Raw genomic sequence first — 90,637 nt, 5'->3', positions numbered from 1 at the left:
GTCGGTGGTTATTGCGTCAGGGGTACGCCCGGTCCCATTCCGAACCCGGAAGCTAAGCCTGGTAGCGCTGATGGTACTGCAAACGGGAGTTTGTGGGAGAGTAAGTCACCGCCGACCTAAAACTTAACAGTGAACAATAGAAAGCGTGACGTGTTGAATGCTAAGGAATAGCCCTTAATATTCAATACGTCACGCTTTTTGTATGTAGAAAATGGATATCATGACTCAACACAATGACTCTTCAAGAAACTCCCGGAGGCCCGGATCTGGTCGACAAGACAACGGCCATCGCAGTGGAGCGCCGCGTCGGAGCACTCCGCAGCGCAGATGGTCACGCGACGAAGAGGGGCGAGGTAGGCCCCGTGACGAGGATAGGCGCGGTCGAGACGACGAACGCCGCCGGAGTAATGACCGTCGAGACAGCGGCGGTGATAGGCACAGCGAGGATGATAGGCGTGGTGGCGGCGATCGTCGTCACGCTAATCGCGCAGGCGCCTCTCGCCCTGAGAAGCGGAGTTTTCACGCGCAGCGCCCCGGCTATCGCGAGGAGCGCATTAATAAGCGCATCAATGAGCCGCAGATCCCCAGCGACCTTGACACGTCCGTTCTGGACCCAATGATTGTGCAAGATCTCAAGGTGCTATCGAAAGATAACGCAGATGCTGTGGCCAAGCACTTGGTTATGGCCGTCACATGGCTCGCAGATGACCCCAAATTGGCGCTATCTCACGCCCGCGCAGCTAAAGATCGGGCGGGTCGAATCGCGGTCGTGCGGGAAACCTGCGGCATAGTTGCCTATCATGCCGGCGAGTGGAAGGAAGCCCTGTCTGAGCTTCGTGCGGCACGACGGATGTCAGCCGGACCCGGATTGGTCGCAGTTATGGCAGATTGCGAGCGCGGACTGGGGCGTCCAGCTAAAGCAATTGAGCTGGCACGCGAGGAGCATGAGGGGTTGGATCGGGCTTCCCAGATTGAGCTCGCCATCGTGGTAGCCGGAGCTCGTAGCGATCTCGGTCAGATTGATTCTGCTGTCACAACCTTGCAACAGGAAAATCCCGATCCGCGACAGATCGACCCTGCCTATGCCCGTCTGTCCTATGCCTATGCCGATGCTTTAGCTCAGGTGGGACGTACCGAGGAAGCGATAGAGTGGTTCAGCCACGCCGATAAACAAGATGTCGATCGTCTTCTCGATGCCGATGAGAGATTGCGAGAGCTATCCTAGTAATATAGTGCGCATGACGAAATGCGCCCTCGATCATTACGACAGCCTACTGCTCGACCTGGACGGAACCGTCTGGGAGGGCGGTAGGCTTCTCCCTTATGTTGAGAATGTGATCAACGAGACCACAGTGCCGGTTATGTATATTACGAACAACGCCTCCAGGCACCCCAGTACGGTTGCCTCCCTGCTTTCTAAGATGGGTGTTCCCACGGGTACGGAGCAGATTCTTACCTCCGCCCAAGCAGCGGTGGAGATGGCGGCTGATCACCTACAACCTGGTGATTCCGTTTATGTGTTGGGAACGGATTCCTTCAAGGACTTGGCCACCACAGCTGGATATATAGTTGTCGATTCCGCCGACGATAACCCTAAAGCCGTCCTGCACGGCCACAATCCTCAAACTGGTTGGGCTCAATTATCCGAAGCGGCCTTAGCAATCGCACAGGGCGCTAAGTATTTTGCTTCCAATTTGGACTCGACCCTCCCCATGGAGCGGGGGCTGATGGTGGGTAATGGATCGATGATCCAAGCCGTCGTTCACGCGACTGGCATCGCTCCCACGTCCGCGGGCAAGCCGGAGCCTGCTATGTTCTATTCCGCCGCGGCCAAGCTCTCATCTAAGCGTCCTTTGGGCGTAGGCGATCGCCTCAATACCGATATCGCTGGCGGAGTGGCTGCGGGTTTTGACACTCTCCACGTACTTACTGGCGTCTCTAAACATTTCGCACTTCTGCGAGCACCTCAGCACGAGCGCCCTACATATATCGCTCGGGATTTCAGCGACGTCCGGCAACCGCTGGAAACGCTGAAGCCAGGGGCGCAAGGCGGTTTCGTGGCCCATTGGGACGGTGATCATATCGTGCTGTCCGGTGGAGATTCTGAGTCGCGTCCTGATCAAGCGTTGCGTACTGTCCTTCAACTCGCCTGGCACCAAGAGTCAGCCTTCTCTGGAAGTATAAGTGTCAAGGGTGAGAGCGCAGCCAAGGCAGTGGATCAGTGGCAATAGCGAAGATGCCAAAACCCGGTCCGGAGAGCACCTCAATCGACCCCAATGAACTCAAGCGCACGGTTGTCGACGTTTTGGCTCGTCCTACTGCTAGCCTAGATGATGAGTACGAAGTCTTAAACGCCGCCCATGAATTACTTCATCGGGCCTTGCAATAAGGGGGCGAGAACTCGTGGCCGTAAACAGAAAACGTTTAGATGCAGAGCTCGTCCGGAGGAAAATCGCTCGATCGCGCGAGCATGCCGTCGACATGATTCGCGAACAGCGCGTCTTTGTGGCGGGAATACTCGCACTCAAACCGGCAACTCAGGTCGACCCCGATATCTCGATTCGAGTCGTCGGCAGTCAGTTGGATACCTGGGCTTCGCGCGGAGCCCATAAGCTGCTCGGGGCATTAGAAGCTTTCGAGCCTTTAGGCCTCGATCTTAAAGGGAAAAAGGTTCTCGACGCTGGAGCCTCCACCGGAGGGTTCACCGACGTGGTGCTGCGTCGGGGCGCCGCCGAAGTTGTGGCCTGCGACGTAGGGTACGGACAACTCGTGTGGCGCTTGCAAAATGACGCTCGCGTGCGAGTTTTAGATCGCACGAATATTCGACACCTCACACCCGAGATGTGTGGAGGTCTCTGCGAGGCAATGGTAGGAGATCTTTCTTTTATTTCCCTCACTCTCACACTACCCCCCATTATTGAGTGCTTAACTATGGGCGCAGATTTACTTCCTATGGTCAAGCCCCAATTTGAGGTCGGTAAAGAACGACTAGGGAACGGCGGCGTAGTGCGCAGTAGAGAGCTGCGAGCAGAGGTTACCCGCGATATCGCGTTATTTGCTCAAAGTGTAGGGTGCTCGGTAAACGCCGTCGTGGCATCGCCACTACCTGGACCATCAGGAAATGTAGAGTATTTCTTGTGGCTACGCAAAGATGGAGCCGCACACCTGCGATCGGAAGACGAGATAACAACGATGGTTCAGCAAGCCGTATTAGAGGGGCCACAGTGACCCACCAGCCCACTAGTGTACTCCTCGTACCCCACGCCGGCCGTGCCGCCAATATCAACTCTGCTGCTGTTGCAGCGCGTATGATGCGTGAGGCAGGAATAGCTGTCAGGATTCTCATTAACCCCGAGAATAAAACCATTGCCAGTCACCCTGTTCTCAGGAAATTTCCCAGTGTTACTCACGGTCCCGGCGCTGTGGAAGGCATTGACCTCGTCTTCGTTACGGGTGGCGATGGCACGTTCTTGCGGGCTGCTGATCTCGCTTATTTCGCTCAATTGCCAGTTCTAGGCATCAATTTAGGCCATATCGGCTTCCTCGCAGAGTGGGAAAAAGACTCGCTAGAAGAAGCAGTCCTAAGGGTCATCTCCGGAGATTACCGGATTGAAGAGCGAATGACCCTCAATATCTCGGCTCTGGGCCCGGCAGGTGAACCTCTCGGTTCCGGCTGGGCTCTTAATGAGCTCAGCGTTGAGAACCAAACTCGAACTGGGGTACTCGACGCCATCCTTGATATTGACGGGCGGCCGGTTAGTTCTTATGGCTGCGATGGAATCATCGTTTCTACCCCCACTGGTTCAACCGCCTATGCATTTTCAGCCGGTGGCCCAGTGCTTTGGCCGGAACTTGATGCCATCCTTGTTGTACCCAATAACGCCCACGCGCTATTCACAAAACCACTGGTGGTGGCCCCAGGGTCGACGGTCGCAATTGAATCGAGTGCATCAAGCCATCCCGCCTACGCCGTGATGGACGGATTCCGCACCATTGAATTACCCCCGGGATTCCGTGTTGAAATCAGACGCGGTCAACAAGGCATCCAGTGGGTACGGTTGGATGATCGTCCCTTTACCGATCGTTTAGTGAGCAAGTTGAAGCTACCCACTCAAGGGTGGCGTGGCCCCATTCAAACACGATGATCATAATCGCATATATGTGCGAATTCTCGGTAGGATAGTTATATGCTCGCGGATATCAGTATTGAAAATCTCGGTGTCATTCCCAAAGCCTCAGTGGAGCTAAGCTCAGGGCTCACCGTTCTCACCGGAGAAACAGGAGCTGGCAAGACTATGCTCGTTACCGGCCTGCGCCTGCTCACGGGTGGTCGAGCCGATGCGAGCCGAGTGCGTACCGGTTCCAAGCAGGCTGCGGTAGAAGGACATTTCAGCCTCGCTGGGATTGAAGAGTCTATCTGCGAGCAGGCTCAGCGCGTGGTTGACACAGCTGGAGGGACAAGCGATGAAAATGGCGAATTTATAGTAACCCGAACAGTGAGCGCTGCTGGTCGTTCTCGAGCATATCTAGGAGGCCGAGCAGTTCCAGCTGCCAATATTTCGGATTTTAGCGCTAATATCCTCACCATTCATGGCCAAAACGACCAATTAAGACTGCTTGCTCCCGAACGACAGCTCGAGGCGATCGACAGGTTAGATCCAGCCATCCAGAAGGCGGCCGACGAGTATGCTGAAAAGTACAAACAATGGTCCCGTCTCAAAGCGGATCTTAAAATGCGCACTGAGTCGCGGCGCGAATTAGCTCAAGAGGCTGATCGGCTCGACTTTGCTATTGAAGAGATCAGAGCCATTGATCCGAGCCCTCATGAAGATCAAGACATTCTCGAGAAAATTAGGCGTTTACAAGACGTAGACGAACTCAGAGAGCATACTGTTGGGGCACTGTCAGCGATCGACGGCTCTGGAGAATTCTCCCAGTTTGATACTGAGGAAGTCCAAGGTGCCTCGGATCTGCTCGGGCGAGCGCACACATATTTGAATTCCAGTTCTGATCCAGTTCTTAACGAATTGGGGTCGAGGTTGCGGGATATGACAGGCTCGCTGAGCGATATCTCGGCGGAGTTAGGTTCGTACCTGAGTGCTCTACCAACCGACGACCAGGAGTTGGACAATCTGCTGAAGCGTCAGCAGGATTTAAAAGCACTGACCCGAAAATATGCGCCCGACATTACCGGAGTGCTGAAATGGTTGGCTAAAGCGGAAGCGAAGCGTCAGACTATCAATATTTCCCCTGATGCCTTAGACGCGCTCAGAGAAGACACCCGTATTGCCGAGCAAAAGATGCTGGAGGCAGCGAAAAAGCTGTCCCACAAGCGCGTAAAGGCAGCTGCAACTTTAAGCAAGCAGGTAAGCAATGAGCTCCACGGTCTAGCCATGTCTAAGGCGGTTTTCAGTGTGCAGATGAGGCGTATAGAACCAGGCAAGACGGGGATCGATGAGGCGGAATTTTTACTTGCAGCTAATAGCGCGGCCGAACCCCGCCCCTTGGCGTCGTCAGCCTCGGGTGGTGAACTATCTCGCGTCATGCTGGCTCTTGAAGTCATCCTGGCAGCGAGCTCGCACGGTACCACATTAGTTTTCGACGAGGTCGATGCCGGAGTCGGAGGTCGTGCTGCAGTCGAGATTGGCCGTCGACTCGCCCGCTTGGCTACCCATCACCAAGTGATCGTCGTGACTCACCTACCCCAGGTAGCAGCCTATGCTGACACCCATATCCACGTGTCGAAAGAAGTAGGCGAGGCCTCAATTGTCTCCGGTATTTCCTCCCTCGATCATAATCAGCGTATAGAAGAACTGGCGCGAATGCTCGCGGGACTTGAAGATACCGCCACTGGGCGTGCCCATGCTCGTGAGCTACTCGAAAAGGCCCAAGATGAAGTGCGCATGATGCGCTAGAGAAGCATCAAGGGAATTTTTAGGACTTTTTGCTGCGTGGCTCACCCTATTGGGCATCGAAAAGAGCAAAGATTGAGCGCATGGGTTTATTCTCTCATTCCTCAGACCTTCCCGGACTCCAGGGAGCTACACGCGATCTATCCATCCACGGCAAGGGTTTTAAGCGCTTGCGTGAGGGTGATATCGCGGTTATCGATGTCGCTGATATCTCTCGCAGCTTGGCGCAGCGTCTCATCGATGTGAAACCAGCTGCGGTTATCAATTCCCAGCGTTTCAGTACAGGCGCGATTCCTAACTTCGGCCCGCAGTTATTGCTCGACAGCGGAATTATGCTGGTGGAAGCTACTGGAGCCGGAATCTGGGAGAATCTTAAAGATGGCAAGAAGGCACGTCTCACCGATGACGGCAAATTATATTACGGTGAGCGGCTCATCGCAGCCGGCGTTCCTATGACTATGACTGCAGCTAGTGTGCTTTTCGCCGATGCGCAGCAGAATTTGCTGGACTCTATGAATGCCTACTTTGGTAATACCATCGAATTTATCAATTCCGAATCCCCTTTGCTGATTGATGGTTTGGGAATACCCGAGGTGGGGCGCGAGATGTGGGGGCGAAAAGCTCTCGTTGTCAGCCCTGGCATAGGGGCCGCAGAGCAACTAGCTAGCCTGAAGTTCTTTATCCGAGAATATGAGCCGGTTATTATCGCTGTCGATCAAGCCGCGGATATTTTGGTCAACCATGGATATACCCCGGAATATATAGTTGGCGATCCACTGGTCGTGGGTAACGAGGCGCTGCGCTGCGGAGCGCGGGTTATTTTGCCAGCTGATCCTGACGGGCATGCAGTTGGTCTAGAGCGGATACAAGACCTCGGTATCGGTGCAATGACCTTCCCCTCCGCTGTGGATAGCTCTACTGATCTCGCTCTTCTTCTGGCCGATTATCACGGCGCAGAGCTCGTGGTGAGCGCCGGTTCCTCGTTTAGTCTTGATGGGCTTTTTGCCCAAGCTGCCAGCGCCAATCCCGCTCAGTTATTAACGCGCGCCAAATTGGGACCCAAGCTTGTCGACGCTACGGCGATATCGAGTCTGTACTCGGTCAGTGGTGGCTCGCGTTTGGGCTGGTTGTGGGCTCTGCTGGCGTTTCTCGTTTTCGCAGCTACTGTCATTGTGATCGCAGGATTCGGCGGTGATGCGTCCTTTACGGATAATCTCGTAAACACATGGAATAATATCGCCCTTTCCTTCCAAAACCTCGTGAAAGGACAGTAGAGATGAAAACTGGTCGCGGACACGCTGTTTTAACTGGTATCTGGTTGGGTCTTGCAGGCGGAGTCTGCCTGGGTACCTATATATTGGCCCCCCATCTCCCAGCAGGCAGTGCAATACGGGTAGGTTCCATTGCAGCCGAACGGGATGCTGCACGTGAGGATGTCGCTATAGCTCAGGCTCAATCGAAGAGTGCCGATGCCATTATCGACAATATCTCAGCCGCAGCGGTGCGAGAAGCACTTATTGATCGCGGAGTCCTGATACTAGCTACTGCCGAAGCCGATAAAGCCGATGTGGAAGCAATGCGCGCCCTGCTGGATCAGGCCGGAGCTGGTAATTCTGGCACAATCTATTTCACCGAGAAATTCTTTGATCAAGCTGGAGCTGACAGTTTAAAAAACACCGTAACTCTCACTCTTCCCGCTGGTGCTCAACTGAGTGTCGATAAACTTGATCCCGGCACCCATGCAGGGGAGTCCTTGGGATCGACTCTGATGTTCGAGCCCGTTAGGGAGGGAACTGAGGAGCAGAAGCCTCAAGCAAGCCCGGAGGAACGCGCGATCGTCTTGGGTGCGCTTAAGGAGGCCGGTTTTATTAATTATGAGGACGGCAGCATCTCACCAGCGCACGTCGCTGTCCTCCTAACGGGGGATAATCCTGGCTCTACCGATGATAATTTCACGGTGACTACTCAGGCGGCTTTTGCCGAAGCTATTGATGCCCGTGCGGGAGGTCTGGTTGTGGCTGGCCGGGTGCACGCTGCGAGCGACACTGGTTTAATTGGGGTTCTAAGGTCTAATCCGAGCACGCGCTCTGCAGTCTCAACGGTCGATTCCATCGACCGAACATGGGCCAAGATCGCGACTGTCCTAGCGCTGAAGGAGCAGCTGCGTGGTTCCTCTGGCGCATATGGTGCAGCCGCTAGTGCCGACGCAGCTTCACCAGCACCGCGCATAGGATAATGACTGCACATCAGTTTACAGTGGTGGGCTCCGAACTACTGGTTGAAGCCCCTATCATCGCGGTGCGCCGCGATCAAGTCATGATGCCAGGTGACACGCTCGCTTATCGTGAGGTCGTTGAGCACTTCGGCGCAGTAGCAGTGGTTGCGCTCGACAATGACCGCGTTCTCCTCATAAAGCAGTACCGCCGAGCGGTCGATCAGCGCCTATGGGAACTACCAGCTGGACTGTTAGACATCGCAGGGGAAGATCCCCTTGAGGGGGCACGTCGCGAACTAGCTGAAGAAGCGGGTCTGTCAGCAAACCGGTGGGGGCTACTCTGTGATACGGTGACCAGCCCCGGCTTTTGCGATGAGGCGGTGCGCATCTATCAAGCTGAGGAGCTCAGTCTCGTATCTCAACCTGTAGCCCACGACGAAGAGGCCGATATGAGCGTTCTGTGGGTTGATCTTAACGAGGCTATTGAGATGATTATGAAAGGCGAGATCGTCAATTCAATAGCTATAGTAGGGCTCATGACGGCGTGGCGACTGCGCAGTACTGGTCAGGCCTTAAGATCTGAGACGAGCGAATTTTCGCTACGCCCAGTGAAACTGGCGCAGCGTCGGCAAGCTATGGGCCTGACCGGTGACATGAAAAAGAAAGACGCACAAGGTGACCACTAATGCTGAGGCCGCTCAGCAGTGGTTGAGTTATCTAACAGTTGAGCGAGGTCTGAGTGCGCACACTCTCAGCAACTACCGCCGCGATGTGGATCGCTATCTAGGGTGGCTGAGCGCGGCACAGCGCCGTGATCTTAGCGAGGTTACCACCGCCGATATCGAAGCTTATATCTACGATTTGCGCAGCGGAGCGATTGCGAAGCCTCTAGCTGCTGCGTCTGTTGCGCGAGCGTTGGCGGTGGTGCGGGGTTTGCACAAGTTTTGTTTTCTCGAAGGTTTACTCGAGTCCGATGTGGCGGCGGAAGTCTCGCCGCCTGCTCAAGGACGTCACCTGCCTGATACACTCTCCATAGCCGAGGTTGAGTCTCTCATTGAAGCTATTCCACACAGCGAATACGCCTCCATATACGACCTTCGCGATCGCGCACTCGTGGAATTGCTCTACGCAACGGGTGCCCGCATTAGTGAGGTTGTTGCACTTTCGGTTGACGATATCTCCGAATCTACTGGGATGCTGAAACTAAAAGGCAAAGGCAGTAAGGAACGCATCGTCCCTATCGGAAGGATGGCACGCGAGGCGATTGAGCACTACCTCATCAGGGCGCGACCGGCTTTGGTCCGGGGCAGCGGCCCTGCTCTCTTTCTCAATAAACGCGGAGGTACCTTATCTCGGCAGTCGGCATGGGCGATCTTGAAACACGCCGCGAATCGGGCTGGAATTGACAAAGATATTTCGCCGCACACCCTACGGCATAGTTTCGCGACCCATATGTTGCAGTCAGGGGCGGATATTCGAGTGGTGCAAGAACTCTTGGGACACTCCTCGGTCACTACTACCCAGATCTATACTCATGTCACTGTGGAGGACTTACGGCGAGTGTGGAGCAGCTCTCACCCACGGTCGACTGCACAGAAGAAAAGTCTCAAGTAATACTTTATGGTGGCAAAACACCTTCTGCAATCGCTAAAATAACCACCATGTGATTTATCATATAGGAAGAAAGCGCAGTAATCGGTGGGCAGACGTAGAAGGATGTATTGATGGCTGATAATGGTCTTTTCCAGACCCCGGACCGCACGGTCGGTCTCACCGGACGCCCATTACGCCATATTCCAGAACCGGCCGCGCTCGACAAGCACGGCCCAGCTACTATTATCTCGATGTGTAACCAAAAGGGTGGCGTGGGAAAAACGACCTCCACCATCAATCTCGGCGCTTGTCTTGCTGAGGCGGGACGTCGAGTACTCTTAGTCGATCTCGACCCGCAAGGAGCGCTATCCGCGGGTCTGGGGGTCCCTCACGATGAGTTGGATCTCACCGTGTATAACCTTTTGGTAGATCACAGCGTCAGCATCCACGGCGCTATTCATTCAACTGGGGTACCCGGTCTTGATCTAGTGCCCGCAAATATTGATCTCTCTGCTGCTGAAATTCAGTTGGTCAACGAGGTTGGTCGCGAGCAAACCCTAGCTCGTGCGCTCAGGCCGGTCATGAAAGATTACGACTATATACTCCTTGATTGTCAGCCCTCCCTAGGATTACTGACTGTCAACGCCTTGGCCTGTTCCCACGGGGTCATCATTCCCATGGAGTGCGAGTATTTTTCCCTCCGCGGTCTAGCTTTATTAACTGACACTGTGGAAAAAGTTCGTGATCGTCTCAATTTCGATCTGGATATTGTTGGTATCCTGGTCACAATGTTTGATCGGCGCACCACCCATGCGAGAGAAGTGATGTCGCGAGTGGTGGAAGTATTTGACGACAAGGTATTTGACACGGTGATTACTCGCACGGTGCGCTTCCCTGAAACATCTGTTGCTGGAGAACCGATCACCACGTGGGCTCCATCGTCGGCTGGCGCTGCCCAATACCGCCAATTGGCTCGTGAGGTTATCGAGCGCACACACGGTTAAATGCCTACAATTCCGCATCGTGCGGTGCAGCCTGAGATTACTGGCTTCCGCATAGTGTTAAATAACTTCGAAGGCCCCTTTGATTTGCTTCTGCAGCTCATTAGCGCCAAGAAGATGGATATTACCGATATCGCTTTGGCCACAGTGACAGATGATTTTGTAGAGTACACCAAGCAGCTCGGTGAATTTTCTGGTCTCGATGAGGTCACCGAATTTCTAGTTGTTGCGGCGACCCTCCTGGATCTCAAGGCAGCTCGACTACTGCCGCGTGGTCAGGTGGAAGAAGATATTGAATACCTCGAGCTTAGAGATCTTTTATTTGCTCGCTTACTGCAATATCAGGCCTATCAGAAGGTAGCCGAAGAATTGCGGCAGTGGCAGCGCCAAGCCCAGTTGTCTTATCCCCATGCCCTGAGTATGGATCCTCAATTCGTCGATCTCTTAGCACCAGTCAACCTAGGTCATACGAGGGAGAGCTTCGCGGAGTTCGCGGCAAGTGTATTCCGGCCGAAACCTGCTGAGGAGGTCGCTACAGCGCATATTCACCATGTGAGCGTTTCAGTACCTGAGCAAGCAGGCACGGTTCTTCAGATCTTGCACGAGTATGGCCCACACCAGTGGGTTAACTTTTCTACTTTTGCCGATTCCCGCAGCATCATAGTGGTGGGTAGGTTTCTTGCGCTTTTGGAGTTGTACAAGGCACGTGCCATCCTCATGGAGCAGGACGAGCCGCTAGAAGATCTGCGGATTTCCTGGACTGGGCTGGATGTTGATCCCGCAGTGGTGGCGGCCAGTACGTGGGAATGAGCAGCGACATTGATTCAGGCGTGCAGACAGTTACTATAAGAGGGGTACAGGAAAGAGGGGCTACGATAATGCCAGCACTTGTGGTTTCGGGCCTAGCTTCTGGGGTAGGCAAAACAACGGCAGCAGCCGCTATCGTTAAGGTACTCAAGGACCGCGGCGAAGACGTTATACCTGCAAAGGTTGCCGCGTTGAGCGCTTGGACCCCCGATATTGGCACCATTGAGAGACTCACCGGGATTAAAGGCAAAGATTTTTCCCAAGACCCCGATCCCATCGCCTCAGTGCGCGAACTAATCGATGCTGGTAAGACTGTGGTGGTCGAGGGCTCCGGTGGCCTCGATGTTGAGCTCTTTGGGGCAAAGACCATTGCCCATATCGCTGCGGATCTTAATGCCCCGCTCATCGTAGTTTCCGGAATGGATGAGCAGGCCGTAAAGATAGCTTTGCGGGCCGTCGATTTTGCTACCGCTTGTGGCGCTACGGTGGGTGGTCTTTTGGGTGGCAAACTTCCCCTTGGGGCTGATTTGAAGACGCGCCTGATTCTGATGGATGCTGTGGCGCGTACGGGTGTGCCTTTTTTAGGGAGTCTGCAGGACGGAATCGGGTCTTTAGGGCCCGACGCTTTCGCGGAGGCTACCCGGACTATTTACTTGCCGAGTGACTTTTAGGTTGAGAACGCGTTGCGACTAATGTCAGAGCGCCGACGACCAGACCTGTGACTGCGCAGCCTAAGAAGTAGCGAATCTCTGCCTCAGCACTGCTGGGGTCGTAGAATCGCGAAATTGTCCCCGCCAAGGCGGTGCCTATAGCAAGGGTAAGGAAAAAGAGCGCTGAGAACTGAGTGCGAAAAGCATTGGGTGCGTGAGCTGCGGTCGCGGCCATCCCTATTGGTCCGCAGAAAAGTTCACCCATAGCTGCGATCCAGATAGCAAAGACCACGGCGATGAGAGGGGTGCTATTTGCGGTACCACCCGCATAAGGTATGAAAACCAAAAAACTCAGAGCTGTGATCATGACTCCGATGGATAGTTTATTGGCAGAGGAGGGACCCCGGTTACCGAGTCGGGCGAATATATAGGTCACAGGAGCGGAGAAGACGATAACAAATAGTGGGTTGAGCGATTGGGTCCACGCTGCTGGCACTATGAACCCAAGGAGGCTGCGATTGAGTCGAATATCGGAGTACACTGCGAGAACCCCATAAGTTTGGTTCATCATCGCCCAGAAGCACACCGAGGCTATAAAAATTGGAACGAACCTCCACACCTGTGTGCGCTCAGATTCGCTTACCTGAGCTGAGCGCAGGATGGTAACAAAGAGAACTACGGCCACTGAGGCAGTAGCTGCAAGTAGAAGCACAGCAAGGTGGTGTGGATTGATACTTCCTCGTGAAGCCAGTCCGACGAGGACGGCGAGAAGAGCTAGAGCTCCAGCTATAACTGGAAGCGCGGTGCGAAGAGAGTAGGGTTGAGCGGGGTACATTACCTTTGTGCGTGCAGCGTTATTGAGACGAGTGAGCATGAGGGGGCGCAGGAGAAGGTAGATCCCCATACCAATAAACATAAGAAGAGCCGCTGCCAAGAAGCCAAGGTGGAATCCCCATGTCAGCGCGAGCCATCCCGTTAGGAGAGGACCGAGAACCGCTGCGACTTGAATACCGAAATAAAAAAATTGAAAACCTACCTCGCGATCCGAGTCTGAGTCAGAACTGTATACAGCGCCCAGGATGGTGATAGCGGCGGTTTTGAGCAATCCAGAACCTAAGGCGATAAGACTTAACCCGAGGGCGAGTCCTAGTACTGGGTGGATGAGGGATAGTATGAGGTGTCCCAGGCACAATATGGTTGCTCCGCCTAGGAGAGTTTTTTCGGGACCGAGTAGATGATCGGATATCCATCCGCCCGCAAAGGTACAGAGATAGACCAAAGCCCCGTAGGCGCCGATGAGCGCAGTCGCGTGCGCCTTGTCTATGCCTAGTCCTCCCTCACCGGCCGAGTAGTACAGGTAGTAGGCGAGGATAGCTTGCATGCCGTAGAAGCTGAAACGCTCCCAGGCTTCAATGCTGACCACACTCACGGTGGCTAGGGGATGACGCGGACTCGTTCTTGAACGCTGTTTAATCGAGGTCATAGTTGAAATTATCCACAATCAGCAAGCCTTAGGTGGCATATTCGCTCTTATTCTTGAACGGTGTTTAAGATAGGTTGCAGTCAAGGAATCGAGGAAATATGAACCTACCCACTGTTGCGCACCTCATCGAGAAGGACCAACGCCATCTCTGGCACCCCTATAGTTCGAGTCCCGCACCCATAGACCCATATATCGTGAGCTCAGCCGCGGGAACGATCATTTCCCTGGCAACGGGGGAGCAGCTCATTGATGCCATGAGCTCGTGGTGGGCCGTAGCCCACGGACATAACCACCCCAGACTCGTCAGCGCAGCCACTACCCAAATCTCTCGGATGAGCCACGTCATGTTCGGAGGTCTCAGTCACGAACCAGCTATCGACTGCGCCGCCAGCTTGGTGAAACTCCTATCTCGTTCGTGCCCTTTAAAAGACCCGGGTCTCGAAAAGGTATTCTTCTGCGATTCTGGTTCGGTCGCTGTGGAAGTAGCCATGAAAATGGCATTGCAATATCAGCGCGGTAAAAACCACCCAGAGCGCCATCGTTTCCTCACATGGCGCCGCGGTTACCACGGGGACACCTTTGCGGCGATGTCAGTATGTGATCCCGATAATGGCATGCATTCCATGTGGAAGAGGATCATCGCCGAGCATATATTCGCACCGCCACCACCACCGCGCGGCTCAGACTCACAGGAGATAGCCGAGTATCTCGACAAACTAGAGTCGCTGCTCGATAATTCGGTGGCTGGAATCATCATCGAGCCCAGGGTGCAAGGCGCAGGAGGCATGCGTTTTCATGACGACGAGGTTGTCCATGGTGTCCGAAAAATTTGCGACCGCCACGAGCTCGTCATGATCGCCGATGAGATCGCTACCGGCTTCGGACGAACCGGCACGCTCTTTGCCACCCTTAGCGCCGGAATTGTGCCCGATATTATCTGTTTGGGAAAGGCTCTCACGGGAGGATTCATGAGTCTAGCAGCAACGATCACCACCTCGGCGATAGCCCAGGTCATCTCAAGTCCCCAGGGTGGAGGGGCGCTGATGCACGGCCCTACTTTTATGGCGAATCCCTTAGCCTGCGCCGTAGCGAAAGAAGCAATACATATGATTGCGGAATCGTCGTGGACAGAGGCAGTACAGCGCATTGAACACCAGCTTCAGATCCAGCTTCAGCCACTCGAGAGATACGACATCGTTGCAGATATCAGGGTTTTGGGAGCCATTGGTGTTGTCGAACTCAAGGCACCAGTTGACATGGCTGAAGCCACCGCTATCGCCGTTAGCCACGGGGTATGGCTGAGACCATTCGGCACGCTGGTCTACACAATGCCGCCCTATATCGCGACCGAAGCAGAAATAGCAAAGATCACCTCTGCCATCGACGCGTTGGTCTACAACGAAAATCAGCGCTACCGCAAGACCTACCTCACTAAGAAATGACGGGAATAACATGAATATCCTTGCCATCACAGGAACCAACACTGGGGTCGGCAAAACCATTGCCACCGCTGCACTCGCCGTCGAATATCGACATGCGGGCTATGACGTCCGAGTGGTAAAACCCGTCCAAACCGGGGAGCCCGAAGGATCGGGCGATATTTTCACCATCGCGCAGCTTAGCGGAGTGAAAGCAGTGGAGTGTATTCGCTATCCAGAGCCACTTTCTCCACATCTAGCGGCCCGGCGCGCCGGGCAACCCGCTCTAAGCGTTGCCGAAATGGCCCATCATATCTCCACTATAGAACTCGGGCATCCAGGAGTGATCCTCGTAGAAGGGGCGGGCGGTTTGCTGGTGCGCTACAACGACACTGAGTCCTTCGCTGACCTCATCGCAGCGCTCAATGCCAAAGTGGTGGTGGTCACTAGCTTAGGACTTGGTTCTCTCAACCTCGCTGAACTCACCGTTGAGGTGGCGAGGCTACGCGGCCTAGACGTGTGCGGTTTGATTGGAGGCGAACTAGCCCCTCATCCTGATCTAGCTACCCGATTGAATCTCGAGGAACTCCCCATTCAGTGCGGGATCCCACTCTTAGGAGTTCTACCATCAGGGATGGGTCAGATCGATGGGACGATCCCTCCGGGGTTGATTCGGTTGCCTGATAGTTGGGACACCGATTTGTAGAATGGCCAAAGTCTGGAAAAGTAGAGGACACTAAAAGCCTTCAAAAAAAACATTGTCGGGAAAGGATTGGTCTGTGCTCATTATGATCGCGGTCATCGCGCTAATCGGGGCCACGGTGGTGATGGTGGCCATCGGCGAACGCACAGGCCTACCATGGCCCGCCCTCTTGACCGTCGTCACAGGCGCAGCTATTCTCTTTCCCGGCATACCAACCGTAGAGATTCCACCGGATCTCATTCTGCCGATTTTCATCCCGCCGCTCCTGTGGGCCTTGGCTAGGCGCTCAAGTTGGGGGATGGTCAGACGCCAGTGGTTAGAAATCGCCCTACTGGCGGTGGTGCTCACTGTTGTCTCCTCAGTCGCAATCGGGTTAAGCGCGTATGCTCTTATCCCGAGTCTATCCTTGGCCGGCGCTATGATGATTGGTGCCGCGATCGCTCCCACGGATCCGGTAGCTGTAGATGCCGTAGCCAAACCCGCCGGCGTTCCCTACCGCATCAGTAATACCCTGCAGAATGAAGGGCTCTTTAATGACGCCGCTTCGATCATGATCTTTTCTATGGCGCTGTCGGTGATTGTGGAGAAGAAATCCCCGAGCTGGTGGGAACCAATTCTTGCATTTATATACGGAGCCGGCGTTGCCGTCATTGTTGGGTTGATGATTGGATTCTCCTCGGCAAAATTCGTAAGCTGGGTGCAATCTTCCACTGCTCGAAACGCGCTCACCTGGACCATACCGTTTGCCACCTACCTGGTCGCGGATGCGCTCGGGGCATCTGGGGTGGTAGCGATTGTGGTAGCTGCAGTGGAATACAATTCCAAAGTTGAAATCAATGCTCAAGACCGACTCTCGGGTACATCTTTTTGGCAGACGGTGGAGTTTCTTTTCACCGGTGTAGCCTTCGGTCTCATTGGCACCACCGTCCGCCGAGCTATCTCAGAAATGGGCTCGGGACTGCTCGAAGCGGTACTCGTGGGAGTGGCGCTCTCGGTTGTCGCCATTGTCGTGAGAATGAGTTTTCTCTTAGTTATTTATAGGTTCAATACCACTGGTAAACGTAAGACTGCCTCGCCCCTGCGCCTCCAGGAAGTTCTTCTTCTGACTTTTGCTGGTATGCGCGGGCTGGTAACTCTCACTCTTGTCTTGTCCATTCCATCGTCAACCTATTTTAAGCTCTATCATGAGCTCCCCGTCATCGTCCTTGTGGTTTTAATTATGACCATGGTGATCCCGGGCCTAGCGCTTCCCGCACTCATGAAAAAGCTCAACTTAGACGCAGATCCCGATGCTTTTGGCGACCGAACCCGCACCGAGCTCGCCAGTCGTGCCCGCAAAGCTGCCCGAGGGGTCATCGACGCTCACGCTAAAGATCTACCGCAAGATCGTCTTGAGCTTGTCATGCAGCGCTTTGAAGAATTTATTCATTACGAGGACGATGCAGTGGTGGACCCAAAGACTCTCAGGGATCACGCCCGCAAAGAAGCTACCCAAATGGCTCAGATCAACCTTGAGGCGCTACGAGCAGCGCAGCAGGAACTTTTGGCCGCCCGTAATGAAACCAAGGTTGATCCGGTTATCCTGGACGAGGTCCTCTACGACGTCGACCAACAGATTCTAGGAATCGTCCGGGGCATCGAACTCCGCAATTCAACGTGGGACGATTCGAGCGAGCGGTAAGGACGATAAAATGAATCCGCTATCCGCTTTGCGATCACAGATCGAATCCATCTTGCTCGTCTCTGACTCCCCGATAACTGCGGAAGCTCTCGCGGCCGCACTAGCGCAACCTGAAAGCCACGTCAGCGCCACACTCAAGGAGATTAGCGCGGAATTTCATCAACGTGGTAGTGGTTTCGACTTGAGGGAAAGCTCGGAGGGGTGGAGGCTTTATACTCGTCGTGAGAATGCCGAGTGGGTGGAAAAATTTCTGCTGTACGGTTCGCAATCGAAACTATCACGGGCGGCGATGGAGACCCTCGCGATTATCGCTTATCGCCAGCCCGTAGCTCGTGCGCAGATCGCTGCCATTCGGGGAGTCAACGTCGACGGGGTCGTACGCACACTCACCCTGCGCGGTTTAATACGCGAGGCTGAAACGAAGGCGATCACTGGCGCCCAGCAGTATGAAACCACGGCTCTTTTTCTCGAGCTGCTGGGCATTGAGTCGCTCGAAGAATTGCCAGCTCTAGCACCACTGCTCCCTGATATCGATAGTATTGACGAGTTCGATCAACCCTAAGACTCGAGCTTTACTGTGGGAGGTGGTATTACCCGTGGCAGTAGACTAGGGTGGGAATGTTATTTGACACTTGTACTGAAAGTAGGCGACATATGTCTCCAACCGCTCGCCGGGATGGCACACCGGGAAAACCACGTTCGAAACGAAGTGGTGCACAACAATTAGGCCGCGGAGGATCGGGATCGCGACGCAAGCCATCGCGATCAAGCGATGACAAGCTCTATATCTCCAATGCAAAGCCAGCGCGGCACCAGCATAAAACCGCATTCGACAGGGGGCCAGTTCACCGTAGTGAGGGGATTCGTCTCCAAAAGGTGCTTGCGCAAGCGGGCGTAGCATCCCGTCGTCACGCGGAAGTGCTCATTGATCAAGCCCGTGTAGAAGTTAACGGAAAGATCGTGCAGGAACAGGGACTGCGAGTTGATCCGCAGAACGATCTCATACGGGTGGATGGGGTGCGGGTCAATGTTAACGAAAACTATCAGTACTTCGTCCTGAATAAGCCCCGAGGCGTGCACTCCACGATGAGTGATGATATGGGTCGTCCCTGTATTGGAGATCTTGTTTCTGAACGCGTCAGCGCTGGCCAACGCCTCTTTCACGTAGGTCGGCTCGATGCGGCGACGGAGGGGCTCATTCTGCTCACCAATGATGGAGAACTAGCCAACCGCCTCATGCACCCCAGCTACAAGGTCTCGAAAACTTACCTCGCCACGGTACTTGGCGAAGCCGACCGCAACTTGGTTCGTACCTTACTCAAGGGAATCGAGCTTGATGATGGGCCCGCACGCGCCGATCACGTTCAGATTGTTGACACCTACCAAGGTAAATCCCTGATACGGCTGGAGATCCACGAGGGACGTAAGCACATAGTGCGTCGCATGCTGAAGGAAGCTGGCTTCCCCGTGCAGGCTCTGGTACGCACCAAGCTGCATAATATCCAGTTGGGCGAGCAAAAGCCTGGCACGCTGAGGGCCCTCAATACCTCGGAATTAACCAGCCTGTATAAGGTGGTGGACATGTAATGGCTAATCAACTGATCATTGCCGTCGATGGACCTTCGGGGGCTGGAAAGTCTACGGTGTGCCGGCTGGTTGCCCAGCGTTATCACGCGCACTATCTCGACACAGGCGCCATGTATCGAGTAGCGACCTTGCATATACTACGCCTGGGTATCGACCCTCAGGATGCCACCGCTGTTGCCACAGCAACTACCGATCTGCCACTCGACGTTAACGAGGATCCACTAGCCACAGAGGTGATTCTTGGTGGCGAGGACGTTTCAGAGGAGATACGTGGCACTGCGGTAACCCAGGCAGTCTCGGCAGTATCATCGGTAAAAGAAGTGCGCGATAACCTTGTGGGCTTGCAGCGCGACTTGGCGCTAAAAGCCCAGCGCTGCGTAGTTGATGGGCGCGATATTGGCACGGTTGTCCTTCCTCAGGCCCAGGTAAAGATCTTTCTCACAGCTTCTGCTGAAGTGCGAGCTCAGCGCCGTCTTGACCAAGAACTTCGATCAGGCCGCGAGGCGGAGTTTGATGCAATTCTCGCTGCCGTACAGCGGCGCGATGAGCTAGATTCCACGCGGTCACTTAGTCCCCTCGTACCGGCTAAGGACGCTCACGTGGTCGATTCCTCACATCTATCACTTAACGAGGTCGTTGCCGTGGTGACCGAACTCGTTGACAATACAACTGCGGCTAAGGAGAACACCCATGACGAATAAAAATCAGCACGAGACAGAAGAAGAAACAGTATTTGTCTATCCCACACGTCACGGTGAGATTCCAGCCGATCAAGCCTACGAAGAAGAAGACATCGAGGTCGTGGGCGGTGGCTATGCCGCCCGAGATTTTGACGCTCAAGACTTCGACTATGACGACCCAAAATTTTTTGGTGAAGAGTTCGATGAAACGGAGTTCTCTGATCCCGATTTCGGCGACGATTATTCCGAGCAGGATTGGGAAGAGGTTGAGCGTGCCTTCGGCTTCGAACGCGATGATACAATCTCCGAAAAACTGTGCACCGTTGCCATTGTAGGCCGACCCAATGTGGGAAAATCTTCGCTCGTTAATCGTTTCTTAGGGCGCCGTGAAGCTGTGGTCGAGGACCATCCCGGGGTCACGCGCGATCGCATATCCTATATTGCCGATTGGGGCGGAAGTCGCTTCTGGGTCCAGGATACTGGCGGCTGGGATCCAAATACCAAGGGCATCCACAGCGCAATCGCGCGTCAAGCAGAAGTAGCCATGTCCACGGCCGATGTGATAGTTATGGTGGTGGACACGAAGGTGGGCATCACCGAGACCGATAGTGTCATGGCGCGAAAACTGCAGCGCTCCGATGTACCCGTTATCCTCGTAGCCAATAAATTTGATTCCGATAACCAATACGCCGATATGGCTGAGTTCTATGCTCTCGGTCTTGGGGATCCGTGGCCAGTTTCTGCCCTCCACGGCCGAGGTGGTGCCGACGTGCTGGAGGAAATTTTACGTTTATTCCCAGAGGAACCTCGACATTCCTCGATTACCGAAGGACCGCGGCGTGTAGCCTTGGTCGGTAAACCGAATGTCGGTAAGTCCTCGTTGTTGAATAAGATCTCTGGTGAAGAACGCTCGGTGGTAGATAATATCGCCGGCACCACCGTCGACCCAGTGGATTCCATCGTGCACCTCGACCAGCAAGCCTGGCGCTTTGTCGATACTGCTGGACTGCGTAAAAAAGTGAAAAATGCCCAGGGCCACGAGTACTATGCATCTCTACGCACCCGGGCCGCAATCGATGCAGCCGAAGTTTGCGTGATGATGATTGATTCCTCCGAGCCCGTTAGTGAGCAGGATCAGCGGGTACTCAATATGATTTTGGAATCGGGAAAGGCATTGGTGCTCGCTTTTAATAAGTGGGATCTCATGACCGATGACCGCCGGTGGGAGCTCGACCGCGAAATCGATCAGCAGCTAGCCCATATACCATGGGTGACGCGAATCAATATTTCAGCGGAAACCGGTCGCGCACTCAACCGCTTGGAGCCGTATATGATCAAGGCTCTCGAAAGCTGGGATCAGCGAGTAACGACGGGGCAGCTCAATAACTGGTTGCGGCAAGTCATTGCGCAAAATCCGCCTCCTATGAAGGGCGGACGAGTGCCCCGGGTACTTTTCGCCACCCAGGCGTCCACGAGGCCACCAGTAATTGTGCTCTTTACAACAGGCTTCCTCGATGCTGGTTACCGACGCTATTTGGAGCGAAAATTCCGAGAGTCCTTCGGTTTCGAGGGTTCGCCAGTTCGCATAGCGGTGCGAGTGAGAGAACGCCGCGGACGTAAGTCCTAAAAAATGCTGTGATCCAAGAGATTTCTGGATCACAGCATTCTTCTATCTTCTGCTCATCTCAGCGGGCTTTCTGCAAAAGGAAAGCATCAACCCTATAGGGCAGCGCGAGCGGACGGGCAGGATCTAATTCAAGTTTTTCGAAGAGATACCACGTCAAATTTTTTGTGAGGCGTTCGCGATCCTTGTCACGAGCCCGCAGCCAGTAGGAGCGGGTCTGGGCTAACTCTAGGAGTTGTGGAGGGTAGATGATCTGATCCCAAGAACCGCGGTAGTCCTCGACAATGAGCCAAGGCGGAGCGACCTGGGGGACGAAGCCGCGCTTGAGCGTATCGCCTGAGTGTATAATGCGGCTGAGCCGATGCACCCACGGGATATCGACATCGAGTGTATTCCACACCAAAAGAACTGAGGCATCAATCGTCGAGATCCGTGCGAGTTCTTTACTAGCCCGCTCATTATCCATCCAATGCCATGCTTGAGCAACAGTTATAAGGTCGAAAGAGCCCTCGGTACACGGTATCTCCTCTGCGTTCGCCCTGAGAATTGGAATCTGGGGTAGGGCGCGAGTAAAACTACGTGCCATATCGGCGCTGGGTTCGAGCGCATAAATCTGCTGGAATCTAGAGTCTTGAGCTAAAAGCTCGGTGAATTTTCCCGTTCCAGCTCCTATGTCGAGGACTTTATCTGCCTTGCCAATGAGGTCGAGAACTTCATTGGGATAGGACGGGCGGATATTGTGATAAAGGGTGGCGCCTGTAATAAACGCTTGGGACATATTCTTGCGATGAGACTGGCCGCGAAAACGGGGGAGATGTCGCTGAGAGATCGAGGGGATAGGCGTTGTTACCTGAGCATAAGGATCTTTAATCAGCGGCTGGAGTGGATCATCGGATCTAGACATGGTAGATAAAGTCTAGCGGACAACACAGGTATCGTGGCACTCTATGCAGGGCCTAATCAACAGACTGGTAGGTGGTCTCCACATGTAACGCCCGACACATAGTTTCAAGTAGTGAAACCCCACTCCAGCGGTTGCAGCCAGCCTAGGATAGAGAATGGCTCTTCGATACGAACCAGTAATGTCCTTGATGGCAGCGCGTAAATAACCGGATACGGCCGGAAGAGCAATGATGACCGTTGGCGCATCGTAGTATGCCCAAGAAGTAACGACGTTATTTTTACGCATAACATCCGGCCAATAGAATGCACATAACGTATGAATTACCTTAAGTACCAAACCAGCCACCGCTAATCACCGCAATTTTCTAGCATCTACGGCGGCTTACATAGGTTAAGGACATAAATATACACACTGCCAGGGCAATCAATATTAGTCAGCGTTTCTCCTACTGATTCTTCCAACAATGGAACGACCATCGAGCCATCGTCCAAGAAGTAATCCCATTCCGCAGTCAGGCCGTTCTCGCACGATAATTTTTTTGTAATTTCCTTAATTGCAACAAGCCTTAGCCCCAAGCCCCTCTGACCAATTACATAGTCTTTCACTCCCATGGGAAAGATTTCAGGCTTATTTGAAGAACTCGTACGTAAAGAACGTTTGAGCGAGAAATCAACTATAATAACTCTACCGCCCGGAACTAGATAGTTCGGGAAAATAGATAAAGCGTTCCGTGGATAATCAACTAGAGATAATGTTAGGCTACAAACAATACAATCAAACCATTCATGAAATTGTCGATTATATTCGGCGATATATTGTTGAAGAAACTATGGCCTGAATTCCGAAGAGAAAATTGATTTCTCGCAAAATTCAGGGCCTGGGTGTCTATGTCAATACCCGTATAGTCGGTTTCCCCCATCCCTGGTCTTCCAATGACTTCAAAACATGAGATAATTGCCCAAACTGACAGCCGGCATCCAAAAGATTTTGAGGAGGACTCCCAATTAAGGATGCGCATAATTGAGCGTAACGGGGGGAAGAAAATAGTCATGAACCCGGTTTGCGCCAAAGCTAGTTAGCGGAAATTGGAAACCACTCAAGAGAGTTTTCGCCTAACTGCTAAGGTGTTTAGCAGAGCAAAGCCTGCGGTCCACGCCCCAAACCCGATCAAGGTCGCCGAAGCTAGGTTATTTCCTAGCCCAAGATCAACAATGAGATCTCGCGCGGCCCGTGAAGGTAGCAACAAGCTTAAATCATTCAATCGCTCCGGCATGTAGGAAGGCGAAACCAAGATTCCGCCAGCAAAAGCCAATGTTAAAAAGAGTAACTGGGCAACAGTAACAACGGATTTCGTAGTCAAGATCCTCCCCATGAAGCTGCCGAGCAAACCGAACATCACTGTCGATGCCACCAGGCCGCCGGTCGCAGCCACAAAATGCCGTGTCAGTTCGAATTCGGTAGTAACCAGAGCGCAGCCCAAGAGCAGAGCTATACCCACCACCATCATGAGGCTAACTGTGACGATATGGGCGATATAGCGGGGGAAGAGGCCGTAAGGCAAAGTCCGTAGATAGTTAGCAAACCCAGTCTGCCTATCCTGGGCAATCGAAGTACTAAACCCAAACAAACAGGTTGACATTGAAATCATCACGACCAGCTGCAGCGTCGATTCAGTCGCAAGATGGGCATCCTCTACAACTTGTGAGTTCGGAAGAACAAAGAACACAAAACACAACAGCGGAATGACAATATTTCCAGTCAGAGCCATCAAATCCCGAAATGTTTCCAAAACCACAACTTTGAGATGACCAGAAAAAACTCTTAACGCATTAGTCATTATCGCAGCTCCTCAGGATTGGTGGTTACCTGTTCACGCAATCGTGTCTCCATAGCTTCTTCCAACGACATGGGGTTAGCTCGGAGTTCTGTGAAATTAACTCCGCTGGCAACTAGCTCTTTAACAAAAGCATTGATATTGCTAACGGTAAACTTCAGGCGCCTGCCGTTGCCGTCCCCTGCGCTCATGGAAGGGGAGTCCGCGCCTTGAGAAAGCTCGCAACTGCCAACGCTAGGCAGGCTTTGCACTACTTCGGGGTTATCCACTGTGCATTCAACAACGGTTGCTTGTGACACTCGCAGAAACTCAGCTTTAGTCATGTAACCTTTGCTTCGTCCCTTATCTAGGAGAAGAATATGATCAGCAAGCAAATCCACCTCATCTAAATAGTGTGAAGTTAGCAAGGTCGCGACACCACGCTGAGACTGCCGTTGAATTCTATCCCACATTAATCGGCGGGCTTCGGTGTCTAATCCAGTGGTCGGCTCATCCAGGAGAACCAATTTCGGATCTCCAAGGTAAGCCAAGGCCACACTGACGCGGTGTTTTTGGCCACCAGAGAGGCTACGCAACTGCTTTTTTGCGAATTGCCCGATGTCCCAACTTTCCAGGTGCTTCAAGCAAAAATCAGTATCTGTGGGACTGCCAGGAAACTGCGATGAGACGAACTGCGCCATTTCAAGAGCGCTCAAAGAATCCGGCAGCTTTGTTTCTTGCGGCACTAGACCCAGAGCTTGTTTACTTACGCGAGCTGTTGGCCGTTGACCTAGAACCCTAATGTCACCGCAAGTAGGCTCCTCTAAACCACTAATCAGTCTAAGAGAGTAGATTTCCCGGCACCATTCGGGCCCAGGACTCCCAAGATATCACCACTGGAGATAGTGAAGGTGATGTCATCAAGAACCGTTGTATCCCGGTATCGTTTCCCAATCATCTCCGCAGCCACTGTAAACACTTTTTCCCCTATCAAGTTATCCATAACTAGGTTAATTCATAAATTCTCGCAGATCGAAAAAATTGCACTTGAACGCTCCTGAGGTTTCCAATATATCCAGAACGTCACTATCTTCAGGCGTGGAAATGACTTGAACCTGGCGCAGATAGGAAAGCACCAATTCGTTACCCTGGCGTCTGCATGTGAAGCCAGGGTTCTACACTAACCTCGATATACCGATGTCTTTATCAGACATCCTTAGGCCCACCTCCGATAGAAAAGAGCAGCATAATTATCAGGCCGAGTGCGAAACCTATCCCAACCACAGCTATGGATTTGGCAACGTCGCCTTCCATTAGATAGTTGGCTCCGCCACCGAGCAGTCCTGCAGTGACAGATATTAATAAGCCCCGTTTAAATGATGCTTTCAAAAGCTAAACCTTTCTATATTTGCATATTTACTTCTTAAAGAAAATAGACTAGCCTGCAACTTACTTTTTTACCCTCAGGTACCTTGGGGTATAAACCCTACTTTAGGTCCATCTCCCACACTTAGGTTAGCAAAAGCAATCCTAATTTGCACTTTATGCGTTAATAAATTAAATTTCCCCGCCGCGGGCTAAGGGACAAGAAGCGTGTATAGATCGGCCCGAAAATAGCGGGTTATGCGGCGTTATGTAGGTGCCTACTCCTCCCGGGGGTCGCTCGGGCTGCTTGTGCCGAAATCCACGCTTTTTGTTCCAGATGTGATATTTGGGTGTCGTTTTCTAGCTTTAAGCTATGGCAAATCTATATACCAAATGGCCCACCACGTAGCGGACTTCAGTGCGAGAAGTAAGAACCTTCTACACGGGAGCTATCCCAGGTGCCGCACCTGTTCACTGAACGCAGGCAACCTCAAGAACCATTTTTTGTGTATTCCAAGGGTTGTAAGTGAGACACGCAACTTTTTACCGTTGCACGGTATGACGAAACAGTCGTTCCATCAGACGCTGTGTTCCGGGCACCTGATGAAGACGGACTACCGTTCGCTTTAATTTCTTCTTCCATGTTCATCACGTGGCAAAGAACCGTAGGGGGTCGGTTGGAATCGCGACTACGCTTTTCAACACGCTTACGTGGAATACCTTCCCCGTGCCTGATTTGGATGAGGCAACAAGGGAGCGGATTATCAACGCGGGCAAGAAAGTTTTAGCTGCCCGGGAACTGTACCCGGAGCGTTCCTTGGCTAATCATCACACTCCGCTAGCGATGTCGCTTGAGTTGGTGAAGGTGCATGACGCATTGACCGTGAGGTTGATAAAGCGATGGGAGCGCCTCGCAAACTCACGAGCGAGAAGCAACGCCAAGAGGTCCCATTTAGTAGCTACGCTGCGCTTTTTCATGGTTAAGCTACCGCGGGGCTTCGCCTTAACTTCCGCCAATGGAGGGCAGGCAGACCGCAGCCAAGCGCTGGCAAGACCCCAACAGTGACTACGCGAAGAAAGAACGCCAGAAACTCGCAGCAGCCAACAAGCGTTAGAAACTGGCGGGCAACGAAACCCGCGCGAGAGTCTTAGCCGTCTACGCTGCCGAGCTAGCCCAGACCGGCAAAGTGCTTTCAGGCGCGGCTATTGGCCGTGAATTAGGCATCACTTGCAAGACGGCAAGCGCTCATTTACGAGAACTTAGGGCTGCCGGATTGATTGGCTAAAAGTGCAACCCGCCGTAAGCAATATACGCTTCCCCCGGGCGGTAGCCGGTTGGTTACTATCTTCGATTAGAAAACCTTTAGTAGTAGGGGTGTGTTTTCCCTAGGGAAAGTACTTACCTAGGGGGGATTGTTTGGTGAGTGCTTGGGTGGTGGTTGGTTGTGTCGGGGCGGGTGGTTGAAGAGAGTTTCTCTCACCCCCTGGGCAGCAGGGAGACTTCTCATTAGTATGTGCTTCAAGTCATACTACAGAGAGGCTAAAATTCTGGAACCCAGGTTGCTGTTTAACAGCCCAAGCGTCGAAGGAAGAAAAAATGGAAATCCTCGTCATTGGGGCTACTCCTTTAGTTCCTGTTCTTATAATTTCGCTTGCTTTTAAAGGGGCGCAAATGCTGATTAATCTTCAAAAAGAAGTTAATCACATCTCGAAAGAACTTCGGAGCAGAGATACTTAACCAGCTTCACAAGCAACGACCCGGAACTCATTTAGCTTTGTTGGAGCGGGGGGGTTGTAGCAAGCTTTGTGGCGAGTCTGCCGGGTTCTTGGAGCACTGGTTGTAGCACCGGTTGTAGCGTTAAGTGCACGCTTTGGAGAAAGAGGGCGCGCACTTTTCGTTATGCGTGCACAGGGGCGCGTTTGAAGAAGAAAGCGGCGCGCGCTTTCGGCGGACGTAGGGAAGCTCGGGCAGAACGCGCAAAAGTGCCACGAACGCCGTAGTTGTAGCCGCGAGTTTGGGGCAGTTTAAGACGTTCTCGGGAATGGCTTAGGTATCGCGCGGGGTGAAAATGTTTCACCGGTTTTCCTCTCGCGCGGGGTCAGTTGTAGCGCTGGTTTGGGTACGGCGGTCAGTGCGCGCACCCCAAGGCTCTTGGAGTGCATATGGTGTGTGGCAGTTTCGAGGATCAGAGTCGACGCCATGCGCCGAGCAGTAGAGCTAGGGAGAGCGGGGGCAGGGAATCCGAGAGGGTCGGAGAGCGTGCGAAGCCTAGCCAAACAATGCAGAAATAAACGGTGATAAAACGTTATGCCAGGTTGGCGTCCGGCAGACGACTTTACTCGCCGGTTATTCCTGATGACTGTTTTTGACGTGATTGACCAGTACTGCCGCAACTATGGCGAGCAGTATGAGGATGGCAAATCCGAGGATCGACCTGTTTGAAATGGCGACATAACCTGAGATTGCCAGCCCAAATAGTGCAACGACAATCGCATTGGGCGATATTTTATGCCTGTTCATGAGTCATCTTTCGCACTTGATCGTTAAGTACACTCGCTGTTACGAACCGCTCCGGCCCTTGTGTAATTGATCTTTATGCGATTATTGCACATATTGTGGTGGCTGAGAACCACTGTTGCCCCGGTGATGATAGCTCTAACGACGGTGCAGGTAGCTCACCCGACACCGGGAATGGCGCAGATGGCGGCCCCTAGGGCAAACCCCGATCCTCTAATGATCAGGTCCTTCTCAAGAGGGGTGAACTCTACCCAAAAGCCCCCTTCTTCATTCCCTCCACTTGCGTAGGGGGTGATGGCATGTGAATCCTTCAACGTTAGATCCATGTGCTCGAGGTCGAAGGTTACGGGGGAGTCGTCATTTACAGTTCGGGGAACAGCCGAGTTGATCAGCTCCTCAAAAGCTTGATCCAGAACCTCCGGAGTGACTGATGTCTCTGCATCGGTCTGTTATTGGAACTCCTGAAGGGTTAAAGGATCGTCTTTTTCGGCAGCGACGGCTTGACCCTGACCAGAGAAAAGGATAGCGACGGAAGCTAGTTAAGCCAGGGATTTTGATCGAGGTCTCATAGTGTTTCCAATCCTTAGAGAGGGGAGATTCGTGATCTAGGTTACATACGATCCAAATTGTCTTCAACATTTTTAGGAAATGTCAGATCATGGGTCGTTAGGTCGACCAATAATCATCATCAGGCGGTGATAGAGGGGAGCGAAGAAGCACGCTAGAGAGTCACCTGAGGATAGCCTGAACTCTTACCTTGGTTTGGCCGCGCGCGAGCTTCACCTCGATCACTCGCGCGTTGACCACTACGACCCGTTAGCAATGGACCATGCCCTTGTTAGAGCTCACGATGATCTAGATCGGGAACTCGATAAAGCGATGGGAGTTCCGCGCAAGCTCACCAACGAGCGGCAGCGCCAAGAGATTCTGTTTGCAAACTATGCTGATATGTCTCGCGAGAACTAGCGCAGGTCCAGGAAATCTCTTTCGGGCAGAGTGCGCACACCGGTGTGAGAGCATCCGAGCACGCCTACAAGATGGCACAATCCCACGGCGGAGCCGGGCGGCCCGGGGACAAGCCACCAGTGTCAGATCGTCTAACCATTGCCAGGCGTGTGCGTGGATACGTCACCACGTCCTCAAGCCCGGATTATCAAGGCCACAGCGCTAGCGAGAAAGCCACCAGCAGCGAACGCAAAGCACTCGCCACCATGAGACACAAAGGCTGTAAGAAAGCCGCAGAGTGCTGGGAAAACGATCCTAATGGAGAAGATACGAAAGCAGCGCGTAAGAAGCTCCAAGCTGCCAATGCACCTCGCCAGAGCCAGGGAAAAGGAACCCGAGGGCGGGTGCTAGCAACAGCGATGGATGTCTGAACCCAGACAGGAAGCTTCCGTCAGGACGAACCGTAGGCCAGGAACTAGGCATTACTCGGCAGCAAGCTAATCGTCATTTGAACGCTCTAAGGGAGGCTGGTCTTATTTAGCCAAGGGGTGGAACATGCCGTAAGCAATAGACGGTTCCCCTGGCGCTAGGCAGTGAGAGTAAGAAGATTACGTGCTTGATAGTTTAAAAGAGCTAGATGGGGGTGTACTTGATAATCCACCTTCGTGTGGAACTTGGGGCTTGCTTGCATCTGGGCAAACGGTGGCTGCATGCTTTAGGCCGATGTTCGCCTTGGATTTTTCCTGGTCCGTGAAACTTGAATTGTTGTGGACTGTTTCTTTAATCCAGGAAACTCGTGGCACAACGTGGGTATGCCACATGGGGCGGTCTTTTCCATCGTTGCATTCGGGGTTGAATCCGCCGGCAATATGCACTGCGTAGAGGGTATAGTCCTTGTAAATGGGGGCTCCTGAGTCTCCGCCACAGGAACGTGAAGCAGTTGCGGATGTCCCTTCGAAAACAGCTGTGTATGTAGCGTTCCCGAAATCCAGGGAGTCAACTTTTTTAGAAATGACTGTCTTAGCTGAGGAGGCATAGTCTTGGCGCTGCGCGTACCCGGTAAGTACGGCTTGATCCCCAATGGTTAACGGCTCATTAGCAAGGATAAAGGTATCTGCGTGGATTCCTGTGCCTACTTTAATGAAAGCAACATCATCGTTTGGAGAGTTGGTATGGATAGCAGCGATACCTGCTACTTCGCCGATGAACTCATCACTCCAGATGGAATAGGACGCTTCAATGTCTTCGAACATGGGATGATCTACTGGACACCGAAGACAGGAGCGCAGGCTGTTTATGAACCGATCTTGTCTAAGTGGGCTAAAGTTGAATACGAAAGAAGCCGCTATGGATATTATCCTGTAGCACCGCAGGAAAACATTGGAGAGTGGCATGTGCGTCAACGCTTTGAGCGAGGCGAAATAGCATCCTTTAATGAAACTATCTCTAGTTTGGCCAAGTCTTTTGGCTTAGATGGTCAAGGGGCGCAAGAGATATTTGATGTGCTAATGAAAGACTTTGCAGATCACGGTATTGATAGCAAAATAGGATTTGAAAATCCTTTAGCGAATTCTCTTAAGTCGCTTGAATTTAATCAATCCAATCTGCTCGCAGCGCTAGTTGAAGCTCCTGTTTTGCAATCGAACAGCGATAATGAAGCTGCGGGTTGCAGTTATATTCCACCTGGAAACTCGAATACTCTTGCCGGAGACGTATTTTATTCTGTGGCTACTACTTATACTTAAAATCATGGCCACAGTGGCATCTTCGTTAAAGAGGGGGCCACAATGGAAGAAATTGAGACGGTGGAAGCCGTTAATCCTGAGCGAGGCGTCCAGAGGCTTTTAGGGAGCATTCAAGAAGGTGTATGCGCTCCGAGACTCTTGCACGTTAAAACCGATGACGCCACTCGAGCAGGTGCCGTAGCCTTTGCTAAGAAGCAGGCCCAGGAAGGAAAAGGCTATAACAAGAAGTCTCTCGCAACTCGTATTGGGGCGTTAGAGCAAGATACATACAATTGCGCACAACTGGTATGGGCTGCATATAAGAAAGCTTCTGGTGGTGGTCTTGATATCGGCGAAGAGCATCCCTATGAACCTTATAGCCAGCTGTTATGCCTTCTGACATTTTGAAGTCGCATAATACCTACGAATACTGATCGGAAGTCAACATTGCCCAGAATGCTATTTCGAAAGCTTCTAACGGTTTGGGCTTTGGGAGCGAGCGCATTTGTTGTTTCTTCATGTGCGCAGGGGACCCCACAGCAATCAAAAGCTCTTGTTTCTTGGGAATGGGGTGGTATCGCTAGAGCTGTTTCTGTGGCTCCTTCCGCAAACAACCATAACTACGTTTTTGGATCAAACGCTGACGAAGTGGATTCTCTTTCTGAACTTGCTTCGGTGTATAACCCTTCGATAGAGAGGCTTGGTGAAGGGTATATGGCACCAGATATGGATCAAATGGTTGTCTTTGATTCGCATTTTCACAAGCAATCTGAGAGACCAATTGAAGGTTTAGGATTACCGACCCAAACGACTTCTGCTGGTTCAGCAGACAACGAAACAGCAGTGTTTGTTTTTAATGTAAGTAAGAGTGGTAGTCCGTACGCTAGCCGCATCGTGCTTGCTACTGAGGACACTACAAATGTGGTAACTCGTGATATGAGGCCGATCGCATTGAGGGCTTGTACTGATAAAACAGCTGTCTGGATAGAACGCGATGAAGATGATGGCAGCGGATTAACGCTTGTGCGTATGGGAGTTGATGGATTACTGTCTGAGTCTCGTTTCGACGGGCCTACTGGAATAGTTGCCTCAGGATTTTTTCCGTTCTTGGGTGCGGGGAAGAAAACTCCTATATTTCATTTCCTGACGAATTTAGTAGTGCGGATGTTTTTTCAGTCGATGGTCTAAGCAAGAAACAAACCTTGAAACATGAAGGAAAACTCAAGGAGCTACCAGGACCAGGTGTACATAGGTCTTCTCGCTACGAAGAAGGAAGTGTGTCATACTTTTCGCATCGAAGAACGCTCCTGGAAGTCGATCTTGTGCATCAGGAAATTAGAGAAACTGAACCTCTTATTGGTGCAGATCGTCGCCCTGTATCTGCAACGAGCGACGGAGAGAATCTGCGTATTGTGACTCAGCCGCTCGACGGTGCCGAAGAGCTTCTCGTGCATTCATTTTCGTTTGAAAGTCCCGCTCCGGATGAGGTCGGCACCCATATCGCAAAGCTTAGCCAGCTTATGCGCGGCGGTACTGCAAAAGATGCATATACGATTCCGATGTCTATTTACCCTTATTAGTCGCTGTGCGTGGTGCTAGTCCACGGGTTTAGTTCGGGCAAGGAAGTCGCACAAGCGACTTCCTTGCTCTGTGTCACTATCCCGCCTTAAAAGGGTGTTCGGATAAAATAGTGGGCAGCTCCACCGTCAAGGTGAGCTACCCACCACAATTGGGCTGAGATTTATAGTCGATCGTTTTTTTCAGCCATTTTTTCTTTGGTTGTCGTGATCCGCGTCGTGTGGTGGCGTCTAGTCTTGATCAGTTGGTCGCTGCTCGTGCGAGTGACTCACACCAGTAGCACTCAACCCCAGTGTGTTCAAGATAGATGTACTTCAGCCATTATAGGTAGGCATGAGATGGACCGTGGTGATAAGTGACCCCCGAACCCCGAGGTGAGGTGCTCACGAGTACTGAGCGCCGTGGGCGACGGGAGGGTTATAGTGATCTTCGATTTAAATGGTTAGCCTCTGACGAGGTGCGGCTAAGAGCGAAGTCTGAGAGTCCTTGGTGAGTACAGGGCCGAATCAAAGCTAATGCCGAGTAAAAGCCCATGCCGCACGGGGCAGAGTACCCATATAAATCCACATAAATAGAGGTCAATCGTAGTGGTTAATTTTCCTAAGTATTCACTTAACCCACTGCAGGGCTCGGCTACAGCCTGGGCCGCTGCAACGGCGGGGTAATTTGGGCGATCTCATTGTTTTCTTATGAGAGGAGGACAAGGTTTTTTTAAACAACAAGATCACCGGCTTGCCTTCTTTTCGCCAGCCCTGTCGGCACTGGCACAGATAATCCTCTACATTGGTGGAAGACACTGTAGGCAAACCAGAAAGGATTCAATATGTCCTTAGCAGACAAAGCTAAGCAACTTCTCAACAGCGATCAAGGTGAAAAGTTCAGTGATGCGGCTCTCGATAAAGCAGCCGATTTAGCCAAGGAGAAGCTTGGTGAGGATAAGGCTGCCAAAATTGACTCCCTACGCGAGAAGGCTGATAGAAAATTGGGCAACCAATAGCTAGAAAAAGAAAGATGCTTTCCGTGTAGACAACCGCACGGGAGGCATCTTTTTGTTTTTGGGTCACCCGAGAGCTTTTAACTACTAGACTGAAATAATGAGTTCAGATAATTCTCCTACACTAGATATGAAGGCTTCTAACCCCGATCGACTGGTGCTCGTTACGGGTGCTACTGGATATGTTGGCGGTCGCTTGATCACGGAACTTCTGGCGGCCGGTTTCAGGGTTCGAGCATCCTCACGACGCATTTCAAGCATGCAACGCTTCGATTGGAGCGATGATGTCGAGCTTGTCGAAGCTGATCTCGCTCACGAGGGTGATGCCGAACGCATACTGGAGGGCGTTGATGTAGCGATGTACCTCGTGCATTCGATGGGCGGTAGGGACGAGGATTTCGAAGTAGTTGAACAACGGACCGCTACCTCGTTCGCCCGAGCGGCTGAGGCAGCCGATGTCAAGCAGATTGTCTATCTCTCGGGCCTGCACCCATCGCACAAGAAACTGGATGAACTGTCAAAGCATATGCGTTCGCGCGAACGTGTGGCACAAATTTTCCTTGAGAGCGACATCCCCACACTGGTTTATCGTGCCGCTACCTTGATCGGATCTGGGTCGGCTTCCTTTGAGATGATCCGCCATCTCACCGAACGCCTCCCGATTATGGTAGCGCCAAGTTGGATCGTCAACCGTATTGAGCCCCTCTCGATCCGGGATACCCTCTACTACCTAGTGCAGGCGGCAGACCTAGACGAGCCCGTTAACCGCGGATATGATATCGGCTGCGGCAAGGTCTACAAATTCATGGATTTGCTTAAACTCTACGGTAAACAACGCGGACTCAAACGTTATATTTTCCCAGTTCCGTTGCAGCTCCCCATGGATCTGCTCTCAGGTGGCTGGATCGGGTTGGTAACCCCTGTACCAGCAAGTCTTGCAATCCCACTGGCGCAATCAATGGCTGAAGATGCGATCACTGAAGAGCATGATATCGAGCAGATTATTCCCGATCCACCCGAGGGGCTCATTGATTATTCCCACGCGGTTCAGTTGGCGCTCAAAGCAGAGGAGGAGCGCGGTGTGCCAACATCCTGGGATAATAGTTGGAGCTCTGCAGGAGACGCCGCTGACAGCCTACCTACTGATCCACAGTGGTCTGGCTCCACAGTCTATGAGGATACCCGCCATGGACACTCCGATTTGCCCCCCGAGAAGATTTGGGAGGTCGTCGAGGGGATTGGTGGTTCGCACGGGTGGTATTCCACTCCGGTGCTGTGGCGAATTCGCGGTCTCGTCGACCGGTTGATCGGTGGCCCTGGTCTGCGGAGTCGTCGTGATCCCTGGCATCTGAAGCCTGGCGATCGTGTCGATTGGTGGCGCGTGGCAGAAATCGATGCCCCGCATCGATTAGTGCTGGCCGCTGAAATGAAATTGGATGGTCGGGGGTGGCTAATTCTCGAAGTAGAAGAAACCGATACAGGCTCTCGCTATACGCAACGGGCCATATTCCAACCAACAGGACTCCCGGGTCGGCTGTACTGGTGGTCGCTCATTCCTTTCCACTCACTCATATTCCCGCTGATGCTCCGCAATATTCTTAAGAAAGCAGAGGAATTGAACGCTTAGTGATGGTCCTCGTGGGAGTGAGGTCGATCTAACCACGTGTGGGTATGGCTTATGGTGTGAGATTCCATGGCTATATCAGCCTCCTCCCGGGGATGAATATGGCGGTGATCGTGATGGTGCACATGGGCGTGAGAGTGCAGTAATCCGTTAGCGTGACGGTGACTATGAGTGTGCTCGTGACCGTGCTGGTGCGAGTGTTGCAAACCGATGGAATCGCGAATGAGCAACCATGTGGCTATGACCATGATGCCCAGCGCCGCATAGAAGTTCCAGGCCGGTTTCTCACCGAAAATGACGAAAGAAAAAGCTACTCCGAGAAAAGGGGCAATTGCATAATAGGCGCTGGTTTTAGCCGCGCCTAAATGCTTTTGGGCCAAGATATACGTCGTGATACTGAGCCCATAGGAAATGAAACCGAGCAGCATAGCTAATATCACCCACAACCAAGGGGGTGCCCCTTCGCCGATTGCGAGGGCGATGATGAGACTACCCAGGCCTGAGAAAATCCCCTTGATGGTCACGATATGAGCTGGATTCTTTGAGGACAGCCGTGCGGTGCAGTTATTCTCCAGGCCCCAACAAGTACAAGCACCGAGTACGAGTACTGCGCCCCAGTTGAGGCGGAAATCAGTGGCTTCAACGGTGAGCAATATGCTCGCCAAAGTGAGAAGAACGATGGCGATAGTGAGTTTGCGACTCAGCACCTCCTTGAAGATAACCCAAGCGATGAGAGAAGTGGCCACAATCTCAAAATTGTTCAATAAAGAAGTGGTCGCCGGGGTGGTGAGAGATAATCCCCAAACCAATAAAATGGGTGCGGCGATATCCAGGACCACCATTGCCACAACGAAGGGCACATCTGTCCTGTCGAATGGTTCAGCCTGAGCCAATTTTCGGCTCAAACCAACAGTTGTGATCACGCCCATGCCCACGCCAGCACCCAAATACAGAAGTCCCGCCAGCATAGTGGGATCGACCTGTAGGAGAAGGACCTTTGCCGCTGGAGCCGATAAAGCATAAAGTGCTGCTGCGAGAATGGCCAGGCCGATGGCACGATTCTTTGAAGAGTTAATCATGGAACGATCCTTTGGTGGGAAACTGAGGCTTCTCTATCTTAAAGTGCCCAAGGCGCGCAGAAGTTAAGTCTGCTGAATATTATGGGAGGCGTCACTGCAACTTTTAATTTAGACTTATATCACGAGCTAAATCTGATGGTTTCTACACCACAACCGCATAGATCGGAGAGGAATTCGATGGCAGATCGAAATAAGCATTATATTGCTGCAATTGACCAGGGAACGACGTCGACGCGATGCCTCATCTTTGACGAGCGCGCGGAGCTGGTGGGCAGCGGTCAGTTCGAACATGAGCAGATCTTCCCGCAACCGGGTTGGGTGGAACACAATGCACTAGAGATTTGGGATAATACCCGGCGGTGTGTAGCACAGGCGCTAGCAGAGGCAAATATCGCCCGCGAATCAATAGCAGCGGTGGGGATAACTAACCAGCGTGAAACCACAGTGGTGTGGAATAAGGTGACCGGCCAGCCCATTAGCAATGCGATTGTCTGGCAGGATACCCGCACCAGGTCACTGTGCCAGACACTCCTTCAAACCCACGATGAATCGTGGATTCATGAAAGAACCGGACTGTTTGTCAACTCCTATTCATCGGGACCCAAGCTCAAATGGCTACTAGATAATATTGAAGGTGCCAGAGATCTCGCCGAGCGCGGAGAGCTACTTTTTGGGACAATCGATTCGTGGTTGCTATGGAACCTCAGTGGCGGTGCACAAGGCGACAACGGCCAGCCCGCGCGCCATGCCACAGATGTCACCAATGCTTCGCGCACCCTGCTTATGAATATTCAAACCCTCGAATGGGATGAAGAACTGTGCCAGGCTTTGAATATACCGATGCAGATGCTGCCTGAGATTCGTCCCAGCGTGTCTACATTCGGACACGTGAGACAACGCGGGACACTCGGTGGAACCCCTATCACTGGAATTCTAGGCGACCAGCAAGCTGCTCTATTCGGTCAGGCTGGTTTTCATAAAGGCGATATCAAGAGCACTTACGGTACAGGTCTATTTTTACTGATGAATACTGGCAAAAAACCTCTTTTAAGTTCGCACGGACTCATCACCACGGTGAGTTACCAGATCGAGCGCCAGAAACCTCACTACGCACTTGAAGGATCGGTGGCTATGGGCGGCGCCCTCGTACAGTGGTTACGAGACAATCTCGGCACAATCAACTCAGCGGGGGAACTGGAAGATAGTGCTCTGAAAGTGTCTGACAACGGCGGAGTTTATATAGTCCCGGCATTCTCTGGCCTGTTTGCACCTCGGTGGGAGAGTGAGGCCCGCGGCATCATTGTTGGTTTGACGCGATTTGCCAATAAACACCACCTCTCTCGCGCAGTGATCGAAGCGACAGCTTATCAAACGCGAGATCTCATTGAGGCGATGCGAGCAGATAGCAACCAGGCTCTCGATACGCTCAAAGTGGACGGGGGAATGGTTCACAATGATCTGCTGATGCAATTCCAGGCAGATATTTCGGGCATGGAGGTGCACCGTCCTCAATTCGTCGAGACAACCGCTCTCGGAGCGGCTTTTGCAGCTGGATTGGGCGTTGGCATTTTTGATGACCTCAAGGATTTGCATAGACACAGCTCCGTGGAGAGGACCTTCAAACCCAAGATGACCGAAGAGACAGCGAAAAAACTCTATCGACAGTGGAACAGGGCTGTGGAGCGATCACTTGACTGGGAAGAGTAGTGCTTCGCAGCAGTCGCCCGGGAACTAGACCCGTTAAAATAGTCGACCGCGGGCTAAGTCCAAGCACACTCTGGGGATATGTCAATTGTAGTGCCAGTTGACTGCGACCCAGGACTGATGAATCACCGAGGAGCGCTAAGCGGAGTAGCTGCTCTACACAAGTTCTCATTGACTTCTCCGGACTTTCCTATAGGCAAGGGTGGGTGGTACGGGTATGAGAATAGAACGGTTGGGCCTTAGTTGTTGGCCCCCGACAGCCGCTCTGAACTTCGAAAAACGCTCTTCGCAGGCACTCATGCCGTGCAGGCTGGGACCACCATGGTCGAGGTCGCTTCTTAGCAAACTAGAACCTAACCAAGTTCAGTAAGAAAAAAGGCTCTCCATAAGGAGAGCCTTTATCAATTGTCGGACTGACAGGATTTGAACCTGCGACCCCTTAACCCCCAGTCAAGTGCGCTACCAAACTGCGCCACAGTCCGCCGTTGCTCACGTTGAAGCAACGATTTCATCATACAGGACGAGGGGAATAAGTTAAAATATCGCGATGATCTGCAAGTTTGACTGTGCTTACTAAATTATTTCAGGGCGCTGCTATAAACCCACCGTCCCTGGAACCGCCTAAATACCGAAAGCTCTTCGAGAGTCTCGTGGCGCGGGGCATGACCTGCCGCTGCGATCGTATAGTGAGCCTTAAAGTGAACTAATCCGTTTGAGTCCATAAGCCCACCGTGCGTAGTGAATAGAACCTCAAGACCCGTCCACGAGATAGAGGGATCGATATCAACGAGGGGTGGGGCAGTTAACGGATCCCACGAATAGATAAGGTAGTCGGCATCGCCAACGCAGAATGCGGTATACCTTGATCGCATCAACGCAACCGCGGTCGGGGCCTTGCGATGTCGGGCAATGAGTGGCCCACAACAGATGTCGAAACCTAACCCGGATTGGCAAGGGCAGTATTGTAGCGGCAGCAGCGTCGACAACTGTGTGAGCCTTTCGGTGAGTCTGATCGTGAGTCTTATCGCGGTGTATCGGCGATAGGTGGGTAGCCAGCGTACTATGGAATCAATAATAACGGTCGGATGATACAGGAGGGTACCTCAGGTGGCGGGCTTTGATTGGTTTTGGAATGCTCTCGGGGGAACGAAAGGGCGTAACCAAAAGCGTAGTAAGTCTATAGTCAAACAAGCCTCCGCCCAGATGGACAGCTTGACCGCCTTGAGTGACGCCGAATTAGCGGCGCGCGCGAGGTCGCTTTGTGCGAACGGCACCATCAGTCAGCCCGCAGAACTTCTCGCGATTTTAGCAATTGCGAGCGAGCGCACCTTAGACCTGACTCCTTTTGCGGTGCAGTCTCAGGCAGTCCTGAGGCTCCTCGAAGGCGACGTTATCCAGATGGCAACGGGTGAGGGGAAGACACTGGTGGGGGCGATGGCAAGCACTGGCTTTGCTTTGATGTCTAAGACAGTCCATTGCATTACCGTTAACGATTATCTAGCGAGTCGAGACGCTGCGTGGATGGGGCCTCTCGTCGAGTTCTTTGGCCTAACAGTAAGCGCCATTACCGAGGATATGGACGCCCGTGAGCGTAGACAGGCGTATCAAGCGGATATTGTTTACGGGCCTGTGAATGAAATTGGCTTCGATGTTTTACGCGATCAGTTGATTACCTCGCGTGCAGATGCAATTTACCGCCAGGCAGACGTCGCCCTCGTTGACGAAGCCGATTCTGTGCTTGTTGATGAAGCTCTTGTTCCTCTCGTTCTCGCTGGGAATGAACCTGGGCAGGCGCCGGGAGGTGGCATTACTGATCTCGTAAAGCGGCTCGAGGAAGATAAGCACTACAGCGTCGATGATGAGCGCCGTAACGTTTTTCTCAACGATAAGGGCGCTGAAGTTATCGAGCACGCCTTAGGGATCGACTCTCTCTACGATGACGAGTACGTTGGCAGTACCCTCGTTCAAGTTAATCTTGCGCTACACGCTCAGGCCTTATTGATCCGTGACGTGCACTATATAGTCAAAGATGGCAAAGTCGCTTTGATCGATGCCTCTAAGGGGCGCATCGCTGATCTCCAACGCTGGCCAGATGGGGTACAAGCTGCTGTTGAAGCTAAAGAAGGGCTTGCCGTAACCGAAGGGGGTCGGATACTCGATACCATCACGCTGCAAGCTCTCATGGGCAGATATCCGCTGGTGTGTGGAATGACCGGTACAGCTGTGGAGGCCACCGATCAGCTACGTAGTTTTTATGGGTTGAAAGTATCTATCATCGAGCGCAATAAGCCAGTACAGAGGTTCGATTCGGCGGACCGCATTTTCGCCACGATGGGGGAAAAAAATCGGGCGATCATCAGAGAAATTATAGATATACACCGTACTGGACAACCCGTTCTAGTAGGCACCCAAGACGTAGCCGAGTCCGAGAGTCTGGCGGCAGAGCTGCGAAGCTACGATATAGACGTTAATGTCCTTAACGCGAAAAATGATGCAGAAGAAGCTCGTATTATCGCTGAGGCTGGAGATCTGGGGCGAGTAACGGTATCGACGCAGATGGCTGGACGCGGCACCGATATTAAGCTAGGGGGTGCCCATGAAACTGATCGCGACCAGGTGGTGGCAGTAGGGGGTCTAGCAGTATTGGGAACCTCACGGCACCGCAGCTCCCGCCTCGACAACCAGCTCAGGGGAAGAGCTGGCCGTCAAGGGGACCCTGGGTTGAGTCAATTTTTTGTTTCCTTCGAAGACGATATGGTGGCTGTCGGGGGAGCTGGAGAAGAAGTCACAGCTCAACCCGATTCCAGTGGGGAAATAGGAGCCCAACGCATTCATGATTGGATCAATCACTGCCAAAGGGTGACCGAGGGGCAACTGCTGGAGATTCACTCGCAAACATGGAAGTACAATAAGCTCCTTGCCGATCAGCGCGTTATTATCGACGAGCGACGCGCGACAATCTTAGATACCCCACTAGCCTGGCAAGAACTTTCTCAGCGCGAGCCGCAGCGGGCAGCTGAAATTTTGTCAGCGGTCTCTGCTGACATCGCGGAGCAAGGTGCTCGAGAGATCATGCTCTACCACCTTGATGCTGGATGGAGTGACCACCTTGCTCTTATGAATGATGTGCGCGAGTCGATTCATCTGCGAGCTATAGCCAGGGAAACTCCGATTGATGAGTTTCACCGGATCGCTGTCCGAGAATTTAAGCAGCTTGCACAACGAGCGGTCGACCGCGCGGTAGAGACATTCACCGAGGTGGTCTTTGATAGTGAGGGGGTACATCTCGAGGACATGGGATTGGCACGACCATCAGCAACCTGGACGTATATGGTCAGCGATAATCCGCTAGCTGGCTCAGGAAATTCGGTTCTTAAGGGAATCGGAAGTATTTTCAAATAGCTGGAGAAGATACGAAAATACGATAAAATCAAGCTTGCTAGCTAGACTTTCCCATCAAGGGCTGCTCTCTATTAAAAAGCCGCTATCATATGAAGTATTACTTGAAACTTTGGCCCCGCGCATCGTATCGACGAGGCTGGGGTCCGATTTATCCTAGAGATACCACGGAGGATCAACGATGAGTGAGCGCCAGATTTCGCCCGATGCCCAGGCTGAGACGACCTCGGTTTTTCGCGCCGATTTACTAAAAGAAGCGGAGAACGGGGCAGCTGTGCATTCCGGCGCCACCAATATTGTCCCGCCTCAGGGATCCGGGATGCTGATAGTAAAGAGAGGGCCTAATGCTGGTGCTCGCTTTTTGCTCGATCAGGAAACAACCACCGCCGGACGACACCCGGAATCTGATATTTTTCTTGATGATGTCACCGTGTCGAGGCGACACGCGGAATTTCGCACCCACGATGGGGTATTTGAGGTGGTCGATTTAGGCTCTCTCAACGGCACTTACCTCAACAGGGAGCCTCGTAACTCCGCTGTTCTAAGCAGCGGTGACGAAATTCAGATTGGTAAATTCCGCCTCGTTTTCATTGCTGGCTAGAACCAACTCTTTCGATGAGAGTTCACGAAAGTCCAGCTAATCCTTGCTAAAAAACTACTGAGAGAAATATGAGCGCCCTTCCGCAACCGCATGCAGAATCTGCACCTGTCAAGAGGCAAAAAACGATGTCCATTGGGGTCGTGCTGAGGCAACTGACTACCGACTTTCCCGATGTGACCGTATCGAAGATTCGATTCTTAGAGTCCGAGGGGCTCATTTCGCCCCAACGGACAGCCTCCGGATACCGCCGGTTTGTACAAGCGGACCTAGATCGTCTGCGGCTGATTTTAACTTTGCAAAGAGATCGTTATATGCCGCTTCGGGTTATCCGCGAGGAATTGGACAACGGCAATGCCCATAACTTAGCGGTCATCTCCTCGGTTCGACAGGCGCAGCCTATGATTGGGCCAGATGAGTTCCGTGCGCCTATTATAACTCGTCTGAGCGCTGAAGATGTCGCTGAGCAGGCAGGGGTTAAGCCTGATTTTGTTCTCGAGCTCGACAGGGCTCACGTTATCAAGGCTGATACTTCGGGATTTTTCACAGCCGATGACGTTAGGCTTGTATCTACCGCTGCGGGTCTAGCTGAATTTGGTTTTGAGGTGCGACACCTGAAAGCCCTGACTAATGGTGCAGCCCGCCAGGCGGCCCTACTTGCACAAGTCATTGAGCCTGTGGCGAAATCGAAATCGGATTCTGCTAAGGAGCGTGCTGAAGAAATGAGTTCGCAGTTGACGGCGCTAATGGCGTCGCTGCATGCCGGTTTATTGAAGAACGCGGTTCGTGAGCAGAGCGCGCTATGACCCAGTATCATTCCCTCGAGTACGTCCAAACTTCCTTTTTCAACGAGGACCACTGTTGCGCTTTGCTGCACTGGCCCGAAAAGAATCGCTATGTACCCATATGGATCGGCACAGCTGATGCAGTCAACCTTTTGATTCGAGAAGCCGGGGAGGTACCTCGCCGGCCCCGGGCTCTAGACTTACTCCTGGATGTTCTTAGTCAGCTGGACACGAGGTTGACTGAGCTTCGAATCTCTTATTACTTTGATGGCATCTTTGTGGCCCAGTTGGTGACCGAAAATGGAGAGGAATTCGACTGTCGCCCCTCTGACGGGTTAATGCTGGCAGGCCTGACGTCGCTTCCTATCTCAGTCAGCCAAAATGTTCTCGCGCAAACCGCTATCTTTATTTCTCCTTGCGATCTCGATGAGTGGCTAGGTATCGAAATTGATGATGCCTCTATGAGCGAGGCTCCTGCGGTGGAGAATACCCAAGCGGATCTAGATTTTAGTGAACTGATGCGCAGTATGGGAGTTAAAGAAGAGGATTTGAGCGTGGGTTTGCCGGATTCAGAATTTAATATCTCTGATGCTGGTGGTACTGATGTTACTGAAGATGACAACGATGAGATTTAAGTCTAAACTTCAAGTTGAGGTTTAAGTTTACGGTGTGTCGCAAGTTATCTTGTGCGTCGCTTCGCTAATCTAACCTGAGTAATACATACCGCAGGTATCACGTGCTCGATCATGTCCGTCTACCCCAGTGTGTAGACTGAGACACCAGAGCACCGCTAAAGGAGTACGAACGATGACTAAGCGCCCAGTACAAGAAGCCCTCTTCGATATGGGGCCCGATGAAGAAGTGGGTTACCGCGTTCCCACAGCTTGTCAGGTCGCCGGAATCACCTATCGGCAGCTTGATTACTGGGCACGCACAAAGCTGGTGGAGCCATCCATCCGTACCGCCCGCGGTTCCGGCTCCCAGCGTCTTTATTCCTTCCGCGATATATTGGTGCTCAAGATTGTCAAAGGGCTGTTGGACACAGGAATTTCACTTCAGAATATTCGTTTAGCAGTCGATCGTCTCCGCGACCTAGGTGTCGATGACATCGCCGAGATAAACCTTTTCTCCGATGGCACAACAGTCTATGAGTGTCGCAGCAACGAGGAAGTGATTGATCTTCTCGAAGGAGGACAGGGTGTCTTTGGAATAAGCGTTCCGGGTCTTATGAAGGAACTAACCGGCTCAATAGCAGCCTTCCCCTCCGAGCGTATACAGCAGCCGTATGATGACTCCGTTATTGCAATCGATGAGCTTGCTGCTCGACGAAACCGGAAGAGCTCTTAGAAGCTTTAATCAGAGACCTACTGCTGCGCGCAGTTCTTCTTCGGCTTGGGCTGAATCAGGTAGAACAGCATGGTATTCACTCAGTCCAATTAACTCCTGATCAATCGCGGAATTACCTATGTGGAGAACGCTGAGAGTTACGCTCGATCCAAAAATCCCTTGGAGATTTTCAAGTGGTTTCATATCGGCTGAACCGGTGGTTATAAGCACTAGGCGTACTTTCCTTCCCATACGAGCGCTGTAGTCGTTCGCGTATTGGCCGGCTGCCTCGAGTGCCTCCCTTGTTAAAGGAAAGCCTCCAGTACCAAAGCCAATTGCGCGTTGAGCCACCACTTGCCCAGAGTCTCCAGTGCCAAAATCAACATTTCGCCGCCACCCTTTAGTGACACCTGGGTTGAGTGGGGAGGAGTAGTTCCACAAACTCACAGCATGATCGCGCTCGGTGATGCGGGGTGCAACCGAAGCGATAGCTCTGCTGATGAAAGAAAAATCCTGAGGTTGCAGAGCAGCCGAGGTATCGAATAGGAAGAGAGTGTCCTCAACCTCCCTTGGTTCTTCAGAAGTGTCTACCTCATCTACCGGTGTGAGGATATTGCTGGTATCAAAGGCATGCAAAGCCTCTTGAGCAGTAATTGCAGTAACCCCAGGTGAGTATCGAGCAGCAATACGGGAACTGGCACCGAAATCAGCCCCAGCACGAACGACCTCTTCAGAAACCATTTCGGTGGTATTCAGTGCGATTATTCGTAGATCCTGTCGCAATCCTTCGATGGGGGTAAATGCCCAGCCTTGGGGTGTATCATCTTCCGATATTGCGATAGCTCGATCAGAGTCTGCAGATGTCTCAGCAATGGATCTTTGGGCATTCGCATCAAGAAGTTCCGTTATCTTGTTAACGTCGGTACCTAGGTAATGACTGGCAACGAGCGCAGCGGCAACAGAATTATCAGCTACCGGGAAATCTACATCCTGGATACTACCTGGTTGAATTGCTTTTTTCGCCGCAACTCCCACCTTGTATGCTGCAGCCGAAGGCCATTCCAGCGTAGCCGCACTTCGCCCAGCTTGCTTGAGGGTCGCGGTTACTTTGCCATCGGAGTTTTTGGAAACAAAAGCTCCTGCCTGGGAAAGATCAGGAGTATAAGTTGCGGTAACACAGTGATCGCGCACAACCGGGGAAGAATCGTTATAGGAGGCTATAAGGTTGGCAACTTCAGCTTCGTTATCGGCAGCCACTGGGAGAATGAGTTCACCTTGGATGCAGGCACGTCGAGCGCTCGGTTCAGGCTCGGGATCATCGCTCAGACACATCCATCCGCCTAGAAGTGCACCTACCACTCCCAAAGCCAAGGCTGAGGTGACAAGCGATGAGGAGACCCGCATATTATTTTTACCGTTGGAATGGCGACCCATATGCTCTTTTGGACACTCCCTTCAAAACTGCTACCTATTTGACTTCTACTATAGAACTATAGAACACAGGCAATAAGATTAATGAGCTGCTCGCGTAAAACTTTTCCCCGTTCAGCAAGTTCGCGCTGACGACCCACGTACTCCTGCTTACCGGCGGTCTCCTCGATGGGAACTACACCCAGCCCATATGCGCGACAATCGTAGGGCGAAGCCTCCATATCGAGAATACGCGCGTCCCACGCAAGCTCGAAAGTGTCAAGGAATAACTCACCGGGCACCAGGGGCCCTAGTTTCATTGCCCATTTATACAAGTCCATGGTCGCATGTAAACATCCCACCTGCTCCCATTCGACTTGACTGTGACGATCTAAAACCGTGAGGTTGAGGGGTCGAGCTGGGGGAGTGAAGAAACGATATGCATCGAAGTGGGTGCATCTGATTGAGTGATTCTCAACCACTTTGTTGGTTTCGCTCGAACCGAGCCGAAGTGGTAGATCGTGGCGCGGTTGATCGGTACGGTAAACCATCGCCCATTCATGCAGACCAAAGCAATCAAAGTGAGCCGGATTGGATATCGTGGTGCTGAGTAACCGGTGAATGAACTGAAGCGTTTGTTTGCGTTTCGACAGGTAAGAATCGATGTCTACACTCGAGATCCCATTGACAGTGGAATAGTACCTCCATTGAGCCTGTGGTGAGGTGCCTGCATCATCAAGTCCGCGACCCCAGCCAGGGTGCCACCGCTCCAGGTGCGCTGCTCGGGTGGGATAGTATTCAAAAAGAAAATCGAAGACGGGGTGTTTGATACCCTGACTCCGCCTGTGGAGGTATGGCGTCGTATACCGACGCGCACGGCGCACATGCGCCGCCTCGAGATCGTTCCACGAGGTTAGGATGTCCATTTACTGCCCGTGCGTCCAATCAGCAAAGGTGCCTACGTACTCCTCGATAATATCTTCTAAGGTAACAATTCCGATGAGTACTCCTCGGTCACGAACCTGAGCCATATGTGCTGATTTAAGGTGCATGGCAGTCAGAGCCTCATCCATGGCACCGGAGGCATCAACTATGGTGAGAGGTCGGATTTCGGCGGAGTGGATGATGGAATCGGCACCGTAATCATTCCCGTCCAAGAACCGATCCAAAATATCCTTAACGTGGACGTAGCCCTTAAAGGCCCCCCGGTCATCGACGACGGGGAAGCGCGAAAACCCTGTTTCCACGACCGCTTGCTCCAAGTCACTTAGTTGTGGCCCGCGTACTCCGTAGTTGAGGGTGCGAACCTTTTCGAGAGGAATGAGAACATCAGCAAGTGGACGGGCTTCCACGTTCAAGGCCTTGCTCAGACGTTCGTGCGCGCGTTCATTCAGAAGACCCTCCGAGCGTGACTCTAAAATCATAGATGCCAGCTGATTGTTATCTACTGTGGCGGCGAGCTCGTCTTTTTGCTCGATGCCAAATAGGAAAAGCGTGCGGCGAGCAGCTGAGTTCATCAGTGCGATGAATGGCCGGGCGAGCTTAGCAAATGCCAAAAGTAGGGGAGTCAACCATATAGCCAGGGTCTCAGGCCCTGCTAGTGCGATATTCTTCGGTACCATTTCGCCGAAGAGAATGTGCAGGAAAGTAATCAATCCCAGTGCAATCGCGAAGGAAATGGGGTGGAGTAATTGATCGGGTATATGAACCTCATGAAAGACTTCTTCAAGAAAATGCGCGACTGCAGGCTCAGCGACCTTACCTAAAATTAGAGAGGCTATGGTAATACCAAATTGGCAGGCGGCGAGCTGTATCGATAACGTCTCAATTGCGTGCAGGACTCGTTGTGCTCCAGGGCGTCCCTGAATAATCAGCGACTCGATGCGATCGCGGCGAGAAGAGATAAGAGCGAACTCGGCGGCCACGAAGAAGGCATTAGCCAAAAGCAGTACGCTGATCATGGCGATGGTACTAATGAGTCCCACTATGAGACCTCTTCCTGGTTATCAGTGGATTTAAGGCGTGCATCCTCAGGGCTGATCGGCATTAAGATGACTTTGTCGATGCGGCGATCCTCCATGACAATAACTTGGGCCTGCCAGCGGTCGGTGAAACCAGAGGTAAATTCGGCTAGTCCTGGACTATCAGATTCTGGAAGCACGAGTGTGTCGTTGACATCGGGGATTCGCCCCATCTCAGCCATGATGAGCCCGCCGAGGGTTTCGTACGGCCCTTCGGGGGCGATATATCCAGCATTTTCGGCCAGTTCATCGAGACGTACTAGACCGGAGACTTGCCAGTAGGTTCCAAATTTTTGGAAATCCTTTTCTGCTTCCAGATCATCGTGTTCGTCATAGAAGTCGCCGAGGATTTCTTCCACGACGTCTTCGACGGTGATAATACCGGCGGTGCCACCATATTCATCGGCGACCAGGATCATTTGCGATCCGGCAGCCCTAATCTCGGCCAGCACCGCATCACCATCAAGGCTCTCCGGAATCGCTTTCACCGGGCGAGCGATTTCCTTCAAGGTTGTGGTGCCTCGTTCGGCGGAGGGAATAGCGAAAGCATCGCGAAAATGCACCACTCCGAGGGTTTCGTCGAGGTCGCCTCGAATGACTGGGAACCTGGAATGACCTGTGGAATGAGCAAGGGCGATGAGATCGAGAACCGTCTCGTCATGGGACAGAGTCTCAATGGTTGAGCGTGGAGTCATAAGTTCCTCCGCGGTGGTTTCACCGAAGCGAAGTGAGCGATCGAGAACCAAGGCGGTATTTTCATCCAATTCACCTTGCTTCGCTGAGTTGCGGACCAAAGCCGTGAGCTCCTGTGTGGAGCGCGCGGTAGCTAATTCGTCTGCAGGCTCAATACCAATCTTGCGCACAAGGAAATTCGCTGAGGTATTGAGGAATCGAATAAAGCCCTTAAAGATCACGTTGAAAATGTGAACCGGGGTGACCACTAGTCTTGCTGTTCCTAGGGGATCAGTAATCGCGAGGTTTTTAGGTACTAGTTCGCCAAAGACCATTGATAAGAATGTAGCGATGATAAGAGCCAAGACGAGCGCAATCATAGGGGAGATATCCATCGGAACCCCAAGAAATCCCAGGAGAGGATTGAGGAACTTAGCCAAAATGGGTTCTGCGAGGTATCCCGTCGCCAGCGTCGTAATTGTGATGCCGAGCTGTGCTCCAGACAAGACGAAAGAGAGATTACTGTAATCTCGTTTAACCGCATGGGATAATTTATCTCCTCGAACTGCGAGGTCATGATCGATGGTGGAGCGCTCAAGGCCGGTGAGAGCGAATTCCACGGCAACGAATAAACCAGTACTGGCGGTTAAAAGTACAAATCCGACCAGTCCGAGGATGCTACTGAGTATTTCCATTGTAGGAGTTTTTTCGAATGCATTAATGCATCCGAGAAGAAAGCTACCTTTCTCATAAATAGGAGTACCGCGTTACGGGAATATCATAGCCTAGCGGGTGCCACGATTTCTTGATTGACTGTGCCTCGAACCCCGAGCGCGCCTGGTATTCCCTCCACCGCTAGCTGAAGAACGCTTAGTTCTGCTACCACGGCCGCGACCGTCGCTAGCCTGAGCCTGTTGTCCGAAAGGTGCCAGCGGTTTATACGTCGGGCTTTGTGCGCCTGTAATGGTTGCGAGCTCAACAGAGTGAGCATTGACGCGGTGTGTTTTAGCGCTCACCCCCGCTTTACTCAGAAGTTTTTTAACCTCGTCTATTTGCTCCTCGGTCACCAAAGTTACAACGGCACCGCTAGCTCCAGCGCGGGCGGTGCGCCCAGCACGATGCAGATAGGCTTTATGCTCCGCTGGAGGATCGATATGTACTACCAAATCCACATCGGAAATATCTATACCGCGGGCGGCGATATCGGTAGCAACGAGAACAGGTATCTCACCTTCACTAAAGCCCCCAAGGGCACTCTGACGGGTATTTTGACCCTTGTCGCCATGAAGGCCCACTGCGTTGATGCCAGCACGGCGCAGCTTCTTTACCTGGCGGTCAACGCCGTGTTTTGTTCGCATAAACATGATGGTTTTACCATCACGAGCAGCAATTTTTTCCACAACATCGGCACGGGACTGGCGATCCTTCACTATAAATTGATAGTGCCTCATCGTATCCACACTGGCAGCCACGGCGGCTGTTGAATGAGTAACTGGATTCCGGAGAAAGGCCCGTACCAATTTATCAACGTCGCCGTCGAGGGTGGCGGAAAAGAGGAGACGCTGTCCCTTCTGGGGGGTAGCCCGCATGAGTTTCGTAACTTGAGGCAAAAATCCCATATCTGCCATTTGGTCCGCTTCATCGAGAATAGTTGTCTCGATCCGGTCTAAGTGAAGATAGCCCTGGTCGATGAGGTCTTGGGCCCGCCCAGGGGTGGCCACCAGAAGATCAACGGGAGCCGCTAATGCTCGGATATGTCGATTGATATTCACTCCGCCGACAACGTCTAAGAGGCGAAGACCGAGGGCAGCTGCCGGATCGTCGAGGCGGGTACGAACTTGCGCTGCGAGCTCACGCGTAGGGACTAAGACGAGCGCACGGGGATGCCCAGGTGTAGAGGCCCCCGACTGAGCTAGGCGGCTTAGAGTGGGTAAACCGAAAGTGAAAGTCTTTCCAGATCCGGTGGGGCCTCGACCGAGGATATCCTTGCCTGCTAGAGCGTCGGGAATGGCCGCCTCTTGGATAGGAAAGGGAGTCTCGATACCTTCTTTACGCATCGCCTGAACAATGGCGGGGGGTAAACCGAGATCAGCAAAAGTAGTCATTAGGAAGAGCCTACACCTTATCTACAGCAAAACCAGCTTGTAGCCCGCGCCCCCCACACGTAGCGGGCGCGGGCTGGGCGGTAAACCTAGGAGGTTTCGATTTCAGTACGGTCACCAGACCATAAGGTATGGAAGGTGCCCTCCTTATCGACGCGACGGTAGGTGTGCGCACCAAAGTAATCTCGCTGCGCCTGAATTAATGCAGCTGGCAGCCGCTCGGCTCGAAGTGAATCGTAGTAGGAAAGCGATGATGCAAAAACCGGTATGGGCTGACCAATATGAGTTGCCACGATTACGATACGACGCCACGAATCAATGAGGCCACTCAACTCCTCCTTGAAATACGGGTCGAGCAATAAGGTCGTGAGCTCGGGGTTGGCATCGTATGCTTCCCGAATTCTGTTGAGGAATTTCGCCCGGATGATGCAGCCGCCCCGCCAGATCGTTGCCAGGTCGCGGGGGTCCACATTCCAGTTATTCTCTGTCGAGCCAGCTTTAATTTCGTCAAATCCTTGTGCATAGGCGACGAGTTTGGAGGCGTAGAGAGCGCGGCGTACATCCTCGATGAAAGTATCGCGATCGATACCGAGAGTCTCTAACGAGCTTAATTCGCCAGAGGGGAGCGTCCCTACGGTGGCCTCGCGTTGTGCTGCGGCACCTGAAAGAGCTCGAGCGAATACCGCTTCGCCGATACCCGTAACAGGAATGCCTAGGTCGAGCGCTGCCTTGACCGTCCAGCGGCCGGTACCTTTTTGACCTGCTTGGTCAACAATTAAGTCCACGAGGGGAGTGCCGGTTTCGGCATCAACCTGAGAGAGTACTTCAGCCGTAATTTCAATAAGATAAGAATCGAGATCGCCCTTATTCCAGGTGCGGAAAACTTCGGCTATCTCTTCAGGTGACATCTGTGCGCCGTATCGCAACAACTGATAGGCCTCACCGATTACTTGCATATCGGCATATTCAATGCCGTTGTGTACCATCTTGACAAAGTGGCCGGCGCCATCAGGGCCGATATGCGTGACACAGGGTGTTCCGTCAACAACAGCTGCGACAGACTCCAGTAGGGGTCCTAAGGCGTCCCAGGTGCGGGCGGGTCCACCCGGCATAATCGACGGGCCGTTGAGGGCACCTTCTTCACCGCCAGAAATTCCTGCACCCACGAAGTTGAGCCCGCGAGCAGCTATTTCTTTCTCTCGGCGGATCGTGTCCGTGTAGAGCGAATTGCCGCCATCTATGATGATATCGCCTTCATCCATAGCATCTGCCAGCTGGTTGATAACGGCGTCAGTAGCGGCGCCTGCCTGCACCATAATGATTGCACGGCGAGGCTTTTCCAGAGAGGCCACAAAGTCCTCGATGGTTTCGGAGGGAAGGAAATGTCCCTCATCACCGTAATGCTCCATGAGGTCTTCGGTTTTGGAGTAGCTGCGGTTATAGACCGCTACGGTATGTCCTCTACGGGCAAAATTTCGAGCGAGGTTGGAGCCCATGACGGCCAGGCCAACGACCCCGATATGGGCCAAATTGCTGTGGTTACTCATAGTGTCCTAGCATACCTCGTTCGGTGAATGATCCCATATCTCGACTCATGAGAGTGCACGGTTGATGGCTCTGGTTGATAGTTGCGGTTATTTTTTTCCTCAGTAGGGTTGGATCTATGTCTTTAGTTACTGAAAATCCAGATACCGTCACTGAACTTACTCACCTCTTGTCCGAGGTTCCCGAGGTGGGCTTGCATATGCGCGAACTAGCTCAACTTAACGAGCTGCTCGGGGGCTATTCAACCAGTTTAGGTTTACGCTTTACAACGGTAGAACGCGATAAAGTATGTGCCGAGATGCCCATCAGCCACGACCATTTGCAGGCCATGGGGCTGGTAAACGGAGGAGTATACTGCGCCATCGCCGAGACCGTAGGATCGGTTATGGGGCTCATCAAGGCGCCGGGAAAGCTGGTCGCCGGGGTAAACAACAATACTGACTTCCTCGCTCCGGTTCGCGCCGGTGTTCTCAGCGCGGAAGCCAGCATCATCCACGCTGGTGTATCAACTCAACTTATACACGTTGATATCTTCCACCGCTCTACTCTGGTAGCGCGATCGACGCTGCGCACCATGGTTCTCAAGCCCCACGATTAGTTGAAGCTCATCCCACCCCTGCGTAGCCTATCGAGGTAGATATCTCCTAAAGCCGTCGCTGGGGTGAAAAAGCCTCCGCGGATAGGTGCTTCATCTCGGTACTGGCAAGCAAGGGTTTTCGCAGCCTCACTAAGCATCATGGCGGTGACATAGTAACCAGGGTCTCCGAGTGCGCTAGTGGTGACACTGATCTGCCGGTCGGATTCGGTAGTGCCAATGAACTCAATGATAAATCCGCCTTTACGAAGATTCTTTTCCCTAGCACCCTGCCCAGGTTGCGGGATGACGAAAGAGAGAGCCTTACGCAGGCGTGGGCGGCTTAGGAGCGCGAAACCGGCGCCAAGAAGACCGGTAATAAGGTCACGAACAATCAGCCCTTTCAATCCATGCCCGCAATCGAGCGCTTCGGTATAACGCATATCACGTCCGTACCGATGGCCCAGTAATGCTTGAGAGCGTCGAACGACACGAGTATTAAAGGGCGCCATAAAGAACGGAGCTAAGTACCGATTCTGGTATTGTTCGCGAACTAGGTCTGGTTGTCGGAGACCTATGCTGCGGGCACGGTCGCGCTCGGCCGTCGGATCGGGATTGAGCGCGAAAGGATTGTGGATCAATGAAGCAATCCGGCGATCTGCGTGAGCGGCAGCACTCACTGCTTGCATCGACGCTATCGTTCCGCCGGATAGAGATCCCGACAGCTTCCGCACTATCATACGCACTTCTCGAAGCGGTTCCTCTGCTTTTTGAGCTAGCCTGTAAACTCCCATATCACTGGGAACTGAATCGAAACCACAGGCAGAAACGAGGACCGCTCCGGATTTTACTGCATCTTTTTGGTAGCGATCGATCATGCTTCGAATAAAAGGAACTTCTCCGGCTAGATCCACATACCCCGTACCTCTGTGCGCGCAGGCCTTGATGATCTCTTCGCCGTAGTGGCTATAAGGCCCCACCGTGGAGATGATGACCCGTGCGCGCTGTGCGAGCAGATCCATATCTGCGCTATCAAGGGCATCTGCAATGATGATTGGAGGAGTCGGTTCCTCGAGACGATTAACGAGGCCTGCAAGCTTATGGTGATTGCGACCAGCTATCGCGATGCTGAGCTGCTCCGAGTGTGCATGAAGGTACTGGGTTACTAGTTGTCCGACGTAGCTACTGGCACCGAAAATAATGATATCGAATTCACGTGAGGCATCCATGACTCTATCCTAGCGATGACGGCCCAGCTTGATGATGGAAGTGGGCTAAAGCCAATTCCATTTTTTGAATGCGAGCCACATCGCTATCACGAGCGAGACCATGATCGCAAGGACGATGAAATATCCGTATTGAGTCTCCAGCTCAGGCATATTGGCGAAGTTCATACCATAAATACCGGCCACAAGGGTGGGTACCGCCGCCATCCCAACAAATGCAGAAATGGAACGCATATCCGTATTTTGCTGCAACGTGACTTTTGCGACAGCGGCGGTAATCAAGTTCGTGAGGCGTTCATCGCAGCTCGCAATCTCGTCTTTGGCTACAATCTCGTGATCCAGAACATCGCGAAAATAAGAGTGAATTTGGTCATCAATGAGATCTGCATTATTGCCAAGTAAGCTGCGCAATGCAGGGGCTAGGGGATCGATGGCATGACGCATTTCTAAGATCTCGCGCTTAAGCAAATAAATTTGATCAATACTGAAATCAGACTGCGGAGTGAAAACTTCTTCCTCGAGCTCGTCGACGTCTTTGGTCAGTTCACGCGAAATCATCATATAATCGTCGACCAAACAGTCAGACATGGCCCACGCGATAGCCATGGGCCCGTAGCTCGTGGTGTCCTGGTGAACTAAGCGCTTGGCCACATCAGGGAGCGGGGTATTATGCCGAATGGTGATTATGGATCGCGGCCCCACTACCATTTGAACTTCGCCCGTTGAGATAACTTGGCGGGTGCGCACCACGGATTCTTCGTTGATATCGAAATCTGTGTACTTAACGCTGCGCACGACTACAAAAAGCTGATCGTCGTAACGCTCTACCTTGGGGCGCTGATGCGCAGTCACGGCGTCTTCGGTAATGAGTTCGTGGAGGGCTATATGCTCAGCGATATCCTGCATTTGAGCATTGGAGGGCTCGACCAAACTCAACCAGAGGAAGCGATTATCTCCCGTTTCACAGGTCGAAATGACCTCGGCCAATTCTTTTGGCGATCTGACGGTGAGTTCCTCGTTTAGGATTCCATCTTCGTATATATAGAGATGATCGATGATCGCAGCAAAATCGGGGTGGGCATGAGCAAGGGAGGGCACTAAATTTAACTTTCTACCTAGAAAAGAGGAGCGCTTGTCACAGGATAGACTACCGCTAGCGGCATGCACGAAAAAACGCTGGGAGAGTGGTGTGTCCCAGCGTTTTTTGGTTTAACTCGTATTAGGAACGACCAAAGCGGGAGGTATCTCGAACCTCAATGGGGGCATCTGTATAGTCGTCGACGTTGGACATGAGTTTCTGCAATGCAGTGCGCGAGTGCATTTGCTGTCTTGTGGTAGCCAAGTGCCAGCGCTTGCGCGACATGGCATTAAGGCCCCACGAGATCATTGAAATGAACCGGTTACGGAAGCCCACGATGAACATGAGGTGGACCACAAGCCAAAGTATCCATCCGATAAATCCGGTGATTTCAACCTTGCCGAGCTTAACAACCGCATTAAAGCGCGAGACTGTAGCCATGGAGCCCTTGTCGAAGTATTCGAATTCAGGGCGTTCCTCAGCGGAGCGACCTTCTACTTCAGCAGCAATTTGATCTGCTACGTACTCTGCACCTTGGATAGCAACCTGGGCAACTCCTGGCAATCCGTTGTAGTTCATCATATCGCCAATGACGAAGACATTTTTCTCATCGGCCACGGTGAGATCGGAATTGACCGGGACGCGGCCTGCGCGATCTACCTCAACCCCAGCCTGATCGGCAATGAGCTTGCCCAGTGGGGAAGCCGCGACACCGGCAGACCAGATCTTGCAATAGGAGTCAATGGTGAAGCTTTCACCGCTCACGGTATCTTTATAGGTCACTGCACTGCTGGTGACATCGGTGACGATTGCATTGAGTTTGACTGTTACGCCAATTTTTTCCAAGGAACGCTGGGCGTTGCGGCCGAGACGTTTGCCAAACGGGGGAAGAACCTGCGGTGCCCCATCGAGCAGGATGATGCGGGCGTTGGCGGGATTGCAGCGACTATACGCCCCCGATAGAGTACGATGTGCGAGTTCTGCGATCTGGCCAGCCAATTCCACACCGGTAGGTCCGGCACCCACAACGACGAAAGTTAGGAGACGATCGCGCTCTTCGAGATCTTCTGATAGTTCCGCGCGCTCGAAGGCGCCCATGATTCGGGCCCGGAGCTCGAGAGCATCGTCGAGAGTCTTCATACCTGGGGCGAATTCTGCAAAGTGATCATTGCCGAAATAAGACTGTCCTGCACCTGCGGCCACGATCAAAGAATCATAGGAGACCAATTTATGGAAACCGCCAAGTTCGGTGCGAACCGTCTTGGTTTGCAGGTCGATATCGGTCACCTCGCCCTTGAGAATATTAACGTTCTCCTGTTCGTTGAGAATCTGGCGCGTCGCTGGTGCAATCTCACCTGACGAGAGAATGCCCGTAGCCACTTGGTAGAGCAATGGCTGGAAAAGATGGTGATTCGTGCGGTCGATCAAGGTGATATCCACATCCGCATTCTTCAGGTTGTTCACTGCGAATAGTCCACCGAATCCGGAGCCGATGACGACGACGTGGTGGCGTCCACCCTCGGGGCGGAATGGAGTTTCAGGCATGAAAATTTTCTCCTCATACATCGGTTTTCATCAAGATGAAAATAAAGGATGTATTCTTAGTTGTTTGACACTAGTGTTTTCGCACCACACTGACAGCGTGGTGTGATTTTTAACATGTTAGTCGCTGCCACACTCAATTTCCTATTTGAAAACTAATTCGATTTTCGTCTTCGTGAATTTTCCGCGAATTCCAAATCCAGGAATTTTACCCGGTGACTGTTCCGTGTGCCGCGCCTGGGTACACCCGTATTGCCCTATAAAATAGAAAAAAACTGTGCACTCGAGAAGCGGAGGGATGCGTCATCGCGATATTTAGCTCTGTGCACCGCGATTTTGCGGCGCACCTCGAATATATTGACGCCGAGGCGTGGCCTGGTATTGCCCACATTCCATCAGGGCGATTTATGGCCGCTCGAGCTAGGCGCAGCGAAGCCGAATTTGCCGCAGCCTGTCAGAAGGCGGAAATCGCTCTGACGGGGGATCGGCCGGATATCGTTGTTGCGCGTGAAGAGCTCTTTTATCGGATTGCTCATGCTGGTTGGTTGGGTTTTGCCGAGGGGTTTATGGCGGGCGAGTGGAGTGCGCCAGACCTCCCAGCAGTGCTGCAAAAACTTATTGAGATTGAGTATCGCCCGCGCCATTTTCGGCAGATTGTGGGTGGCATATACGACGGATCGGAGATCCCAGCAGCTCTCTACAAGCATTTTTCCGGGGATGGGATGAGCCCTCACGGCACACTATTTTCCTCGGGAGTGCCAACGACACAGCGTATCAATGTGAAAAGCTACGCGCCTGGCGCTCGACGCGGCCGAGAGTCAGCAGCACATTTCGTTGACCTTACCGAGGTGTCGCCGCCTGCACATGTAGAGCGTGCTGATTTAGCGGATGCTCAGTGGCGAGCTCTCCATGAACTTCTTCGGTCTGCCCACGTGGGCACTGGTACACATATTTTAGATTTTCCGGCCTCGGGGCCAGCGATGGCACTCGCTGCGGCACATGTAAAGGCCACGGTGGACATTGTCAGCAGCGACATGGAATACGTGCGCTATATCCGCCGGATACTCAATTGTGAAGATTTAGCGGAACTGAGTCAAGCGGTGAGAGTGGAGCATATCGACGGTTTATTTCCTTCACCCAAGACGTGGTCTCGCAATTATGATGCGATTGTTTCAGTGGAGAAGTTGGAGCATATGGGAGGGGGTGCGAAAAAAGCATATATGAAGTTCATAGACGATGTTATTGCCCCTGGTGGTTATATAGCGATGCAGACTGTGGTCGCCACTGAAAGGCGATCCAAGGCTAGTGAGGAGAGCCTCGCAGTTTTGAGGGCTTATGTGTCACCAGCCTTGGATTATTTAAGGACCGAGGACATTCACCGTCTGGTGGACACTCACACTCACTGCAGAATCATATCGCAAACACATAGTGGTAGTCATTATGTCGAAGGCTTGAAAATGCAACGCGAGATCTTTGAAGGCAAGTTACGAGAAGCGGCCGCGGATGGTTTTGATATTACGTATCGGCGCTTGTGGATTTTCCAGCTTGCCTTGCGGGAAGCCTTGATGCGCTATGGTGCCTTAGATGCCGCCCAGCTGGTGTTGACGACACGGCGCGGTTCGAGGCGTCGGTGATCCTTGGGGAAGTCGGCTAAATGACATAATGTACATTATCGGACAATTTTATGGTTTAGGCCAAGATGAAGTAATGCCCGCTATTATGTCACAGTGACACAATAGCGGGCATTATTTGTGTGCTCGCATCTCTACTTGCTAAGACTGTCTCTCATGGTTTTTCGGATTCTGTATAGTTGGATACTAATCATCACCACCAGGACTAAGCCAATGCCACCGGCGATATAGCTTCCCTGGATGAGTACATATGCGGTAAAGGCCACAACCACGACTAGACGCAGCCATAGCATCGGTTGCATCCGTGGATCATTCACGATGCAGAGTCTTCCGGTTCAGGTTTTATCTTCTCGAAGGTCAGTAGAATATTTAATTCGCCTTCCTCGTCAATCTTTGCCGCCACAAAGTCAGGAGTTTTCACACCATAGTCGATGCGGTTGATATCAATTGTACTACTCATAGAAATTCGATCACCATCGCGCACGGCCAAAAACTCACTGGTGATCTCCTGTGTAGTGTCCTTGATAGTAAGTTCACCGGTGATGTTTACTACCCCCGCGGCACCGTTGCTGGGAAGAGAGCTGATATCTACCGGCTGAGTAAGCCTAAAATTAGCTGTGGGATAGATATCGGTATCGAAGATTTTTCGACGTACATTAATATCTCGGCGTTCCCTATCAGATGAAATAGATGTCATATCAACTTCAATGCGACCTGACTGAATGGTTCCACCGGCGATCTTGATATCCCCTCGTACGCCTCGGGTCGATCCAGACGTAGTCCGTCGGTCCGACGGCAGCAACTCTCCAAATGTAAATCCCACTGAGGATATATGAGGAGAACGTCCGTATACTACAGTCCAATAGCCGTCTAAATCGGTGGTGGCCGGTTTGGTAGCGGCCGTGTCTATGCTGCCCGTCTTAATACCGGGGCCCAATAGCACAGGAATGACCGCCGATGCTAGGGCGAAGAGACCTAAGAGTACAACCGCAGTCACCGTCACAAAAATTGCTATCCGCGCTTTTAGATTCATTACCCTACCTTAATCTCAACTGCTCAATACTTTTGGAGATCCCAACTAATTCTGCGCACAATGCAGCCACTTCATCGGGATGCGCTCCCTCGGCAACAGCAGTTTGAATATCCTCAGCAGCGCACCTCAGCTCGAAGAGCGAATCCTGAAGCTGATGAGCCCTGTCAGGAGTTATGATAACAGCCTCGGAGGAAATGACCGTTCCTACAACCGCGTTCCGCTGCTCATAAGCGCGCTGGCGGCATGATTGACTGCAGTATTTGCGTGGCCTTCCGCGTAGCGGCTTTTCTATTTCGGTTCCACACCACTGACACGCCAGCGCTCGTTTACCTGCCATTCTTCCCAGTCTAGCAACCAGGTCACTAGACCCCCAGCACAACCGTCACAGACCTCAACTCGGAACTTTTCACCGTGGTGTAACGTTATATCCAATGATCCGTGAGTAAAAGGTACTCGCGTCAATCCCCCTACCGCTGTTGAGCGGGGGAAGAACTTTTAAGGAAAGGACTGATTCGCACTATGGCAGACCGCGTTCTCCGTGGTTCCCGAATGGGTGCCGTCAGCTACGAAACCGACCGCGACCACGATCTAGCACCTCGCCAGATGGTCCGTTATAAGACCGAAACAGGCGACATCTATGACGTCCCCTTCGCTCACGACGCCGAAATCCCCGAGACCTGGCAGTGCAAGAACGGCCAGACCGGTCATCTCATGGAGGGTGAAGGAGTCTCCGCTAAGCCAACGAAACCACCGAGAACTCACTGGGATATGCTGCGGGAACGGCGCTCAATCGAAGAGCTTGACCAGCTCTTAGAAGAGCGTATTGATCAGCTACGCCGACGGCGTCGAAACGCAGCTCGGCTTCTCAAGCAGCAGGAGGAAGAGGCAGCCGCCGCTCGCGCAGAAGAGGAAAACGTTCACTAATGCATAGCGAAAACCGCAGTGGGATATGTCCACTGCGGTTTTTCGATTAAATATAGTGTTCTTTACGCCACTTCTTAACTTCGTGAGCAATAAGATGATAACTCTCTCTGGCGATCGCCTTAACCTGTTCGCTGCGATAAGTCAAGCCCCACTTGCTCACCTCAAGCAGCGAATCCTTCACAAAGGATCCATCCAACTTCGATTCCCCGATTTCGCGTTCAGTGAAGGTTATAGGAACCTCGCGGATATCAAAACCCAAATTATTCACTCGCCACGCCATATCCACCTGGAAGATATAGCCCGCACGGGACAACTCATCAAAATTCACCTGTTCTAAGACCTCGCGTCTAAAGGCCCGATAGCCAGCTGTCATGTCCTTGATGCCCGCCCCTAAAGCGACAGAGATATAGACATTGCCTCCCTTTGATAGGAGGTAGCGATGGCGAGGCCAGTTCACTACTTCCCCACCAGAAACGTATCGTGAACCAATCACCATGTCAGCGCCTTGGTCGATCTCGTCAAGAAGTCGGTGCAATTGCTCTGGAGCATGGGAACCATCGGCGTCCATCTCCACCAGAATGTCGTAGTGGCGCTCAAGGCCCCAGTGGAACCCTGCGATATAGGCGCCGAGTAGGCCGCCTTTGCCCTCGCGGTGCAGTACGAAGATATGGTCATCGCCGCTGGCTAGTTCATCGGCCAAATCACCGGTACCGTCGGGAGAATTATCGTCGATAATCAAAATATCAACATCCGGGTTACTTGCACGCACCCTTGAGGTGATGAGCGGAAGATTACCCACTTCGTTGTAGGTTGGGATCAAGACGAGAGTCTGAGAGCTCAAGATATTCTCCTTTAACAGGTCAGATACCCACGGTCGCTCTATGGAAGTGGGTGCGAAAAAGACTCTAGAGTTTCCGACGTACTAATGCAATCGATAGCGCCACAGCGACAAGCCCCATCATGACTAAGGCCCACTCGATGTCTGAGCCAAAACGAGCCGCAGGGCTGAGACTGTCTTTCAGCGGCACGGAAGCTGTCAGATTCTTGGCCTCGAAAATTCCTGTTCGAGACTGGATACTTCCATCGGGTGTCACAATCGCTGATACCCCAGAAGTAGCCGCGACAATAACAGCTCGATCCAATTCGATCGCGCGCATCCGGCTCATTGCTAACTGCTGATAGGTCATATCGCTGAATCCGAATGTGGCATTATTTGTCGGAGTGGACAGAATTTCTGCTCCAGCTCTGACGGCATCCCGCCCCGCTTGGTCAAAGGCAACTTCATAGCAGGTGCTGATACCAACGCGTACGTTGCGTCCCAGTTGCATTGCACGTATCGCTACCGTGCCATCTCCGTGTCCAGGTTGGAAATTGCCGGCTAGATCCACCATAGAGGAGAAAGTACGGAAAAAATCACGCATGGGCATATATTCCCCAAACGGCTGGAGAAATTTCTTGTGGTGGTACTCCCCTGGTCCTGAAATTGGATCGAAAACCTGCATTGTATTGTGTGCCCCCGCCTCATCTCGAGTAATTGTGCCCACTAGGATTGGCGCATTGAGCTGCGATACCGCTTGATCGATCAAACGCCGAGCATCCCCATCCTCGAAGGGGTTGACATCGGAAGAATTTTCTGGCCACACTGCGAAGTCAACAGGTTCAGAGATCCGTGCAGTCTCTGCCACGTGATTGCCTAATACTGCACGCCGCTGGGCATTGAAATCGAGGCCCAGCCGTGGCACATTGCCTTGCACTGCTGCGACTGTGACCGTCTCAGTGCTTTCACCTCGGGGCATCATGATGGCGGTGGCGCTTAAAATCACGACAAGGCTGAGCACCAGCCCGTGGCCTAGATCCATTCTCCAGCGGGCCAGCGTTGTGGCGAGCAGACAAATCATGGCACTCACCAGCGCAGGCCCCCCGAGAAATGCCAGGGATGCCAACGGACCATCAATCTGCGTCCATGCTAGGCGGACCCACGCGAAGCCACCATAGGGCCATGAGGAACGCAGGAACTCGATGGTGACATAGTAAAAAGCGAAACCGATATAACCGTATCGATGGGCGAGTATAACTGCTCCACCTGCTCCTAAGAGAAGAGAATACAGTGCCAAAAAGATTGCTAGCGCTATATATGGGAAGGCTCCGACAAACTCACCAATCCACGGCAGCATCAGGAGGTAGACCACGAGACTGTGGGCGAAAGCGATCACAGAGCCACTGCGCATACTCACAGCACGACCGTTATAGGGGCTCAGCGATAGCACGAGCACAATCACCCCGACGATTGCCGCCTTCCACCACCCCAGGGGTTGATAACCGCTATAAACTAGCAGGCCCCCAAAAGCGCTCAGCGCTATCCGGCCGAGAAAAATTACCAAAGGTTTATGCCTCATGAGGACTTTTTGGGGTCGTCAAAATCTTCAGGATTAAGATTTTTCGACCACGTGCTGAGCTCTTCCTCGTCGATTGTTTCGGCCGTTGGGGTCACTGAGCTCCCTGAGGCACGGGATTGTGCCCCCGGCCCAAAGTGGCCGTAGCTGTGCGGAGAGCGGTAGCCCTGGGTCATTTCGAAACTGCGTACCCCTAGATCCGCGATCTTGGCTCGTAGTTTTTTAGCCAAAAGACGGCGCACGACGGCCCGGGTAGGGGCGATGATGAGAATAAGTCCTATCAGTGTGGTGACAAAACCGGGCAGAGCAACACCCACTGCGCCCGCAGCAAGCAGACCTAGATCTCCAACCGCCTGTCCAGCACTGCTTCCTAGGGAGGCACTACGAGCAACTCGGCGCATCTCAATTGCGGCTAATAATAGCCCTGCAAAGAAGAATGCAAATAGCAGTAAAAGGGCTACGCCCACTCCCAGCCATTTGGATACCAGCCAAAAGGCCAGCGCCTCGCACACGAAATAGGGCACAACGAGAAAATATGGCATAGCAAAATACTAGCGCAATAACGCGCGCGCCGCCGAAGGGCTTTCAGGCGGCGCGCTCATGACGCGATATTAGCGATCTTCGAGTTCTCCCTCCATCTCTAGGAAGGTAGTACGCAGAGTATCGAGTGCTTCGGGGCTAGGTTCCTCCCACAGCTTCCGTTCGGCTGCCTCGAGAAGCCGTTCGGCAATATCACGCAGCGCCCACGGATTCGATTCCTGGAAAAATTCCCGATTCTTTGGGTCCTTTACATATGTGTCCGTGAGAGTTTCATACATCCAATCCTCCATAAGACCTGTGGTGGCATCATAGCCGAAGAGGTAGTCCACGGTCGCTGACATCTCAAAAGCACCTTTATAGCCGTGGTTACGCATTGCTTCGAGCCAGCGGGGATTGACTACGCGAGCACGGAAAACGCGCCGCGACTCCTCGTGCAGGGTTCTGGTTTTTACTGTTTCTTGGCGGGTGGAATCACCAATATAAGCTTCAGGATCAGCACCTGTCAGAGCTCTGACCGTCGCGATCATACCGCCATGGAACTGGAAGTAATCGTCAGAATCGGCTATGTCATGCTCCCGGGAATCAACATTTTTTGCCGCTACTTGAATGCGGCGGTACGCCCGGCGCATATCATCGCTAGCCTCGACGCCATTGACGCCGCGGCCATATGCATAGCCACCCCATGCGGTGTAGACCTCCGCGAGGTCTTGATCGTCGCGCCAATTCCCAGATTCAATAAGCTCCAACAGTCCGGCCCCATAGGTGCCAGGCTTGGAACCAAATATTCGGCGTATAGGACGATCTGTGCCTTCCGCATCCTCGCTGATATGAGCGCGCACATAATTCTCCTCGGGGCTCTCATCCAACTGTGCCACCATGTTTACAGCATCGTCGATGAGCGCTAATACATGGGGGAAGGCATCTCTGAAAAAGCCCGAGATGCGCACCGTAGTGTCAATGCGGGGTCGCCCCAATTCCTCGAGAGGGATGACTTCGAGATCCACGACGCGTCGCGAGGCGTCGTCCCATACGGGTCGCACGCCAAGTAGTGCGAATACCTCCGCAATATCGTCTCCAGAGGTGCGCATAGCGGAGGTACCCCAAACCGACAGGCCGACAGACTTCGGGTAGGTTCCGTGTTCCTTTAAATACCGCTCAACCAGGGAATCAGCGAGCAGCTGCCCTGTTTCCCAAGCCAATCGTGAGGGCAGGGATTTGGGATCTACAGAATAGAAGTTGCGGCCCGTGGGAAGCACATTAACAAGTCCGCGGAGCGGAGAACCAGAGGGGCCGGCTTCAATAAATTTGCCATCCAGAGCGCGTAGGATTTGTTCCACCTCGCGAGAGGTTGCAGCAAGCCGAGGAATGAGTTCTTCGCATGCGAATACAAGAAGGTCACGCAGGCCACGGCGGTCAAGATCGTCCGGGAGGTAATCAGCCGAAGCAAGAAGATGATCTACTTCCCCACTGCGCCAATGCTGTGCTTCAAGGCTGGAGAGTAACCGGTGCGCAATTGCCTCCACCTCGTCAACTCGAGTGCGGCTTTCTTCTCCAGTCTCTGCGAGTCCTAAGGCTTCTCGTAGACCAGGAACCGCGGATTCCCCGCCCCACAGCTGGCGGGCACGAAGCATGGCTAAAACCAGCTCAACGCGCACGTCACCAGTAACTTCTTCGCTAAGGATATGGAGCCCTCCGCGGATGGACACATCTTTGATCTCGCATAGCCAACCATCGATTTCCATGATTTTATCGTCGAAGGCGTCTTCGTCGGGGCGTTCATCCCAACCTAGATCACGGTCCATTTTGGCAGCCTGCAGTAGAGTCCAAATTTCCTGGCGAATCGCTGGTAACTTTGCGGGATCCATCGCTGCAATATTGGCGTGTTCGTCAAGCAGCTGCTCCAAACGAGTGATATCGCCATAGGATTCCGCGCGGGCCATCGGAGGAATCATATGGTCAACCAAAGTGGCGTGAGCACGCCGTTTGGCCTGTGTGCCCTCCCCTGGATCGTTAACGAGGAATGGATAGATTAGCGGTAGCTCCCCGATGGCCTGATCGGTATAGCATTGTGCCGATAGTCCAGCATTTTTTCCTGGCAGCCATTCCATATTTCCGTGTTTACCCATATGCACGATGGCGTCGGCACCAAAAACCTCACGCAGCCAGTAGTAAACGCCTAGATAATGGTGGTTCGCTGGAAGGTCAGGGTCGTGATAGATTCCCACAGGATTCTCTCCGAAGCCGCGCGGAGGCTGGACCATGATAACAACATTGCCGAAGATTAAACCTGCTATATAAATCTCGTCTGTTTCTGGATTGACATAATGGGTTCCAGGGGCTGGTCCCCAGTGCTCGATCATTTCCTCTTGCATCTCTTTAGGAAGCGTCGAGAAAAATTCCCGGTAGGTATCTCCCGATAATTTCAACGGGTTATTGGCCATGACCTCGGGTGTGAGCCATTCTGGATCATGTCCACCAGCATCGATCACAGCGTGCATGAGTGCGTCGCCGTCTAGGTTGCCATCTTCGCTATAGCCTGGAATCAGGGCTGGATCTCCGAGGTCATAGCCTGCTTTTACTAGGGCCCTGATGACACGCAAGACTGACTGCGGAGTATCAAGACCCACGGCATTACCAATGCGTGCGTGCTTGGTGGGGTAGGCCGAAAACATGAGAACGAGTTTCTTTTCGGCGGGCGGAATTGTCGATAGCACGGCGTGCCGGTAGGCAATGCCTGCGAGTCGTTCGCAACGCTCGGGATCCGGGATATAGGTGATCAGTCCCGCCTGATCATATTCTTTAAAGGAAAAAGGCACGGTAATAAGGCGTCCGTCAAACTCAGGAACTGCGATCTGGGTCGCCACATCCAGTGGGGACAGACCTTCATCAGATTCTTCCCACTCTCGGCGAGGGCTCGTCAAGGCGAGACCTTGGATGATGGGGATATCGAGGGCAGCCAGTTGGGCGACATCCCACGCCTCATCGTCACCTCCGGCCTGAGCCGTTGCAGGTTTCGTACCACCAGCGGCAAGAACAGTAGTGATGAGTACGTCGAAGGTGGCGAGTTCAGCTAAGAGATCTTCTGGTGCCTGGCGTAATGAGGCCGCATAAATAGGAATAGCGGTGGCACCACGGGCGGCTATAGCGTCCGCGAGGGCATGGATATAGTGGGTATTCCCTGCCAGGTGCTGAGCGCGGTAATACACAATGCCGATACGAGGGCTAGGTGCACCCTGGTTCCATGGCGTATCCAAGGAGTCTGTTTGTTCGAGGTAACCCCACAGTGGCATTCGTCGTGGAGGCTGGAAACCTAAACCGGTGAGAAGGAGCGTGTCGGAGAGGAAGTTATGGAGATTATGAAGGTTATCGAATCCACCTTCCGCTAGATAGGTATGGGCCGTAGTGACCACACCAGCCGGAGGGGTGGAAAGATCGGTGAGCTCGGCATCGACCGCCAGCTCCCCCGAGACTATGACCACGGGTTTTGGTGAAGCAAGCAGTGCATCGATCCCCCATTCCCACGCTCTCTTGCCACCAAGAAGCCGAACCACAAAGATATCGGTTGTTCCGATGAGTTCACTGAGGCTGTCAGAGTTGAGATAATTGGGGTTCGCGTAGTGGTAATGAACATCAGGGTGTTCGCTGGCTGCTCGTGCGGAGAGCAGGTCGGTATCGGAGGTCGAGAGCAGTGTGATCATCGAGAAAAAATGATCCTTCCGGGTTCATATGGATAAATTGCTGAGGCGATGAGAGACCTTCTTGGTAATCATTGCCGTAATAGAGTAAGTGTATACTGAGATTCCTCGTAGATTGGTGTCTTGGGCCTAAACGCTTGTTCGCGCGGCCCGGATATATCCACCGCAGCGAGGATATTGGTGCACCTTAGCACGCTATTAAGGGATTCCTAAGTTATTAAAAGGTTGAGAATATTAGTAGAATCGCCGCTATGACCAGATCTCACCTTCGCTCCATTGATGCAGTCCCGTCAGATACCCCATTCAGCAGGTCTGTCGGAGATAAATGTCCTGGTGCTCTCAAACTATTCCCAGCTTCTGATGGCTATATAGGTCGGTTGCGATTTCCCGGAGGACGGATCACAGCGAAGACATGGTCCGTTATCGCCAAATTGGCACTTGAGCTCGGCGACGGTGAAGCGCACATCACAACCCGCTCCAATCTGCAAATTCGTGGTGTGAACGACCACACGGCTTTTAGTTCGCGAGCCATCGAGTGTGGTCTCGTGCCCTCGATAGCTCACGACCGCATGCGCAATATCCTAGCCTCCCCCCTTTCAGCTAAAGCTCAAGCTGATAGCCGAACCTTGGATGCTGCCATACTGGCCGATAGTGACGTAGCCGCCTTACCCGGACGGATTCTATTCGGAATCGACTCTGGGCGCGGCGATATTCTCGGTCAACGTGTAGATTTCGGAGCGCAGCATCGATCCGATGGCAGCTATAGGCTCATTCTCGCGGGTGAACCCACGCCCTATTGCGCTCCCGATCAGCGCACTATGATTGACTCTCTGCTCGATGCCGCTCGATACTGGCAATCGCATCGGGGCAAGCTGTGGCGAGTAGCCGAATCGGCGAGCCTAACTCGTGAGATCATGGAGTTATGGTCCCAGAACACTGCATTAAGCTATGAAGATCTCAGAGATATCATAAGACCAGAGCCCGAACACCATATGCGACCAGTCGGATGGCTCGACAATGAAGACGGCACCGTTAGCCTAGGAGTTGGACTGCCATTCGGGGTGATCCCACAGCAGGCTCTTCAGGTTCTCGGAGTCATCGAAGTTGATACTTCCATTACGCCGTGGGCTTCGCTGGTTGTCCATGATCTCACCGAAGGTGACGCCGAAGCAATTGTTAAGGTACTCGCGCCCCTAGGCCTCATCCTTGATGCGAACTCTCCCTGGCTGAAGGTTAGTGCCTGTACAGGTTTACCGGGGTGTCAAAAATCCCACTCTGTCACGCGCAGCGATGCTAGTGAGTTTATAGAAAGAGGCTACGATTTAGACACACCTGTCCATTTTTCCGGCTGCGAACGTCGCTGTGGGCACCCACTGACCACATACACCGACTATGTGGCAGTAGGTGACGGCGAATACGAGGTATATAATCGATGAGTTTTAGCTATATCACTGATGGCGATGAGATTTACAGGCAATCATTCGCCATGATTCGAGAGGAATCAGATCTCTCGACCTTCACCACCGAGCAATCACAAATAGCAGTGCGCATGATTCATGCTGCTGGCGAGACTGACCTCGCTCGAGATATCGAATTCTCCCCCGATGCAGTTACCTCCGCCCGAGAAGCATTCTTCCAGGGGCGCCCAATTATCACCGACGTCACCATGGTGCACGCTGGCATCACACGGGCCAGGTTGCCTAGAGATAATAAAGCTTTGTGCTTTCTCCACGACGAACGCACTAGGGATCTTGCACGTCGACTAAATACCACCCGTACCGCCGCTGCCGTGGAACTGTGGGAGCCCGAACTTGCCGGCTCAATTGTAGCTATCGGAAATGCACCCACCGCTCTCTTTCACCTGCTTAATTGGCTCGAGGCCGACCCACACCGTCCTCGACCAGCGGTTATTTTAGGTATCCCCGTGGGATTTATCGGTGCTGCTGAATCAAAACTGGCACTCAGTGAAAAGGCTCGTGAACTAGGCACTGATTTTATTACCGTGCACGGGCGTCGCGGCGGATCCGCCATCACTTGCGCAGCTATCAACGCTCTAGCCACCTATAAGGAGATTCTTTAAATTATGAATCACGGCACGCTCATCGGCGTCGGTGTAGGTCCAGGCGACCCTGAATTGCTCACTATCAAAGCGGTATCCGCGATTAAGAATGCTGATACTGTTGCGTTTCATGCTCGTCCGGGCGGCAGCTCTGCGGCGCGGGCCATCGCTGAGCCCTATCTAAATCAGGGCCAAGAGTTGCTCCTGTTGGAATACCCTGTCACCACTGGCGCCACCGACCATCCTGGAGGTTATGCCGGGGCCATGGCTGAATTCTATAGTGAGGCTATTGCACAATTGCGCACCCGCCTGAGTGACGGTAAGACTGTTGCGGTGCTTGCCCTTGGTGATCCCATGCTTTACTCCTCCTACCAGCATCTGCACGGAGTTTTAGCTGAGGAATTTCATTCCGTTGTCATTCCCGGCATCCCCTCTCTGACAGCGGCAGCCGATGTCCTCGCCAAACCTTTATGTCAAGATGACGAGGTGCTGAGTATCCTTTCCGGCACCCTTGATGAGTCGGTTTTAGTCGAGAAACTGCGTAATACCGACTGTGCAGTGATTATGAAACTGGGTCGTACTTTCGACAAAGTGCAGCGCGCGCTACACGAAGCTGGTATGGCAGATAGAGCTTATATCGTCGAGCGCGTGGGGATGGAGGGCCAACGCTCCTACCCACTTAATGCTGTGGGAGAGGAACCTGTCCCCTATTTCGCTGTCGTGGTTGTTCCTTCAAAGAAAGCTGAGCTCCCGCACGATGAACCACATATCCAGACTGGTGAAGTAGTTGTTGTAGGCCTAGGGCCCGCTGGTGCGCAATGGCTTAGCCCTGAGGCCAGTGCCGAGCTCAAGGCAGCAACCGATATTGTGGGATATTCTACCTATGTCAATAGGGTTCCCGATCGGGCTGGACAGCGCAAGCACCACAGCGATAACAAGGTTGAAGCGGAGCGCGCTGCTATGGCGCTCGACTTAGCCCTCCGCGGACGCCGCGTTGCCGTGGTATCTTCTGGCGATCCGGGGGTTTTCGCCATGGCTGCAGCTGTTCTGGAGGTGGCAAGCGATCCCCAATGGGTAGGGGTTCCAGTACGCATAATTCCAGGGATGACCGCAGCCCAAGCAGTAGCTTCTCGGGTAGGGGCACCGTTGGGCCACGATTTTGGCATGATCTCCCTGTCTGATCGTCTCAAGCCTTTTGCAATTGTGGAAAAGCGGGTGCGAGCCTTGCTGCAGGCAGATATGGCCTTCGCAGTTTACAATCCGGCTTCTAAGCAGCGGCGTGAGCAGGTCCACACGTTAAAGAGGATCGTTGCAGAGTATCGATCACCCGACATACCTATTATCGTGGCCCGCGCGGTGGGCAGCGAGAGTGAGAAAATCACAGTCACTACCGTTGCCGATTTCGATCCCGACATAGTGGATATGCGAACCATGCTCATTATTGGGGCATCGACGACCACCACCTACAAGGCGGCAGGATGTGTAACACGCGTGTATACTTCGCGATATTATACTTAGTTTCGTAGCGCGACTCAATGATCGAGCTGCGCAATAATATTGCGATGCAGTCCACGATGAAGAAGGGCCCAATGAATTTATATTCCTTCAAACGCTCCATGATTGCGCTGGTCACCGCCAGCACTGTTATATGTGCTGGCATGAGCGCGGTTGAGGCGGCGCCTAGTACCAGCTCTATCACCGCTGAAGATTTTAATAAGGATGTCGGTAGCATCGACTCCAACAGCTCGAACCCAGAAACTAACACGGGCTCATCCGCCACCTACTGGTTTGATCGCCAACAGGGCTGGGTGCAAACCCTCATCATAGTGATAAGCAGCTTGCAGATTGCTGCCCTATTAATAGGCCCGGCGCGCGCCTTATTCTACAATCTTTTTAAGGTCTAAACTAGGCAAACCGAGCATCCTCTAATAGGGCGATCACCTCTTCTGTCGATGAGCACTGATGTGCAATGGCCGGCAGAGCTGGTCGCTCGATCATCAACACCTTGATGCCAAGTTCTCTAGCGGCCTGCAATTTAGCGGTAGTCATGGAGCCACCAGAATTCTTGGTGATCAAGCAGTCAATCTGATTATCACGCATAATCTTCTTTTCGTCGGCTACCTTAAAAGGCCCACGTGAGTGGATGAGGCGATATCTGTGTGGAAGTGGCGGCCTCGGCGGCTCAACCGTCCGAATCACATATATATTGTGCACATCGTGGGCGAAATAATGAAGATTCTGGCGGCCAATCGTGAGGAAAATGTGGTGAAAATTCTGGGCGGCTTGCGCAGCAGCGCTGGCAAAATCTGGCACACGTATCCATTGATCACGGTCTCCTGGAGTCCACAATGGTCGATGCAAGGCAACCAGTGGAATGCCCGTAGCCCGGGCAGCCTCGGCCGCCGAAAGCGAGATTCGCTCCGCAAACGGGTGGGTAGCATCGATCATCACCTCTATGCCATGGCTGAGGATCCATTGAGTTAAACCGGCTGGGCCCCCAAAACCTCCAATTCGTACCTCCCCGACGGGTAAGGCTGGATTAGAGACCCTACCGGCTAGCGATGTTGTGGTGTACCAGCCCATATCATTGAGGCGTTGCGCTACATCGCGTGATTCTTTGGTTCCCCCGAGGATTAGAGCACGCATGGAAGTGTCCGCCCTTCCTCGTCACGGGGCCGATCATCTGAATAGAGGAAAGAATCAGGAAAACCACTGGCGCCTAGAACTTTTCCGACAACAATAATGGCCGTACGGGTAATTCCAGCCTCTAAAATCTGCGCAGCGATATCTCCTAAGGTACCCCGCAGAATTTTTTCATTCTCCCTAGACGCGAATGCTACCACTGCTACGGGACACTGGGCCCCATAAAACGGCAGGAGCTCAGTAACCACACGGTTAATATCGTGGGCAGCTAGGTGTATACATAAAGTGGTCCGGGCTTGAGATAAGGTTGCGAGATCTTCCCCCTCCGGCATCGCTGAGGCGCGCCCCGATACCCGAGTGAGAATAACCGATTGTCCGACGGTGGGAACTGTCAGTTCATGCCCTAAAGATGCCGCTGCTGCCGCGAAAGCTGGAACACCAGGCACGATCTCATAGTCGATACCTCGTGCTGTTAAACGTCGTACTTGTTCAGCGAGAGCAGAGTATATGCTGGGATCCCCGGATTGCAGGCGCACAATCTTTTTGTGTTGCGCATGCGCCTGAGCGATGATTTCCACGATTGTGTCTAGGGGCATACGGGCGGTATTGATGAGTTCGGCGTGTTCAGGAGCTGAATCCAACACCTCCTGCGGAATTATTGATCCTGCATATAGACAGAGATCCGCCTGCCTAATGAGACGATCGGCACGCACAGTGAGAAGATCTGACGCCCCTGGACCTGCGCCGATGAAATAAACAGTCATGGAAATTAATCGCTTTCTAATTTATCTGTGGAGCTAAAGCTTCTATGGGCTTTGTCGATAACCCACTGTACAATGGGATAGCTCGGTTTGAACGCGGTGAATTCACCGATGTGCTGCTCGGTGGAAATATTGACCCGAGTAAGAGAGCCACCATACTGGCGGCGTAGGTTGACAACGAGAGCTTCGCTTTCAATTGTCACAGCATTGGCTACGAGACGTCCTCCAGGTAGTAACTTCTCCCACGCACTATCAAAAACTCCGGGGTGGGTCAGCCCACCTCCTATAAATACACGATGAGGGCGCGTTTTTTCACTGATGACACTCTCAGGAGCGGTACCCGCGATTGTCAAACGGTGCGAAACGCCGAGTTTGCGGGCGTTGAAGTCGATGCGCTCACGACGATCCGAGCGATCCTCGAAGCACACACCACGCGCGGTTGAAGTTGATCGCAAGCATTCAATGACAACACTGCCTGATCCCCCACCAATATCCCATATGATATCGCCGGCCCGTGGGGCTAGAGCCGCCACACTGAGCGCTCTGATATGGGCCTTACTGAGTTGCCCATCACTAATATACGTGTCATCCGGCAGTCCTGGAGTAAGCGGAAGACCGCACCGAGAGGGAGTGACGGCAATAATATTTAGTGCACTAACGACCGCCGGAGGATTGCTGGCAGTCCCCACAGCATGTGATTCATCGGCTCCCCCGAGGTCGTTAAGAATCTCCACCTGCGCATCCGGCTGATCGAGGTCTCTTAATAAGGCGCACAGTAGCCTAGGGGTCGTTTCGTCCCGACCCAGCACGAGGAATGGGCGCCCTTCTTCAATGGGAATAGTGAGTGATTCAATGGGCTGTGAAACCACCGAATGGACCGGCGTCGTGTCGAGTGCCCATCCCAACCGCGCACACGCTAATGATGCTGAAGACATATAGGGGTAGATAGTCAACGGCATATCTGGAAAAATCCTCTTGAGGGTTGTTCCAATCCCGTGAAACATAGGGTCACCACTGGCTAAAACCGCGACTTTTCGCTCACCGATGGTGTCAAATATGTCCTTGAGCGCAGGCACGAGAGGAGATGGCCACGGACGGCGCTCGGCGGAGATCTCCTCTCCTAGCAGGTTTAGCTGGCGCCACGATCCCAGCACCAGGTCGCTTGAAGCCAGCGCAGCCAATGCCTCTTCGTTGAGGTCAACGATGCCGCGGGCACTCATTCCCACCACGCTTATATGCGCTCCGCCGCGGGCTGAGCTGTCAAGCTTTTGGTACAAGCCACTTTGAGATTGGGTCATATAAGCAATTCTAACTGTCTCAGGCAGAGAAATTCGCTAGCGCAGCGTGCGCGGCTGATTATTAAGTCTTTCACATCCTTTGTCTGTCACTAGCACAATATCTTCGATGCGCGCTCCGAAGCGTCCTGGAATATAGATGCCTGGCTCCACGGAAAATGTCATACCCGGCTCCAAAATGAGATCGTTACCTGCCATGATATACGGCTCCTCGTGGGTCGATAGACCAATTCCGTGACCAGTACGGTGAATGAAATACTCCCCGAAACCCCGTGAGCTAATAGCAGTTCGTGCAACTGCATCAATCTCTTGTGCTTTAGCTCCGGGTTTTACTGCCGCAACCGCAGCATCTTGAGCGAGGTAGAGGACCTCGTAAAGTTCGTGCATGAGTGGGTCGAGATGATCGAGGTTTCCCCCGACAATATATGTTCGGGTGCAATCAGAGTGGTACCCCACCCCAAAGGTGCCTCCGATATCAACAACCACAACGTCACCCGCACATAACTTCCGGTCTGAGTAGTTATGGTGAGGGTTAGCACCATTGGCCATGGAGCCAACGATGATGAAATCTACAGCGCTGTGTTCTTCGAGGATCAGAGCATTGATATCAGTTGCTACCTCTCGTTCGGTGCGCCCTGGTCTGAGCAATTCCGGGATTTTGGCATGAACTCGATCGATCGCTTGACCTGCACTGCGCACCTGCGCAATCTCGGCTTCATCTTTAGCAATGAAGAGTTCTTTGAGGATCACAGTGGCCGATACCCATTCGGATTGAGGCGCACTCAACTGTTGCAGACGCAGGAGATGGCTGGCTTTAAGGTCATCACTTATTCCCAACCGGATGGGTTGACGGCCAAAGTAGTCCACCACCATCTGATGGGGATTATGCCCGTCTTCCCACGGCACTAGACGCACCGGGAGATCTTGGATCACCGATGTCTCAATCTCTGCTCGGTCAACCGCGGGATAGTAGAATTGGGGCTCGCCGTGCGCTGGGATAACGAGAGCACAGAATCTTTCATGGGTGCTCATCCATGACGAACACAGATACGCTAGCTGCGCTCCAGGAGCAACGATGACTGCATCCAAACTATTGGCACGCATCAGCCTTTGAGCTCTAGTAATCCGAGAGGCATATAGGTGGGCGGGAAAATGCGGATTCATATCCTTATTGTAAATCACGACATCAAAAGCGGAGACCCTAAGCTCCCAGGGCGACGACACCTCGGCGGATTGCTGCAACAGCCTGCTTAGCCGTATGAATAGTATCTTCGTTATACGAGGTTTTATTCATTTGTTCTAGCAGATCCACCACTTGGCGTGCCTGCCGTACAAAATCTCCCGGTGTCAATTCCGCACCCGACTCATGGGCGGCAGCTAGGCAGTAGCCCAATGGAGCTCCAGCCGTCCACTGGTGGAGTGCAAGAGCGAAACCAGGTTCGGGCATCTTGGTCTGTGTCAAACGGTGTCGGCGTTCATCAAAAGATAGTTGCTCCCATATCCGCATTGTATTATTCATGGCCACGACCATGGCATCGGTAGCCCCTTGGGCCTCCCCTCGCGCTTCACGACGATTTTCAAAGGAACACATGCTCACAACGCCGGCTAATTCGGCTGGATCAAGTCCATCCCAGATACCACGACGCAGACACTGGGCAATGAGAAGGTCGGACTCGCTGTGAATGAGCGCCAAACGCTCACCTTCCTCGGTGATTGCGGGCGTGCCTGACTCGTCAAACTCCACGTAGTCCATTTCAGCCAGCAAACCAAGGATGCGATCAAACTGCTTGCCCAAGGTTTCGGTGGCTTGGTCGACCTGATTTCGCCTCTTTTTAAGCTCGAGACGGGCGCGAGTCAGCTGCTGTCCGAGTGGATTGAGATCATCAATATGGGGCCAGTAGTGGGCTGGGTGACTGCGCAACTCCGCACGTAGTTTTAATATCTCTGTGCTAGGGCGATGGCGCATATCCGGGCGCATCCTTTTTGGTCTCGGATAGGAATTCTTGGCAAAGAGCTCCTTGGCAAGCCGTGAATTTTTTTCCGGACGCGCAATAACGGGGCGCGGTAAACGCATATGACCGATGCGTTGGGGGGCGATCGGAAAGGCCGCACTATCGACGCGACCTGCCCACCCCGATTCCATAATGATCTTCGGTCGCGGATCGTGGCGGTTATGGGCTGGCTGTACAACTACAGCAAGAATAGGTTTTTTTCTTCCGGGCAGTGCAATAACATCCCCTAGTTGTAGTCGGGAAAGCACTGCGGTGACCTCGATGGCACGCTCTTCGAGAGACCGTTTCTTCTGGGCTTTCTCGGCTCGAGATAATGTACTGCGAAGATCAAAGTACTCGAGTATCTCAGCTAAGGGATCTTCGCTGGCGATATCGGCGGTAGCAATGGCCCTTTGTAGTTTTCTTTCAAGATCCTCTACCCGATTCTCCGCTCGCTCAATATCACGGATCTCTTCGACAACACTGCCATCAGCTTGAAACTGTGCAAAGGATTTTTCCAGAAGGCGGTGAGCGGGCGAAAAACCGATAGTTTTCAGCAGATTGACGCTCATATTATAGCCAGGAGCGAAAGTTGAGATAAGTGGATAGGTACGCGTAGATGCTAGGGTAGAAACGTGCTGCGGATCCATCGCGGGCGCCCACATCACAACTGCATTACCTAGGGTGTCAATCCCCCGCCGGCCCGCACGCCCAGTCAGTTGGGTGAATTGGCCAGGGCTGAGATCAACGTGGCCTTCACCATCGTATTTAACTAATTTCTCCAAAACAACCGAGCGTGCTGGCATATTAATACCCAACGCTAGAGTTTCGGTGGCGAATACAGCTTTAACTAGTCCACGAGTAAAAAGTTTCTCCACGATATGGCGAAAAGCCGGAAGCATGCCCGCATGGTGAGCAGCAAACCCTCGCGTGAGTGCAGCCTTCCACTTTCGGAATTCGAGAATCTTTAGATCCTCTTCTGGAATATCCTTGACGCCGTGAGCAACAATTTCAGCAATCTTCTCAGATTCTTCCTGGGACGTAAGCACCATCTTCGAGCCTAAGCACTGTGCTAAAGCGCCATCACAACCGGCTCGTGAGAAGATGAAGACGATCGCGGGTAGCATCTCGTGGTTGCTGAGAATTTGAATAACCTCAGGTCGCCCTAGGGGACGATGGCGATCGGTGCGTTTTGCCTGAGGTCTGTCAATCGATGTGCGACCTGATCCTCCACCTGATCGGGCTCGGAAAGACTTCTGAGCGAAAAAGTCAGAATGCCCGTGAGGCCGATCGTCACCGCTGATGCGTTCGATATAGGATTCGAGTCGCCGGTTGACAGTGCCTACCTCGTTGGGTTCGAACAGCGGGAAAATTTTGCGGCCAACGAGCATCCACTGATCCAGCGGTACAGGGCGATCCTCGCTGATGATAACTTCGGTATCTCCGCGGACAGTTTGTAGCCATTCTCCAAATTCTTCGTAGTTACTCACGGTCGCTGAGAGCCCAATGATCTTGACTGTGTCCGCCAGACCGAGAATGACCTCCTCCCATACGGCACCGCGTGATCTATCCGCAAGGAAATGGATTTCGTCCATGACAACATGACTGAGTCGATCGAGGGTATCCGACTGCGCGTAAATCATATTGCGAAGTACCTCGGTGGTCATCACGAGGATATCTGCATCTCGATTGATTGAGGTATCACCAGTGAGAAGTCCGACGTTATCGGATCCGTGAGCGCCTACGAGGTCGTGATATTTTTGGTTACTCAAGGCCTTGATTGGTGTGGTATAGAAGCACTTTGTACCCTGCGATAAGGCCAGTGATACGGCGAATTCACCCACGATAGTTTTGCCCGCTCCAGTTGGGGCGCAAACGAGAACTCCGTGTCCGTTCTCGATAGCCTGACAACCAGCGATCTGGAAGTCATCAAGTGGATGGGATAGTGATTGACGAAAAACGTCGAGATGGGAACCAAAGCTCATGGCTCAAGGCTACCTAAGCTAAAAGGATGCACCAAGAATATAGGTGCATCCGCTTATTTAGATAATGTCGTCGAAATAGTTTTTGTCTTCAGCTAAAGGCGCTGGCTTAGATATGGGAGCCGAAGCTAAGGTCGACGATTCGTCGGGATTTCGCGAGGTTTGAACCGGGGGCGAGGCTTCTTCATCGCCTAGGTCCAGCCACTCGGGGCGGTCAATCCTTCGGCGTCGGTCGTTGAAGCGACAGAATTGGATCGCTAATTCCATGAGTAAGCTTAGCGAGAAAGCCAGTGCAACCATGGAAAATGGATCTTGACCGGGGGTCATAAAAGCCGCAAAAATAAAAATACCCAAGACAATAAAGCGCCGCTTCTCTTTAATGGCTTGATAGCTGATTAATTCCACCACGTTAAGCATGGCGATGATGAGCGGTAGTTCGAAACTGACGCCAAAAATAACTAGTAGTGCCAGAATAAAATTAAAGTATTGTCCACCCGAAAGCGCCGCGATCTGGGTATTATCGCCGATAGTCAGAAGCAGATCCAAGCCATAGGCGACCACAAAATAGGCGAGGAGTGCGCCCACGACGAAGAGGAAAACAGCACTAGCGACAAAGGTGAAAGTCCACTTACGTTCCTGGCGCTTCAACCCTGGGGTTATAAAAGCCCACATCTGGTATAGCCACACTGGGGAGGCGAATACGGCACCAGCAAGGGCACCAACTTTCAGTCTCAGGAGAAACATCTCGAAGGGGCTGGTCGCGAGCAAGCGGCATTCGCCGTCGAGCGTAAACGATGCGCGCTTCGAAGGATCGAGGGAGCAGTAAGGACCGCGCAGAATCTCTCCGAGACTAGGGATAGATAGTACCGCGTGCTGGTACCACAGAAAACCGGCGATGGATCCGAGAATCAACCAAATGACCGATATGATTACTCGGCGGCGTAGTTCTTGGAGGTGCCCCACCAGAGACATTTGAGCTTCCGGATTGCTGCTGCGCCTAAATCGCTTTTTCTTCGCCTGTTTTTCTGTAGATGCGGCTGGTGTAAGAGAACTCATCATTGCTTAAGAGGAACTGTACCTAAGCCTGAGGATTTTGGTTGCCTACGGAGCCCTGCCCTGGATTTGTTACGTGCCCTTGATGGGGAAAAGGAGCCTGCAAGGGATTCGGGTTATCGCCCTGCTGAGGGTACTGCGTAGGGTTGGGATGAGTAGCTGGCCCCTGGTTGGCATAGGGAGCCTGGTTGGGGTTGAGCGCTGGCCCTTGATTAATAGGTGACGCGCTGATGGGAGAAGGCGTTACTGGCTGCTGGGCGATCACTTGCTGGTCACTAACTGCCTTATCATCGTTACTCATTTCTTTGACCTCCGACTTGAAGATACGCATGGAGCGTCCCAGTGAACGGGCAGCATCGGGTAGTCTACGAGCACCGAAAAGGAGAATGAAAACGAGGAGAATCAGGATGATCTCGAGGGGGCCTAAATTTGGCATAGGGGTCCTTTCTGAAGGTCCAACAGATCAGGAAAATCTGCTCAACGTTATGGTAGAGCGCTGGCTAAGAGAAATCTCTCAATCGTCAGATGTCTCATTACGTCCTAATCATACGCACCTTTGAGCTCTCTGGCTCGTTTTCTCACAGTGTCGGCGATTTCTGCAGGTTCGACGACTCTCATACGGTCAGTATTGCCGAGGGCGAAATTAACCAGCCATGTTCTGGATACAAGTGGCAGGGTAATCCACAGGTGGTGATCTTCATCTAATAGAGCCTGGCTGTGGGGTATGGTATCGGCTAACCAACTGGCATGGGGATATATGACGATGGTGGCATGTTCGGTGACCGCATGGAAGTCAAAGGGGTCGTTGCTGTCGAATTCGAGCTCTTCAAGATGGCTCTCCGCGGACTCGTTCTCCAGCGTCAAGTCAGTTATGCAATCGATACGAAAAGTGCGATGGTCTACGGCATCATGATCGTAGGCGTGAAGATAGACTACACCGTCTTTGCTAAATAAGCGTACCGGCGAGGCGTACCGTTTACTGAGTGCATCCTTGGCGCGTGAGTAATAAGAGAATGCTATCCTTTGGGATTTTTGTAACGAGGTAGCTATCAATGCCAATTTCTCACCGTGTTCGTCACGGGTTTGTTCTCGACCGAGATGATCGGAACTATTAACCTGTAAACCAGTGGCTAGGAGCAGTGACCTGATCTTCTCGATCGCTGACTCCACGGCTTCTTTTTCCACCAAGCCAGGAGCCGATAGCAGTGACTCCAAACCGAGAATGAGGGCATTGGCCTCCGTTCGATTGAGCCGTAGCGGGAAATCCATGCCCTGGCTATCAAGGATTTTCACCGAGTGAAACTCGGATCTCAAATCGACCAATTGATCAGGAGTAATGCCAGGACCACAACAATACAAGCGGTTTAAATCCTTCTTCAACGTCCCGGGGTCGGTTCCTAGGTCAGCGGCAGCTTCCATAATTGAACGCCCCGGATGCTTTTGAAAATAGGGCAAAAGATTCAGCATCCGCACCAGATCGAGATAATGGGTGTTCATTTACCTCTCCCCTAGAGCCATATCAACGAGCTCGCGGATCTCCGCGATCAGGGAGTCGGGTGATTCCACTCGCACAGATGGGCCGTGGATCATGGCTTGACGCTTCAACCAATCGGCGTCAACGTCGCGAAAGACATACCGATTATCGCCGAGCGGCTGGGCCAGTGATCGAAGATCGTTCGCTACACCAGGGGTGATGAAGAGCTCAGCCGTGATAAATGTGGTGCCGCTTCCGAGTTGTCCGATGAGAAGATCAAGAAAATTGGTCCCTGCTGCAGGCGCATTAAAGTCCCCGTATGCGCTTGATTCTTGGGGGTCTACGATTGAGATATCTGATAGCCGCCTCAGCCGGAAACAGCGCGGTGCCGCGCGATCGATATCATAACCAATGAGATACAGCCTGTCTTTATAAGTGAGAAGCGCCCATGGGTCTATCCACCGTTCATAAAAGTCACTGGCCTGATCACGCTGATAATAGAATCGCAGGCGCTTTCGCTGCGCGATAGCTTCGTCGATAAGATCGAGGTTTTGAGAACTGAGTAGTGAAAGATCGTTGATGGGGGTGAATAACGGTTTCTCGTTGAGCGAACTTGGCACCCCGCTAGCCGCCAGCTTGGTCCACCCGGACCGGGAAAATGTAGCAAGTTCTCCGCAACTGTCCATCTTGCCTACGAGACTTAAAACCCGAGCCTCTTCTTCGGTGAATTCGATCGGTGGAAGCTGATAGTCATCGGAGTTAAGGCACCACACACTAATACCCTCGATATTGACGTTCTCGAGAGGGACCCCCAACGAAATGAGGGTGTCGATATCACGGGTAAAAAGGCGTCGTGCTGCGGATACCGTCCGGATGGGCGTCTTAGCGTCTTTTGCGTAGCCATAGACGTCACGGTAAATGTCTTCGAATGTGAGATAACGGCGCCCTGAATGTGCTGCTTCGAGCAAAGCAAAAGTAAGATTCGTGATTCGGGCTAATTTCACTTCGGTGGGAGTTGCCACAACGAATCATTCCCTGCCTTCTCGTCTCATGATCTCAATAAGTTCATCAACGCGTGTGTCGTGGGGGCTAAACGGGCACCCGAGTTCTACGCTGTGCGGTTCCGACCCATTGACCTTCAGACGCATCCAGTCCGCGGAGAATTCTACCCCATGATCCCGGGCAGCTTGGATAAATCGGCCCCGTAAGTGGGCTCGGGTGGTGTGCGGTGGATGTACTTGGGCGATATCTACCAGTCTGGGATCAATCCACCGATGAATGAGTCCTTTTGATTCCATGATTCGATGCAGACCGCGCTCATTCCTTATGTCGTGGTAGGTCAGTTCCACCTGCTTGAGCTTAGGGTGGGAGAAATCCGTACTAGATAGTCCGAGGCGGCGTTGGTAGCGCCTCAGCAGTTGAAGTTTGATGATCCAATCAATATCGTGCTCAACGAGGGAATAATCTGTAGATTCGATGGCCTCTAATACGAGGCGCCACAAGTGACACACCTTAACTAGCTCGGAGTTGGGAGTTGAATTATTGTCGTCGCGGTGTTCCAGCCATTTCTGTGCGGCTTCAAGGTACCGCCACTGAATATCTAATGCACTCATTGATGGGCCCTTTTCGCACGGGACCACCGCTCGGCCGGTGCAATCACGCGATATCTCTCGAATGACGGAGATATCCTTTTCGCTGGCCAGCCGCGGAAACTCGATTCCCGCTTCCAGCATCTCCAATACTAGAGTTGTGGAACCTACTTTGAGGGCGAGAGAGGGTTCGGCCATATTTGAATCCCCCACGATCACATGTAGCCGACGATAGTGATGGGAATCGGCATGGGGCTCATCGCGGGTATTGATGATCGGGCGCGAGCGTGTTGTGGCACTAGAGACTCCCTCCCATACATGATCGGCGCGCTGAGAGAGCTGGAATGAACCTTCTTGGATACTCCCGGCGCCGCATATAAGTTGCCTGGTAATTAAGAAAGGCAAGAAGGATCGACCAAGGTGGCGTAACACCGTCTCTCTGGCAACCAGGTAATTCTCATGGCAGCCATAAGAATTTCCAAAGGAGTCTAGATTATTTTTGAAAAGATAGATCCGGTGAGGTCGCCCTTCTTCAGCAAGCGCTCGCTCTGCTTGGCTGGCAAGGGAGTCTACAATCTTATCCCCCGCGCGTTCGTAGCTGATGAGTTGGGAGAGACTATCGCACTCGGCGGTGGCCACCTCTGGGTGAGAGCCGACATCTAGATAGAGCCGAGAACCGTTGGGAATAAAGACATTGGAACTTTTCCATTGATCCATGACAGGGCGAAAGAGTAGCCGTGCGATCTCGTCGACGTCCAGTCGCGGTTGGCGGACATCTGCAGATACCGAATTTATTCCGTACTCAGTCTCGATGCCGACGATGCGCCTCGAGAACACTTACTCGCCGCCCTTTTGGATATAGGAGCGAACAAACTCTTCGGCATTTGTTTCCAACAAGCCGTCAATTTCATCGAGGAGATCATCCACCCCCTGATGATCTACCTGGATCTGGCTTGCTAAGATATCGCCCAACTCCCCCTCGTTTTCACCCTCGGGAGATCCTGATTGCATACGATGCTTATGAGCCATTTACACGTGTCCTTTCTTTAGAAACGGAAACCGATTAAATAAGTCTGAATCTCCGGCTAGATTGCTGATTTCATCGCGGGTATATCCCTGTGGATCCAGCATTGCGAATTTACTGCCAGCGCTCGTCACGGAATCCCAATTAGCAGCATCTACGCATGTGTGGGATATGAGGTTGCCACGGAGGTAAGCGCGGGTATCGGCAGGCGGGATATCTGCGCAGGTGGCAATATCTTCCGCGGAGACGAGGGTGAGCATTCGATGCGATCTCACTAAGGCATGATAAAGGCTGCGCTCGGGGGAAATATCGCAATACTGTAAGTCCAATAATTTGATTTTAGGATCATCAATGTCTAAACCTCGGCTGAGATAGGCAGAGATCAGTGACCATTTAGCGCACCAGTCGAGTCGGTCTGCGCAGCCTTTATACCCCTCGTCCTCGAGGATATCCATGGTTTCCATCCACAAAGGGTAAACATACTCATCCGGTTGAATTCTTGAGGCATAGATCCGCAATATGTCGAGAGCAGTCCGTGAAGAACCATCTGCCATCTGCAATGTCTGAGATAGAGATAGATCTCGTGAAACAAGGCGAATCTGTTGTACTGGATCGGCGAGGCGTAGATCGGAAAAATCTACTCCGTTCTCAATCGCATCGAGGATGAGACTGGTCATCCCTAATTTCAGAACAGTTGCGGTTTGTGACATATTTGCGTCGCCAACAATGATATGAAGCCTGCCAAAACGATTGGAATCAGCATGAGGTTCATCGCGTGTATTGATAATTCCGCGGTTGAGAGTGGTTTCTAGCGAAATTTCCTGTTCGATATAGTCAGCGCGTTGGCTTATTTGAAAGCCCGGTTGTTCGCCTAGGGAACCGATACCGACGCGGCCGGCGCCTGTTAAAACTTGGCGACAAACGAAATAGGGAATGAGAGATGACGCTATATCGTCGAAGTCTGTATCGCGTCGGTAGAGATAGTTTTCGTGACTGCCATAGCTCGCACCCTTTCCGTCGACATTATTTTTGTAGATTCTTAAGGGAGGGCAGGGGTCATGGTGCTCGAGAATCGAGTGACCCGCCTGGGTTAAATGGGCAATATGGTCGACAGCACGCTGGAGGATGATATCGCCCGCCTGGTCGTAGATCATTGCATCGCGGGCATTGGTCGTTTCGGGGCTGGAATATTCCGGGTGGGCGTGGTCGACATAGAATCGACCTCCATTCGGGAGCATGACATTCGCTACACCGAGCGCCCGAGGATCCACGACGGGAATATGATGAAAGCGTTTTAGGTCAAAACCGCGACGATCTCTAAGTGGATGCTCAGATATATAGTCCCATCGAGTGCTTAAGGCCTGGTGTTCTAATTGCCCGAAGGCAACGACAGCGTGTGTTGAGGTAATGATGGGGCTTAGCTGCGGCTGATCAGGGCTGGAGATGCCATACTCGGTTTCGGTACCTAGGATGCGTGACATCAAAGTGATCCCCCGATCACACGAGCTTCTTGCACCTCAAGACCGTGGCGCCCTAGGATTCGTGACCACTCGTGGGGATGCGACGTATTGGGCATATCCTCACTTTCCATATTTTCGGCATCGATTGCGCGCCTGAGATGCTCGCTGGTAATTCCGGAGGCGCTGTCAGTTTGAAGTTGATCTTTTATGGCGTATTTTTTTGCCCGATCCACGATATTTGCAATCATCGCACCGGAGGCGAAATCGCGGTAGTGGAGGACCTCAACTGTGCCACTTCGAAGGACTAACTCCACAAAGGGGTGGTCGGCAAACATATATTCCACAGCATTATCGATCAATACAGAAATGTCCTCAGCGTGAGGAATATCTTCACCAAGATGTTTGGCAAAGATATCGCGAGATTTAGCAGCATCGGGACGACCCACGCGAATTTTAATATCTAAGCGTCCTGGCCTCAGAATAGCTGGGTCGATCAGCTCTTCCCTATTCGTGGCTCCGATGACAATAACGTTCTTCAATTTTTCCACGCCGTCGAGCTCTGTGAGCAACTGTGGAACTACCGTCGTTTCCATATCCGAGGATACTCCAGACCCTCGGGTGCGGAAGATGGACTCCATTTCGTCAAAAAAGACTATAACGGGGCGTCCTTCGCTGGCTAGGTCTCGGGCCCGCTCGAAGATCAGTCGGATGCGGCGTTCCGTTTCACCAACGTACTTATTTAGTAATTCAGGTCCCTTAACGTTGATGAAATAGCTTGATGGTCGAGATCCATCTGGATCGGATCTTCGCTGAGTGCGCTCGGCTAGAGAATGCGCCACCGCCTTAGCGATGAGGGTTTTCCCACAGCCAGGCGGGCCATAGAGCAAAACACCTTTGGGTGGAGTGAGATTATAGCGCCGGTAAAGCTCGGGCTCAAGGAAAGGCAGCTCTACAGCATCGTGAATTTGCTCAATTTGCTCAGCCAAGCCCCCCACATCCTCATAGGTGATATGAGGGACTTCCTCCAGAGCTAGCCGCGATACTTCAGTTTTAGGAATAACTTCAAAGGCGTAGCCGGATCTTTCATCGACAAGCAACGTATCGCCCGGACGAGCTTCGCGCTTTAACTGCTCCTTAATATTTTGAGCGATCCTTAGAATCTTCTCTTCACCAGTCTGGGTGGCCACGAGGACGCGTGCGGAATCCACAACCTCTAACAGAGTCCCCAGCGCGCCTGTGTGCTGAAAATGACAAACCTCGACAACTTGGTTGCCTTCCCCCAGTCGCACTAGTTTACCCGGAAGGAGGTCTCGCGGATCTACCAAAGGCGATATCGCGACACGCATCCGTCGATTGCTAGTAAATACCTCTGCGTAACCTTCTCGTGGAGATTGTTCGAGGTAAACGCCGTAAGTGGACGGTGGTGCCGCCATTTCTTCCAGCTGTCCGTGAAGTTCCTCAAGCTTATGCCGGGAAGCTTTAAGAAGATCCGCCATCTTCGCTGCACGCGCCTGGAGTTCGCGGTTTTCTCGCTGCAGTTTAAGCATTGTGGTGGAGGATTGCATGCCGCTCAGCTTACTCGGTAGTGCACCCTAAGTCAGATTTAGCGCGCACGGTGAGATGACAGTATCGACGATCACGGAGGAAGCCGACTGCCCGCGCGAGCTACTTCCGAGCTTTACGTTGTGGACGTGGCGGGGTCACCCCATCAGCGAGGCGTCGTGCGAAGACGAGGAATGCGGTGTGAGCATTCATCCGGTGCTCTGGTCTCGTAGCCAAACCTTCTACACGCCAATCTCGAACAAGCGATTCCCATGCTCTCGGTTCGGTAAAGCACTGCTGTTCGCGGACACCTTCCATCACTTTCATGAGCTGGGGGACCGTTGCTACATAGGCCATTATTACGCCGCCCGGAAGGAGTAATTCCTGAGCCTTTTCCAAGCACTCCCACGGAGCAAGCATGTCCAAGATGATTCGATCCACTGGACCGTTGAGCTCTTCGAGCGAGATTTCTTTAAAGTCACCGAGTCGTGGATGCCACGTGGCGGGTCGTGTACCGAAATACTGGTCGACATTCGATTCCGCGAACTCGAGGTGGTCCTCCCTAATTTCATAGGAGAAGACTTCGCCCTTCTCTCCGACGGCGCGCAGTAGAGCCATGGACAAGGCACCAGAGCCGGCACCTGCTTCGAGCACGCGCGCGCCGGGAAAGATATCCCCTTCGACTAAAATCTGCGCGGAGTCCTTAGGGTAGATGACTGCCGCACCACGGGGCATAGACAAAACATGATCAACGAGCAGGTGCCGGAAACAAAGGTATTCATAGCCTTGCTCTGATTTGACCACGGTGCCCTCGTGAGAGCCGATGATATCGTCGTGGGCGATTGCGCCTTTATGGGTGAATAGTTTCCCACCAGTTTCAAGGACGACTGTCAGATGCCGTCGTTTTGGGTCAGTGAGCTGGACGCGATCGCCTACTTGAAAAGGACCTGAATATTCCATGAGGATTTAGGCTACCAGATAGCTGTGCAGGGCTCGCTGGAGCCCCGCGAGATCTTCGCGATGGCACAGCTCGCGGGCCGAATGCATACTCAGCAGCGGAATGCCTACGTCGACCGTCGGGATTCCCAGTCGGGTTGCAGAAACTGGGCCAATGGTTGAACCGCACGGTACCGCGTTATGGCCCACGAATACTTGAGAGTTGACCCCTGCACGCTCACAGGCTGTAATCCACATAGCGGACGTCTCAGTAGTGGACGCATATCGTTGATTGGCGTTGACTTTGAGAACGGGGCCACTGCCCAGTATCGGGAAGTTGGTTGTATCGTGCTTATCCGCGTAGTTGGGGTGCAGAGAGTGAGCCGCGTCTGCGGAAACGCAATGCGAACGGGCATATATTCTCTTGATGGCATCGTAGTTTGCCCCGAGGGATACCGCGGTACGTTCGAGGACATCTCCAAGAAGCGGCCCAGCAGCACCTGTGATGGATTGGGATCCCACCTCTTCATGGTCGAAACAAGCGAGCACTAATACATCGCTCTTATTCGATGCTCCACCCGCTGATACCGCCTCGATGAGAGCTTTGATTCCGGGGAATACTGAGGAGAGATTGTCAAGACGCCCTGCTGCTAGAAATTCCTCATTCAAACCAAAATACTCACCCCGCTGGGCATCGCAGGTTATCAGATCATGGGAGATGATATCGTCGGCGGCTACACCTGCTGATTGGGCGAGAATATCTGTGATGCTCGTGTCTTCATACCCCACTGCGTAGATGGGCTGGGTGTGCTGTTGCCTGTCGATTTTCAATGCCTCATTGCTCGTGCGATCTAAGTGGATGGCGAGCAGCGGGATACGAAAGAGTGCTGGGGTATCCACGAGCACTGTGGATCCGTTCTTCAACCCTAGACTTCCAGCTAGTCTCAACTCACGGTCGAACCATGACGGAATGATGGGTCCACCGTAGACTTCCACCGCTGCTTGATTAAAGCCGTGGCGATGGAGGTCACCGTGGAATTTCAGTTTGAAACCAGGCGAATCGGTATGGGCGCCGATAATTCTGAAGCCGCTGTGATCTGAGGCCCCCTCTGGTATGAACCAGGCAACAAGTGCTCCCCCGCGGATGAGATAGTGTCCACCTGGAGTGCTGTTCCACTGTTCTGTTTCCTCTTGACGGACAAAACCTGCGGCAGCTAACAACTGGGCACCGAGATGTGCTGCGTGAAAGGAACTAGGTGCTGCGTGGATAAAATCTTTGATATCGTCCATAGCCTCTAGTCTAGAACAGCGAATGAGCGTGGTTTAAGATGGGAGGTCATGAAGCTAGCTCTCTCCCCCTCGCGACTGTCGGATTTTAAACAGTGCCCTTTGCTCTACCGGTACCGGGCCATAGATAAGATCCCAGAGAAGAAGACTAGGGCTCAAATTAAGGGCACTGTGGTGCATCAATGTTTAGAAGATCTTTTTAGCCTCGACCACTCGGCTCGCACCCTCGATTCTTTAACGCGACGCATTCCCGAAGTGTTCGAGCACATGGCAGCTAAAGATCCCGAGATTCGCAATCTCGTTTCCACTCCAGAGGAGAAACGAGAATTTTTCAATGAGGCGTGGGTCTTGCTGCGCCGCTATTTTGTGGTAGAAAATCCTCGGGGTTTTGATCCTCTGTCGTGTGAGAAATATATTAACGGCACCTTACCCAATGGGGTGCCTATACGAGGTTTTATTGATCGCGTGGATCGAGCTCCAACGGGGGAATTACGCATTGTGGATTACAAGACGGGCAAAAAACCTCCTGAGCGCTTTAGCCAGCAAGCTATGGATCAGATGCGGTTTTATGCTCTTGCCTGGTGGCGTTTGAATAACCGCGTTCCCACCATGCTCCGACTGATTTATTTAAGCACCGATGATCCATTTCTCGACCTCATACCCGACCGTGAGGATCTCGAGAGGTTCGAGCACTCTCTCGATATCGTGTGGGAAAAAATTCAGATGAGAATTGCGGCTCAAGATTTTGAGGCCACCCCATCTCAGTTATGCCCATGGTGCAGTTATCATGCGTTGTGCCCGCAACAGCAAGGACATAAGCTACCCTTTCCCACCATGAAATAGGTCCCAATCAACTAAAAAATTGGAACTTATTTCGACTGACTTAGAATAGTCCGTTAATCAAGTCTCCTTCCACGGTGATCTGTTCTGCTGCGGGTTTTTTCGGCAGGCCTGGCATTGTCATCACATCTCCTGTGAGTGCAACGATGAAACCGGCGCCTATGCGTGGCAATAGTTGTCTAATGTGGATAACGTGGCCTTGGGCTGCTCCAAGAGCATTGGGATCCTCGCTGAATGAGTATTGAGTTTTGGAGATACAGACGGGCAGGGTGTCCCATCCGTGAGCCTGTAAATATTTCAGGTCCTTGAGTGCGCGAGCAGACCACTGCACCTCCTTGGCTCGATAGATCTCTGTGGCGATGCGATTGATTGATTCCTCCAAGCCCTGTGCGGGATCGTAGAGCGGATGCGAGGAGGTGTCGTGGAGATTGTCCAATACATATTGAGCGAGTTCAGCGGCACCTTGACCACCCTGTGCCCACACATCCACAGCGTGCAAGGCCACGTTATAATTCGTAGCCCAAGCCTTCATCCACGCAATTTCGGAATCAGTATCTGTACTAAAGAGATTCAAGGCCACCACGGGCTCAACCCCGAACTTCCTCAGGTTTTCAATATGCTGCTCGAGGTTGACGATCCCGCTCTCGAGGGCCGAAAGGTCTTCGTGAGTCAGGTTCTGGCGTGTCATGCCTCCATTGAATTTCAACGAACGGATAGTGGCCACTATTACGCAGCCAGCAATATCAAGATGCCCGATTCGAGCCTTGATATCGAAGAATTTCTCGGCGCCCAGATCTGCGCCGAAGCCAGCTTCAGTGAGCACATAATCAGCATGCTCGAGTGCAGTTTGTGTGGCGATGAGTGAATTGCACCCATGTGCGATATTGGCGAAAGGCCCGCCATGGACAAATGCAGGTGTCCCACCGAGGGTTTGAACCAAGTTGGGATGCAAGGCATCTTTTAGTAGGGCCATCATAGCACCAGTGGCTGATAGGTCAGCAGCGGTAACTGGGCGTCCGTCGAAAGTCTGGGCCACGACGATATTGGCCAACCGTTCCCCAAGATCGTTGATCCCGGTAGCTAAGCACAAGATGGCCATAATCTCGCTCGCTGCGGTAATAGTGAATCCCGTTTCAGTGGGGACACCGTGAGCTGGTCCCCCAAGACCTGTGACGACATGGCGAAGGCTCCGGTCGTTGACATCGAGGCAACGTTGCCATGAGATTTTTCTCGGGTCAATTCCCAAGGCATTCCCTTGGTGGATATGGTTGTCGATGATTGCGGCGAGGGTATTGTTGGCGGCTGTAATCGCGTGGAAATCCCCTGTGAGGTGCAAATTAATATCTTCCATGGGAACAATCTGGCTGTGTCCGCCGCCTGCGGCTCCGCCTTTAATCCCGAAAACAGGCCCGAGGGAGGGTTCGCGTATAGCCACAAGTGTGGAGTGACCCTGAGCCGCAATAGCATCGGCTAGCCCAATAAGGACGGTGGATTTACCCTCGCCTGCTGGTGTGGGTGACATCCCAGTCACCAAAATGAGTGCGCCTTTTTGTGAGCGGTTCGGTGCGATCGTCGTATCGATCTTGGCTTTATTGCGCCCATAAGGGAGCACCGCTGCGGGAGGTATACCAGCCCGCTCGGCAATAGTGTCAATATTGACAAGCGGGTGGGATTGAGCGATTTCTACATCGGACAGCATGGGGCTAAGGCTCCTCGGTATATGTGGGTAGATGCTAAACAGTTCAGGTTTAAATCTATCCGATGAAGTTCAAGAATATGCGCCCATATCCATACTTTTCCAGTCCCGCAGGCTAGGGAGACTTAGACCTCATTTAGTTATCAAGGTAGAGGCGTCCCCTAAATACTGGATGCATGAGGTTTTCTTTAGAGAGCACCTGATTGAGGGTCTCCTCGTCCATCAGACCTTTTTCTAAGACGAGTTCACGAACCGATTTCCCCGTCGCAGCCGCTTCCTTACCGATGAGGTCGCCATTGTGGTGGCCAATAAAAGGATTGAGGTAGGTGATAATGCCTATGGACTGCTCTACGTAGCGTTGGCATACCTCTTTATTAGCGGTGATTCCGCTCACGCACTTTTCACGCAGGGTTCGAGATGCATTTCTCAAAATGTCCATAGACTCGAATAGTGCTTGGCCAATGGCGGGCTCCATCACATTGAGTTGCAATTGCCCCGCCTCCGCCGCCATGAGGACGGTGATGTCGTTGCCGAATACTTTGAAGCACACTTGGTTAACAACCTCGGGGATAACGGGGTTGACCTTCGCCGGCATAATCGATGATCCTGCTTGACGTTCGGGCAGGTTGATCTCGTTGAGGCCAGCTCTGGGTCCTGAGGAGAGAAGTCTGAGGTCGTTGCAAATTTTCGATAGTTTCATAGCACCGCGCTTGAGAGCCGAATGGACGAGCACATACGCGCCGGTATCACTAGTAGCCTCAATGAGATCGGCAGCTGATTTCACCGGTAGTCCTGTGACTTCAGCAAGGGCTGCGGTCACTTGGTTGCGATACCCGGACGGGGTGTTGAGACCTGTTCCGATAGCTGTGGCCCCTAAATTAACCTCTAGGAGGCGATCGGCAGCGAGCT

83 protein-coding genes, 1 tRNA gene, 1 rRNA gene and 1 pseudogene (1 of these 86 only partly in view) are annotated in these 90,637 nt (G+C 52.6%); 44 read left to right on the top strand and 42 right to left on the bottom strand.

Annotation, left to right across the window (positions count from 1 at the left end):
• From rrf to NXT01_RS02205, 14 genes are all read left to right on the top strand, one after another.
• Window positions 1-117 (top strand): 5S ribosomal RNA (rrf, locus tag NXT01_RS02270).
• A gap of 103 nt (window positions 118-220) precedes the next feature.
• Window positions 221-1,225: a hypothetical protein gene (locus NXT01_RS02265; RefSeq protein ID WP_259077078.1), complete on the top strand. Its 1,005-nt coding sequence runs from the start codon at window positions 221-223 to the stop codon at window positions 1,223-1,225.
• A 13-nt stretch (window positions 1,226-1,238) separates the two neighbouring features.
• A complete protein-coding gene (locus NXT01_RS02260) occupies window positions 1,239-2,231 on the top strand; it encodes an HAD-IIA family hydrolase (RefSeq protein ID WP_259077076.1) in 993 nt (330 codons plus the stop codon).
• Window positions 2,222-2,389, top strand: a complete 168-nt coding sequence (locus tag NXT01_RS02255; RefSeq protein ID WP_259077074.1) for a hypothetical protein — start codon at window positions 2,222-2,224, stop codon at window positions 2,387-2,389. Before NXT01_RS02260 ends, NXT01_RS02255 begins: the two co-directional genes overlap by 10 nt.
• 14 nt (window positions 2,390-2,403) lie before the next feature.
• The gene (locus NXT01_RS02250) at window positions 2,404-3,228 is read left to right on the top strand and encodes a TlyA family RNA methyltransferase (protein WP_259077072.1); all 825 of its coding nucleotides are present in this window, start codon (window positions 2,404-2,406) and stop codon (window positions 3,226-3,228) included.
• Window positions 3,210-4,145 (top strand): NAD kinase, encoded by a 936-nt coding sequence (locus NXT01_RS02245; protein WP_396124705.1) that lies wholly within the window; start codon window positions 3,210-3,212, stop codon window positions 4,143-4,145. The genes NXT01_RS02250 and NXT01_RS02245 overlap by 19 nt, the downstream gene beginning before the upstream one ends.
• Before the next feature lie 42 nt (window positions 4,146-4,187).
• Window positions 4,188-5,915 (top strand): DNA repair protein RecN, encoded by a 1,728-nt coding sequence (recN, locus tag NXT01_RS02240; protein ID WP_259077068.1) that lies wholly within the window; start codon window positions 4,188-4,190, stop codon window positions 5,913-5,915.
• 80 nt (window positions 5,916-5,995) lie between these two features.
• Window positions 5,996-7,186 (top strand): putative cytokinetic ring protein SteA, encoded by a 1,191-nt coding sequence (gene steA, locus NXT01_RS02235; RefSeq protein WP_396124696.1) that lies wholly within the window; start codon window positions 5,996-5,998, stop codon window positions 7,184-7,186.
• 2 nt (window positions 7,187-7,188) lie between these two features.
• Window positions 7,189-8,148, top strand: coding sequence for a copper transporter (locus NXT01_RS02230; protein WP_259077066.1), 960 nt, complete (start codon window positions 7,189-7,191; stop codon window positions 8,146-8,148).
• A complete protein-coding gene (locus NXT01_RS02225; RefSeq protein WP_259077065.1) occupies window positions 8,148-8,813 on the top strand; it encodes an NUDIX hydrolase in 666 nt (221 codons plus the stop codon). The genes NXT01_RS02230 and NXT01_RS02225 overlap by 1 nt, the downstream gene beginning before the upstream one ends.
• On the top strand, window positions 8,803-9,741 hold the full coding sequence (gene xerD / locus NXT01_RS02220; protein ID WP_259077063.1) for a site-specific tyrosine recombinase XerD: 939 nt from the start codon (window positions 8,803-8,805) through the stop codon (window positions 9,739-9,741). The genes NXT01_RS02225 and xerD overlap by 11 nt, the downstream gene beginning before the upstream one ends.
• Before the next feature lie 110 nt (window positions 9,742-9,851).
• Window positions 9,852-10,724, top strand: coding sequence for a ParA family protein (locus NXT01_RS02215; RefSeq protein WP_259077061.1), 873 nt, complete (start codon window positions 9,852-9,854; stop codon window positions 10,722-10,724).
• Window positions 10,725-11,531, top strand: coding sequence for a ScpA family protein (locus NXT01_RS02210; protein WP_259077060.1), 807 nt, complete (start codon window positions 10,725-10,727; stop codon window positions 11,529-11,531).
• Between the two features lie 68 nt (window positions 11,532-11,599).
• Entirely contained in the window at window positions 11,600-12,199 is a 600-nt protein-coding gene (locus tag NXT01_RS02205) for an AAA family ATPase (protein ID WP_259077058.1), read from the top strand.
• Here the strand turns inward: NXT01_RS02205 and NXT01_RS02200 are convergent.
• Window positions 12,174-13,661, bottom strand: a complete 1,488-nt coding sequence (locus NXT01_RS02200; RefSeq protein WP_259077056.1) for a peptide MFS transporter — start codon at window positions 13,659-13,661, stop codon at window positions 12,174-12,176. The genes NXT01_RS02205 and NXT01_RS02200 overlap by 26 nt on opposite strands.
• Window positions 13,662-13,759: 98 nt before the next feature.
• Here NXT01_RS02200 and NXT01_RS02195 point away from each other — a divergent pair, with 98 nt between their 5' ends.
• From NXT01_RS02195 to der, 7 genes are all read left to right on the top strand, one after another.
• On the top strand, window positions 13,760-15,103 hold the full coding sequence (locus NXT01_RS02195; RefSeq protein ID WP_259077054.1) for an adenosylmethionine--8-amino-7-oxononanoate transaminase: 1,344 nt from the start codon (window positions 13,760-13,762) through the stop codon (window positions 15,101-15,103).
• Between the two features lie 10 nt (window positions 15,104-15,113).
• On the top strand, window positions 15,114-15,785 hold the full coding sequence (gene bioD, locus NXT01_RS02190) for a dethiobiotin synthase (protein ID WP_259077052.1): 672 nt from the start codon (window positions 15,114-15,116) through the stop codon (window positions 15,783-15,785).
• Between the two features lie 82 nt (window positions 15,786-15,867).
• Window positions 15,868-17,463: a cation:proton antiporter gene (locus NXT01_RS02185; protein WP_396124704.1), complete on the top strand. Its 1,596-nt coding sequence runs from the start codon at window positions 15,868-15,870 to the stop codon at window positions 17,461-17,463.
• A 10-nt stretch (window positions 17,464-17,473) separates the two neighbouring features.
• Window positions 17,474-18,025, top strand: coding sequence for an SMC-Scp complex subunit ScpB (scpB, locus tag NXT01_RS02180; protein WP_259077048.1), 552 nt, complete (start codon window positions 17,474-17,476; stop codon window positions 18,023-18,025).
• 92 nt (window positions 18,026-18,117) lie between these two features.
• Window positions 18,118-19,050 carry a pseudouridine synthase gene (locus tag NXT01_RS02175; protein ID WP_259077046.1) on the top strand — a complete coding sequence of 311 codons (933 nt, stop codon included), beginning with the start codon at window positions 18,118-18,120 and terminating at the stop codon, window positions 19,048-19,050.
• The gene (gene cmk, locus NXT01_RS02170) at window positions 19,050-19,751 is read left to right on the top strand and encodes a (d)CMP kinase (protein ID WP_259077044.1); all 702 of its coding nucleotides are present in this window, start codon (window positions 19,050-19,052) and stop codon (window positions 19,749-19,751) included. The genes NXT01_RS02175 and cmk overlap by 1 nt, the downstream gene beginning before the upstream one ends.
• Window positions 19,741-21,357, top strand: a complete 1,617-nt coding sequence (gene der / locus NXT01_RS02165; RefSeq protein WP_259077042.1) for a ribosome biogenesis GTPase Der — start codon at window positions 19,741-19,743, stop codon at window positions 21,355-21,357. The genes cmk and der overlap by 11 nt, the downstream gene beginning before the upstream one ends.
• 58 nt (window positions 21,358-21,415) lie before the next feature.
• Here the strand turns inward: der and NXT01_RS02160 are convergent, their stop codons facing one another.
• From NXT01_RS02160 to NXT01_RS02150, 3 genes and pseudogenes are all read right to left on the bottom strand, one after another.
• Entirely contained in the window at window positions 21,416-22,258 is an 843-nt protein-coding gene (locus NXT01_RS02160) for a class I SAM-dependent methyltransferase (RefSeq protein WP_259077040.1), read from the bottom strand.
• A gap of 1,096 nt (window positions 22,259-23,354) precedes the next feature.
• A complete protein-coding gene (locus tag NXT01_RS02155) occupies window positions 23,355-24,095 on the bottom strand; it encodes an ABC transporter permease (RefSeq protein WP_259077038.1) in 741 nt (246 codons plus the stop codon).
• Window positions 24,095-25,029 (bottom strand): annotated as a pseudogene (locus NXT01_RS02150) (ABC transporter ATP-binding protein). The gene NXT01_RS02155 and the pseudogene NXT01_RS02150 overlap by 1 nt, the downstream one beginning before the upstream one ends.
• A gap of 994 nt (window positions 25,030-26,023) precedes the next feature.
• Between NXT01_RS02150 and NXT01_RS09410 the strand changes: the two are divergent.
• A complete protein-coding gene (locus tag NXT01_RS09410) occupies window positions 26,024-26,224 on the top strand; it encodes a type IIL restriction-modification enzyme MmeI (RefSeq protein WP_310470196.1) in 201 nt (66 codons plus the stop codon).
• 1,559 nt (window positions 26,225-27,783) lie between these two features.
• On the opposite strand, the gene NXT01_RS02145 is transcribed toward NXT01_RS09410, so the two are convergent.
• A complete protein-coding gene (locus NXT01_RS02145) occupies window positions 27,784-27,957 on the bottom strand; it encodes a hypothetical protein (RefSeq protein ID WP_259077036.1) in 174 nt (57 codons plus the stop codon).
• A gap of 759 nt (window positions 27,958-28,716) precedes the next feature.
• Here NXT01_RS02145 and NXT01_RS02140 point away from each other — a divergent pair.
• Together NXT01_RS02140 and NXT01_RS02135 are read left to right on the top strand one after the other, a co-directional pair.
• Window positions 28,717-28,920 carry a type IIL restriction-modification enzyme MmeI gene (locus tag NXT01_RS02140; RefSeq protein WP_259077034.1) on the top strand — a complete coding sequence of 68 codons (204 nt, stop codon included), beginning with the start codon at window positions 28,717-28,719 and terminating at the stop codon, window positions 28,918-28,920.
• Window positions 28,921-28,991: 71 nt separating this feature from the next.
• Complete coding sequence (locus tag NXT01_RS02135) at window positions 28,992-29,330, top strand: hypothetical protein (protein ID WP_259077032.1); 339 nt, start codon at window positions 28,992-28,994, stop codon at window positions 29,328-29,330.
• A 177-nt stretch (window positions 29,331-29,507) separates the two neighbouring features.
• Here NXT01_RS02135 and NXT01_RS02130 read toward each other — a convergent pair whose 3' ends face one another.
• Window positions 29,508-30,152, bottom strand: a complete 645-nt coding sequence (locus NXT01_RS02130; protein ID WP_259077030.1) for a hypothetical protein — start codon at window positions 30,150-30,152, stop codon at window positions 29,508-29,510.
• Window positions 30,153-30,155: 3 nt separating this feature from the next.
• Between NXT01_RS02130 and NXT01_RS02125 the strand changes: the two genes are divergently transcribed.
• From NXT01_RS02125 to NXT01_RS02100, 6 genes are all read left to right on the top strand, one after another.
• Window positions 30,156-30,644, top strand: a complete 489-nt coding sequence (locus NXT01_RS02125) for an LGFP repeat-containing protein (RefSeq protein ID WP_259077028.1) — start codon at window positions 30,156-30,158, stop codon at window positions 30,642-30,644.
• Between the two features lie 42 nt (window positions 30,645-30,686).
• Window positions 30,687-31,031, top strand: a complete 345-nt coding sequence (locus NXT01_RS02120) for a hypothetical protein (RefSeq protein WP_259077026.1) — start codon at window positions 30,687-30,689, stop codon at window positions 31,029-31,031.
• 48 nt (window positions 31,032-31,079) lie between these two features.
• Window positions 31,080-31,811: a hypothetical protein gene (locus tag NXT01_RS02115; RefSeq protein ID WP_259077024.1), complete on the top strand. Its 732-nt coding sequence runs from the start codon at window positions 31,080-31,082 to the stop codon at window positions 31,809-31,811.
• Between the two features lie 89 nt (window positions 31,812-31,900).
• On the top strand, window positions 31,901-32,203 hold the full coding sequence (locus NXT01_RS02110; protein ID WP_259077022.1) for a hypothetical protein: 303 nt from the start codon (window positions 31,901-31,903) through the stop codon (window positions 32,201-32,203).
• Window positions 32,204-33,024: 821 nt separating this feature from the next.
• The gene (locus NXT01_RS02105; RefSeq protein WP_259077020.1) at window positions 33,025-33,198 is read left to right on the top strand and encodes an Rv0909 family putative TA system antitoxin; all 174 of its coding nucleotides are present in this window, start codon (window positions 33,025-33,027) and stop codon (window positions 33,196-33,198) included.
• A 97-nt stretch (window positions 33,199-33,295) separates the two neighbouring features.
• Window positions 33,296-34,822, top strand: a complete 1,527-nt coding sequence (locus tag NXT01_RS02100) for an SDR family oxidoreductase (protein WP_259077018.1) — start codon at window positions 33,296-33,298, stop codon at window positions 34,820-34,822.
• Here the strand turns inward: NXT01_RS02100 and NXT01_RS02095 are convergent.
• Window positions 34,819-35,898 (bottom strand): DMT family transporter, encoded by a 1,080-nt coding sequence (locus tag NXT01_RS02095; RefSeq protein ID WP_259077016.1) that lies wholly within the window; start codon window positions 35,896-35,898, stop codon window positions 34,819-34,821. The genes NXT01_RS02100 and NXT01_RS02095 overlap by 4 nt on opposite strands.
• Window positions 35,899-36,075: 177 nt before the next feature.
• Here NXT01_RS02095 and glpK point away from each other — a divergent pair, with 177 nt between their 5' ends.
• Entirely contained in the window at window positions 36,076-37,605 is a 1,530-nt protein-coding gene (gene glpK, locus NXT01_RS02090; RefSeq protein WP_259077014.1) for a glycerol kinase GlpK, read from the top strand.
• A gap of 405 nt (window positions 37,606-38,010) precedes the next feature.
• Here glpK and NXT01_RS02085 read toward each other — a convergent pair.
• Together NXT01_RS02085 and NXT01_RS02080 are read right to left on the bottom strand one after the other, a co-directional pair.
• Window positions 38,011-38,084: transfer RNA gene (locus NXT01_RS02085), tRNA-Pro, on the bottom strand.
• A gap of 96 nt (window positions 38,085-38,180) precedes the next feature.
• On the bottom strand, window positions 38,181-38,477 hold the full coding sequence (locus NXT01_RS02080) for a YchJ family protein (protein ID WP_259077109.1): 297 nt from the start codon (window positions 38,475-38,477) through the stop codon (window positions 38,181-38,183).
• 232 nt (window positions 38,478-38,709) lie between these two features.
• Here NXT01_RS02080 and secA2 point away from each other — a divergent pair, with 232 nt between their 5' ends.
• From secA2 to NXT01_RS02055, 5 genes are all read left to right on the top strand, one after another.
• A complete protein-coding gene (gene secA2 / locus NXT01_RS02075) occupies window positions 38,710-41,004 on the top strand; it encodes an accessory Sec system translocase SecA2 (RefSeq protein WP_259077012.1) in 2,295 nt (764 codons plus the stop codon).
• Window positions 41,005-41,182: 178 nt separating this feature from the next.
• Window positions 41,183-41,602: an FHA domain-containing protein gene (locus NXT01_RS02070; protein WP_259077010.1), complete on the top strand. Its 420-nt coding sequence runs from the start codon at window positions 41,183-41,185 to the stop codon at window positions 41,600-41,602.
• Window positions 41,603-41,670: 68 nt separating this feature from the next.
• Complete coding sequence (locus NXT01_RS02065) at window positions 41,671-42,405, top strand: MerR family transcriptional regulator (RefSeq protein WP_259077008.1); 735 nt, start codon at window positions 41,671-41,673, stop codon at window positions 42,403-42,405.
• Window positions 42,402-43,019, top strand: a complete 618-nt coding sequence (locus NXT01_RS02060) for a bifunctional nuclease family protein (RefSeq protein ID WP_259077006.1) — start codon at window positions 42,402-42,404, stop codon at window positions 43,017-43,019. Before NXT01_RS02065 ends, NXT01_RS02060 begins: the two co-directional genes overlap by 4 nt.
• A gap of 172 nt (window positions 43,020-43,191) precedes the next feature.
• Window positions 43,192-43,731 (top strand): MerR family transcriptional regulator, encoded by a 540-nt coding sequence (locus NXT01_RS02055; protein ID WP_259077004.1) that lies wholly within the window; start codon window positions 43,192-43,194, stop codon window positions 43,729-43,731.
• Window positions 43,732-43,740: 9 nt separating this feature from the next.
• Here the strand turns inward: NXT01_RS02055 and NXT01_RS02050 are convergent, their stop codons facing one another.
• From NXT01_RS02050 to gndA, 6 genes are all read right to left on the bottom strand, one after another.
• On the bottom strand, window positions 43,741-45,144 hold the full coding sequence (locus tag NXT01_RS02050) for a vWA domain-containing protein (RefSeq protein ID WP_259077001.1): 1,404 nt from the start codon (window positions 45,142-45,144) through the stop codon (window positions 43,741-43,743).
• A 56-nt stretch (window positions 45,145-45,200) separates the two neighbouring features.
• On the bottom strand, window positions 45,201-46,046 hold the full coding sequence (locus NXT01_RS02045; protein ID WP_259076999.1) for a hypothetical protein: 846 nt from the start codon (window positions 46,044-46,046) through the stop codon (window positions 45,201-45,203).
• Window positions 46,047-47,105 (bottom strand): hemolysin family protein, encoded by a 1,059-nt coding sequence (locus tag NXT01_RS02040; RefSeq protein WP_259076997.1) that lies wholly within the window; start codon window positions 47,103-47,105, stop codon window positions 46,047-46,049.
• On the bottom strand, window positions 47,105-48,508 hold the full coding sequence (locus tag NXT01_RS02035) for a hemolysin family protein (protein ID WP_259076995.1): 1,404 nt from the start codon (window positions 48,506-48,508) through the stop codon (window positions 47,105-47,107). The genes NXT01_RS02040 and NXT01_RS02035 overlap by 1 nt, the downstream gene beginning before the upstream one ends.
• A 90-nt stretch (window positions 48,509-48,598) precedes the next feature.
• Entirely contained in the window at window positions 48,599-49,918 is a 1,320-nt protein-coding gene (locus tag NXT01_RS02030) for a DEAD/DEAH box helicase (RefSeq protein ID WP_259076993.1), read from the bottom strand.
• An 86-nt stretch (window positions 49,919-50,004) separates the two neighbouring features.
• The gene (gndA, locus tag NXT01_RS02025) at window positions 50,005-51,462 is read right to left on the bottom strand and encodes an NADP-dependent phosphogluconate dehydrogenase (protein ID WP_259076991.1); all 1,458 of its coding nucleotides are present in this window, start codon (window positions 51,460-51,462) and stop codon (window positions 50,005-50,007) included.
• A gap of 116 nt (window positions 51,463-51,578) precedes the next feature.
• On the opposite strand from gndA, the gene NXT01_RS02020 reads away from it, so the two are divergent.
• A complete protein-coding gene (locus tag NXT01_RS02020; RefSeq protein ID WP_259076989.1) occupies window positions 51,579-52,058 on the top strand; it encodes a PaaI family thioesterase in 480 nt (159 codons plus the stop codon).
• Here NXT01_RS02020 and NXT01_RS02015 read toward each other — a convergent pair.
• The 3 genes from NXT01_RS02015 to NXT01_RS02005 form a co-directional block, all read right to left on the bottom strand.
• A complete protein-coding gene (locus tag NXT01_RS02015; RefSeq protein WP_259076987.1) occupies window positions 52,055-53,263 on the bottom strand; it encodes a trans-acting enoyl reductase family protein in 1,209 nt (402 codons plus the stop codon). The genes NXT01_RS02020 and NXT01_RS02015 overlap by 4 nt on opposite strands.
• A gap of 45 nt (window positions 53,264-53,308) precedes the next feature.
• On the bottom strand, window positions 53,309-54,358 hold the full coding sequence (locus tag NXT01_RS02010) for a magnesium and cobalt transport protein CorA (protein WP_259076985.1): 1,050 nt from the start codon (window positions 54,356-54,358) through the stop codon (window positions 53,309-53,311).
• Window positions 54,359-54,479: 121 nt separating this feature from the next.
• Window positions 54,480-55,883: an NAD(P)/FAD-dependent oxidoreductase gene (locus tag NXT01_RS02005; protein WP_259076983.1), complete on the bottom strand. Its 1,404-nt coding sequence runs from the start codon at window positions 55,881-55,883 to the stop codon at window positions 54,480-54,482.
• Between the two features lie 404 nt (window positions 55,884-56,287).
• On the opposite strand from NXT01_RS02005, the gene NXT01_RS02000 reads away from it, so the two are divergent.
• On the top strand, window positions 56,288-57,514 hold the full coding sequence (locus tag NXT01_RS02000; RefSeq protein ID WP_259077108.1) for a cyclopropane-fatty-acyl-phospholipid synthase family protein: 1,227 nt from the start codon (window positions 56,288-56,290) through the stop codon (window positions 57,512-57,514).
• Window positions 57,515-57,645: 131 nt separating this feature from the next.
• Here NXT01_RS02000 and NXT01_RS01995 read toward each other — a convergent pair whose 3' ends face one another.
• The 3 genes from NXT01_RS01995 to NXT01_RS01985 are packed head-to-tail and all read right to left on the bottom strand — an operon-like array spanning window position 57,646 to window position 58,881.
• Window positions 57,646-57,828 (bottom strand): hypothetical protein, encoded by a 183-nt coding sequence (locus NXT01_RS01995; protein WP_259076982.1) that lies wholly within the window; start codon window positions 57,826-57,828, stop codon window positions 57,646-57,648.
• A complete protein-coding gene (locus NXT01_RS01990; protein ID WP_259076980.1) occupies window positions 57,825-58,544 on the bottom strand; it encodes a YceI family protein in 720 nt (239 codons plus the stop codon). The genes NXT01_RS01995 and NXT01_RS01990 overlap by 4 nt, the downstream gene beginning before the upstream one ends.
• Window positions 58,545-58,548: 4 nt before the next feature.
• On the bottom strand, window positions 58,549-58,881 hold the full coding sequence (locus NXT01_RS01985) for a hypothetical protein (RefSeq protein WP_259076978.1): 333 nt from the start codon (window positions 58,879-58,881) through the stop codon (window positions 58,549-58,551).
• Window positions 58,882-59,063: 182 nt separating this feature from the next.
• On the opposite strand from NXT01_RS01985, the gene NXT01_RS01980 reads away from it, so the two are divergent.
• The gene (locus tag NXT01_RS01980; protein WP_259076976.1) at window positions 59,064-59,468 is read left to right on the top strand and encodes an RNA polymerase-binding protein RbpA; all 405 of its coding nucleotides are present in this window, start codon (window positions 59,064-59,066) and stop codon (window positions 59,466-59,468) included.
• Window positions 59,469-59,514: 46 nt separating this feature from the next.
• On the opposite strand, the gene NXT01_RS01975 is transcribed toward NXT01_RS01980, so the two are convergent.
• The 4 genes from NXT01_RS01975 to cobN form a co-directional block, all read right to left on the bottom strand.
• Entirely contained in the window at window positions 59,515-60,309 is a 795-nt protein-coding gene (locus tag NXT01_RS01975) for a polyprenol monophosphomannose synthase (protein ID WP_396124695.1), read from the bottom strand.
• A 64-nt stretch (window positions 60,310-60,373) separates the two neighbouring features.
• Window positions 60,374-61,843 (bottom strand): apolipoprotein N-acyltransferase, encoded by a 1,470-nt coding sequence (lnt, locus tag NXT01_RS01970; RefSeq protein WP_259077106.1) that lies wholly within the window; start codon window positions 61,841-61,843, stop codon window positions 60,374-60,376.
• A gap of 17 nt (window positions 61,844-61,860) precedes the next feature.
• Window positions 61,861-62,403, bottom strand: coding sequence for an FxsA family protein (locus NXT01_RS01965; RefSeq protein WP_259076974.1), 543 nt, complete (start codon window positions 62,401-62,403; stop codon window positions 61,861-61,863).
• A gap of 69 nt (window positions 62,404-62,472) precedes the next feature.
• On the bottom strand, window positions 62,473-66,099 hold the full coding sequence (gene cobN, locus NXT01_RS01960; protein ID WP_259076972.1) for a cobaltochelatase subunit CobN: 3,627 nt from the start codon (window positions 66,097-66,099) through the stop codon (window positions 62,473-62,475).
• 248 nt (window positions 66,100-66,347) lie between these two features.
• Here cobN and NXT01_RS01955 point away from each other — a divergent pair, with 248 nt between their 5' ends.
• The 4 genes from NXT01_RS01955 (at window position 66,348) to NXT01_RS01940 (ending at window position 70,059) form a co-directional block, all read left to right on the top strand.
• The gene (locus NXT01_RS01955) at window positions 66,348-67,532 is read left to right on the top strand and encodes a precorrin-3B synthase (protein ID WP_259076970.1); all 1,185 of its coding nucleotides are present in this window, start codon (window positions 66,348-66,350) and stop codon (window positions 67,530-67,532) included.
• A complete protein-coding gene (locus NXT01_RS01950) occupies window positions 67,529-68,176 on the top strand; it encodes a precorrin-8X methylmutase (RefSeq protein ID WP_259076968.1) in 648 nt (215 codons plus the stop codon). The genes NXT01_RS01955 and NXT01_RS01950 overlap by 4 nt, the downstream gene beginning before the upstream one ends.
• A gap of 3 nt (window positions 68,177-68,179) precedes the next feature.
• On the top strand, window positions 68,180-69,673 hold the full coding sequence (gene cobJ / locus NXT01_RS01945; RefSeq protein WP_259076966.1) for a precorrin-3B C(17)-methyltransferase: 1,494 nt from the start codon (window positions 68,180-68,182) through the stop codon (window positions 69,671-69,673).
• Between the two features lie 71 nt (window positions 69,674-69,744).
• Window positions 69,745-70,059 carry a hypothetical protein gene (locus tag NXT01_RS01940; protein ID WP_259076964.1) on the top strand — a complete coding sequence of 105 codons (315 nt, stop codon included), beginning with the start codon at window positions 69,745-69,747 and terminating at the stop codon, window positions 70,057-70,059.
• A 1-nt stretch (window position 70,060) separates the two neighbouring features.
• Here the strand turns inward: NXT01_RS01940 and NXT01_RS01935 are convergent, their stop codons facing one another.
• The 15 genes from NXT01_RS01935 to NXT01_RS01865 form a co-directional block, all read right to left on the bottom strand.
• The gene (locus NXT01_RS01935) at window positions 70,061-70,801 is read right to left on the bottom strand and encodes a cobalt-precorrin-6A reductase (protein WP_259076962.1); all 741 of its coding nucleotides are present in this window, start codon (window positions 70,799-70,801) and stop codon (window positions 70,061-70,063) included.
• Complete coding sequence (gene cobM / locus NXT01_RS01930) at window positions 70,789-71,562, bottom strand: precorrin-4 C(11)-methyltransferase (protein ID WP_259076952.1); 774 nt, start codon at window positions 71,560-71,562, stop codon at window positions 70,789-70,791. Before cobM ends, NXT01_RS01935 begins: the two co-directional genes overlap by 13 nt.
• Window positions 71,563-71,567: 5 nt before the next feature.
• On the bottom strand, window positions 71,568-72,857 hold the full coding sequence (cbiE, locus tag NXT01_RS01925) for a precorrin-6y C5,15-methyltransferase (decarboxylating) subunit CbiE (RefSeq protein WP_259076950.1): 1,290 nt from the start codon (window positions 72,855-72,857) through the stop codon (window positions 71,568-71,570).
• A gap of 36 nt (window positions 72,858-72,893) precedes the next feature.
• Entirely contained in the window at window positions 72,894-74,018 is a 1,125-nt protein-coding gene (locus NXT01_RS01920; protein ID WP_259076948.1) for a Xaa-Pro peptidase family protein, read from the bottom strand.
• Between the two features lie 37 nt (window positions 74,019-74,055).
• On the bottom strand, window positions 74,056-76,830 hold the full coding sequence (locus NXT01_RS01915) for an RNA helicase (protein WP_259076946.1): 2,775 nt from the start codon (window positions 76,828-76,830) through the stop codon (window positions 74,056-74,058).
• A gap of 57 nt (window positions 76,831-76,887) precedes the next feature.
• Window positions 76,888-77,883, bottom strand: a complete 996-nt coding sequence (tatC, locus tag NXT01_RS01910; protein ID WP_396124694.1) for a twin-arginine translocase subunit TatC — start codon at window positions 77,881-77,883, stop codon at window positions 76,888-76,890.
• Window positions 77,884-77,905: 22 nt separating this feature from the next.
• Window positions 77,906-78,316: a Sec-independent protein translocase subunit TatA gene (gene tatA / locus NXT01_RS01905; protein ID WP_259076944.1), complete on the bottom strand. Its 411-nt coding sequence runs from the start codon at window positions 78,314-78,316 to the stop codon at window positions 77,906-77,908.
• A gap of 104 nt (window positions 78,317-78,420) precedes the next feature.
• Entirely contained in the window at window positions 78,421-79,377 is a 957-nt protein-coding gene (locus NXT01_RS01900; protein WP_259076941.1) for a YafY family protein, read from the bottom strand.
• On the bottom strand, window positions 79,378-80,376 hold the full coding sequence (locus NXT01_RS01895) for a YafY family protein (protein WP_259076940.1): 999 nt from the start codon (window positions 80,374-80,376) through the stop codon (window positions 79,378-79,380).
• 6 nt (window positions 80,377-80,382) lie between these two features.
• On the bottom strand, window positions 80,383-81,780 hold the full coding sequence (pafA, locus tag NXT01_RS01890) for a Pup--protein ligase (protein ID WP_259076939.1): 1,398 nt from the start codon (window positions 81,778-81,780) through the stop codon (window positions 80,383-80,385).
• Window positions 81,781-81,972, bottom strand: coding sequence for a ubiquitin-like protein Pup (locus NXT01_RS01885; RefSeq protein WP_259076938.1), 192 nt, complete (start codon window positions 81,970-81,972; stop codon window positions 81,781-81,783).
• Entirely contained in the window at window positions 81,973-83,448 is a 1,476-nt protein-coding gene (gene dop, locus NXT01_RS01880) for a depupylase/deamidase Dop (RefSeq protein ID WP_259076937.1), read from the bottom strand. It abuts the gene before it with no gap.
• A complete protein-coding gene (gene arc, locus NXT01_RS01875; protein WP_259076936.1) occupies window positions 83,448-84,992 on the bottom strand; it encodes a proteasome ATPase in 1,545 nt (514 codons plus the stop codon). Before arc ends, dop begins: the two co-directional genes overlap by 1 nt.
• Window positions 84,993-85,092: 100 nt before the next feature.
• On the bottom strand, window positions 85,093-85,929 hold the full coding sequence (locus NXT01_RS01870) for a tRNA (adenine-N1)-methyltransferase (RefSeq protein ID WP_259076935.1): 837 nt from the start codon (window positions 85,927-85,929) through the stop codon (window positions 85,093-85,095).
• Between the two features lie 6 nt (window positions 85,930-85,935).
• Window positions 85,936-87,195 (bottom strand): M18 family aminopeptidase, encoded by a 1,260-nt coding sequence (locus tag NXT01_RS01865; RefSeq protein ID WP_259076933.1) that lies wholly within the window; start codon window positions 87,193-87,195, stop codon window positions 85,936-85,938.
• A gap of 48 nt (window positions 87,196-87,243) precedes the next feature.
• Between NXT01_RS01865 and NXT01_RS01860 the strand changes: the two genes are divergently transcribed.
• Window positions 87,244-88,035 (top strand): PD-(D/E)XK nuclease family protein, encoded by a 792-nt coding sequence (locus NXT01_RS01860; RefSeq protein ID WP_259076932.1) that lies wholly within the window; start codon window positions 87,244-87,246, stop codon window positions 88,033-88,035.
• Between the two features lie 40 nt (window positions 88,036-88,075).
• Here NXT01_RS01860 and NXT01_RS01855 read toward each other — a convergent pair whose 3' ends face one another.
• Both NXT01_RS01855 and aspA read right to left on the bottom strand, forming a co-directional pair.
• A complete protein-coding gene (locus tag NXT01_RS01855; RefSeq protein WP_259076931.1) occupies window positions 88,076-89,731 on the bottom strand; it encodes a formate--tetrahydrofolate ligase in 1,656 nt (551 codons plus the stop codon).
• 133 nt (window positions 89,732-89,864) lie between these two features.
• A protein-coding gene (gene aspA / locus NXT01_RS01850) for an aspartate ammonia-lyase (RefSeq protein WP_259076930.1) crosses the window boundary here: on the bottom strand, window positions 89,865-90,637 show its 3' portion. Its footprint extends 682 nt past the window's final position; the window shows 773 of its 1,455 coding nt (coding positions 683-1,455); the start codon falls outside the window, past its right edge — the gene reads right to left on this strand; its stop codon occupies window positions 89,865-89,867.

It is taken from the genome of Corynebacterium sp. ES2775-CONJ (genome assembly GCF_024814515.1).
Taxonomy (GTDB): domain Bacteria; phylum Actinomycetota; class Actinomycetes; order Mycobacteriales; family Mycobacteriaceae; genus Corynebacterium.
The sequence above is the reverse complement of the archived record's forward strand: the minus strand, read 5'-3'. Positions and strand labels throughout refer to the sequence as shown.

Bases quoted from the DNA above. Each gene is read 5' to 3' on its own strand.
- NXT01_RS02265 (WP_259077078.1), top strand. From the start codon at position 221: ATGACTCAACACAATGACTCTTCAAGAAACTCCCGGAGGCCCGGATCT.
- NXT01_RS02260 (WP_259077076.1), top strand. From the start codon at position 1,239: ATGACGAAATGCGCCCTCGATCATTACGACAGCCTACTGCTCGACCTG.
- recN (WP_259077068.1), top strand. From the start codon at position 4,188: ATGCTCGCGGATATCAGTATTGAAAATCTCGGTGTCATTCCCAAAGCC.
- steA (WP_396124696.1), top strand. From the start codon at position 5,996: ATGGGTTTATTCTCTCATTCCTCAGACCTTCCCGGACTCCAGGGAGCT.
- NXT01_RS02230 (WP_259077066.1), top strand. From the start codon at position 7,189: ATGAAAACTGGTCGCGGACACGCTGTTTTAACTGGTATCTGGTTGGGT.
- NXT01_RS02225 (WP_259077065.1), top strand. From the start codon at position 8,148: ATGACTGCACATCAGTTTACAGTGGTGGGCTCCGAACTACTGGTTGAA.
- NXT01_RS02215 (WP_259077061.1), top strand. From the start codon at position 9,852: ATGGCTGATAATGGTCTTTTCCAGACCCCGGACCGCACGGTCGGTCTC.
- NXT01_RS02210 (WP_259077060.1), top strand. From the start codon at position 10,725: ATGCCTACAATTCCGCATCGTGCGGTGCAGCCTGAGATTACTGGCTTC.
- NXT01_RS02205 (WP_259077058.1), top strand. From the start codon at position 11,600: ATGCCAGCACTTGTGGTTTCGGGCCTAGCTTCTGGGGTAGGCAAAACA.
- NXT01_RS02200 (WP_259077056.1), bottom strand. From the start codon at position 13,661: ATGACCTCGATTAAACAGCGTTCAAGAACGAGTCCGCGTCATCCCCTA.
- NXT01_RS02195 (WP_259077054.1), top strand. From the start codon at position 13,760: ATGAACCTACCCACTGTTGCGCACCTCATCGAGAAGGACCAACGCCAT.
- bioD (WP_259077052.1), top strand. From the start codon at position 15,114: ATGAATATCCTTGCCATCACAGGAACCAACACTGGGGTCGGCAAAACC.
- NXT01_RS02185 (WP_396124704.1), top strand. From the start codon at position 15,868: ATGATCGCGGTCATCGCGCTAATCGGGGCCACGGTGGTGATGGTGGCC.
- scpB (WP_259077048.1), top strand. From the start codon at position 17,474: ATGAATCCGCTATCCGCTTTGCGATCACAGATCGAATCCATCTTGCTC.
- NXT01_RS02175 (WP_259077046.1), top strand. From the start codon at position 18,118: ATGTCTCCAACCGCTCGCCGGGATGGCACACCGGGAAAACCACGTTCG.
- cmk (WP_259077044.1), top strand. From the start codon at position 19,050: ATGGCTAATCAACTGATCATTGCCGTCGATGGACCTTCGGGGGCTGGA.
- der (WP_259077042.1), top strand. From the start codon at position 19,741: ATGACGAATAAAAATCAGCACGAGACAGAAGAAGAAACAGTATTTGTC.
- NXT01_RS02160 (WP_259077040.1), bottom strand. From the start codon at position 22,258: ATGTCTAGATCCGATGATCCACTCCAGCCGCTGATTAAAGATCCTTAT.
- NXT01_RS02155 (WP_259077038.1), bottom strand. From the start codon at position 24,095: ATGACTAATGCGTTAAGAGTTTTTTCTGGTCATCTCAAAGTTGTGGTT.
- NXT01_RS02145 (WP_259077036.1), bottom strand. From the start codon at position 27,957: ATGAACAGGCATAAAATATCGCCCAATGCGATTGTCGTTGCACTATTT.
- NXT01_RS02135 (WP_259077032.1), top strand. From the start codon at position 28,992: ATGGCACAATCCCACGGCGGAGCCGGGCGGCCCGGGGACAAGCCACCA.
- NXT01_RS02130 (WP_259077030.1), bottom strand. From the start codon at position 30,152: ATGTTCGAAGACATTGAAGCGTCCTATTCCATCTGGAGTGATGAGTTC.
- NXT01_RS02125 (WP_259077028.1), top strand. From the start codon at position 30,156: ATGATCTACTGGACACCGAAGACAGGAGCGCAGGCTGTTTATGAACCG.
- NXT01_RS02120 (WP_259077026.1), top strand. From the start codon at position 30,687: ATGGAAGAAATTGAGACGGTGGAAGCCGTTAATCCTGAGCGAGGCGTC.
- NXT01_RS02115 (WP_259077024.1), top strand. From the start codon at position 31,080: ATGCTATTTCGAAAGCTTCTAACGGTTTGGGCTTTGGGAGCGAGCGCA.
- NXT01_RS02105 (WP_259077020.1), top strand. From the start codon at position 33,025: ATGTCCTTAGCAGACAAAGCTAAGCAACTTCTCAACAGCGATCAAGGT.
- NXT01_RS02100 (WP_259077018.1), top strand. From the start codon at position 33,296: ATGAGTTCAGATAATTCTCCTACACTAGATATGAAGGCTTCTAACCCC.
- NXT01_RS02095 (WP_259077016.1), bottom strand. From the start codon at position 35,898: ATGATTAACTCTTCAAAGAATCGTGCCATCGGCCTGGCCATTCTCGCA.
- glpK (WP_259077014.1), top strand. From the start codon at position 36,076: ATGGCAGATCGAAATAAGCATTATATTGCTGCAATTGACCAGGGAACG.
- NXT01_RS02070 (WP_259077010.1), top strand. From the start codon at position 41,183: ATGAGTGAGCGCCAGATTTCGCCCGATGCCCAGGCTGAGACGACCTCG.
- NXT01_RS02065 (WP_259077008.1), top strand. From the start codon at position 41,671: ATGAGCGCCCTTCCGCAACCGCATGCAGAATCTGCACCTGTCAAGAGG.
- NXT01_RS02060 (WP_259077006.1), top strand. From the start codon at position 42,402: ATGACCCAGTATCATTCCCTCGAGTACGTCCAAACTTCCTTTTTCAAC.
- NXT01_RS02055 (WP_259077004.1), top strand. From the start codon at position 43,192: ATGACTAAGCGCCCAGTACAAGAAGCCCTCTTCGATATGGGGCCCGAT.
- NXT01_RS02050 (WP_259077001.1), bottom strand. From the start codon at position 45,144: ATGGGTCGCCATTCCAACGGTAAAAATAATATGCGGGTCTCCTCATCG.
- NXT01_RS02045 (WP_259076999.1), bottom strand. From the start codon at position 46,046: ATGGACATCCTAACCTCGTGGAACGATCTCGAGGCGGCGCATGTGCGC.
- NXT01_RS02035 (WP_259076995.1), bottom strand. From the start codon at position 48,508: ATGGAAATACTCAGTAGCATCCTCGGACTGGTCGGATTTGTACTTTTA.
- NXT01_RS02030 (WP_259076993.1), bottom strand. From the start codon at position 49,918: ATGACTACTTTTGCTGATCTCGGTTTACCCCCCGCCATTGTTCAGGCG.
- gndA (WP_259076991.1), bottom strand. From the start codon at position 51,462: ATGAGTAACCACAGCAATTTGGCCCATATCGGGGTCGTTGGCCTGGCC.
- NXT01_RS02020 (WP_259076989.1), top strand. From the start codon at position 51,579: ATGTCTTTAGTTACTGAAAATCCAGATACCGTCACTGAACTTACTCAC.
- NXT01_RS02015 (WP_259076987.1), bottom strand. From the start codon at position 53,263: ATGGATGCCTCACGTGAATTCGATATCATTATTTTCGGTGCCAGTAGC.
- NXT01_RS02005 (WP_259076983.1), bottom strand. From the start codon at position 55,883: ATGCCTGAAACTCCATTCCGCCCCGAGGGTGGACGCCACCACGTCGTC.
- NXT01_RS02000 (WP_259077108.1), top strand. From the start codon at position 56,288: ATGGCCGCTCGAGCTAGGCGCAGCGAAGCCGAATTTGCCGCAGCCTGT.
- NXT01_RS01990 (WP_259076980.1), bottom strand. From the start codon at position 58,544: ATGAATCTAAAAGCGCGGATAGCAATTTTTGTGACGGTGACTGCGGTT.
- NXT01_RS01985 (WP_259076978.1), bottom strand. From the start codon at position 58,881: ATGGCAGGTAAACGAGCGCTGGCGTGTCAGTGGTGTGGAACCGAAATA.
- NXT01_RS01980 (WP_259076976.1), top strand. From the start codon at position 59,064: ATGGCAGACCGCGTTCTCCGTGGTTCCCGAATGGGTGCCGTCAGCTAC.
- NXT01_RS01965 (WP_259076974.1), bottom strand. From the start codon at position 62,403: ATGCCATATTTTCTCGTTGTGCCCTATTTCGTGTGCGAGGCGCTGGCC.
- cobN (WP_259076972.1), bottom strand. From the start codon at position 66,099: ATGATCACACTGCTCTCGACCTCCGATACCGACCTGCTCTCCGCACGA.
- NXT01_RS01955 (WP_259076970.1), top strand. From the start codon at position 66,348: ATGACCAGATCTCACCTTCGCTCCATTGATGCAGTCCCGTCAGATACC.
- NXT01_RS01950 (WP_259076968.1), top strand. From the start codon at position 67,529: ATGAGTTTTAGCTATATCACTGATGGCGATGAGATTTACAGGCAATCA.
- cobJ (WP_259076966.1), top strand. From the start codon at position 68,180: ATGAATCACGGCACGCTCATCGGCGTCGGTGTAGGTCCAGGCGACCCT.
- NXT01_RS01940 (WP_259076964.1), top strand. From the start codon at position 69,745: ATGAATTTATATTCCTTCAAACGCTCCATGATTGCGCTGGTCACCGCC.
- NXT01_RS01935 (WP_259076962.1), bottom strand. From the start codon at position 70,801: ATGCGTGCTCTAATCCTCGGGGGAACCAAAGAATCACGCGATGTAGCG.
- cobM (WP_259076952.1), bottom strand. From the start codon at position 71,562: ATGACTGTTTATTTCATCGGCGCAGGTCCAGGGGCGTCAGATCTTCTC.
- cbiE (WP_259076950.1), bottom strand. From the start codon at position 72,857: ATGACCCAATCTCAAAGTGGCTTGTACCAAAAGCTTGACAGCTCAGCC.
- NXT01_RS01920 (WP_259076948.1), bottom strand. From the start codon at position 74,018: ATGAATCCGCATTTTCCCGCCCACCTATATGCCTCTCGGATTACTAGA.
- NXT01_RS01915 (WP_259076946.1), bottom strand. From the start codon at position 76,830: ATGAGCTTTGGTTCCCATCTCGACGTTTTTCGTCAATCACTATCCCAT.
- tatC (WP_396124694.1), bottom strand. From the start codon at position 77,883: ATGAGTTCTCTTACACCAGCCGCATCTACAGAAAAACAGGCGAAGAAA.
- tatA (WP_259076944.1), bottom strand. From the start codon at position 78,316: ATGCCAAATTTAGGCCCCCTCGAGATCATCCTGATTCTCCTCGTTTTC.
- NXT01_RS01900 (WP_259076941.1), bottom strand. From the start codon at position 79,377: ATGAACACCCATTATCTCGATCTGGTGCGGATGCTGAATCTTTTGCCC.
- NXT01_RS01885 (WP_259076938.1), bottom strand. From the start codon at position 81,972: ATGGCTCATAAGCATCGTATGCAATCAGGATCTCCCGAGGGTGAAAAC.
- dop (WP_259076937.1), bottom strand. From the start codon at position 83,448: ATGTCACGCATCCTAGGTACCGAAACCGAGTATGGCATCTCCAGCCCT.
- arc (WP_259076936.1), bottom strand. From the start codon at position 84,992: ATGCAATCCTCCACCACAATGCTTAAACTGCAGCGAGAAAACCGCGAA.
- NXT01_RS01870 (WP_259076935.1), bottom strand. From the start codon at position 85,929: ATGGAATATTCAGGTCCTTTTCAAGTAGGCGATCGCGTCCAGCTCACT.
- NXT01_RS01865 (WP_259076933.1), bottom strand. From the start codon at position 87,195: ATGGACGATATCAAAGATTTTATCCACGCAGCACCTAGTTCCTTTCAC.
- NXT01_RS01860 (WP_259076932.1), top strand. From the start codon at position 87,244: ATGAAGCTAGCTCTCTCCCCCTCGCGACTGTCGGATTTTAAACAGTGC.
- NXT01_RS01855 (WP_259076931.1), bottom strand. From the start codon at position 89,731: ATGCTGTCCGATGTAGAAATCGCTCAATCCCACCCGCTTGTCAATATT.